The organism is Streptomyces sp. NPDC030798 (assembly GCF_055572275.1).
Genome location: NZ_JBVIDR010000013.1, coordinates 1 through 112,943, shown reverse-complemented (window position 1 = coordinate 112,943; position 112,943 = coordinate 1). Strand labels below are relative to the sequence as shown.

99 protein-coding genes, 5 tRNA genes and 2 pseudogenes are annotated in these 112,943 nt (G+C 71.7%); 36 read left to right on the top strand and 70 right to left on the bottom strand.

What is annotated here, in order from left to right:
- Positions 1 to 46: 46 nt before the first annotated feature.
- From lepB (ACZ404_RS27680) to ACZ404_RS27640, 9 genes are all read right to left on the bottom strand, one after another.
- Positions 47 to 925 (bottom strand): signal peptidase I, encoded by an 879-nt coding sequence (gene lepB / locus ACZ404_RS27680; RefSeq protein ID WP_468444429.1) that lies wholly within the window; start codon positions 923 to 925, stop codon positions 47 to 49.
- Positions 849 to 2,006, bottom strand: a complete 1,158-nt coding sequence (gene lepB / locus ACZ404_RS27675) for a signal peptidase I (RefSeq protein WP_468444427.1) — start codon at positions 2,004 to 2,006, stop codon at positions 849 to 851. The genes lepB (ACZ404_RS27680) and lepB (ACZ404_RS27675) overlap by 77 nt, the downstream gene beginning before the upstream one ends.
- Positions 1,999 to 2,700, bottom strand: a complete 702-nt coding sequence (gene lepB, locus ACZ404_RS27670; RefSeq protein WP_468444425.1) for a signal peptidase I — start codon at positions 2,698 to 2,700, stop codon at positions 1,999 to 2,001. Before lepB (ACZ404_RS27670) ends, lepB (ACZ404_RS27675) begins: the two co-directional genes overlap by 8 nt.
- Before the next feature lie 45 nt (positions 2,701 to 2,745).
- Positions 2,746 to 3,096: a 50S ribosomal protein L19 gene (gene rplS, locus ACZ404_RS27665; RefSeq protein ID WP_073941167.1), complete on the bottom strand. Its 351-nt coding sequence runs from the start codon at positions 3,094 to 3,096 to the stop codon at positions 2,746 to 2,748.
- A gap of 134 nt (positions 3,097 to 3,230) precedes the next feature.
- Entirely contained in the window at positions 3,231 to 4,064 is an 834-nt protein-coding gene (gene trmD, locus ACZ404_RS27660; RefSeq protein WP_468444423.1) for a tRNA (guanosine(37)-N1)-methyltransferase TrmD, read from the bottom strand.
- On the bottom strand, positions 4,064 to 4,615 hold the full coding sequence (gene rimM, locus ACZ404_RS27655) for a ribosome maturation factor RimM (protein WP_468444421.1): 552 nt from the start codon (positions 4,613 to 4,615) through the stop codon (positions 4,064 to 4,066). The genes trmD and rimM overlap by 1 nt, the downstream gene beginning before the upstream one ends.
- 99 nt (positions 4,616 to 4,714) lie before the next feature.
- On the bottom strand, positions 4,715 to 4,954 hold the full coding sequence (locus tag ACZ404_RS27650; RefSeq protein ID WP_003973401.1) for an RNA-binding protein: 240 nt from the start codon (positions 4,952 to 4,954) through the stop codon (positions 4,715 to 4,717).
- A gap of 5 nt (positions 4,955 to 4,959) precedes the next feature.
- Positions 4,960 to 5,382, bottom strand: coding sequence for a 30S ribosomal protein S16 (gene rpsP / locus ACZ404_RS27645; RefSeq protein ID WP_468444419.1), 423 nt, complete (start codon positions 5,380 to 5,382; stop codon positions 4,960 to 4,962).
- A gap of 317 nt (positions 5,383 to 5,699) precedes the next feature.
- Positions 5,700 to 6,296 (bottom strand): hypothetical protein, encoded by a 597-nt coding sequence (locus ACZ404_RS27640; RefSeq protein WP_468444417.1) that lies wholly within the window; start codon positions 6,294 to 6,296, stop codon positions 5,700 to 5,702.
- Between the two features lie 544 nt (positions 6,297 to 6,840).
- Between ACZ404_RS27640 and ACZ404_RS27635 the strand changes: the two genes are divergently transcribed.
- Entirely contained in the window at positions 6,841 to 7,713 is an 873-nt protein-coding gene (locus tag ACZ404_RS27635) for a class I SAM-dependent methyltransferase (protein ID WP_468444415.1), read from the top strand.
- Between the two features lie 6 nt (positions 7,714 to 7,719).
- On the opposite strand, the gene ftsH is transcribed toward ACZ404_RS27635, so the two are convergent.
- From ftsH to nsdA, 6 genes are all read right to left on the bottom strand, one after another.
- Complete coding sequence (gene ftsH, locus ACZ404_RS27630) at positions 7,720 to 9,657, bottom strand: ATP-dependent zinc metalloprotease FtsH (protein ID WP_468444413.1); 1,938 nt, start codon at positions 9,655 to 9,657, stop codon at positions 7,720 to 7,722.
- A gap of 59 nt (positions 9,658 to 9,716) precedes the next feature.
- Entirely contained in the window at positions 9,717 to 11,264 is a 1,548-nt protein-coding gene (ffh, locus tag ACZ404_RS27625) for a signal recognition particle protein (protein WP_468444412.1), read from the bottom strand.
- 133 nt (positions 11,265 to 11,397) lie between these two features.
- Positions 11,398 to 13,851, bottom strand: a complete 2,454-nt coding sequence (locus tag ACZ404_RS27620; protein ID WP_468444410.1) for a [protein-PII] uridylyltransferase — start codon at positions 13,849 to 13,851, stop codon at positions 11,398 to 11,400.
- A gap of 25 nt (positions 13,852 to 13,876) precedes the next feature.
- A complete protein-coding gene (locus ACZ404_RS27615) occupies positions 13,877 to 14,215 on the bottom strand; it encodes a P-II family nitrogen regulator (protein ID WP_030990174.1) in 339 nt (112 codons plus the stop codon).
- Entirely contained in the window at positions 14,212 to 15,555 is a 1,344-nt protein-coding gene (locus ACZ404_RS27610; RefSeq protein WP_468444408.1) for an ammonium transporter, read from the bottom strand. The genes ACZ404_RS27615 and ACZ404_RS27610 overlap by 4 nt, the downstream gene beginning before the upstream one ends.
- A 343-nt stretch (positions 15,556 to 15,898) precedes the next feature.
- Positions 15,899 to 17,377 carry a transcriptional repressor NsdA gene (gene nsdA / locus ACZ404_RS27605; RefSeq protein ID WP_468444406.1) on the bottom strand — a complete coding sequence of 493 codons (1,479 nt, stop codon included), beginning with the start codon at positions 17,375 to 17,377 and terminating at the stop codon, positions 15,899 to 15,901.
- A 528-nt stretch (positions 17,378 to 17,905) separates the two neighbouring features.
- On the opposite strand from nsdA, the gene ACZ404_RS27600 reads away from it, so the two are divergent.
- Positions 17,906 to 18,568, top strand: a complete 663-nt coding sequence (locus tag ACZ404_RS27600) for a bifunctional DNA primase/polymerase (RefSeq protein ID WP_468444404.1) — start codon at positions 17,906 to 17,908, stop codon at positions 18,566 to 18,568.
- Positions 18,569 to 18,661: 93 nt separating this feature from the next.
- Here the strand turns inward: ACZ404_RS27600 and ftsY are convergent, their stop codons facing one another.
- Complete coding sequence (ftsY, locus tag ACZ404_RS27595; protein ID WP_468444402.1) at positions 18,662 to 19,861, bottom strand: signal recognition particle-docking protein FtsY; 1,200 nt, start codon at positions 19,859 to 19,861, stop codon at positions 18,662 to 18,664.
- Between the two features lie 166 nt (positions 19,862 to 20,027).
- Here ftsY and ACZ404_RS27590 point away from each other — a divergent pair, with 166 nt between their 5' ends.
- A complete protein-coding gene (locus tag ACZ404_RS27590) occupies positions 20,028 to 21,524 on the top strand; it encodes a cytosine permease (RefSeq protein WP_468444400.1) in 1,497 nt (498 codons plus the stop codon).
- Positions 21,525 to 21,638: 114 nt separating this feature from the next.
- Complete coding sequence (locus tag ACZ404_RS27585) at positions 21,639 to 22,610, top strand: LLM class flavin-dependent oxidoreductase (RefSeq protein WP_468444398.1); 972 nt, start codon at positions 21,639 to 21,641, stop codon at positions 22,608 to 22,610.
- Positions 22,611 to 22,764: 154 nt separating this feature from the next.
- Here the strand turns inward: ACZ404_RS27585 and ACZ404_RS27580 are convergent, their stop codons facing one another.
- From ACZ404_RS27580 to ACZ404_RS27565, 4 genes are all read right to left on the bottom strand, one after another.
- Positions 22,765 to 24,183, bottom strand: a complete 1,419-nt coding sequence (locus ACZ404_RS27580) for a sugar porter family MFS transporter (protein WP_468444396.1) — start codon at positions 24,181 to 24,183, stop codon at positions 22,765 to 22,767.
- A gap of 210 nt (positions 24,184 to 24,393) precedes the next feature.
- Positions 24,394 to 28,038, bottom strand: coding sequence for an AAA family ATPase (locus tag ACZ404_RS27575; RefSeq protein ID WP_468444395.1), 3,645 nt, complete (start codon positions 28,036 to 28,038; stop codon positions 24,394 to 24,396).
- A 246-nt stretch (positions 28,039 to 28,284) separates the two neighbouring features.
- Positions 28,285 to 28,488: a hypothetical protein gene (locus ACZ404_RS27570; protein WP_014675251.1), complete on the bottom strand. Its 204-nt coding sequence runs from the start codon at positions 28,486 to 28,488 to the stop codon at positions 28,285 to 28,287.
- A 383-nt stretch (positions 28,489 to 28,871) separates the two neighbouring features.
- The gene (locus tag ACZ404_RS27565; RefSeq protein ID WP_468444393.1) at positions 28,872 to 29,153 is read right to left on the bottom strand and encodes an acylphosphatase; all 282 of its coding nucleotides are present in this window, start codon (positions 29,151 to 29,153) and stop codon (positions 28,872 to 28,874) included.
- A 204-nt stretch (positions 29,154 to 29,357) separates the two neighbouring features.
- Here ACZ404_RS27565 and ACZ404_RS27560 point away from each other — a divergent pair, with 204 nt between their 5' ends.
- Entirely contained in the window at positions 29,358 to 30,521 is a 1,164-nt protein-coding gene (locus tag ACZ404_RS27560; protein ID WP_468444391.1) for a CAP domain-containing protein, read from the top strand.
- A gap of 20 nt (positions 30,522 to 30,541) precedes the next feature.
- Here the strand turns inward: ACZ404_RS27560 and ACZ404_RS27555 are convergent.
- A pseudogene (locus ACZ404_RS27555) lies at positions 30,542 to 30,847 on the bottom strand (tyrosine-type recombinase/integrase); the annotation flags it as partial.
- A 687-nt stretch (positions 30,848 to 31,534) separates the two neighbouring features.
- Between ACZ404_RS27555 and ACZ404_RS27550 the strand changes: the two are divergent.
- Positions 31,535 to 32,632, top strand: a complete 1,098-nt coding sequence (locus ACZ404_RS27550) for a hypothetical protein (protein WP_468444389.1) — start codon at positions 31,535 to 31,537, stop codon at positions 32,630 to 32,632.
- Positions 32,633 to 32,741: 109 nt separating this feature from the next.
- Entirely contained in the window at positions 32,742 to 33,083 is a 342-nt protein-coding gene (locus tag ACZ404_RS27545) for a DUF3566 domain-containing protein (RefSeq protein WP_468444645.1), read from the top strand.
- A 44-nt stretch (positions 33,084 to 33,127) separates the two neighbouring features.
- Here the strand turns inward: ACZ404_RS27545 and ACZ404_RS27540 are convergent, their stop codons facing one another.
- Entirely contained in the window at positions 33,128 to 33,484 is a 357-nt protein-coding gene (locus tag ACZ404_RS27540; RefSeq protein WP_468444387.1) for a hypothetical protein, read from the bottom strand.
- A 327-nt stretch (positions 33,485 to 33,811) separates the two neighbouring features.
- On the opposite strand from ACZ404_RS27540, the gene ACZ404_RS27535 reads away from it, so the two are divergent.
- Entirely contained in the window at positions 33,812 to 34,039 is a 228-nt protein-coding gene (locus ACZ404_RS27535) for a hypothetical protein (protein ID WP_468444385.1), read from the top strand.
- A gap of 87 nt (positions 34,040 to 34,126) precedes the next feature.
- Here ACZ404_RS27535 and ACZ404_RS27530 read toward each other — a convergent pair whose 3' ends face one another.
- Complete coding sequence (locus tag ACZ404_RS27530) at positions 34,127 to 34,711, bottom strand: flavodoxin family protein (protein WP_468444383.1); 585 nt, start codon at positions 34,709 to 34,711, stop codon at positions 34,127 to 34,129.
- A 104-nt stretch (positions 34,712 to 34,815) separates the two neighbouring features.
- On the opposite strand from ACZ404_RS27530, the gene ACZ404_RS27525 reads away from it, so the two are divergent.
- Positions 34,816 to 35,214 (top strand): winged helix-turn-helix transcriptional regulator, encoded by a 399-nt coding sequence (locus tag ACZ404_RS27525; RefSeq protein ID WP_468444381.1) that lies wholly within the window; start codon positions 34,816 to 34,818, stop codon positions 35,212 to 35,214.
- Between the two features lie 13 nt (positions 35,215 to 35,227).
- Here the strand turns inward: ACZ404_RS27525 and mutM are convergent, their stop codons facing one another.
- The 8 genes from mutM to recG all read right to left on the bottom strand — a co-directional run bounded on the left by mutM (position 35,228) and on the right by recG (position 42,491).
- Positions 35,228 to 36,082: a bifunctional DNA-formamidopyrimidine glycosylase/DNA-(apurinic or apyrimidinic site) lyase gene (gene mutM / locus ACZ404_RS27520; protein ID WP_468444379.1), complete on the bottom strand. Its 855-nt coding sequence runs from the start codon at positions 36,080 to 36,082 to the stop codon at positions 35,228 to 35,230.
- Positions 36,083 to 36,166: 84 nt separating this feature from the next.
- Positions 36,167 to 36,988: a ribonuclease III gene (gene rnc, locus ACZ404_RS27515; RefSeq protein WP_468444377.1), complete on the bottom strand. Its 822-nt coding sequence runs from the start codon at positions 36,986 to 36,988 to the stop codon at positions 36,167 to 36,169.
- Between the two features lie 8 nt (positions 36,989 to 36,996).
- Positions 36,997 to 37,170, bottom strand: coding sequence for a 50S ribosomal protein L32 (gene rpmF / locus ACZ404_RS27510; protein WP_003951102.1), 174 nt, complete (start codon positions 37,168 to 37,170; stop codon positions 36,997 to 36,999).
- Positions 37,171 to 37,172: 2 nt separating this feature from the next.
- On the bottom strand, positions 37,173 to 37,826 hold the full coding sequence (locus ACZ404_RS27505) for a YceD family protein (protein ID WP_468444375.1): 654 nt from the start codon (positions 37,824 to 37,826) through the stop codon (positions 37,173 to 37,175).
- 152 nt (positions 37,827 to 37,978) lie between these two features.
- Positions 37,979 to 39,040: an ATP synthase F0 subunit B gene (locus tag ACZ404_RS27500; RefSeq protein WP_468444373.1), complete on the bottom strand. Its 1,062-nt coding sequence runs from the start codon at positions 39,038 to 39,040 to the stop codon at positions 37,979 to 37,981.
- Between the two features lie 56 nt (positions 39,041 to 39,096).
- A complete protein-coding gene (gene coaD / locus ACZ404_RS27495) occupies positions 39,097 to 39,576 on the bottom strand; it encodes a pantetheine-phosphate adenylyltransferase (protein ID WP_468444371.1) in 480 nt (159 codons plus the stop codon).
- 26 nt (positions 39,577 to 39,602) lie between these two features.
- Complete coding sequence (rsmD, locus tag ACZ404_RS27490; protein WP_468444369.1) at positions 39,603 to 40,190, bottom strand: 16S rRNA (guanine(966)-N(2))-methyltransferase RsmD; 588 nt, start codon at positions 40,188 to 40,190, stop codon at positions 39,603 to 39,605.
- Positions 40,191 to 40,286: 96 nt separating this feature from the next.
- Positions 40,287 to 42,491, bottom strand: coding sequence for an ATP-dependent DNA helicase RecG (gene recG / locus ACZ404_RS27485; protein ID WP_468444367.1), 2,205 nt, complete (start codon positions 42,489 to 42,491; stop codon positions 40,287 to 40,289).
- A 201-nt stretch (positions 42,492 to 42,692) separates the two neighbouring features.
- On the opposite strand from recG, the gene ACZ404_RS27480 reads away from it, so the two are divergent.
- Positions 42,693 to 44,519 (top strand): HSP90 family protein, encoded by a 1,827-nt coding sequence (locus ACZ404_RS27480; RefSeq protein WP_468444365.1) that lies wholly within the window; start codon positions 42,693 to 42,695, stop codon positions 44,517 to 44,519.
- Positions 44,519 to 47,467, top strand: a complete 2,949-nt coding sequence (locus ACZ404_RS27475) for a tetratricopeptide repeat protein (RefSeq protein ID WP_468444363.1) — start codon at positions 44,519 to 44,521, stop codon at positions 47,465 to 47,467. The genes ACZ404_RS27480 and ACZ404_RS27475 overlap by 1 nt, the downstream gene beginning before the upstream one ends.
- Before the next feature lie 34 nt (positions 47,468 to 47,501).
- On the opposite strand, the gene ACZ404_RS27470 is transcribed toward ACZ404_RS27475, so the two are convergent.
- Positions 47,502 to 49,229 carry a DAK2 domain-containing protein gene (locus ACZ404_RS27470; RefSeq protein WP_468444361.1) on the bottom strand — a complete coding sequence of 576 codons (1,728 nt, stop codon included), beginning with the start codon at positions 49,227 to 49,229 and terminating at the stop codon, positions 47,502 to 47,504.
- A gap of 258 nt (positions 49,230 to 49,487) precedes the next feature.
- Here ACZ404_RS27470 and rpmB point away from each other — a divergent pair, with 258 nt between their 5' ends.
- Positions 49,488 to 49,673, top strand: coding sequence for a 50S ribosomal protein L28 (gene rpmB / locus ACZ404_RS27465; RefSeq protein WP_003993230.1), 186 nt, complete (start codon positions 49,488 to 49,490; stop codon positions 49,671 to 49,673).
- Between the two features lie 87 nt (positions 49,674 to 49,760).
- Here the strand turns inward: rpmB and thiD are convergent, their stop codons facing one another.
- Positions 49,761 to 50,546, bottom strand: coding sequence for a bifunctional hydroxymethylpyrimidine kinase/phosphomethylpyrimidine kinase (gene thiD / locus ACZ404_RS27460; RefSeq protein ID WP_468444359.1), 786 nt, complete (start codon positions 50,544 to 50,546; stop codon positions 49,761 to 49,763).
- Positions 50,543 to 51,508: a thiamine-phosphate kinase gene (locus ACZ404_RS27455; RefSeq protein WP_468444357.1), complete on the bottom strand. Its 966-nt coding sequence runs from the start codon at positions 51,506 to 51,508 to the stop codon at positions 50,543 to 50,545. The genes thiD and ACZ404_RS27455 overlap by 4 nt, the downstream gene beginning before the upstream one ends.
- Before the next feature lie 267 nt (positions 51,509 to 51,775).
- On the opposite strand from ACZ404_RS27455, the gene ACZ404_RS27450 reads away from it, so the two are divergent.
- A complete protein-coding gene (locus ACZ404_RS27450; RefSeq protein WP_028802415.1) occupies positions 51,776 to 52,009 on the top strand; it encodes an Lrp/AsnC family transcriptional regulator in 234 nt (77 codons plus the stop codon).
- Between the two features lie 20 nt (positions 52,010 to 52,029).
- Positions 52,030 to 52,551, top strand: a complete 522-nt coding sequence (locus ACZ404_RS27445; RefSeq protein WP_468444355.1) for a DUF3515 domain-containing protein — start codon at positions 52,030 to 52,032, stop codon at positions 52,549 to 52,551.
- A 12-nt stretch (positions 52,552 to 52,563) separates the two neighbouring features.
- Here ACZ404_RS27445 and ACZ404_RS27440 read toward each other — a convergent pair whose 3' ends face one another.
- The 3 genes and pseudogenes from ACZ404_RS27440 to ACZ404_RS27430 form a co-directional block, all read right to left on the bottom strand.
- Positions 52,564 to 53,721, bottom strand: coding sequence for a D-alanine--D-alanine ligase family protein (locus ACZ404_RS27440; RefSeq protein ID WP_468444353.1), 1,158 nt, complete (start codon positions 53,719 to 53,721; stop codon positions 52,564 to 52,566).
- Between the two features lie 58 nt (positions 53,722 to 53,779).
- Complete coding sequence (locus ACZ404_RS27435; RefSeq protein WP_468444351.1) at positions 53,780 to 54,790, bottom strand: NAD(P)H-dependent glycerol-3-phosphate dehydrogenase; 1,011 nt, start codon at positions 54,788 to 54,790, stop codon at positions 53,780 to 53,782.
- A 491-nt stretch (positions 54,791 to 55,281) separates the two neighbouring features.
- Positions 55,282 to 56,031, bottom strand: a pseudogene (locus tag ACZ404_RS27430) (lysophospholipid acyltransferase family protein); the annotation flags it as partial.
- Positions 56,032 to 56,196: 165 nt separating this feature from the next.
- Here ACZ404_RS27430 and cofC point away from each other — a divergent pair.
- Both cofC and ACZ404_RS27420 read left to right on the top strand, forming a co-directional pair.
- Positions 56,197 to 56,835, top strand: a complete 639-nt coding sequence (gene cofC, locus ACZ404_RS27425; RefSeq protein WP_468444349.1) for a 2-phospho-L-lactate guanylyltransferase — start codon at positions 56,197 to 56,199, stop codon at positions 56,833 to 56,835.
- Positions 56,836 to 56,942: 107 nt separating this feature from the next.
- Positions 56,943 to 57,158, top strand: coding sequence for a hypothetical protein (locus ACZ404_RS27420; protein WP_468444347.1), 216 nt, complete (start codon positions 56,943 to 56,945; stop codon positions 57,156 to 57,158).
- A gap of 74 nt (positions 57,159 to 57,232) precedes the next feature.
- Here the strand turns inward: ACZ404_RS27420 and ACZ404_RS27415 are convergent, their stop codons facing one another.
- From ACZ404_RS27415 to leuC, 4 genes are all read right to left on the bottom strand, one after another.
- Positions 57,233 to 57,883 carry an HU family DNA-binding protein gene (locus tag ACZ404_RS27415; protein WP_468444346.1) on the bottom strand — a complete coding sequence of 217 codons (651 nt, stop codon included), beginning with the start codon at positions 57,881 to 57,883 and terminating at the stop codon, positions 57,233 to 57,235.
- A gap of 136 nt (positions 57,884 to 58,019) precedes the next feature.
- Positions 58,020 to 58,250, bottom strand: coding sequence for an SCO5555 family protein (locus tag ACZ404_RS27410; protein WP_468444344.1), 231 nt, complete (start codon positions 58,248 to 58,250; stop codon positions 58,020 to 58,022).
- Positions 58,251 to 58,521: 271 nt separating this feature from the next.
- Positions 58,522 to 59,115 (bottom strand): 3-isopropylmalate dehydratase small subunit, encoded by a 594-nt coding sequence (leuD, locus tag ACZ404_RS27405; RefSeq protein ID WP_468444342.1) that lies wholly within the window; start codon positions 59,113 to 59,115, stop codon positions 58,522 to 58,524.
- 5 nt (positions 59,116 to 59,120) lie between these two features.
- Positions 59,121 to 60,545 (bottom strand): 3-isopropylmalate dehydratase large subunit, encoded by a 1,425-nt coding sequence (gene leuC / locus ACZ404_RS27400; RefSeq protein ID WP_468444340.1) that lies wholly within the window; start codon positions 60,543 to 60,545, stop codon positions 59,121 to 59,123.
- Between the two features lie 206 nt (positions 60,546 to 60,751).
- Between leuC and ndgR the strand changes: the two genes are divergently transcribed.
- A complete protein-coding gene (ndgR, locus tag ACZ404_RS27395) occupies positions 60,752 to 61,468 on the top strand; it encodes an IclR family transcriptional regulator NdgR (RefSeq protein WP_009320373.1) in 717 nt (238 codons plus the stop codon).
- A gap of 388 nt (positions 61,469 to 61,856) precedes the next feature.
- Here the strand turns inward: ndgR and ACZ404_RS27390 are convergent, their stop codons facing one another.
- Positions 61,857 to 62,372, bottom strand: coding sequence for a DUF4188 domain-containing protein (locus ACZ404_RS27390; protein ID WP_468444338.1), 516 nt, complete (start codon positions 62,370 to 62,372; stop codon positions 61,857 to 61,859).
- Positions 62,373 to 62,451: 79 nt separating this feature from the next.
- On the opposite strand from ACZ404_RS27390, the gene ACZ404_RS27385 reads away from it, so the two are divergent.
- Entirely contained in the window at positions 62,452 to 63,096 is a 645-nt protein-coding gene (locus tag ACZ404_RS27385; RefSeq protein ID WP_468444336.1) for a MerR family transcriptional regulator, read from the top strand.
- A gap of 55 nt (positions 63,097 to 63,151) precedes the next feature.
- Here ACZ404_RS27385 and ACZ404_RS27380 read toward each other — a convergent pair.
- The 6 genes from ACZ404_RS27380 to ACZ404_RS27355 form a co-directional block, all read right to left on the bottom strand.
- Positions 63,152 to 63,224, bottom strand: a tRNA-Glu gene (locus ACZ404_RS27380).
- Between the two features lie 28 nt (positions 63,225 to 63,252).
- Positions 63,253 to 63,324 (bottom strand) — tRNA-Gln (locus tag ACZ404_RS27375).
- Between the two features lie 21 nt (positions 63,325 to 63,345).
- A tRNA-Glu gene (locus tag ACZ404_RS27370) sits at positions 63,346 to 63,418 on the bottom strand.
- Positions 63,419 to 63,447: 29 nt separating this feature from the next.
- Positions 63,448 to 63,520: transfer RNA gene (locus tag ACZ404_RS27365), tRNA-Glu, on the bottom strand.
- Positions 63,521 to 63,541: 21 nt separating this feature from the next.
- Positions 63,542 to 63,613: transfer RNA gene (locus ACZ404_RS27360), tRNA-Gln, on the bottom strand.
- Between the two features lie 87 nt (positions 63,614 to 63,700).
- On the bottom strand, positions 63,701 to 64,432 hold the full coding sequence (locus tag ACZ404_RS27355; protein ID WP_468444334.1) for an HAD family hydrolase: 732 nt from the start codon (positions 64,430 to 64,432) through the stop codon (positions 63,701 to 63,703).
- 41 nt (positions 64,433 to 64,473) lie between these two features.
- Between ACZ404_RS27355 and ACZ404_RS27350 the strand changes: the two genes are divergently transcribed.
- Positions 64,474 to 64,758 carry a type II toxin-antitoxin system RelE family toxin gene (locus ACZ404_RS27350; protein WP_468444332.1) on the top strand — a complete coding sequence of 95 codons (285 nt, stop codon included), beginning with the start codon at positions 64,474 to 64,476 and terminating at the stop codon, positions 64,756 to 64,758.
- 60 nt (positions 64,759 to 64,818) lie between these two features.
- On the opposite strand, the gene gltX is transcribed toward ACZ404_RS27350, so the two are convergent.
- Positions 64,819 to 66,303, bottom strand: a complete 1,485-nt coding sequence (gene gltX, locus ACZ404_RS27345) for a glutamate--tRNA ligase (RefSeq protein WP_468444330.1) — start codon at positions 66,301 to 66,303, stop codon at positions 64,819 to 64,821.
- The gene (locus tag ACZ404_RS27340; protein WP_468444328.1) at positions 66,296 to 67,081 is read right to left on the bottom strand and encodes a fumarylacetoacetate hydrolase family protein; all 786 of its coding nucleotides are present in this window, start codon (positions 67,079 to 67,081) and stop codon (positions 66,296 to 66,298) included. The genes gltX and ACZ404_RS27340 overlap by 8 nt, the downstream gene beginning before the upstream one ends.
- A gap of 316 nt (positions 67,082 to 67,397) precedes the next feature.
- On the opposite strand from ACZ404_RS27340, the gene ACZ404_RS27335 reads away from it, so the two are divergent.
- Together ACZ404_RS27335 and ACZ404_RS27330 are read left to right on the top strand one after the other, a co-directional pair.
- The gene (locus tag ACZ404_RS27335) at positions 67,398 to 67,838 is read left to right on the top strand and encodes a peptidase inhibitor family I36 protein (protein WP_468444326.1); all 441 of its coding nucleotides are present in this window, start codon (positions 67,398 to 67,400) and stop codon (positions 67,836 to 67,838) included.
- Complete coding sequence (locus ACZ404_RS27330) at positions 67,829 to 68,752, top strand: hypothetical protein (protein WP_468444324.1); 924 nt, start codon at positions 67,829 to 67,831, stop codon at positions 68,750 to 68,752. Before ACZ404_RS27335 ends, ACZ404_RS27330 begins: the two co-directional genes overlap by 10 nt.
- 40 nt (positions 68,753 to 68,792) lie before the next feature.
- Here ACZ404_RS27330 and ACZ404_RS27325 read toward each other — a convergent pair whose 3' ends face one another.
- Complete coding sequence (locus tag ACZ404_RS27325) at positions 68,793 to 68,987, bottom strand: hypothetical protein (RefSeq protein WP_468444322.1); 195 nt, start codon at positions 68,985 to 68,987, stop codon at positions 68,793 to 68,795.
- A 575-nt stretch (positions 68,988 to 69,562) separates the two neighbouring features.
- Between ACZ404_RS27325 and ACZ404_RS27320 the strand changes: the two genes are divergently transcribed.
- The 8 genes from ACZ404_RS27320 to ACZ404_RS27285 all read left to right on the top strand — a co-directional run bounded on the left by ACZ404_RS27320 (position 69,563) and on the right by ACZ404_RS27285 (position 80,139).
- The gene (locus ACZ404_RS27320) at positions 69,563 to 73,294 is read left to right on the top strand and encodes a sensor histidine kinase (protein WP_468444320.1); all 3,732 of its coding nucleotides are present in this window, start codon (positions 69,563 to 69,565) and stop codon (positions 73,292 to 73,294) included.
- Between the two features lie 9 nt (positions 73,295 to 73,303).
- On the top strand, positions 73,304 to 73,717 hold the full coding sequence (locus tag ACZ404_RS27315) for a roadblock/LC7 domain-containing protein (protein ID WP_003973453.1): 414 nt from the start codon (positions 73,304 to 73,306) through the stop codon (positions 73,715 to 73,717).
- A gap of 111 nt (positions 73,718 to 73,828) precedes the next feature.
- Positions 73,829 to 74,227 (top strand): DUF742 domain-containing protein, encoded by a 399-nt coding sequence (locus ACZ404_RS27310; protein WP_019058642.1) that lies wholly within the window; start codon positions 73,829 to 73,831, stop codon positions 74,225 to 74,227.
- Positions 74,208 to 74,783, top strand: a complete 576-nt coding sequence (locus ACZ404_RS27305) for a GTP-binding protein (protein WP_385839768.1) — start codon at positions 74,208 to 74,210, stop codon at positions 74,781 to 74,783. Before ACZ404_RS27310 ends, ACZ404_RS27305 begins: the two co-directional genes overlap by 20 nt.
- Before the next feature lie 379 nt (positions 74,784 to 75,162).
- Positions 75,163 to 78,492 carry a sensor histidine kinase gene (locus ACZ404_RS27300; protein WP_468444317.1) on the top strand — a complete coding sequence of 1,110 codons (3,330 nt, stop codon included), beginning with the start codon at positions 75,163 to 75,165 and terminating at the stop codon, positions 78,490 to 78,492.
- Between the two features lie 10 nt (positions 78,493 to 78,502).
- Complete coding sequence (locus ACZ404_RS27295) at positions 78,503 to 78,916, top strand: roadblock/LC7 domain-containing protein (RefSeq protein WP_004983065.1); 414 nt, start codon at positions 78,503 to 78,505, stop codon at positions 78,914 to 78,916.
- Positions 78,917 to 79,010: 94 nt separating this feature from the next.
- Complete coding sequence (locus ACZ404_RS27290; RefSeq protein WP_468444315.1) at positions 79,011 to 79,577, top strand: DUF742 domain-containing protein; 567 nt, start codon at positions 79,011 to 79,013, stop codon at positions 79,575 to 79,577.
- Positions 79,558 to 80,139, top strand: a complete 582-nt coding sequence (locus tag ACZ404_RS27285) for a GTP-binding protein (protein WP_093769009.1) — start codon at positions 79,558 to 79,560, stop codon at positions 80,137 to 80,139. The genes ACZ404_RS27290 and ACZ404_RS27285 overlap by 20 nt, the downstream gene beginning before the upstream one ends.
- 181 nt (positions 80,140 to 80,320) lie before the next feature.
- Here the strand turns inward: ACZ404_RS27285 and ACZ404_RS27280 are convergent, their stop codons facing one another.
- From ACZ404_RS27280 to ACZ404_RS27265, 4 genes are all read right to left on the bottom strand, one after another.
- Positions 80,321 to 80,509, bottom strand: coding sequence for an acyl-CoA carboxylase subunit epsilon (locus ACZ404_RS27280; RefSeq protein ID WP_468444313.1), 189 nt, complete (start codon positions 80,507 to 80,509; stop codon positions 80,321 to 80,323).
- 35 nt (positions 80,510 to 80,544) lie between these two features.
- Positions 80,545 to 82,140 carry an acyl-CoA carboxylase subunit beta gene (locus ACZ404_RS27275; RefSeq protein WP_468444311.1) on the bottom strand — a complete coding sequence of 532 codons (1,596 nt, stop codon included), beginning with the start codon at positions 82,138 to 82,140 and terminating at the stop codon, positions 80,545 to 80,547.
- A 154-nt stretch (positions 82,141 to 82,294) separates the two neighbouring features.
- Positions 82,295 to 84,589, bottom strand: a complete 2,295-nt coding sequence (locus ACZ404_RS27270; RefSeq protein WP_468444309.1) for a polysaccharide lyase 8 family protein — start codon at positions 84,587 to 84,589, stop codon at positions 82,295 to 82,297.
- 19 nt (positions 84,590 to 84,608) lie between these two features.
- Positions 84,609 to 85,121: a hypothetical protein gene (locus ACZ404_RS27265; RefSeq protein ID WP_468444307.1), complete on the bottom strand. Its 513-nt coding sequence runs from the start codon at positions 85,119 to 85,121 to the stop codon at positions 84,609 to 84,611.
- 227 nt (positions 85,122 to 85,348) lie between these two features.
- On the opposite strand from ACZ404_RS27265, the gene ACZ404_RS27260 reads away from it, so the two are divergent.
- Positions 85,349 to 85,963, top strand: a complete 615-nt coding sequence (locus tag ACZ404_RS27260; protein ID WP_468444305.1) for a YceI family protein — start codon at positions 85,349 to 85,351, stop codon at positions 85,961 to 85,963.
- A gap of 48 nt (positions 85,964 to 86,011) precedes the next feature.
- Here ACZ404_RS27260 and ACZ404_RS27255 read toward each other — a convergent pair whose 3' ends face one another.
- Together ACZ404_RS27255 and ACZ404_RS27250 are read right to left on the bottom strand one after the other, a co-directional pair.
- A complete protein-coding gene (locus ACZ404_RS27255; RefSeq protein ID WP_468444303.1) occupies positions 86,012 to 87,400 on the bottom strand; it encodes a hypothetical protein in 1,389 nt (462 codons plus the stop codon).
- A gap of 73 nt (positions 87,401 to 87,473) precedes the next feature.
- On the bottom strand, positions 87,474 to 90,485 hold the full coding sequence (locus ACZ404_RS27250; protein WP_468444301.1) for a glycoside hydrolase family 3 protein: 3,012 nt from the start codon (positions 90,483 to 90,485) through the stop codon (positions 87,474 to 87,476).
- A gap of 139 nt (positions 90,486 to 90,624) precedes the next feature.
- Between ACZ404_RS27250 and ACZ404_RS27245 the strand changes: the two genes are divergently transcribed.
- Together ACZ404_RS27245 and ACZ404_RS27240 are read left to right on the top strand one after the other, a co-directional pair.
- Positions 90,625 to 92,490, top strand: coding sequence for a lectin (locus tag ACZ404_RS27245; protein WP_468444300.1), 1,866 nt, complete (start codon positions 90,625 to 90,627; stop codon positions 92,488 to 92,490).
- A gap of 157 nt (positions 92,491 to 92,647) precedes the next feature.
- Complete coding sequence (locus ACZ404_RS27240) at positions 92,648 to 93,250, top strand: GOLPH3/VPS74 family protein (protein ID WP_468444298.1); 603 nt, start codon at positions 92,648 to 92,650, stop codon at positions 93,248 to 93,250.
- Here the strand turns inward: ACZ404_RS27240 and ACZ404_RS27235 are convergent, their stop codons facing one another.
- The 6 genes from ACZ404_RS27235 to ureA form a co-directional block, all read right to left on the bottom strand.
- Positions 93,251 to 93,685, bottom strand: coding sequence for a VOC family protein (locus tag ACZ404_RS27235; protein WP_468444296.1), 435 nt, complete (start codon positions 93,683 to 93,685; stop codon positions 93,251 to 93,253).
- Positions 93,686 to 93,698: 13 nt separating this feature from the next.
- Entirely contained in the window at positions 93,699 to 95,309 is a 1,611-nt protein-coding gene (gene cimA / locus ACZ404_RS27230) for a citramalate synthase (protein WP_468444294.1), read from the bottom strand.
- 331 nt (positions 95,310 to 95,640) lie between these two features.
- Positions 95,641 to 96,228 (bottom strand): TetR/AcrR family transcriptional regulator, encoded by a 588-nt coding sequence (locus ACZ404_RS27225; RefSeq protein WP_468444292.1) that lies wholly within the window; start codon positions 96,226 to 96,228, stop codon positions 95,641 to 95,643.
- A 9-nt stretch (positions 96,229 to 96,237) separates the two neighbouring features.
- Positions 96,238 to 97,278 carry an agmatine deiminase family protein gene (locus ACZ404_RS27220; RefSeq protein ID WP_468444291.1) on the bottom strand — a complete coding sequence of 347 codons (1,041 nt, stop codon included), beginning with the start codon at positions 97,276 to 97,278 and terminating at the stop codon, positions 96,238 to 96,240.
- An 18-nt stretch (positions 97,279 to 97,296) separates the two neighbouring features.
- On the bottom strand, positions 97,297 to 99,021 hold the full coding sequence (locus ACZ404_RS27215; RefSeq protein ID WP_468444289.1) for an urease subunit alpha: 1,725 nt from the start codon (positions 99,019 to 99,021) through the stop codon (positions 97,297 to 97,299).
- A complete protein-coding gene (gene ureA / locus ACZ404_RS27210; RefSeq protein WP_468444287.1) occupies positions 99,018 to 99,716 on the bottom strand; it encodes an urease subunit gamma in 699 nt (232 codons plus the stop codon). Before ureA ends, ACZ404_RS27215 begins: the two co-directional genes overlap by 4 nt.
- A gap of 145 nt (positions 99,717 to 99,861) precedes the next feature.
- On the opposite strand from ureA, the gene ACZ404_RS27205 reads away from it, so the two are divergent.
- On the top strand, positions 99,862 to 101,295 hold the full coding sequence (locus ACZ404_RS27205) for a cytosine permease (protein WP_468444285.1): 1,434 nt from the start codon (positions 99,862 to 99,864) through the stop codon (positions 101,293 to 101,295).
- A 156-nt stretch (positions 101,296 to 101,451) separates the two neighbouring features.
- Here ACZ404_RS27205 and ACZ404_RS27200 read toward each other — a convergent pair whose 3' ends face one another.
- The 6 genes from ACZ404_RS27200 to ACZ404_RS27175 form a co-directional block, all read right to left on the bottom strand.
- The gene (locus tag ACZ404_RS27200; RefSeq protein WP_468444283.1) at positions 101,452 to 102,540 is read right to left on the bottom strand and encodes a branched-chain amino acid aminotransferase; all 1,089 of its coding nucleotides are present in this window, start codon (positions 102,538 to 102,540) and stop codon (positions 101,452 to 101,454) included.
- A gap of 244 nt (positions 102,541 to 102,784) precedes the next feature.
- On the bottom strand, positions 102,785 to 103,828 hold the full coding sequence (locus ACZ404_RS27195; RefSeq protein ID WP_468444281.1) for a 3-isopropylmalate dehydrogenase: 1,044 nt from the start codon (positions 103,826 to 103,828) through the stop codon (positions 102,785 to 102,787).
- A gap of 76 nt (positions 103,829 to 103,904) precedes the next feature.
- Entirely contained in the window at positions 103,905 to 104,036 is a 132-nt protein-coding gene (locus ACZ404_RS27190; protein WP_468444279.1) for a hypothetical protein, read from the bottom strand.
- Positions 104,037 to 104,296: 260 nt separating this feature from the next.
- On the bottom strand, positions 104,297 to 104,851 hold the full coding sequence (locus ACZ404_RS27185; RefSeq protein WP_468444277.1) for a GNAT family N-acetyltransferase: 555 nt from the start codon (positions 104,849 to 104,851) through the stop codon (positions 104,297 to 104,299).
- A gap of 161 nt (positions 104,852 to 105,012) precedes the next feature.
- Positions 105,013 to 106,644, bottom strand: a complete 1,632-nt coding sequence (pruA, locus tag ACZ404_RS27180; RefSeq protein WP_468444275.1) for an L-glutamate gamma-semialdehyde dehydrogenase — start codon at positions 106,642 to 106,644, stop codon at positions 105,013 to 105,015.
- A gap of 40 nt (positions 106,645 to 106,684) precedes the next feature.
- Positions 106,685 to 107,611, bottom strand: a complete 927-nt coding sequence (locus ACZ404_RS27175; protein WP_468444273.1) for a proline dehydrogenase family protein — start codon at positions 107,609 to 107,611, stop codon at positions 106,685 to 106,687.
- 183 nt (positions 107,612 to 107,794) lie between these two features.
- On the opposite strand from ACZ404_RS27175, the gene ACZ404_RS27170 reads away from it, so the two are divergent.
- Positions 107,795 to 109,066: a PucR family transcriptional regulator gene (locus ACZ404_RS27170; RefSeq protein WP_468444271.1), complete on the top strand. Its 1,272-nt coding sequence runs from the start codon at positions 107,795 to 107,797 to the stop codon at positions 109,064 to 109,066.
- Here the strand turns inward: ACZ404_RS27170 and ACZ404_RS27165 are convergent.
- Positions 109,061 to 109,642 (bottom strand): TetR/AcrR family transcriptional regulator, encoded by a 582-nt coding sequence (locus ACZ404_RS27165; RefSeq protein WP_468444269.1) that lies wholly within the window; start codon positions 109,640 to 109,642, stop codon positions 109,061 to 109,063. The two genes, ACZ404_RS27170 and ACZ404_RS27165, sit on opposite strands and share 6 nt — an antisense overlap.
- A gap of 110 nt (positions 109,643 to 109,752) precedes the next feature.
- On the opposite strand from ACZ404_RS27165, the gene ACZ404_RS27160 reads away from it, so the two are divergent.
- Positions 109,753 to 111,276: an MFS transporter gene (locus tag ACZ404_RS27160; RefSeq protein ID WP_468444267.1), complete on the top strand. Its 1,524-nt coding sequence runs from the start codon at positions 109,753 to 109,755 to the stop codon at positions 111,274 to 111,276.
- 245 nt (positions 111,277 to 111,521) lie between these two features.
- Complete coding sequence (locus tag ACZ404_RS27155; RefSeq protein WP_468444265.1) at positions 111,522 to 112,808, top strand: amidohydrolase; 1,287 nt, start codon at positions 111,522 to 111,524, stop codon at positions 112,806 to 112,808.
- The last annotated feature ends 135 nt before the right edge of the window (positions 112,809 to 112,943 follow it).

The window sequence follows — 112,943 nt, the reverse complement described above, 5'->3', positions numbered from 1 at the left end:
GGTTGGTCAAGAAGTGACCGCACCCGCCCCGGAGGCTGTCGGCGACTCAGTCCCGCGCGGCCTTCGTCGTCCGCCGGCGCCGCCACACGGCCACCGGCAGGACCGCCGCCACCGCCACGGCACCCGGCGCCGCCGGCAGGGTCGAGGCCGCGGAGGACTTCTTCTTGTCCAGGCCCTGGTCGAAGGTGTCCGGGATGGGCAGCGTGCCCCAGCGGTTGACCGGCCAGGCCTTGACGACGGCGCGGCCGACGACCTTGTCGACGGGGACCATGCCGTGGTGCCGGTCGGACTGGTTGTAGCGCGAGTCGCGCGAGTTCTGGCGGTGGTCGCCCATCACCCAGATGTAGCCCTTGGGGACCGTGACCTTGAAGGTGCCGCCCTGGTCGTCCTGGCTGCAGGGGGTGTTGCCGGGGTAGACGTACGGCTCGTACAGCGCCTTGCCGTTGACCGTCAGCGGGCCGGTGCCCTTGCACTGGATGGTGTCGCCGCCGACGCCGATCACCCGCTTGATCAGGTCCTTCTCCTCGGCGGACGGCATCAGGCCGATCCAGCTGAGGACCTTCTGCACCGGGTTCGGGGTGGGCGTCGGCTCGCCCGCCAGCCAGTTGTCCGGGTCGTGGAAGACCACGACCTCGCCGCGCTCGGGCTGGGAGCCGAACCACGGGGTGAGCTTGTCGACCAGGACGCGGTCACCCCGCTGCAGGGTGTTCTGCATCGAGTCCGACGGGATCGAGAACGCCTGGACCAGGAACGTCTTGATCAGCAGCGCCAGGACCAGCGCGATGCCGATCAGGATCGGCAGTTCCTTCCAGAAGGAGCGCGGCTTCTTCGGCGCGCGCGCCGTCTCCTCACTCCCGGTCTCGGGCCGCCGGTCCTCCGGCGTGCCGTCGCCGGACTCCGGGAAATCCGGGTCTCCGGAGGTCATGGCGCCGTCCTGAGCATGAGCGTTCGCCTCCACGGGGTGCCCGCGGTGCTCCTCGCCGTCGTGTCCCGACCGTGCGCCAACCGCCACATCCCCCACGCCAACTCCTTACTCTGTGCCGCCGCCTGCCCCATACACGGTGCAGGCCCACCACTCCCATAACGAGCGGGAGTTCCGCAGGGGTCGGGAGCTGGGTCATTCCGTATCGATCGTCGGGAGCAACCCTATGCGACAGCAGAGGCGCGGCGGTCGACCCCGACACGGAGTCGGAGACGCTTGCGAAGGTTTTAGGTTCGTCGAGGCCGGTCCAGTGACCGATGGGCCAGCCGATGGCCATGGCCCGGCCGACCACCGAGTCCTCGGAGACCGTTCCGCCGTACGGGGTGTTCTGGTGGACGCGGGAGTCCGCGGAGTTGGCCCGGTGGTCGCCCATCACCCACAGGCGCCCCTGGGGCACCGTGATGTCGAAGGGGGTGAGGGAGGGCGCGTTCCCCGGGTACAGGTAGTCGCTCTCGGTCAGCGGCACGCCGTTGACGGTGACCCGGCCCTGCGCGTCGCAGCACTTGACGTGGTCGCCGCCGACCCCGATGACCCGCTTGATCAGGTCCTTCTCGTTGGCCGAGGGCAGCAGGCCGATGAAGGTGAGGCCCTCCTTGACCTGCTTGACGACGACGGGGTCGTTCGCCTTGGGGGTCTGTTCGTCGGCGAGCCAGCCGCCCGGGTCGTGGAACACCACGACGTCCCCGCGCTGCGGCTTGGAGCCGAACCACGGGGTGAACTTGTCGACCAGGACGCGGTCGCCGATCCGGATCGTCTGTTCCATGGAGCCCGACGGGATCACGAACGCCTGGACGAGGAACGTCTTCAGGACCAGCGCTATGAGGACGGCGACACCGACCAGCAGAGGGATCTCTCGAACGGCCGAACGCCTGCGCTTGCGCTTCACCTTGCGCTGCAGTTTGCGCCGCTCCGCGCGCGTGCGTCCGCCGCCCGGCGCCGAGGAGGAGGTGCGGCGCGTGCCGGTGGGCAGCAGGCTCTCGGCGGGGTTGTCGGGCACCCCGCGGGGTTTGCCCCGGTTACCCATGGGCGCCTCCCGTGGGGGCCGCGGGCACGCGCGCGTAGGCGGACGGCCGCGTCAGGTGCGTCCAGTGGGCGTACGGCCAGGCGATCCAGTCGGCGCGGCCGATGACGTCGCCGACGGGGATCATGCCGCCGCCGGGCGAGCCCAGGTGGTCGCGGGAGTCGCTGGAGTCGCTGCGGTGGTCGCCGAGGAGGAAGAGGCGGCCCGCGGGCACGACGACGTCGAACGGGACGCTGGACGGGGTGTCCCCGGGATGGAGGAACGCCGTCTCGTCGACCGGCCGGCCGTTCACCTCGAGCCTCCCCTCCTTGTCGCAGCAGACCACGTGGTCGCCCCCCACACCGACCACGCGCTTGATGTAGTCGGCGTCCCCGAAATACCCGGTCCCGTCGAAGACAACCACGTCACCGCGGCGTGGCTGGGCACCGAAACGGTACGCCAACTTATTTACGAGGACGCGGTCTCCGATCCTCAATCCCTGTTCCATGGATCCGCTCGGAATCTGGAACGGTTGCACCACGAAAGCGTTGAGAAGCAGCAAAAACACCAGGCAGACGAGGCCGGTGAGGGTGATCCGGCCACCGGGCAGCCACTCGGTGATCCGCGCCACCAACGCGAAACGCGACCGGCCCTCCGGCCCCGGAGAACCGGGGTGGGAGGAGCGGTCGCGTTCCGTCTGCTGTGCTTCGGTGTCCATCGGAGCCGCATGCTATCCGGCTCCGCTGTGACCCCGGAAAAGCGCTCAGTTCTCGCGCTTCTCCTTGATCTTCGCGGCCTTGCCGCGCAGCTCACGGAGGTAGTACAGCTTGGCGCGGCGCACGTCACCACGGGTGACCAGCTCGATCTTCTCGACGATCGGGGTGTGCACCGGGAAGGTGCGCTCGACGCCGACGGAGAACGAGACCTTGCGGACCGTGAAGGTCTCGCGGACACCGGAGCCCTGGCGGCGGATCACAACGCCCTTGAACTGCTGCACACGGGAGCGGTTGCCCTCGATGACGCGGACGTGGACGTTGACGGTGTCGCCCGGACGGAAGGCCGGGACGTCGCTGCGCAGCGACGCGGCGTCGACGGAGTCGAGCAGGTGAGACATTTCGTCTGCTTTCTTCGCTGATGCCACAGGTCATCAACGGGAGATAGGTGTACAGGAGGCTGCCGTGCGGGTCGGGGCGGGCGTCGTGTCCCCCTGTGGCAGGGGCGCACGCCGGACGGGCGCACAACAGCGGCCTATTCTTCCACGCCCTCGGCCCGCCGCCAAAATCGGCCGTACGGCTCCCCCTCCGGGTCGGGCTCCCAGCCCAGGATGGAGAGCATCTCGCGGTCCTTCTTGTCGAAGGCCTTGGGGTCGCAGCGCTCGATCAGGTCGGGCCGGTGGGCCGTCGTACGCCGCAGCGCCTCGTCGCGCCGCCAGCGGGCGATCTTCCCGTGGTGGCCGCTGAGCAGCACGTCCGGGATGGCCCGGCCGCGCCACACGGGCGGCTTGGTGTGGACGGGACCCTCGAGCAGGTTGGCCATGGCGCCGGGCGCGAAGGAGTCGTCGCGGTGGGACTCGGCGTTGCCGAGGACGCCGGGCAGCAGCCGGGCGACCGCCTCGGTGATGACGAGTACGGCCGCTTCCCCGCCGGCGAGGACGTAGTCGCCGATGGACACCTCGTGGACCGGCATCCGCGTGGCGTACTCGTCCATCACGCGCCGGTCGATGCCCTCGTAGCGGGCCGGGGTGAAGATCAGCCAGGGGCGCTCGGAGAGCGCGACCGCCAGTTCCTGGGTGAAGGGACGGCCGCTGGGGGTGGGGACGATGAGCGCGGGGGCCCCGGCGCCGCTCTCGTAGCCGTCGGCGAGGACCGTGTCCAGGGCGTCGCCCCAGGGCTCGGTCTTCATGACCATGCCGGGACCGCCGCCGTAGGGCGTGTCGTCGACGGTGTTGTGCCGGTCGTACGTCCACGCGCGCAGGTCGTGCACGTGGACGTCGAGCTGCCCGCGCGCGCGTGCCTTGCCGACGAGGGAGACGTTCAGGGGTTCCAGGTACTCGGGGAAGATCGTGACGACGTCGAGGCGCATTACGACTCGTCCCCCGCGTCCTTCGACGAGGCGATCTCGGCGCGGTCGTCGATCAGGCCGGGCGGGGGCGCGATGACGGCCTTCTGCTCCTCGAGGTCGATCTCGGTGACGATCTCCTCGACGAACGGGATCATCACCTCGCCGCCGTCCGGGCGCTCCACGATGAACAGGTCCTGCGAGGGCAGGTGCGAGATCTCGGTGATCCGGCCGACCTCCGTGCCGTCCTCGGTGACCACGTCGAGGTCGATGAGCTGGTGGTCGTAGTACTCGTCCTCGCCCTCGGGCAGTTCCTCCGGGTCGATCTCGGCGATCAGGAGGGTGTTGCGCAGGGCCTCGGCGGCGTTGCGGTCGGTGACGCCCTCGAACCGCAGGAGGAGGCGGCCGCTGTGGACGCGCCCCGTCTCGATGGTCAGCGGTCCCGTGGTGGCGGGGTCCGTGGCGAGTACGGCGCCGGGCGCGAGCCTCAGTTCCGGCTCGTCGGTGCGTACCTCGACGGTGACCTCGCCCTTGATGCCATGGGCACGGCCGATCCGTGCGACTACCAGCTGCACGTGTCCAATTCTCCTGTCATCTCCTGCGTCCTGCTCATACGACTGCGGGCCGGGGACGGCCAGTGGCCCTCCCCGGCCCGAGCCGGTTGCGATGAAGCGTCAGCGGACGTGGTCCACGTCGACCAGGTCGACGCGGACACCGCGGCCGCCGATGGCGCCCACGACGGTACGCAGAGCACGCGCGGTACGGCCGTTGCGGCCGATCACCTTGCCGAGGTCGTCGGGGTGGACCCGGACCTCCAGCACGCGCCCGCGGCGCAGGTTGCGCGAGGCCACCTGCACATCGTCAGGGTTGTCGACGATGCCCTTCACGAGGTGCTCAAGCGCCTCTTCGAGCATGTTGCTCAGGCCTCGGTCGACTCGGAGGACTCGGCAGCGGCCTCGTCCTTCTTCTCAGCCTTCTTCTTCTGGGTGATCGCCTCACCCTTGCCCTCGTCGTCACCGCCGAGAGCCTCGAACGACGGACGCGCGGCCTTGGGCTCCGCGACGAGCAGCGGCGCGGGAGCCGGCTCGCCCTTGAACTTCTGCCAGTCGCCGGTCTTCTTCAGGATGGCGAGGACGGGCTCGGTCGGCTGCGCGCCGACACCCAGCCAGTACGCCACGCGCTCGGCGTCCACCTCGATGACCGACGGGTTGTAGGTCGGGTGGTACTTGCCGATCTCCTCGATGGCCCGGCCGTCACGGCGGGTACGGGAGTCGGCGACGACGATGCGGTAGTGAGGCGAACGGATCTTGCCCAGACGCTTCAGCTTGATCTTGACTGCCACGGGAGTGGGTTCTCCTGGATTTGACGTGGTTGGGCACGGCGAGCTGCCGCGTGGGGTTGCGGTACCCGAGTGCCCGATGGACGCGTCAGCCGGAGGAGAGAGGGGTCCTGTGCGGCTGTCGAGTACAGCTAGCCATTGTGCCACACCCCGCGGGTCGCTCCTGGCCTCGGGTACGGGACCCGGTGCCGGGCATGGCACAGCGGCACCCGGCGTGGAGGTGATCGCACGTCGGGTGCGCTGCTCGGCGCTGCGGGGGTGGTGCGCGCGGACCGCCTGACCGGCACCCACGAGATGCCGGGGTTCGTGGCCGTCCGCCGCTACGCCGCCCCCGCCACCTCCGGGATGCGGAACGGCTTGCCGCAGCCGCCGCACACGATCGGTGCCTGGGCCAGGACCGAGGGGACCACCCGGACGTTGCGGCCGCAGTCGCAGACCGCCTTCACACGGACGCCGCCGCCGGAGGAGCCGTGCCGGGCGGCCGGGCCGCGGAAGGTGCGCGAGGTGTCGGAGGAGGTGGCCGCCGTGTGCGCCTTCAGCGCGCGCTGGAGCCGCTCGATCGTCGGGCGGTAGCGCCGCTTGGCCTCGGGGCTGAGCGTGACCAGGGAGAAGCCGCTGCTCGGATGCGGCTCCTCGGGGTGGTCCAGGCCCAGCTCCTCGGCGATGGCGAGGAAACGGCGGTTGTGGTAGCGGCCGGCGCGGGAGGTGTCGCGGACGCCGCGGGCGGCGGCGACGCCATGGACTGCCTCGTGAAGCAGCCGCTCGAAGGAGAGTTCGTGACCGCACGCGGACGACGACTCCCCGATCAGGGACTCTGGCGCGGCAAGGTCCGGCAGCTCGGGGTGGTACCGCTGAATGTCGGCCCACGCCTGCGCCAGCTCTGCGGCGAGAACAGGTGGTGTCTGTGTCGTGCTCACGTAATGACAACGAGCGTGGGTGCCCCTGTGTTCCTATTCCGGGGCATCCCAAATAATTTGCACGTACCCGTCAGTTGCCACTGATGCGTCCTGACGAGGGCGGGTGCGCTGATCTGCGGAGAAGCCTCACAGCTCCTACCAAGCCGGTGCGTAGTCCGACGTACGCCCCGGCGCGTAGACCCCGCGGCTGCCGGGGCCGGCGGATGCGCAAGAGGCGTTTCGGCCGCTCTCGGGCGGAGACCTCATCCCGTTCAGCGTCCGTGACGGCCGTGGCGTTACCGCGCGCGGATCCGCCGTCGGCAGCGGGCCGGTCCGCCCGGTGCGCGGCCCAGCCGTCCGGGAGCGGCCACCGTACGGTCCTGCGGATTGCCGGGATGTGAAATCTCGCCACACTCGCCACCCCGCCCCAAGCGGGGCCCCTCGACCCCTGGACGGCATCGCGAGCCGGGAGTTACCTGGCATACGTGGAGAGTGCGAACGCACGACACGGGGACCACGCGATCGGGCACTGCGGTGAACTGTCGGCGGATTGGGGCGCTTACCTATGACACCTACGCTCGTGCGGGAACACCTGTCTCACGCGGGTTCCGCACCACCCCGCGTGAACCTGTGCGCACGCGCGCGTGACTGGTCCGAGATCCAGGAGCGGATGCTGGTGCCGCTCTACGAGACCGTCCACGAGCGACTTGAAGTGGGCCCCGGCACCCGGGTGCTGGGCCTGGAATGCGGTACCGGGCTCGCCCTGCTGATTGCGGCCACCAGAGGGGCCGCGGTCACCGGTGTCGACTCCTGCTCCGAACGGCTCTCCCTCGCGCGCGAGCGCCTGCTGCCGGACGCGCCGCCCGGAATGCGGGGCACGCGCGCGCGTGGGGGCGCGACACTCCTGGAGGCCTTGCCCGGGGACGCGGCCGGCTCCCGGCCGCCCGCGTACACCCTGGTGACCGTGTTCGAGCCGATCGGCTGTCTGGCGGGCGACTCCGAGGGGCTCGGCGAGCTGCTGGCGCGGGCGCTGCCGCTGGCCGGGCCGGGGGCGGCCGTGGTGCTGGCCGGCTGGGGGCCGCCGGAGCGCTGTGCCACCTCCTCGGTGCTGCGGGTGGCGACGAAACTGGCCGATCCCCTGCGCAGCGCGGGCAGCTGGCGGCCGGCCGCGCGCGACGACCTGGAGGAGGTCGCCCAGCGGGCCGGGCTGAAGCCGGACGGCTCGGGGCGGGTGGCCTGCCCGTTCGGGTACGCCGACGTCGACAGTGCCGTACGGGGCCTGCTGTCGACGGGACTGTTCGACGCGGCGATCGCCGCCACCGACGGCAAGCAGGTCGACAAGGAGCTGGCGGAGGCCCTGCACCCCTACCGGCGTCCGGACGGCACCGTGTGGATGCCCAACGTCTTCCGCTACCTGATCGCCCGCGTGCCCCGGTAGCTCGCTTCAGTCCAGGTCCTTCGTCAGGCGGGTGACGCCGGCGATCCGGTACGCGTCCGCCTCCTCCAGCGTCTCGTTCTCCAGCAGCGCCTCGGCGAGGGCGTCCAACTGGCCGCGGTGGTCCTGGAGCTTGCGGCACGCCTCCTCGTAGCACTCGTCGACGATCCGGCGCATCTCGGTGTCGATCACGTCGAGGGTCTGCGGGGCGGCGGCGAGACCGTAGGCCTGCTGCGCGTCATTGGGCAGCGCGGAGAGGCGGCCGACCCGCTCGCTCATGCCCCAGCGGGACACCATTCCGCGCGCGATGCCGGTGACCTGCTCCAGGTCGCTCTCGGAGCCGGTGGTGACGACGCCGTAGACGACCTGTTCGGCCGCCATCCCGCCGAGCGCGCCGATGATCCGGCCGCGCAGGTACTCCTCGGTGTACGCGTACCGGTCCGCCTCCGGCGTGGACAGCGTGACCCCGAGCGCCCGGCCGCGCGGCACGATGGTGATCTTGCGGACCGGGTCGGCGCCCGGCTGGAGCATGCCGAGCAGGGCGTGGCCGCTCTCGTGGTAGGCGGTGCGCCGGCGCTCCTCCTCGGGCATCACCAGCGGGCGCTCGGCACCGAGCTGGATCTTCTCCAGGGCTTCGGAGACGTCGGTCCGTGTCACCCGTTCCTGCTTGCGCTTGACGGCGAGCAGGGCGGCCTCGTTGGCGAGGTTGGCCAGGTCGGCGCCGGTCATGCCCGGGGTGCTGGCCGCGACCTGGGCGAGGTCGACGTCCGGGGCGAGCGGGATGCCGCGGGTGTGGATCTCCAGGATGGCCTCACGGCCGCCGCGGTCCGGCGGCGAGACCTGCACCACCCGGTCGAAGCGGCCGGGGCGGGTCAGGGCCGGGTCGAGGATGTCGGCGCGGTTGGTGGCCGCGACGACGATGACGCCCTCGGAGCCGGAGAAGCCGTCCATCTCGGTGAGGATCTGGTTCAGCGTCTGCTCGCGCTCGTCGTGCCCGCCGACCCCGGAGCCGCCCGCGCGGGCCCGGCCGATGGTGTCGATCTCGTCGATGAAGATGATCGAGGGGGCGACCTTGCGGGCCTCGGCGAACAGCTCACGCACCCGGGAGGCGCCGACGCCGACGATCATCTCGATGAACTCGGAGGCGGACGCCGAGAAGAACGGCACCCCGGCCTCCCCCGCCACCGCGCGCGCGAGCAGCGTCTTGCCCGTGCCGGGCGGGCCCGCGAGCAGCACCCCGCGGGGCATCTTGGCGCCCATGCGCCGGTAGGCGTCGGGGTTCTTCAGGAAGTCGACGACGTCGTTCAGCTCGCCCTCGACCTCGTCGATGCCGGCCACATCCTCGAAGGTCGTGCGCTTCTGCCCCGGCACCAGCTCCACCGGCTTGGGCGGTTCCTTGCGGCCGAGCATGCCGCCCGCGCCGCCGAGCCCCGCGCGCATCCGCCGGGCGATGAACACCCACACGGCGATCAGCAGCAGCATCGGCGCCAGCGAGATCAGCAGATTGGCCAGAAAGCTGCGGTGCTGGACGACGGGTTGCGCCGTGACGGTGACGTCGTGCTTGGTCAGGTTCGCCCAGAGGTCGTCGTCCGCGAACGAGGGCCGCTCGGTGTTGAACTTGGTGTACGTCCCGTGGCCGCCCGGCCTCTCCCGCGCCTTTCTGAGCTGGCCCTGGATGGAGTCGCCCTTGGCGTAGATCTTCTCGACGTTGCCGGCGTTCACCTGTTTGCTGAACTCGGTGTACGAGATCGTCGGCTCGTTGGCCTGATCGGCGTACGACAGCACCAGGTTGGCGATCAGGTACACGACCAGGGCGGCGAGGATCAGCCGCCACCAGCCGCCGCGCATCCGGCGCCCGCCCGGCGGCTGCCGCTGCGGCTCCTCGGGTGCGCCCTCGGTTCGCCAGGGCTGGTCGGGTGACTGGCGTGGCGGCGCGGGGTTGGTCATATGCGGACGGTACGACACCGACCAACCCCCGGCACGCCCACAGGTGGAGCGGCGAAGGATCAGCCCATGAACTTCTTGAACTCGTCCGGCAGCTCGAACTCCTGACCGCCCTGCTGCGGCAGGCCGAACGCGCCGCCCTGCCCGGCCGCCTCGCGACGCTGAGCCGCCTCCAGCTCCTGCTGCTTGCGCTTCATCGGGTTGCCGGAGCGCTGCTTGCCCTTGGCCTTCTTCGGCTGCTTCTTGGCGCGGCCGGGGCCGCCGCCCATGCCCGGGATGCCCGGCATGCCGGGCATGCCGCCGCCCTGGGCCATGCGGGACATCATCTTGCGCGCCTCGAAGAACCGCTCGACCAGGTTCTTCACCGCGCTGACCTCGACACCGGAACCGCGCGCGATACGGGCGCGGCGGGAGCCGTTGATGATCGTCGGATCCTGGCGCTCGCCCGGGGTCATGGACTTGATGATCGCGGCGGTACGGTCGACGTCCCGCTCGTCGATGTTCTGGATCTGGTCCTTGATCTGGCCCATGCCCGGGAGCATGCCGAGCAGCTTGGAGATGGAGCCCATCTTGCGGACCTGCTCCATCTGGGCCAGGAAGTCGTCCAGGGTGAAGTCCTGGCCCTTCTTGGACGCCAGCTTCGAGGCCATCTTGGCGGCCTCTTCCTGGCTGAAGGTCTTCTCCGCCTGCTCGATCAGGGTGAGCAGGTCACCCATGTCGAGGATGCGGGAGGCCATCCGGTCCGGGTGGAAGGCGTCGAAGTCGTCCAGCTTCTCGCCGTTCGACGCGAACATGATCGGCTTGCCGGTGATCTGCCGGATCGACAGCGCGGCACCACCGCGGGCGTCGCCGTCGAGCTTGGAGAGCACCACGCCGTCGAAGCCGACGCCGTCGCGGAAGGCCTCGGCGGTGTTGACGGCGTCCTGACCGATCATCGCGTCGACGACGAACAGGATCTCGTCCGGGGAGACCGCGTCCCGGATGTCGGCGGCCTGCTGCATCATCTCGGCGTCGATGCCGAGGCGGCCGGCGGTGTCCACGATCACGATGTCGTGGACCTTGGTCCTGGCGTGCTCGATGGAGTCCTTGGCGACCTTCACCGGGTCACCGACGCCGTTGCCCGGCTCCGGGGCGTAGACGGCGACACCGGCGCGCTCGGCGACGACGCTCAGCTGGTTGACGGCGTTCGGGCGCTGGAGGTCGCAGGCGACGAGCAGCGGCGAGTGGCCCTGCTCCTTCAGCCAGCGGCCGAGCTTGCCCGCGAGGGTGGTCTTACCGGCGCCCTGGAGACCCGCGAGCATGATCACCGTGGGCGGCTGCTTGGCGAAGCGCAGGCGCCGCGTCTCGCCGCCGAGGATGGTCACCAGCTCGTCGTTGACGATCTTGAGGACCTGCTGGGCCGGGTTCAGCGCCTTGGAGACCTCGGCGCCGAGGGCGCGCTCCTTGACGTTCTTGATGAACGTGCGGACGACCGGCAGGGCCACGTCGGCTTCGAGGAGCGCGATGCGGATCTCGCGTGCCGTGGCGTCGATGTCCGCCTCGGACAACCTGCCCTTGCCGCGGAGATTTTTGAACGTCGCGCTGAGGCGGTCGGAGAGGGTATCGAACACGGTGGCGTCGGTCCTCGGAGTCGGAGTCGTTTCGGGCTGCCCTCCAGGGTATCCGGCCCCGCGGGCAAATCGTCCCCGCCCGCCGGATGCGGCGGGCGGGGACGCACCCCCGCGTCAGCGGGGAGCGGGCGCGTCACGCCCGCAACGTGTCCTCGAGGACCTTGGCCGTCGACGCCGCGTCCTGGGGCGGCAGCGGCGCCCCCGTGCCCGTCGTGACGTAGAAGGCGTCCACCGCGTTGGAGCCCAGCGTGCTGACGTGCATGCTGCGCACCCGTACGCCCGCCTTCTCCAGCGCCATGCCGATGCGGTACAGCAGCCCCGGGGCGTCCTGGGCCCGTACCTCGATGACCGTGGCGTGGCGGGAGGCCGCCGGGGCCACCTTCACGCGGGGCGGCGGGGCGACCCAGCCGCGGCGGCGGGGGTAGGCGGCGTCGCGTTCGGCGAGCCGGCCCGCGACGTCCAGGGAGCCGTCCAGGGCGCGGACGAGGTCGGCGCGCAGCCGGGTGGCCTGGGGCAGGGAGCCGTACTCGGCGGCGACCCGCCAGTTCAGCAGCAGCACCGAGCCGCCGTCGTCGACGTCGTCGGGCAGGCCGAGGGTCCGCAGCTCGGCGGTGCGGACGGTCAGCCGGTGCACGGCGAGGACGCCGGCGACCGCGGGCAGTACGCCCGGCTGGTCGGGTACGGCGATGAGCAGTTCGACGCCGAGGGGCTCGGGTTCCTCCGCCGGGTCCTGGTCCGCGGGCGGTTCTGCCTGGGGGCGCAGCGCCAGGACCGGGCTGCCGGTGCGGAAGGCCTCGATGGCGAGGCGTTCCTGCTCGGCGGTGGGTGCGCCCGGCTCGGGCTCCGCCGGGACGTCCCCGGCCAGGACGGCGGAGACGCGCCGTACCAGGTCGGCGACGAGGGAGCCGCGCCAGGAGGACCAGGCGGCCGGGCCGGTGGCCAGCGCGTCCGCCTCGGTGAGGGCGTGCAGCAGTTCCAGGGTGCTCTGGGTGCCGACCGCCTCGGCGACCGAGCGGACCGTGGCGGGGTCCTCCAGGTCGCGCCGGGTGGCCGTCTCGATGAGCAGCAGGTGGTGCCGTACGAGGGTGGAGAGCACGGCCACGTCGGTGCGGTCGAAGCCGATCCGGGCGGCCACGTCGCGGGCGATGATCTCGCCGGCCACCGAGTGGTCGCCGGGCCAGCCCTTGCCGATGTCGTGCAGCAGGGCGGCGACGAGGAGCAGGTCGGGGCGGCTGACGCGGCGGGTGAGCTCGGAGGCGCGGACGGCGGTCTCGATCAGGTGCCGGTCCACGGTCCAGAGGTGGACGGCGTTGCGCTGCGGGCGGCAGCGGACCCGCTCCCAGTCGGGCAGGAGGCCGCTGATCAGACCTTCCGCCTCCAGGGCCTCCCAGACGTCGACGGTCGGGCGGCCGGAGCCGAGCAGGGTCACGAGCTGTTCCCGCGCCTCGGCGGGCCAGGGCACCGGCAGGGGCCGCGCGGTGGCCGCCATGCGCCGTACGGCGTGCAGGGAGAGCGGGAGGCCTGCCTGGGCGGCGGCGGCCGCGGCGCGCAGCGGGAGCACGGGGTCGCGTTCGGGGCGCGCGGCGCGGGCGAGCACGACCTCGCCGTCCTGCTCCACGACGCCCTCGGCCAGCGGGGAGCGCTCGGTTGCGGGCTTGCCGCCGCCCAGCATGGCGCGCAGGCGCGGCCGTACGGCGCGTGAGCGCAGCACGCGCCCCACCTCGCGCCAGGTGACGTCACTGGCGTACGAGATGACGCGCGCCGCCTCGTACACCTGGCGCAACAGGGTGTCGGCGTCCAGCAGACCCAGCTCGGCGGCGACCTGGTCCTGTTCCTGCAGCGCGAGCCGGTCGGTGGCCCGGCCGGTGGCGAGGTGGAGGGCGTCGCGTACGTCGAGCAGGCGGCGTCGGGCGTCGGCGAGGCCCTCGCGCGGGGCGTCGGCGAGCCAGGACGCGGCCACGGCGCGCAGAGCGGTGGCGTCCCTCAGGCCGCCGCGGGCCTCCTTCAGGTCGGGTTCCAGCAGGTACTGCAGCTCGCCCTGGCGCTCGGCGCGCTCGGCGCACAGCTCCTGCAGCTCGGGGAGGCGTTTCGGCGCCTGGTTGCGCCAGTCGGCCAGGACGGCCGTGCGCAGGGAGGCGGTCAGGGACTGGTCACCGGCCAGGTGACGGGCGTCCAGCAGGCCGAGCTGGACCTTCACGTCCTCCCCTGCGGTCTTCCGGGCCTCCGCCGGGGTGCGCACGGAGTGGTCGAGCGCCAGGCCGAGGTCCCACACGGGGTACCAGAGGCGGTCGGCGAGGGCGGCGACCGCGCCGGGGTCGCTGCCGTCGTGCAGCAGCACCAGGTCCAGGTCGCTGCGCGGGGACAGCTCCCCGCGGCCGTAGCCGCCGACGGCGATGAGCGAGGCGCCCTTCACCGCTCCGGCCGCCGCCGTGAACAGCCCGGCGAGCCAGTCGTCGGTCAGCTCGGCGAGGGCGGCACGGCGCGGCGGCCCGGACCGCGCCTCCTCGGTGAGGAGGCGCAGCCGGGCCGCCGCGTAGCCGCTGGGTCCCGAGTCTTCCGCTTCGCTTCGCACATCCGTCCCCGTCACCCAGCGACTCCTGTCCTTCGGTTGGTCAGAGCGCGTCCGGGCCGCGCTCGCCGGTGCGGACCCGTACGGCCGTCTCGACGGGCAGGGACCAGACCTTGCCATCACCGATCTTGCCGGTGCGGGCCGCCTTGACGATGACCTCGATCAGCTGCTCGGCGTCGTCGTCCTCGGCCAGCACCTCGATACGGATCTTGGGGACCAGGTCGACGGTGTACTCGGCACCGCGGTAGACCTCGGTGTGGCCCCGCTGACGACCGTAACCGCTTGCCTCGGTGACCGTCAGCCCGTGGACGCCGAAGGCCTGCAGGGCCTCCTTGATCTCGTCCAGCCGGTGCGGCTTCACGACGGCGGTGATGAGCTTCATGCGTCCACCTTCTTGGTCTGCGGGGCGGCCAGGGCCGAGGAGCCGGCGAGGGAGCCGACGACACCGCCGCCGGCGCCGCTGAAGTCGTATGCGGTCTCGGCGTGCTCGGCCTGGTCGATGCCCGAGACCTCCTCGTCCTCGGTGACCCGCATGCCGATCGTCTTGTCCAGCAGGAAGGCGAGGACCGCGGAGACGATCAGGGAGTAGGCGAGGACCGCGCCGACACCTGCGCACTGCTTCCACAGCTGGGTGAAGGAGTGGTCGCCGTAGAAGACACCGGTCGCGGTGGACTGGCCCTTGCCGGTGGCGAAGAAGCCGATCAGCAGGGAGCCGATGATGCCGCCGACCATGTGGACGCCGACCACGTCGAGCGAGTCGTCGTAGCCGAACTTGAACTTCAGGCCGACGGCGGCGGCGCAGGCGACACCGGCGATGGCGCCGACGGCGATCGCGCCGAGCGGCGAGACCGCACCACCGGACGGGGTGATGGCGACCAGGCCGGCGACCGCGCCGGAGGCGGCGCCCAGCGTGGTGAACGCGCCGTGGCGGATCTTCTCGTAGGCGAGCCAGGCCAGCATGGCGGCACCGGTGGCGACCTGCGTGTTGACGAACATCAGCGCGCCGACGCCGTCGTCGTTGCCGAGCCACGAGCCGGCGTTGAAGCCGAACCAGCCGAACCAGAGCAGACCGGCACCGAGCATGACCAGCGGGAGGCTGTGCGGGCGCATCGGGTCCTTCTTGAAGCCGACGCGCTTGCCGATGACGAGGATGACACCGAGCGCCGCCGCACCCGCGTTGATGTGGACCGCCGTACCACCCGCGAAGTCGATCACGCCGAGCTTGAAGGCCCAGCCGTCGGAACCCCAGACCCAGTGGGCGACCGGGACGTAGACGATCGTCAGCCACAGGGCGATGAAGAGCGACCAGGCCGAGAACTTGACGCGGTCCGCGAGGGCGCCGCTTATCAGGGCCGGGGTGATGATCGCGAACATCATCTGGAAGACCATGAACACGAAGATCGGGATGGTGTAGCCGGGCCAGAGCTCCGTCAGACCGATCTTGCGCAGGCCGAACCAGTCGGAGTCCCAGCCGATGAAACTGTTGTTCGTGCCGAAGGCGAGGGAGAAGCCGTAGAGCACCCACAGAATCGTGACGATGCCCATGCTGATGAAGCTCATCATCAGCATGTTGAGGGTGCTCTTGACGCGGACCATGCCTCCGTAGAAGAAGGCGAGGCCCGGCGTCATGATCAGCACCAGGGCGGAAGCAATGAGCATGAAGCCTGTGTTCGCGGACGACAGCTTGGGTGCCTCCGCGGCAAGCGTGATGGCTGGTGCCATCGGCGTCTCCTCGTCGGTTGGTACGGCCCCGTGCGGGCGGTGCCTGAGCGGACCGGCGGGTGGTGGGGCAGGCCGGTTATGCGCCACGAGACTGGCGCAGCGCCGTTTCGGTGGAAGCCCCTCGTTGTTTCGCCGGGGTGACGAAGGCGCCGGGCGTGTTACGCGTCGATGAACTGCCGGATATCGGGCATGCCGATCGTTATCGTGGCGCAACCTTCTGCGGGCAGTCCCCACGCAGAGAGAACCGGCCGCGGCCGGCCTCTCCGACGACCTGGCGCGGGGGAGCCGAGTCGGGCTGTTCGGGAGGGCCGGCCGCGGCCGGGGCCTGCGGAGACGGTGTGGGTCAGACCGCCTCGGCGGTCTCGGGCAGGTCGACGGCGAGCTGCTCGGAGAGGTCGGCGACGGCGGTCAGCTCGCCGAAGTCGCGGACGGCCGCGGCGACCGTCTTTCGGATACGAGTGTTCACGCGCTCCGAGCGCACCTTTTTGGCGATGCCCATGGCCTGCGAGGCGTACTCGGTGCTGCGCTCGGGTTCACGCCGCAGCAGGTGCACGGTGGCCATGCCGATCAGGTTGAGGGCGTACGAGCGCTGGTGCTCGTGGTCCTTGGAGAACAGCTCGACCGCCCGCTCCATCAGCGGCTGGGCCAGCGAGGCGTAGGTGGGGCTGCGACCGGCGACGTAGGCCAGGTCGCGGTAGGAGTGGGAGTTCTCCGCGAACAGTTCGGCCTCGGAGAAGAAGCGGATCCAGTCCGGGTCCGGCTCGTCCCACTCGTCGGCCTCGGCGAAGGTGTCCTCGGCCATGCGCACGGCCCGCTTGCACTTGCCGGGCTGGCCCATGTTGGCGTAGGCGCGGGCCTCCATCGCATACAGCATGGACTGGATGCGCGGGCTCGCGCAGTCCCGGCTGCCGTACTGCGCGAGGTGGATCAGCTCCAGGGCGTCGTCGGGGCGGCCGAGGTGGATCATCTGGCGGCTCATGCTGGACAGGACGTAGGAGCCGAGCGGTTTGTCGCCGGCCTCCTTGGCCGCGTGCAGGGCGAGCACGAAGTACTTCTGCGCGGTGGGCTGCAGTCCCACGTCGTACGACATCCAGCCCGCGAGTTCGGCGAGTTCGGCGGCGACCTTGAAGAGCTTGCGGGTGGTGGCCTCGGGCTGGGGTTCCTGGAGGAGGTCGGTGACCTCGTGCAGCTGGCCGACGACCGCCTTGCGGCGCAGGCCGCCGCCGCACTGGGCGTCCCACTGGCGGAACATCCGCGTGGTGGACTCCAGGAGGTCCATCTCGGGCTTGGAGAGCCGGCCGTGCCGGCGCGGGTCGAGGACGGTGTCGGGCTCGGCCGGGGCCGGGGAGGACGGGGTCGGCACGAGCCAGCGCTGCATGGGCTCGATGAGGGACGGGCCCGCGGACAGGGCCAGCGAGGTCCCGAGGAAGCCGCGCCGCGCCAGCATCAGGTCGCTGCGCGAGAACTCGCTGAGCAGGGCCACCGTCTGCGGGCCCGTCCACGGCAGGTCGACACCCGACGCGGAGGGCGACTGGCGGGCGGCGCGCAGGCCGAGGTCCTCGATGGAGACGACACAGCCGAAGCGTTCGGAGAACAACTCCGAGAGGATCCGCGGGATCGGCTCGCGCGGGTTCTCCCCGTCCAGCCAGCGGCGCACCCGGGAGGTGTCGGTGGAGATGTGGTTCGCGCCCAACTGGCGTGCCCTGCGGTTCACCTGGCGGGCCAGCTCGCCCTTGGACCAGCCGCTGCGCACGAACCACGAGCCGAGCAGCTCGTTGGGGCGCTTGTCAGCGTTCGTCCCGCTACCGCCGTTGCCGCCCACTGGAACGCCCCCATCCCTGAGACCACTGTGTCGCCGAGTGCGGACCGGCGTGTGTCGCCGAGCGCGGTCCGCTTGTCACCGAGTGCGCCAAGCCCTATCAGAATGCCGGTACATACGGCTTCCCGTCCGGCGGTTCTCACCCTTCGAACGAGCTGACGACTTGCCTCCGGCATACCCACGGGTGCATGTGCCCCCAGACCTCGCACACTCACAGTAGTCCCACGATCACCCGTCCAGCCATGGCGATCCGGGAAACGCCACCATTCGCCACCCCTTCGGATGAACTCACGGTGGGCCGTCCGCGATTCACTTGACATAGGACGATCGGAAGTGGGCGGACTGAGGCACACAGGGGCGCGCAGAGCCCTGTGCACGACCCGTGGCGCTGCAAGGCGCCAGCCCGACCTCACGGGAGGGCTCGCCGGAGTTTCGGCGCCAGGGAGAGCGGCCAGAAGCCGTAGCGTTACTTTCCGCTTCCGTCTCGTTCCGCGGCGTAACCACCGGCGCGCAGGACCCGTTGGAGGGGGCATGGGCTTCACGATCGGCGGCATTCGCGAGATCCGCACCGGCACGCGGCGGCGCGGCCGCTCGTCGGAGTGCACCGCCGTCGCCGAGTTCACCGGCCTGTGGGGCTGGGACGTGGTGCCGGGCGCCCGGGCCGCGGCGGGCGCCTGCTCCTGCGGGCGCGCCGGCTGCCCGGCGCCGGGTGCCCACCCGCTCGGCTTCGCTCCCCGGGTGCCGGCCGGGGCCACGCTCGACGAGGTGACCAGGGCCTGGGCGGAGTTCCCGGGGGCGTCCGTGATGCTGCCGGTCGGCGGTGCGTTCGACGTCCTCGAGGTCGCCGAGCCCGCCGGGCGTCATGCCCTGGTCCGCCTCGAGCGCATGGGCCTGCCCCTCGGCCCGGTCGCCGCGACCCCCGACGGCCGCGCCCACTTCTTCGTCGCCCCCGGCGCCGCCGCCGACCTCCCCCGGCTGCTCTACCGCATGGGCTGGGACGACCCCTCCGCCCTGGACCTGCGCGGTCTCGGCCCGGGAACGTACATCACCGCCCCGCCCTCCGACCGGGGCGGCCTCGGGCCGGTGCGCTGGCTGCGCCCGCCGGCCCTGGACTCGGCGACCCGGCCTCCGGCGGCCCGGCTGCTGCTGGGCACGCTCGCGTACGTGGCGCACCGGTCGGGAGCGCGGGCCTGACCTCCCAGGAGCCCTGGCGAAAGGCGAAGCGCCCGTCCCCCACCGCGTGTCGGGGGGCGGGCGCTTCCGGCAGCCGCTGGTGTCGGTTACCGGTCACTCACCGATGAGGGCGTCCACGAACGCCTCCGGTTCGAACGGCGCCAGGTCGTCCGCGCCCTCGCCGAGCCCGACCAGCTTGACCGGCACGCCCAGTTCGCGCTGGACCGCGATCACGATGCCGCCCTTGGCCGTGCCGTCCAGCTTGGTCAGCACGATGCCGCTGATGTCCACGACCTCGGCGAAGACCCGCGCCTGCACCAGGCCGTTCTGGCCGGTGGTGGCGTCCAGGACCAGCAGCACCTCGTCGAGCGGCGCGTGCTTCTCCACGACCCGCTTGACCTTGCCCAGCTCGTCCATGAGCCCGGTCTTGGTGTGCAGCCGCCCGGCGGTGTCGATGAGGACCACGTCGACCCCCATCTCCTTGCCCTCCTTGACCGCGTCGAAGGCGACGGAGGCGGGGTCGCCGGCCTCGGGACCGCGCACGGTGTAGGCGCCTACCCGCTCGCCCCAGGTCTGGAGCTGGTCGGCGGCGGCGGCTCGGAAGGTGTCGGCGGCGCCGAGGACGACCGTGCGGCCGTCGGCCACCAGCACCCGGGCGAGCTTGCCGGTGGTGGTGGTCTTGCCGGTGCCGTTGACGCCGACGACCATCACGATGCCGGGCTTGCGATCCGCCGGCTCGGTCTTCACCGTGCGGTCGACGTCGGTGCCGATCAGCTTGAGCAGCTCCTCGCGCAGCAGGCCGCGCAGCTCCTCGGGGGTGCGGGTGCCGAGCACCTTCACGCGCTCGCGCAGCCGTTCGACCAGCTCCTGAGTGGGCTGCACGCCGACGTCGGCGGTGAGCAGCGTGTCCTCGATCTCCTCCCAGGTGTCGTCGTCCAGGTGCTCGCGCGAGAGCAGCGTGAGCAGGCCCTGGCCGAGGGCGTTCTGCGAGCGGGACAGGCGGGCGCGCAGCCGGACCAGCCTCCCTGCGGTGGGCTCCGGGATCTCGATCGCGGGAGCCTCGACCACGGGAGGCTCCTCGACGACGACCGGCGGGCCGCCCGGGAGATCCACCTCCTCGATCGTCCGGCGCGGTTCGTCGCGCGGCGTCTCGGCCTCGTCGCCGACGTGCGGCTCGGCCGGGGGCGCGGTGATGTCGGGCGTCCTGGGGGGCGGCGGGGGCAGCGGCTTCCGGCGCCGGGTGCCCACGATCAGCCCGCCGAGCGCGGCGAGCACGACCACGGCGATGACTACAGCAAGGATGACGGTTTCCATAACGCGTCCAGTATCGGCCATGGGTGCGCCAAGGCTCGGTTTGTACCTTCCTCCGAGAGACAAATGCCACTGAAGGGAAGAAGTCGGATCAAAGTACGATGGAGATGGCTCCGTCGACGCGCGTAGAGTCCGACGTCCCGTCCCCCACCCCGAGGCACTCTCCTTCATGAGCAGGACAGCCCTGAGCAAGGCGGCCCCGAGCACGCCGGCCACGAGCACGCCGGCCGAGGCCGAAGGCACTCTCGAAACCCGTGGCATCGAGCAGGTACCCGACCAGGAGCGCACGGCCAGAACCCGCGAGCTGTTCCCGACCTGGGTCGGCGCCAACATCAGCGTGCTGCTGCTCACCATGGGCGCCAGCCTGGTGGTGGCGTACCACCTGGACATCTGGCAGGCGCTCGTCGTCGCGGTCGCCGCGCCCCTCGTGTCGTACGGCCTCGTCGGGCTGATCGGCATCGCCGGCAAGCGGGGCGGCGCACCCGGCATGGCGCTGTCGCGCGCGGTGTTCGGGCAGCGCGGCAATCTGCTGCCGGGCGCGCTGATCTGGGTCGCGCGCTGGGGCTGGGAGACGATCAACGCCGTCACGGGCGCCTACGCGATGCTGACCATCCTGGACATCGTCCTCGGCATCAAGGGCAGCGGCGTGCTGGACATGGTCGTGCTGCTGGTCTTCGTCGTCTCGACGTTCGCGATCTCGGGGCTCGGCATCCACGCCGTACAGAAGTGCAACAAGTACGCGACCTACCTGTTCGGCGCCTTCTCCGTGCTCGTCCTGCTTTACCTCGCCGTGCACACCGACTGGGGCAGGGTGACGGCCCACGGCGCCGGCTCCACGGCCGCGGTGATCACCGGTGTCGGGATGATCGCGGCGGGCGGGGTCAGCTGGATCCCGTCGGCGCCGGACTTCACCCGTTATCTGCCGCGTACGGCGTCGTCGAGGGCCATCGTGGGCACGACGGTGGGCGGCGCCGGGATCGTCGTCCTGCCGATGGTCCTCATGGGGGCGGTGATGGCGGTGTCCACTCCGGACCTGGCCTCGGCCTCCGACCCGGTCTCCTTCCTCGGCGAGATCCTCCCCACCTGGATCGCGGTGCCGTATCTGCTGATCGCGCTGATCGGCATGCTGCTGATCAACTCGATGTCGATGTACTCGGCCGGCTTCACCGCGCAGACGCTCGGCTTCCAGGTGCCGCGCCACTGGGCGGTCTCGGTCAACGCGGTGATCTCGCTCGTCCTCGGCGGTGTGCTGATGCTGGTGGCGACGAGCTTCCTGGGCTCCTTCATCGCCTTCCTGTCCCTGCTCGCCGTGGCCTTCTCCGCCTGGGTCGGCGTGTTCGGCGCCGACATGCTGCGCCGCACGGAGTACGACGGGGCGGCCCTGGCCGACACCTCGCGGTCCAGCGCCTACTGGTACCGGGCCGGCTTCTCCCCGGCGGCGGTGGCCGCGTGGGCGGCCGGGCTGGTGTCGGGGCTGATGTTCACCACGTCGGACTGGTTCACGGGGCCGCTGGCGAAGAACAACGTCGTCGGCGAGTACGGGCTCGGCTGGGTGGCGACGATCGTGGTCTCCGGCGCGTTGTACGCGGTGCTGCCGAAGCCGGCGGTGGTGCGGCCGGAGCCGGCCGCCGAGCGCGCGGAGGAGCGCGCGACCGCAGCCGCCTGAGCCGCGCCCGCCGCGTCGGCCCCTGCCCTCCGACATACGCCGCACCCATGGCCATCTGACGTACCGTCAGCTACCGTCCCCCCTCCACCGAGTCGTACCGGAGGGGGACTTCCCATGCCCGTCACGGTCGTGCGGTTCAACCTCGTCGCGCCCGGCGCCGGTCCCGCCGAGCTCTCCGCCCGCTACCGGGCCGCCCTGGAGATGGCCGCGTACGCCGACGAGCACGGCATCACCACCGTGCAGACCGAGGAGCACCACGGCGCCGCCGACAACTGGCTGCCGTCGCCGTTCGCCTTCGCCGGCGCGGTGTTCGGGGCGACCCGGAGCATCGCGGTCACGGTGTCGGCGGCCATCGGCCCCCTGCACGATCCGCTGCGGCTGGCCGAGGACATCGCCGTACTGGACCTGCTCAGCGGCGGCCGGCTGGTGACGGTGGCCGGGATCGGGTACCGGCCCGAGGAGTACGCCCTGTTCGGCGTGGACTGGAAGCGCCGGGGCCGGCTGCAGGACGAGGTGCTGGAGACGCTGCTGAAGGCGTGGAGCGGCGAGGAGTTCAGCCACCGGGGCCGTACGGTACGGCTCACCCCGCGCCCGTACAGCGATCCGCATCCGCTGCTGCTGGTCGGCGGCTCCTCGAAGGCGGCGGCGCGGCGGGCCGCCCGGCTCGGCCTGCCGTTCTTCCCGAGCGCGCATCTGCCGGAGCTGGAGGCGTACTACAAGGAGCGGCTCGCCGAGTACGGCACCGAGGGGTGGACGATGATGCCGGCCGCCGAGACCCCGCTGCTGCATGTCGCCGAGGATCCGGACCGGGCGTGGGCGTGGTACGGCGAGCACTTCCTGCACGAGGCCCGGACGTACGCCTCGTGGCAGTCAGGGGACATCCGCTCGGCGGTGCGCTCGGCGGCCACCACGGTCGAGGACCTGCGCGCGGAGGGCGTCTACCGGATCCTCACACCGGAGCAGTGCGCGGACCAGGGCCTGGACAGTCTGGTGCTGCATCCGCTGGCGGGCGGAATGCCGGTGGAGGAGGGGTGGCGGAGTCTGCGGCTGTTCGCCGAGCGGGTGCTGCCGCGGCTGAGCGGATGAGCCGGGCGGCACGGGCAGGAGCCCCGCGCCTGGATGAGCCGGGGGATGCAGACCGCCGCCCCCGGCCCGGGCAGTGGCCGGGCGGGGGCGGCGGCGGGTACGAGGAGAGGGGCAGCGGGGACTTGGCCCGTCTCCTCGAGTGCGACGGGGCCGGTCAGCCCATCTCCTCCAGCGCCTTGCCCTTCGTCTCCTTGACGAACCGGAGGACGAACGGGATGGAGAGCGCGGCGAAGACCGTGTAGATGACGTAGGTGCCGGAGAGGTTCCAGTCGGCCAGCGACGGGAAGCTCGCGGTGATGGCCCAGTTGGCGATCCACTGCGCGGCCGCGGCCACGCCCAGGGCGGCGGCACGGATCCTGTTCGGGAACATCTCGCCGAGCATGACCCAGACGACCACACCCCAGGACAGGGCGAAGAAGAGCACGAACACGTGGGCGGCGATCAGGGCGATCCAGCCCTGCGTGGCGGGGAGCTTGCCGCCGACCAGGTCGTAGGAGAACGCCCAGGCCTCCAGCGCGAGGCCGACGGCCATGCCGACGGAGCCGATGAGGGCGAGCGGCTTGCGGCCGATGCGGTCCACGAAGATCATCGCGATGACGGTGCCGACGATGTTGATGATCGACGTCGTGAAGGAGTAGAAGAACGAGTCCGTCGGGTCGACGCCGACCGACTGCCACAGCGTCGAGGAGTAGTAGAACGCGACGTTGATGCCGACGAACTGCTGGAAGACCGACAGGCCGATGCCGATCCAGACGATCGGCTTGAAGAAGAAGCCGCCGCCGAGCAGGTCGCGGAAGCTGGACTTCTCCTCGCGCTTCATGGCGGTCTCGATCTCGCGCACGCGGGCGTCGAGGTCGGTGCGGTCGCCCTCGACCTCGGCGAGGATCTGGCGGGCGCGGTCGCGCTTGCCGACGGAGATCAGGAAGCGGGGGGACTCCGGGATGGCGAAGGAGAGCAGGCCGTAGAGGACGGCCGGGATCACCATGACGCCGAGCATGACCTGCCAGGCCTCCAGGCCCATGAGCGTGCCGCGCTGGTCGCCGCCGGCGGCGTTCAGCAGGCCCCAGTTGACCAGCTGGGAGATGGCGATGCCGACGACGATCGCGGCCTGCTGGAAGGAGCCGAGGCGGCCGCGGTAGGCGGGCGGGGCGACCTCGGCGATGTAGGCGGGGCCGATGACGGAGGCCATGCCGATGGCGAAGCCGCCGACGACGCGCCAGAAGGCGAGGTCCCACAGCGCGAAGGGCAGCGCGGAGCCGACGGCGCTGATCGTGAACAGGACGGCGGCGATCTGCATGCACCGGATGCGGCCGATGCGGTCGGCTATGCGGCCGGCGGTCGCGGCGCCGATGGCGCAGCCGATCAGGGCGACGGCGATGACCTGGGCGAGGGCGGCGGAACCGATGTCGTAGCGGTCGCGGATGGCCTCCACGGCGCCGTTGATCACGGAGCTGTCGTAGCCGAAGAGGAAGCCGCCCATGGCGGCGGCCGCCGCGATGAAGATGACATGCCCGAGATGTTCGGGGTGAGCCGTCCTTGCTCCTGACTGGTGTGCCTGCGCTGTGCTGGTCACGTGTATCTCCTCGGGCCGCGGCAACGCTGCCGCGTGGGGGGCGAGCCCTTGCAGGTGAGACCTGAAGGTAAAAGCAACGTTGCAGAGACTATGCCTTCAAGTATCGAAGTCAATACTTCAGCAGCTGTGAATTTTGCGGAAAGCCAAAGACCTCTGTGTTCAAGTTGTGAACACAGAGTCAGGTGGTCTCGAGGTGGGGTGGAGAATGTCTCAGCGCAGGCGCTGGGAGATGACCTTGGACACGCCGTCGCCCTGCATGGAGACGCCGTAGAGCGCGTCGGCGACCTCCATCGTGCGCTTCTGGTGCGTGATCACGATCAGCTGCGAACTCTCCTGCAGCTCCTGCATGATCCGGATCAGCCGCTGCAGGTTGGTGTCGTCGAGGGCGGCCTCGACCTCGTCCATCACGTAGAACGGGCTCGGGCGGGCCTTGAAGATCGACACCAGCAGGGCCACCGCGGTCAGCGACCGCTCGCCGCCGGAGAGCAGGGAGAGCCGCTTGACCTTCTTGCCCGGCGGCCGGGCCTCGACGTCCACGCCCGTGGTGAGCATGTTGTCGGGGTCGGTCAGGATCAGGCGTCCCTCGCCGCCCGGGAAGAGCCGGCCGAAGACGCCCTCGAACTCGCGGGCCGTGTCGCGATAGGCCTCCGTGAAGACCTGCTCGACCCGCTCGTCCACCTCCTTCACCACCTGCAGGAGGTCGGCGCGGGTCTTCTTCAGGTCCTCCAGTTGCTCGCTGAGGAACTTGTGCCGCTCCTCCAGCGCCGCGAACTCCTCCAGGGCCAGCGGGTTGACCTTGCCCAGCTGCTGGTACGCCCGCTCGGCGGCCTTCAGCCGCTTCTCCTGCTCGGCCCGGACGAAGGGGCGGGGCTGGTTGCGCGGGTGCTCCGGATCCTCGGGCAGCGTCTCGCCCTCGGCGGGGGGCGAGGGCGGCACGGGCTGGTGCGGCCCGTACTCCGACACCAGCCCCGCCGGTTCGACACCCAGTTCCTCCAGCGCCTTGGTCTCCAGCTGCTCGATCCGCAGCCGCTTCTCGGCGCCGAGTACCTCGCCCCGGTGAACTGAATCCGTCAACTTGTCCAGCTCGGACTTGAGTTCGCGTCCTGCGCTGCGGGCGGCGGTCAGGTCCTGTTCGCGGGCGGCCTTCGCGGCCTCGGCGGCGGCCCGCTCGCGCTCGGCCCGGCCGAGGGACACCTCGACGTGCGCGAGCAGCTGGCGGGCGCCGGAGGCGACCGCCCCGGCGACGGCGGCCTCGTGGCGCAGGCGGGCGCGGCGCTGCTCGGCACGCGCGCGTGCCTCGCGCTCGGCGCGGGCGGCCCGGTCGAGGGAGTCGGCGCGGCCGGCCAGGGCCTTGACGCGTTCCTCATGGGTACGGGCCTGCAGCCGGGCCTCCATCTCGGTCTGCCGGGCGTTGGCGCCGTCGGCGGCGAGCCGGTCGCGCACGGAGGTGTCCGGCTCCTCCTCCCCCGGCACCTCCTCGGCGACGGCCAGCCGCTCGGCCAGCTCCTCGGCCTCCTGTACGGCCTTCTCCAGTGCCTCCTGGGCACGTGCCGCCGCGGCGGCGGACCGCTCGGCCTCGCCGGCGGCACCGCGCGCCTGCCCGGCCAGCCGCCCGAGCTGCTGGGCCACGGCCGACTTCTCCCGGTCGGCGGCCCGGCGCCGCTCGCCCAGCTCCTCCACCAGGGCGGCCGCCCGCACCCGTCGCTCCCCCGCCGCCTGCTGCGCCTCGGCCAGCTCGGCACACCGCCCGCCCAGCTCCTCCAGCTCGGCGGCGGCCTCGTCCACGGAGGCCTGCACCTCCAGCAGGCTGGGCACCCCGGCCGACCCGCCGTGCGCGAAGTACGCCCCGAGCAGATCACCCTCGGCGGTCACGGCGGTGAGCTCCGGCTGCGCACCGACCAGATCCTCGGCGTCCTCGAGAGTCCCGACGACGACAATCCCCCGCAACAGCCGGCGCACCGCAGGCATGAGCTCGGCAGGCCCACTGACGAGGTCGGCGGCGAAGGGCGCGGGCGCCGAGGTGGGTACGTCACCGGGGCGAGCGCCGCGGGCAGCACCCGAGGGGTCCGCGGGGGCGGCCCCGCCCGCCGGCCCGGTTCCCCCGCCGGGGGAACCGGCCGGGCCGGTGGGCTCATCCGTTGCCGTCAGGAGGAGGGTTGCCCGGCCTGCGTCCTGTTTGCGGAGGAGTCTGATGGCGTCGGCCGCCGAGGCCGGGGTGGTGACCGCGACGGCGTCCGCTGCCGCGCCGAAGGCCGCGGCAAGAGCGGTCTCGTGGCCCGGGGTGACCGTCAGAAGTTCCGCGGCGGGGCCGAGGATGCCGGTGAGGCGGTCGCGGGCGTCCAAGAGCAGGCCGGTGCCGTCCTTGCGCCTCAGGCCCAGGGCCAGGGCCTCGTGGCGGGCCTGGGTGGCGGCGCGCCTGCGTTCGGCGGTGGTGGCCGCCTCGCGGGCCGCGCTCAGCGCGGACTCGGCCTCCGCGAGCTGCCGCTTCGCCGCCTCGTGCTGCTCGCCGAGGTCGACGTCGTCCGCGTCGAGACCGTCGACCTCGGCCTTCAGCGCCTCGTACTCCTCCTGTGCCCGGACGGCGCGTTCCTGCGCCTCGTCGCGGGCGGCGGCCAGCCGGTCGATCTCCGCCTGCGCGGAGGCCGCACGGGAGCGGGCCGCGTTGACCTGCCCGCTCAGGCGCGCGAGGCCCTCACGGCGGTCGGCGATGGCCCGGGCGACGTCCTTGAGCCGGCGTTCCTCGACCGCCAGCTCGCGCTCCAGTTCGGCGCGGTGCGCGACCGTGTCGTCGAGGGCCCGCTGGGCGGCCTCCAGGGCCGCCTCCAGCTCGGCCTCCTGCTCACGGATGCGGGCGGCCTCGCGCTCCATGTCCTCGGGGTCCCGGCCGCGCCGCTCCTCCGGCGGCGCCGAGGTCGCGCTCTTCACGCGCGCGTCGGCCAGCGAGATGGTGCCGCGCACCCGCTCGGCGAGCTGGGACAGCTCGTACCAGGTCTGCTGGGCGCGCTGCAGGCGCGGCGCGAGCTGCCGTACCTCGTCCTCCAGCAGGGCCTCCCGCTGGAGCGCCTTCCTCAGCTCCTGCTCGGCGGCCTCCTTGCGCTCCTTCAGGGCCGCCTCGTCGGCGATCTCGGCCTTCAGCGCCTCGCGCAGGCGTACGAGGTCGTCGGCGAGCAGCCGCAGCCTGGCGTCGCGCAGATCCGCCTGGATGACCGCGGCCCGGCGCGCCACCGCCGCCTGCCGGCCGAGCGGCTTCAGCTGGCGCCGCAGCTCGTCCGTCAGGTCCTGCACGCGCGCGAGGTTGGCCTGCATCGCGTCCAGCTTCCTGAGCGCCTTCTCCTTGCGCTTGCGGTGCTTGAGAACGCCCGCGGCCTCTTCGATGAAGGCGCGCCGGCCCATCGGATCGGCGTGCAGCACGGAGTCGAGCTGGCCCTGGCCGACGATGACGTGCATCTCGCGGCCGATGCCGGAGTCGGAGAGGAGTTCCTGGATGTCCAGCAGGCGGCAGGTGTCGCCGTTGATCTGGTACTCGCTGCCGCCGTTGCGGAACATGATCCGCGTGATGGTGACCTCGGCGTACTCGATGGGCAGCGCCCCGTCGGAGTTGTCGATGGTCAGGGACACCTCGGCGCGGCCCAGCGGCGGGCGGCCGGTGGTGCCGGCGAAGATGACGTCCTCCATCTTGCCGCCGCGCAGCGACTTGGCGCCCTGTTCGCCCATGACCCAGCTGAGCGCGTCCACGACGTTGGACTTGCCCGACCCGTTCGGTCCGACGACGCACGTGATCCCGGGTTCGAACCGGAGCGTGGTCGCCGAGGCGAACGACTTGAACCCGCGGAGGGTCAGGGCCTTGAGGTGCACGCCGCTGAACTCTACCTTCCGCCGTTATCTCACTCCACGGACACTCGCAACCCCACGGTTTCGCCGTTGAACATCCAGGGCACATCAAACGTTGAAGAGGCTGAAAGGATGCGCGGGGGAAAGAAAGAAGGGACGCCGGAGCGTCCCTTGCAACTCTGACGGCCGGGTTGCGGTCGTCTGACCAACATGAGCGGTTGATACGGGCAGCCCAACCACTGCGACTGCTGTCGTGGAGCGATGCAGCGATCAGGTGAGCGCAGGCTCCGCCTGGTGTGCGTCGATGCTCTCCATGATCCTGTCCTGAGAGGCGGCAGCCGTCAGCGCTTCGTTCTCCGCCTGGATCCGTACGAGCTCGGACTCCAGGTCCTGTACGCGCTGCTGCAGCCGTCGCATCTCGGCGAGGAGTCGAGGGTCGGAGCCGCCGACGTAACCGAGAAGCGCCTTTGCCATGATGGATGGTCCTCCACACTGAGTGACCGACCGATGCGGTGTGGGTCGTGAGGGATTCGCACCCGCGGTGCTTGACACACTCGAGTGTTGCTCTGCCGTTCTCTTCATGCCAAACAGCTAAGGTGCGCGGGGCTTTCAGCGTCTCACCAAAAAGTTTGACGGTCAACACGATCACGCCCTGTATTGGGGGGCAAACCCGGGGCGCGCGGCCGTCGGGCGGCGGCGCTGCGTCTCCTGCGGGGCCCTCAGGGCGTGGCGATCAGCTGTACCAGCGGAGCCTGCCATGCCGGGCTCTTCTTGGCAACCACCTGCCGGTTTTCGCTCCGGGCGGGGGTTTGGGGCGGGGTGCCGCCCGGGGCCCGGCGGACCTCCGGAGAAACGACTCAGCGGATGGCGAAGCCGTCGTAACCGCCGCGAGGTGTGTCCCAGATCTCGGTGACTCCGGCCACCTGGCCGGGCGTGTCGCCGCCCTGCAGCCAGGTGAGCAGTCCCTCGCAGCCCTCGCGCGCCCCTTCCGCGACCACCTGGACACGGCCGTCGCCCAGATTGAGAGCAAAACCACTCAGGCCGCCGATCTCCAGCGCCTTGGCCCGCGTGAACCAGCGGAAACCCACACCCTGGACGCGTCCACGCACCCAGGCGACCAGTCGCACATCCTCGCTCATGGGTGCAACCTAACCGGCCGATGTCGCCCGGAACACAGCCCCCCTCGGCGCCATGGGGTACCGTCCGGACCCAATACATCTCATATGAAACTCACTCGATCGAGTGGTCCGGGTCGGCCAGAGGGAGTCGCTCACCACCGAAGCGCCTGGTCACGCACCGGTCGCGCACGGGTCGATCGCGAGGACGAGGAAGAAGGCAAGGACATGGGACGCCACCGACGCTCGGACGCCGGCCGCGCCGCCACGGGCCGCGCCACGGGGGGCACGCACACACACCGCTCGGGCACGGGCGGCGAGACCCCGCTGGACTCGTTCACGAGAGCTCCCTACACGCGTGACCGCGCGCCCATGGGCATCGCGCCGTACCTGAACCCCGAGGCGTACGCCGAGGCCAACGCCAGGAGCACGGCTTATCTGTACGCGGTCGACGACGTGCGCGCCACGGCCGCCGGCGGCGGTTTCACCCCGGACGGCGGCCCGTCCCCGTCCGACGGCCACCGGCGCCGCAGGAGGGTCGCGAAGCCGGTGCGCACCGGCCTGCTCGGTGTCTCGGCGGCGGTCGCCCTCGGTACGGCGGCTGTGGCCACGGGTGTGGTGCCCGGCCTGGAGAACTACCAGCTCGGCGGCAGCACGCACACCACCGGCGGCGACCGGCCACAGGCGGCGGCCTCCCCCAGCAACACCGCCGCCGAGCAGGGCGGCACCTCGGGCAGCGCGGACAGCCGGAGCGGCGGCGGCGCAACGGGCCAGGCACCCCGGCGCCCGGCCGCACCGGCCGCCCCGGCCCCGTCCGCCTCCGCGTCCCGGTCGGCCACGCCGTCCACCTCGGCCTCCCCGACCCCGACGAAGGCCCCGGCGAAGAGCCCGGCGAAGAAGCCGGCGACGAGTCCGCCGACGAAGCCCGCCCCCGCCGCCGAGCCCTCGACCGCCCCGTCGCGTACGGCGTCCAGGGCACCGGCGGCGTCCTCCGCACCCGTGACGGTGTCCGTGCGGGCCGCCGCCGAGGCGGAGGTGCTGAGGCTCGTCAACGAGGAGCGGGCGAAGGTCGGGTGCAGCGCGCTGGCGGCGAACTCCTCGCTGACCGGGCTGGCCGAGACCTTCAGCGACGACATGGCGGCGCGGGGCTTCTTCGACCACACCGACCCGGACGGCGCGACCCCCTGGGACCGGGCCGCGAAGGCGGGCATCACCGGCCTCGGCGGCGAGAACATAGCCCGCGGCCAGGCGGACGCGGCGGCCGTGATGCAGGCCTGGATGAACAGCCCCGGCCACCGCGCCAACATCCTGAACTGCGACTTCAAGACGGTCGGCGTCGGCGTCCACTTCGGCCCGGGCGGCCCCTGGTGGACGCAGGACTTCGGCTACTGAGAAAGCCGCAGGTCAGACCGCTAAGCACCCTCCTGGGCCGTGCCCGGGCCGTCATCCGTGGGTTCCTCGTCCATGAAGACGCGATCCACGGCGGCCCGGGTCCGGGTCCCGCTCGACGGCATTAGGTGTGTGTACGTCCGCAGCGTGAAGCCGGGGTCATGGTGGCCCAGGTACTCACTGAGAGCCTTGATGCTCTCCCCCGCGTCCAGCAGCACCGAGGCGTAGAAGTGCCGCAGCGCGTGCATACCGTTGTCCCGCCCAGTTTCGACGCCTGCCGCCCGAAGTGCCGGCCGCCATACGCGGTCGTTGAAGCGGTTCCGATCAAGCCCCGGCTGCGCTCCGCTCCGCCGGGCGCGCTCCCGGCTCCGCTGCGGGCGCCGCTCCTGCCTCCGGCCCGCTCCGCCCGCGCTACGCCGACGCGCGCCCACATGCGGGTAGGGCCGGTGGCCATGAGTCGATCACCGCTACGAGACGGTCAGAACAGCGCCTCCGGCGGGGGGGGATCGGCCGGCACCGGGATGGAGGGGGCGCCGTCGCCGACTACAGGTGCGTCGTGGCGGATGCTGAGGTCAGCGCACTCCCGCTCACCCACCGTCATCGTCGGGTGTGCGCTGTCACACGCCTGGCGCCGTCGGTGCCGTCCAGGTGTGGGATGCGATTCTCGGCGTCGGCTTACGAGCCGTGCCTGGAGTCCTGCTGCGCTTAGCCCTGGTCGATCACGGTGATGACCTTCCTCTTCTGGGGAGCCCAGGGGTGTGCGTCCTCGGCGCCGTGCTCGCCACGTCGGCGATCCTGGCCATCGTGGCCCCGGGTACGTGGCCGACGCCGACTGGCTTTGTCCACGAGAAGGGGCAGCAGATGTCCACCGCTTCGGGAGGCATCAGAGCCCGCCGAGGATTCGAACGGTGATGCTCGGCGTCATGGCTGTGCTTCGGCCCCACAGCGAATGGAAAACACGTGGCCGGTCCGCCACGGAGCTGCGACGATGCCCCTGTTTCCCGAGCGGAGGACGTTTGTTCGTTTTCGTGTGTGTGCGGTGTGACGCCGAGTTGACCCCGCCGTTGTCCCAGGTCGCCCTGCCGGTCCACGCACGTCAGAAGTACGGCAACGGGCTTCAGCTCCCGGTGCTCATGGAATCGGGGACGTTCGCCGTGGAGCTGGAGCCCTGGGGGCCGCCGTGGCGAAGGTGGGAGGAGATCGATCCGGACGAAGCGGCTGCCCGCGGCATCTACGCGCCGGTCCACGCCCTGTCCGACGGCGCGCCCGGCGCGGTCGTCATCGCACCAGGAGACACCCACGGCACTGTGCTGATCCCGGAGAAGCGCGGCGGCGCTTGCTGCGGCTTCGACGGGGGTGACGGCCCCAACATGGCCTGCGCGGCGTGCGGTCTTCCCGTGGCGAGCAGGATCGACGACTGCTCGCTCTGGCAGGCCGTGTGGCTCGTCCCGAACGCCGTGCGCCGCCTTCCCGTCGAAGGCGCCGACGCCGGGCTGTTGTCATGGGCGGACCTGCTCGCGGAGGGGGATGGCGTGCCCCCGTCCGAGCCGATCGCCTCGTGGGGAGAGCCGTTCCGGGCGAGCGACCGGTGGCACTGGAGCCCCCAGTGGGTGGCGGCAGCCGGGCAGGCGCTCGCCCACCTCCTGGTGGCCTCCGACGGCCAGGCGGTAACCGTTCCGGACGGCCTGACCGCACAGATGTTCCAACGCGCCCTCGACACCCTGCTGCCGGCGGGCGGGCCGAGGCGACGCGCCGTCCTGGCCGGACCGGGACAGCCGGCCCGCAACGCTGACGCGGACATCCTCCTCGTGCCGTCCCACCCGCAGACCGGGAAGGCATGGACCCCGGCCACTCCGGCGTACTTGGTCCCGTTGCCGTTCGGGGTGTGGCTCGGGCTGGTCTTCCCCGAGCCGCAGCTGCCCGTCCCCGCATCGGGGCCAATACCCGACGGCCTCCTTCGCGACGACCCGCCCACGCCGAGTGTCCATGACGTGTTCCGGATCGACTGGGAGGTCTTCCAACGAACTCTGGCCCGGCTGCCGGCCGTCCGCACCCCGTGGCTACGCGAGATCACCGACAACCTCACGCAGCACATACGTACCGGCCTCCTCTAGCGGACTGACAGGGTGCCAGTACCAATCGAACAGCGCCGGACAGCGGTGCCTCCCGAAGTGGTGAACATCTGCTGTCTGTTCTCATGAACAAAGCCAGCCGTCGGCTTCGCTGCTCATCGCCACCGTGGTCATCGCACTGGAGGTCCTCCTGGGCACCGCCGTGGCATGCCTGTGCAGCTTCATGTACAGCTACACCGCGCGGCTCAGCGGCGGCGTCGAAGTGGCCCTGACCGACGACCTCAGCGATCCGGCTCAGACCTCGTGCCTCGTGCCTCGATCCACAGGAGCTAGACGTGCCCCCTGCGTGCCCGATGAAGGGGCACCACACCAGGAACAGCGGGGAGTCACGGCAAGCGGTCCGGAAACGCTCAGGTCAGCGCCTCGCCAGGGCACAGCACATCCGCATACGCGATCTTCCAAGGTGCTCCAGGACCCGGGCAGCGGCGCTTGACCGGGTCGTTGAGACTCCGCGACCGCACGCCTCCACCGCCCGTCTCAGGGCCTGAGCTTGTCGTATTGGGGGTCGAAGCAGACCAGCCCCATGGACTGCGCCAGGGACGCTGCGAAGGTGGAGGCTTCCTCGGCCATGCTGTAGCGCATCGGAAAGTAGATCAGTGGGCCGCTGGCCTCACCGATCAAGGGTCCGGTCGACCAGGGGGAGGTGTCATCCTCGTCCTCGGTCAAGTCGCACCAGCGCTCAAGGAGCCCGGCGACGTAGGCCGCGATGCGTTCGGTCGGCGGGTGGTCGGTATCCGAGTCGATGTAGCGCGAGTAGAGGTCTTCGAAGACCCGGCCAGCGGTCTTGTCGTCCGCCGGTCTCTCGCCTTCCCAGACAGCCAAGTCGTAGCTCATGGCCGCGAGACTCTCACGCGGCACCGACACTCTGCCGAGACGGCCCGCTCGATGCCCGGGCTCCGGGCCGTCTCTGGACCGTGCGGGGCGCTCAACGACGACCAACGCTGACAACCACCGACAGCCAAGCCGCAGGTCGCAGCGTTGATCGATTACTTGGTCACAGGTCAGATACCCTGCCTTTCACTTCTTCGGCTACTGACCGAGCCCGGCGCCGTCGGCAGTCCGAGAACCAGCGAACGAGGTGGGGAGTTGAGCGGCCCTGACGCCACGCCGGGAGGGTGGTTCGGGCGGAACGCTGGCGCGATCCGCCGATGGTCGGAGCGTTTGACCTTCCTCGGCGCCTGCGCCATCGGCATCGACCGCGTGCACCAGCACGCCTTCGTCCACGCCTCACTGTGGCTCATCGCCGGCGTCGGCGGCACAGGGATCCACATCACCGACGCGCGACGCGCGCGGCGCAGGGCCGAGCAGGCACGACAGCAGCAGCTGCATACGCTCGCCGTGCTGTTCCGCGCGGTCACCGAGCGGAAGACCGGCATCCCGGCGAAGTGATCCGGCCGCCCGGTCGCGGCCGCGGCGTGGCCGATCGCCGGGTCGCGGGTCACAGACCCGGCGCTGCGCCACCGGCCGCGCTTCCGGCTACGCCGCCGCGCGTCCCCGGGTGAAGACCTTCGCGGTCTCGGTCACCCGGCGGCCCAGGTGCTCGGCGGTGGCGATGTCGGCCTTGTGGACGGCGTCCGGGCCCTCGTCGACGTTGGTCTGGGCGGCGGCGCCGGCGAAGACGCCGAGGCGGTTGAGGTCGTGCTCGGAGCCCTCGCTGTTGTTCCAGCCCGGGTGCAGGCCGAGGTTGACCCAGTGCATGCCGTGCTGGCCGGCGAGGATCTGGAAGAACTGCAGGGTGTGCAGCTTGTCGCCGCTCTTGGAGCCGGAATTGGTGAAGCCGGCCGCCAGCTTGTCCTTCCAGTCCTGGCCGAACCAGCGCTTGGAGGACGCCTCGGCGAAGACGTGGAAGGCGCCGGACGCGGTGCCCATGTAGGTGGGCGAGCCGAAGACGATCGCGTCGGAGCGGTCCAGCGTCTCCCACTGCTCGTCGGTGATCTCGTCGACCTTGATCAGGTGCACCTCGGCACCCGCCTCCACGGCACCGGCGCGGACGGCCTCGGCGAGCACGGCGGTGTGGCCGTAACCCGAGTGGTAGGCGATGGAGACGACAGGGCTGGTCATGAAAACTCCTCGAAGGGCAGCTCACTAACAATGTCGAAAGGAAAGCACTAACTTCCGGTTAGTGCAACCTGGTGGTTAGCGCTGCCTCGGCGTAGGCTTGTGCCATGGACAGCACCCCGCAGCTCATCGCCGAGGACGATCTGGCGTACAACGTGTTCGCCAAGGCCTGCCCGTCGCGCGTCACGCTGGAGCACGTCACGGGCCGCTGGGGCGGGCTGACGCTCGGCGCGCTGTACGAGGGCTCGCTGCGCTTCAACGAGCTGCGCCGCCGTGTGGACGGGGTGAGCGAGAAGATGCTGTCCCAGACGCTGCACGCGCTGGAGCGCGACGGACTGGTGCACCGCGAGGCGCAGCCGACCAACCCGCCCCGGGTGGACTACCGGCTGACCGAGCTGGGCCGCCAGGTGGCCGAGCGGCTGCTGGCCCTCATCCACTGCGTCGAGGGAGCGATGGACGACATCCTCGCGGCCCGCGAGGCGTACGACTCCCGGCAACCCTCGTAGGGCATTCCGCGGCTCAGGCCCGCGGTGGGCGCTGGCACTTGGGGCAGAAGTAGCTGGACCTGTTCATCCAGGGGCGGCGGCGCATGGGGGTGGCGCACCGCTTGCAGGGCAGGCCCTCGCGGCCGTACGCGTCGAGGGAGCGGTCGAAGTAGCCCGACTCGCCGTTGACGTTGACGTACAGGCTGTCGAAGCTGGTGCCGCCGACGGCGAGGGCCGCGTTCATCACGTCCCGGACGTGGCCGAGGAGTTCGGCGGTGCGCGGGCGGGTGAAGCCGGACGTGGGCCGCTCGTAGTGGACGCGGGCGCGCCACAGGGCCTCGTCCGCGTAGATGTTGCCGACCCCGCTGATCAGTGACTGGTCCAGCAGCGCCCGTTTGATGGTGGTCCGCTTGCGGCGCAGGGCGAGGTGGAACGCCTCGTCGTCGAACAGCGGGTCGAGGGGATCGCGGGCGATGTGCGCGATGACGTCGGGCAGCCCCTCGGGGGTGTTGTCGTGCAGCGAGAGACCGCCGAAGGTGCGCTGGTCCACAAAGCGCAGCTCGGTGCCGAGGGAGTCGGCGAACCGGACGCGGATGCGCAGGTGCTTCTCGTCCGGCGTCTCCTGCGGCTGCACCAGCAGCTGGCCGCTCATCCCGAGGTGGGCGAGGACGGACTGGTTGGTCTCCTCCAGCGGCAGCCACAGGTACTTGCCGCGCCGGCGGGCCGTACCGATGTGGTGGCCCTTGAGGCGGTGCGTGAAGTCGTCGGCGCCCGCGATGTGCCGGCGCACGGCGCGCGGGTGCAGCACCTCGACGTCGGCGGCGGTGCGGTGGGCGACCCACCGTTCCAGGCCGCGCCGGACGACCTCGACCTCGGGCAACTCGGGCATCGGGACCCCCGTACGGACCGTGGGATGAAGGCGAGCGCCCACCCCGGCGGGAAACGGCGGGGCGGGCGCTCGGTGCTGCTCTCGTCAGGCGGGGGCGGACGACGGGTCGCCGTCCTGGGCGGCGATCTCCTTGGCCGCCTTGGCGCGCTCGTCCGCCGCGGCCCGGATGGACCGCCAGGCGGACTCGGCGGCCTGCTGCTCCGCCTCCTTCTTGCTGCGGCCGGTGCCGGTGCCGTACGAGACGCCTCCGACGCGGGCGGCAGCAGTGAAGGTCTTCTCGTGGTCGGGGCCGGTCTCCGTGACGAGGTACTCGGGCACGCCGAGCCCCTCGAGCGCGGTGAGCTCCTGGAGGCTGGTCTTCCAGTCCAGGCCGGCTCCGAGGTTCGAGGACTTCTCGATCAGCGGGTCGAAGAGCCGGTGCACCAGCTCGGACGCCGCGTCGAGGCCCCGGTCGAGATAGACCGCACCGATCACCGCTTCCAGGGTGTCGGCGAGGATGGACGCCTTGTCCCGGCCGCCCGTGCCCTCTTCACCGCGGCCGAGCCGGATGAAGGCGCCCAGGTCGAGGCCACGCCCGACTTCCGCCAGCGCACGCGAGTTGACCACCGCGGCCCGCAGCTTGGCCAGCTGGCCCTCGGGCAGGTCGGGGTGGGTGCGGTACAGCGTGTCCGTGACGACGAGGCCGAGGACGGAGTCCCCGAGGAACTCCAGCCGCTCGTTCGTCGGCAGACCGCCGTTCTCGTACGCGTAGGAACGGTGGGTCAGCGCACGCACCAGAAGGGCGGACTCGACCTGGTAGCCGAGCCGCCCTTCCAGAAGCGTGTGGGACGAGGCCTGGTTGTCCGCCGGGCCACCCTCGCTTGCGCGGGGAGAGTTCTTCTTCGCCGTGGACACAGTGCCTCTCACCAGCCCGCTCAGACTTCGAGGACCTGGCGCTTGTTGTAGGTGCCGCAAGACGGGCACGCGATGTGCTGCTGCTTGGGCTCGTGGCAGCGCTCGCACGCAACCAGGGTGGGGACCGCAGCCTTCCACTGCGACCGGCGGTGGCGCGTGTTGCTGCGCGACATCTTCCGCTTCGGAACAGCCACGGCTACTTCTCCTGCTTCTCGGCGGCGCGCGCTGATCCTGGCCCGTCGCCGCTCATCTCGTCCTTCTCGCCGTCCTGCATGGTGCCGGCGAGTCCCTGCAAAGCCGCCCAACGGATGTCGACGGCGTCGTGGTGGTGGTCCGGGTCGTCCGCGAGCCTCGCTCCGCACTCGGAGCACAGGCCCGGGCAGTCTTCCCGGCACACCGGCTGCATCGGCAGTGCGAGCACCACCGCATCGCGCAGCAGAGGTTCGAGGTCGAACAGTCCGTCCTCGAGGAAGAACCTGTCCTCGTCGTCCTCGGCGTCGTCGCCCGGTTCCGCGATCACGCGGCCCCGGTCGTCGGCGTCAGGGTACGAGAACAGTTCCTGGAAGTCCGCTTCGAGCTCCAGCCCGACCGGCTCCAGACACCTTACGCACTCCCCCTCGGCCTGTGCACGGGCGGTGCCTGTGACGAGCACACCTTCCATGACCGACTCGAGTCGGAGTTCGAGCTCCACCGGGGCGCCTTCCGGCACTCCGACGACCCCCTGGATTCCGAGGTCTGCCGGAGCGTCGACCGTGCGGGTCAGGCGCTGCAGCGCACCGGGCCGCCGACCCAGCTCGTGCGTGTCGAACACGAGGGGGTTGCGGTGGTCGAGGCGGGCGTTGGAGGCCATTCCTGCTTTCGGTCTTCGAACTCGTGGGGACGCCACCCGTCGGTGTCGGGGCAGCGGCGATCGCGGGCGTCCACGCAGTCAGCGACCAGCGCACACGCGACCGAAGAGCCAGGATACTGGACCTTTCGCTCTCGGCCCAATCCGGTGCCCCGCTACAGTCCGCGGCCCTGTTCGTAGGCCCGGAGCTGCTCGGCACTGATCATGCTCGTGTCGAAGAGGCTGGTCTCGTCGAGCGCCGCGTAGCCCTGCTGCTGCGGAGGCTGCTGGAGCTGCTGCTGGGGGTCGTAGGCGGCCTGCTGCGGGTCGTAGGCCGGCTGGTAGGCATAGGGGGCCGCCTGCTGGTAGCCGTACGGGTCCTGGCCGTAGTCGGTCTGCTGCGGGAAGCCCGCGTAGGGGTCCTGCTGCTGATAGCCGTAGGCCGGCTGCGGCTCGTACGTCGGCTGCGGCGGCTCGGGCTGCCGGGGCTGGGAGGCCGCGGGGCGCTCGGCCGGGGTGTCGGCGAGGGCCGCGAGGTCGGCGAGGTAGTCGGCGTCGCTGGAGTGCTGGAAGGTCGTCGTGTCGTCGGCGAGGGCGCCGAGGTCGTCGGTGGCGATCCTGCCGTGCAGCTTCTGCCGGCCCCGGCCGACGGCCTCCAGGGTCTTGGCGAGGACGGCCTCGAAGGCGCCGAGCTTGGCGTCGACGTAGGCGTCGGCGTTGTGGCGCAGGGTCTCGGGGTCCTGGCTGCGCTCGGGGGCGTCCTCGTCCTCGTAGCCGTTCTCGTCCAGGCCGGGCCCGGTGCCGAGCAGCTTCTCGCGGCCGCGGCCGACCGAGCCGAGGGTCTTGGTGAGGACGACCTCGAAGTTGGCGAGCTTGGAGTCGACGTAGTCGTCGGCCTCGGCGCGGATCTCCTCGGCCTCCTGGCGGGCCTCGGCGAGGATCCGGTCGGCCTCGGCCTGGGAGCGGCGGGCGATCTCGGTGCCGGAGATCAGCGAGCCGCGCTCGGCGTGCGCGTTCTCGATGATCCGCTCGGCCTCCTGGCGGGCCTGCTCGACCATCTGCTCACGGTCGCCGATCAGCTCCTGCGCCTGGGCGAGGGAGCCGGGCAGGGCCTGGCGCACCTCTTCGAGCAGCGCGAGCAGCTCCGCGCGGTTGACCACGCACGAGGCCGACATGGGCATGGACCGGGCACCGGAGACCGCGGCGACGATCTCGTCGAGCTTTTTCTGGACGTCCACCTGGCTCGCCACTCTCTACAGCTGTGTTGGAGACGGACGGGACGACTGTAGCCCCATCAGTCTTTGCGGAGGCGCTCGTTCAGCGCGGACAGGACCTCCGGCGGCACCAGGTGGGAGACGTCCCCGCCCCAGGCCGCGACCTCCTTCACCAGGGAGGAGGAGAGGAAGCTGTAAGTGGGGTTGGTCGGGACGAACAGGGTCTCGACGCCGGTGAGGCCGTTGTTCATCTGGGCCATCTGCAGTTCGTAGTCGAAGTCGCTGACCGCGCGCAGGCCCTTGACGATGGCGGGGATGTCGCGCTGCTTGCAGAAGTCGACGAGGAGGCCGTGGAAGGCCTCGACCCGGACGTTGGCGTACTCGGCGGTGACCCGGCGGATCAGCTCGATCCGCTCGTCGATCTCGAACAGGCCCTTCTTGGACTGGTTGATCATGACCGCGACGTAGACCTCGTCGTACAGACGGGAGGCGCGGGCAATGATGTCGAGGTGTCCGTTGGTGATCGGGTCGAACGACCCGGGGCATACGGCGCGGCGCACTTGTGATCCCTCGCTCTCCGGTCCGGTCATCGTGCGTCTTCGCACGAAGCGGCGGCGCGACCGTACCAAAACGTTCCCTCGCCGTAGCGACGGGACCTCAGGGCCTCGATCCCGGCCGGCCAGCGGAATTCGCCGCCTCTGGTGCTGCGCTCCACGGTGACGAGCGCTTGCTCAGCGAGCCAGCCCCCTGAGGAGAGTGTGAGGAGAATCTCGCGGAGATCGTCGTCCGTGACCGCGTACGGAGGGTCGAGGAAGACCAGGTCGTAGGGCTCCTCCGGGGCCGACTGCCTGATGACCTGCTCCGCCTTGCCCGCTCTGACCTCTGCGCCGGCCAGGCCCAGACTCTTCACGTTCTCGCGGACGATCCTCGCCGCGCGGGCGTCCGCCTCGACCAGGAGGGTGTGGCTCGCGCCTCTCGACAGGGCTTCCAGGCCCACGGCGCCCGAGCCGGCGTAGAGGTCGAGGACCCGTTCGCCGTCCAGGGGGCCGCCGAGGAGGGACTGCCAGGTGGAGAAGAGACCTTCGCGGGCACGGTCGGAGGTGGGCCGGGTTCCGGTGCCTGGCGGGACGGCGAGGCGACGCCCGCCGGCTGCGCCGGCGATCACGCGGGTCATCTTCGGTCCTTGGTCGGGGGTCGGTACGGAATCAGTCTGGCAGCAGCTTCGGCGTGGTCGCTCGCGCAGGTTCTCCCGCCCCTGGGCGGGATCCCCTCATCCCTTCTCCAGGTACTGCTCCCTCTCCTCGTCCACCAGGGCGTCCAGGGCTGTGCGCAGTCCGGGGAGGTGCCGCAGCTCGGGATCGGCCGCCACCAGCGTCGCCGCCTCCTGTCTCGCCTCCGCGATGACCTCCTCGTCCTCGATGACCGCCAGGACGCGGAGGCTGGAGCGGGCACCGGACTGGGCCTGGCCGAGCACGTCGCCCTCACGGCGCTGTTCGAGGTCGATGCGGGAGAGTTCGAAGCCGTCGAGGGTGGAGGCGACCGCGTTCAGCCGCTGGCGGGCCGCACTGGCCTCGGGCATCTCGGTGACCAGGAGGCAGAGGCCGGGGGCCGAGCCCCGGCCCACGCGGCCGCGGAGCTGGTGGAGCTGGGAGACGCCGAACCGGTCGGCGTCCATGATCACCATCGCGGTGGCGTTGGGGACGTTGACGCCGACCTCGATGACCGTGGTGGCGACCAGGACGTCGGTCTCGCCGGCGGCGAAGCGGCGCATGACCGCGTCCTTGTCGTCGGGGTGCATCCGGCCGTGCAGGACCTCCACCTTCAGGCCCTGCAGGGGGCCGCGGGTCAGCTGGTCGGCCACCTCGAGGACGGCGAGCGGGGGGCGCTTCTCCGCCTCGTCCTCGGGGGACTTCTGCTTGGCCTTGCCGGGGTCGTCCTCCTCGTCGCCGATGCGGGGGCAGACCACGTACGCCTGGTGGCCGTTGCCGACCTCCTCGCGCACGCGCTCCCAGGCGCGGGCCAGGAAGTGCGGCTTGTCGGCAGCGGGGACGACGTGGGTGGCGATCGGGGAGCGGCCGGCCGGGAGCTGGTCGAGGACGGAGGTCTCCAGGTCGCCGAAGACGGTCATGGCGACCGTGCGCGGGATGGGCGTGGCGGTCATGACGAGGAGGTGCGGGGGCTGTTTGCCCTTGCCGCGCAGGGCATCGCGCTGTTCGACGCCGAAGCGGTGCTGTTCGTCCACGACGACCAGGCCGAGGTCGTGGAACTGGACCTTGTCCTCGATCAGGGCGTGGGTGCCGATGACGATGCCGGCCTCGCCGGTGGCCAGGTCGAGGAGGGCATGGCGGCGGGCGGCGGCGCCCATGGAGCCGGTGAGCAGCACCACCTTGGTGGCGTGCTCGGCGCCGCCCAGCATGCCCGCCTGGGCCAGCTCGCCCATCATCTCGGTGATGGAGCGGTGGTGCTGCTGGGCGAGGACCTCGGTGGGCGCGAGCAGGGCCGCCTGACCGCCGGCGTCGACGACGGCGAGCATGGCGCGCAGGGCCACCATCGTCTTTCCGGAGCCCACCTCGCCCTGCAGCAGGCGGTGCATCGGGTGTGCGGTGGCGAGGTCGTCGAAGATCTCCTGGGAGACCTTGCGCTGGCCCTCGGTGAGGGTGAAGGGCAGGCGGTCGTCGAAGGCCGTGAGGAGGCCGTCGGGCGCGGGGACGCGGGGGACGGCCGGGAGTTGGGCGTCGGCGTACCGGCGGCGGGCCAGGGCGACCTGGAGGACGAAGGCCTCGTCCCACTTCAGGCGGGCGCGGGCGTCGGCGATGTCGGCCTTGGTGTGCGGGCGGTGGATCTTGAGGAGGGCCTCGGGGAGGGTGACCAGGCCCCGGCCCTCGCGCAGGGAGGGCGGCAGCGGGTCCAGGGCCTCCTGGGCGCTGGGCAGCACCGTCTGGACCGCCTTGCCGATCTTCCAGGACTCCAGCTTGGCCGTGGCGGGGTAGAGGGGGATGAGGGCGCCGGCCCAGGTCTCGACCGTCTCCTCGCTGTCGCCCCGCAGCAACTCGTACGCCGGATGGGCCAGTTGGAGGCGGCGGTTGAAGACGGAGACCTTGCCCGCGAACATCGCGCGGGTGCCGGGCAGCAGTTCCTTGTGCGGCTTGTGCACGCCGTTGCCGAAGAAGACCAGTTGGAGCCGGCCGCTGCCGTCGGTGATGGTGACCTCCAGGCGCTGGCCCTTGCCGCGCGGCGCCTTGGCGGAGGCGAAGCTGTGCAGGCGGGCGTCGGCGACCATGGCGACCACCGTGACGTGCTCGTCCATGGGCAGGTCGGCGAGGTGGGTGAGCTGGCCGCGCTCCTCGTATCTGCGCGGGTAGTGGTGCAGGAGGTCGCCGACGGTGTGCAGGCCGAGGTGCTCGGCCATCACCTTCGCGGTGGCGGGGCCGAGCACCTTCTTCAGTGGTTCTTCCAGTGCGGGCACGAGATCCATTGCACACCACGGCACCGACAATGCCGTAACACGCTGCCCTGCGGATTCCTCCCGGATGCCGTAGAGATCTGGGAAACTGCTGGTCAGGCGGGACGTTCCGGCTCTAGGATGGCGCGCTCCGGCCGACCCCCGCGGTCACCGCCCCTCCGGGACCGCCCGACCCCGCGCCGAACGCTCTCTCCCCCCGCCGGCGCTGCGACGATGGACTCCCAGACCTCACAGTCATCCCAGGCATCCCAGTCACCCCATACGTTCCAGGTCGACCTGCGCGGTCTGGTGGACCTGCTCTCCCATCACCTCTACTCCAGCCCGAAGGTGTATCTGCGCGAGCTGCTGCAGAACGCCGTGGACGCCATCACCGCCCGGCGGGCCGAGGACCCCGGTGCCCCGGCGCGGGTGCGGTTGTACGCGGCCGACGGCGCGCTGCGGGTGGAGGACAGCGGCGTCGGGCTCACCGAGTCGGACGTGCACAGCCTGCTGGCGACCATCGGCCGCAGTTCCAAGCGCGCGGACGGCCTGCAGGAGGCGCGTTCGGACTTCCTCGGCCAGTTCGGCATCGGTCTGCTGGCGTGTTTCGTGGTCGCCGAGCGGATCCGTGTGGTCAGCCGCAGCGCCCGGACGCCCGGGGCGCCGCCGGTGGAGTGGACGGCGCGCGACGACGGCTCGTACACCGTGCGCACGCTGCCGGACGCGGAGCGGCCCGAGCCGGGCACCACCGTGCATCTGGTGGCGCGGGCGGGGGCGGCCGAGTGGCTGGCGCCCGAGCGGGTGCGCACGCTGGCCCGGGACTTCGGCTCGCTCTTGCCGTACGACGTCCGGGTGGGCGGGGAGGCGGTCACGGACCTGCCGGCGCCCTGGGACCGGTCCTACCCGAGTCCGGCCACCCGCCGGGTCGCGCTGGCCCGGCACTGTCACGAGCTGTTCGGGTTCACCCCGCTGGACTCGATCGACCTGGACGTGCCGGTGGCCGGGATCCGCGGGGTGGCGTACGTGCTGCCGTCGGCGGTCAGCCCTGCCCAGCGGGCGACCCACCGGGTGCATCTGAAGGGCATGCTGCTGACCGAGCGGGCCGAACAGCTGCTGCCGGACTGGGCGTTCTTCGTGCGCTGTGTGCTCGACACCGACAGCCTGCGGCCCACGGCCTCGCGCGAGTCGCTGTACGAGGACGAGACGCTGGCCGCCGTACGGGAGGCGCTCGGGGAGCGGATCCGGTCCTGGCTGACCGGGCTCGCGGCGGGCGATCCGGAGCGGCTGGCGGCGTTCCTCGCGGTGCACCACCTGGGCGTGAAGTCGCTGGCCCGGCACGATCCGGACATGCTGCGCACGATGCTGCCGTGGCTGCCGTTCGAGACGACCGACGGGCAGCTCTCGCTGGAGGAGTTCGCGCTGCGCCACCCGGTGGTGCACTTCACGCGGACGGTGGAGGAGTACCGGCAGGTCGCGCCGATCGCCTCCGCGCAGGGCGTCGGGGTGGTCAACGGCGGTTACACGTACGACAGCGAGCTGGTCGAGGCGCTGCCGTCGGTGCGGCCGGGGACGGTGGTCGCCGAGCTGGACGCGGACACCGTGACCGCGCACCTGGACGCGGTGGACCCGGCCGAGGAACTGGCGCTGGCCGGTTTCCTCGCCGCCGCCCGTGCGAAGCTCGATCCGCTGGGCTGCGACGTCGTGCTGCGGGCCTTCCATCCGCTGTCCGTGCCCGCGCTGCACCTGGACGACCGGGCCGCCCGGCACGAGCAGGCGCGCGCGCAGGCCGAGGAGCAGGCCGACGACCTGTGGGCGGGCATCCTGGGCTCGCTGCGCGGCAGCGCCCCGCGCGCGCGTCTGGTGCTCAACCATCTCAACCCGCTGATCCGGCGGATCAGTTCGCTGCGGGAGGCGGAGCTGATCGGCACCGCCGTGGAGTCGCTGTACGGGCAGGCCCTGCTGATGGCGCAGCGCCCGCTCAGGCCGGCCGACTCCGCGCTGCTGAACCGGGCGTTCATCGGTCTGCTGGAGTGGGCCACTCACGGGGAGAACGGGCACTGATGACGGGGATCACGGACTTCGACGCGCTGCGCCGGGCCATGGCGGAGAACTCCGAGCAGCCGGAGGGCCCGGCCCGCAACGCCCGCGCGGAGGAGCTGCTCGCCGCGGCGGAGAGGCTGAACATCCCGCTCGCGGTGATCGAGGCCCTCGGGCACCAGCTGAAGGTCTACAACTACAGCTCCGAGAAGGACCGCATGTTCGTCCCGTTCGCGCGCCTGCTGCGCATGTGGGACGAGCGGCCGGAGGACTTCGACGAGTACGAGGCGCACTCGCTGCACTGGGTGTTCAAGTGGGTCTCGGCCGGCATGCTGGACCAGCCGCACATCCCGCTGGCGTCGGTCGAGAAGTGGCTGGGCGAGATGGAGCACCGCTACCGGCTCGCCGGGCACTCCGAACGAGCCGTGCGCAGCGCCGAGTTCAGCGTGGCCGCGCACATCGGGGACCTGGCGCGGGCGGAGCGGGCGTATGCCGCGTGGCTGGCCGCGGACCGGGACCGGATGGCCGACTGCCACGCCTGCGAGCTGCACGGGCAGGGCACCTGGCAGGCCGAGCGCGGCCGGGACGCGGAGGCGCTCGAGCTGTGGCGGCCGGTGCTGGAGGGTGAGTACAGCTGTGCGCACGAGCCGCACACCGTCCTCGCCTCCTCGCTGCTGCCGCTGCTGCGCCTCGGCCGGCTGGACGAGGCCCGCGCGCACCATCTGCGGGGCTTCCGGCTGGTGCGGGCCATGGAGAGCATGCGAGGCGCCTACGCCGACCATGTGGAGTTCTGTGCGCTGACCGGCAACGAGGCGCGCGGTCTGGAACTGCTCGCCGAGCGGCCGGCGTACTTCACGGACACCGGGCATCCGCGCAGCCGGCTGGAGTACCTGGCGGTGGTGGCGCTGCTGATGGAGCGGCTGACCGGGCTGGGCCTGGGCGGGCAGCGGGTACCGGGGCCTGCCGGGCGGGCCTGGACGGCGACGGAACTCGCCGCCCACGCGCGCGGGGAGGCCCTCGAGCTGGCCGGGCGGTTCGACCGGCGCAACGGGACGTCGTACGTCGGCGACCGCGTCCGCGCGCGGATGGCGCAGCGCCCGCTGGTGGAGCGCCTGCCGCTGGGCGTGCGTGCGGCGCGTTCGGCGCCACCGGCGCCGGTGGTGACGGTCCCGGAGCCCCGGGAGCCCGGCGAGTCCGGGGAGCCCGGCCCGGCCGCGCTGCTGGCGCGGGCACGCCGGCTGTCGGAGACCCTGCAGCCGTACGCCCTGGAGGCGTGGGCGGCGGCCGCGCGGGCCGCCGAGGGGGTCGAACTGGACGTGCGCGACCGGGCGGAGCTCGCCGACCACGAGGCGATGGCCCGCGGCCCCGAGGGCGCGGGCCTGTTCGAGCGGGCCGCCGAGCTGTACGCGGAGGCCGGCGACCCCGGGGAGGCGCTGGCGGCACGCGCGCGCGGGGCGTACGTCCGGGCGCTGGCCGGTGAGGTGGACGCCGCGGCCGAGGCGGTCGCCGGGCTGTACGACGAGGTGCTCGCGCTGTACGCCGAGGAGGGCACCGGTGCGCGGCAGGCCGCGGCGGTGCTGATGAGCCGGGCCCGGATCCTGATGCGGCGCGTGTACGACGGCGCCGAGGACGCCGCTCCGGGCACGGTGCCGCGCGCGGTGCTCGCGGAGGCCGAGCAGGCCGTGCGGGAGGTGCTGGCCCTGGTGCGGGGGCATGCGGGCGGCGATGTGCGGCTGACCGCGCGGGGCGCGGAGGCGCGGGGGATGCTGGCCGGTCTCGCCGAGCGCGCCGGGGATCCGGCGCGGGCGGCGGAGCTGTACCAGCGGGCGGCCACCGACTACGTGGCGGCCGGGCTGCCCTGGTTCGCGGTCGAGTACGAGGTGCAGCTGGCCGCGCTGTCGCACCAGCTCGGCGACCCGGCCGGGACCGAACGGGCGCTGCGGGCGGCCCTGGAGCACGGCGGTCCGCACGTGGAGCCGACCGGCCGGGCGCAGTTGCATCTGCAGCTCGCCGAGGTGCTGGGCGGCCGGGGCGAGGCCGGTGAAGCCGCCGAGCATGCGCTGGAGGCCGCGCACTGGGCCGACGAGGCGGGTGAGAGCGGCACTCTGGGCGCCTGGGCGCGGCACCAGCTCGGCGGCTTCCTGCTGCGCGAGGGGCGGTGCGCGGAGGCCGCCGAGGTGCTGGAGTCCGCGCTGCCCGACCTGACGGCCGAGACGCACGGCGACGGCGCGGTCGTCCAGGCGCAGTGGTGGCTCGGGGACTGTCTGAGCGAGCTGGGCGAGCACCGGGCGGCGGCCGAACGGCGGCTCCGGGCGGCGGAGATCGCCCGGCACTGGCCCGAACAGCAGGACCACGCCACGCTGGCGCATCTGGCCGCCGAGTCGCTGAGCAGCGCGGGGCTGCTGGAGGAGGCGGACCGGGCGTACACGCGCGCGGGGGACCTGTGGCGGGCGCTCGGCAATCCGCAGTTCCTCGTGCGCTCCCTGCGCGCCCGCGCCTGGCTGGCGCTGCGCGGGGAGGGCGGCGCCGAGGGCGGGCGGGAGCTGATGGCGCGGGCGGTGCGCGCGTGCGAGGACGCGCTGGAGGGCGCCGACCCGGTGGCCCGGGAGCAGCTCACCGCCGAACTCGGGCACACCCACCGCCAGTTCGGCGACCTGCTGGCCCGTTCGGTGGCCGAGGAGGCGGAGGACGCGGTGATCCAGGGCGCGTTCGAGGCCGCGCTGACGCAGATGGACCGCGCCGCCGACCTGTTCGGCACGCTGGGCGCGGACGGCCTGCACAGCCGCACCGGGGCCCAACTGGCCGCGGCCTGGCTGGAGACCGACCTCGCCCGCCCGGCCGCCGCGGCGACCCGCGCGCGGGCGGTGCTGGCGGCCTACGCCGGTTCCCCCGGGGCGGACGACACCACCGAGTCCCGCCGGGCGGAGGCCCGCCAGATCCTGGCCCTGCCGGAGGTGGCCGAGCAGGGGTGAGGCATCGCCGGCCCCGGTCCCTCGGGGGAGCCGGTCACTCGACGCCGATGAGGAGCAGGGCCGCCTGGTGGCCGCCGCGGTAGACGACCGTGTCGACGGCCAGATAGGCGTCGCGGACCCGGGTCTGAAGGCGGTGGGCGGCGGATTCCGGGGCCTCGTCGCCGATGACCAGGGTGACCAGTTCGCCGCCCGCCTGGAGCATGCGGTCCAGGACCGTCTCGGCGATGGTGGTGACGTCGGCGCCGATCACCGCGACGTCGCCGTCGATCAGGCCGAGGACGTCCCCGGCCTGGCAGATGCCGGCCGTCGTCCAGAACTGGTGCTCGGCGACGACGACCTCGCCGTACCGGGTCGCGCCGGCCGCCGAGGTCATCTGGACGACGTCCTCGTCGAACCGCCGCTGCGGCTCGTGCACCGCGAGCGCGGCGATGCCCTGCACTGCCGAGCGGGTCGGGATCAGGGCCACGCGGATGCCCTCGGCGCGGGCCTGCTCCGCCGCGGCGGCGGCGGTGTGGCGCAGCTCCGCGTCGTTGGGCAGCAGGACCACCTCGCGCGCGTGGGCCCGCCGTACCGCCTGCACCAGCTCCCCGCTCGCCGGCGGCTCCCCGGGGCGCGCGAGCACGGTGGTCGCGCCGGCCTCGGCGTAGAGCCCGGCCAGGCCCTCGCCGGGCACGACCGCGACGACGGCCCGCTGGGCCCGCTCGCGCGGCGGCCGCTCACCGCCGGTGTGCACGTCGTCGAGCCCGAAGTGGGTGATCCGGATCCGGTACGGCCGCCCCGCCTCGACGCCCGCCTCCACGGCGGCACCCGCGTCGTCGACGTGCACATGGACGTTCCACAGTCCCTCGCCGCCGACCACGACCAGGGAGTCCCCCAGGGCGTCGAGCCGCTCCCGCAGCCGGGCCACGGCCTCGTCATCGGCCTCGAGCAGATAGATCACCTCGTACGCCGGGCCGCCGTCGGCTCCGGCGCCGTCCGCGCACGACGGGGCTGCGAGCGCGGGCTCCACGCGCGCGTGCGCCTCGGGAACGCCCACGGGGACGACGGGGACTCCCCCCGGCGTCTCCCCGGTGAACGCCTCCACCAGTGCCCCCAGCACCGCCACCAGCCCCCGGCCGCCCGCGTCGACCACGCCGGCCCGTTCCAGCACCGCGAGCTGGCCCGGAGTCGCCGCCAGGGCGGTCCTGGCGCCCTCGTAGGCGGCCCGGGCGACCGTCACGCAGTCGCCCTCGGTGCCCTCGGCGGCGTCGGCCGCGGCGGAGGCGACCGTCAGGACCGTGCCCTCGACCGGGTGGGCCACCGCCTCGCGCGCGGAGTCGGCGGCCCGGCGCAGGGCCAGCCGCAGCTCCGTGGCGTCACTGCCGTGCGGGGTCCGACCGCCGGGGCTCCCGGCCAGCACCTGGGCCATCCCGCGCAGCAGCTGGGCGAGGATCGTCCCGGAGTTGCCGCGGGCACCGATGAGCGCCCCGTGGGCCATCGCACGCACGGCGTCGGCCGGCGTCGGCTCCCCCGGCCCCGCCTCGTGTCCCGACGCCCCTGCCCCGGACCTCGGCGGCCCCGCCTCGTGCCCGGCGAACACCGCCTCCACGGCGGTCGCCGCCGACTCCAGGGTCAGGTACAGGTTCGTCCCGGTATCCCCGTCGGCCACGGGGTAGACGTTGATCGCGTCGATCTCCTCGCGCGCCCGCCCCAGCGCCCGCAGCGCCAGACCGCACCAGGTGCGCACCGCGAGAGCATCGAGTGTCTGCGGCCCCTGCGCCACCTGCGCCTCCCTGACTGGCTGGACGTGGGACGCAGCGTAGACCCCGCGGGGGTGTCCTCCGGAAGAGGGCTGGGAGCGGGTGCCTGAGCTGCCATGGTAGTTTCGTTCTACGGGCGCAGCCGTTGTATGCTGCTCCGGTTGCCCGATCCTGATCGGGCCATTCCCCTGGCAACGCCAATCAAGATCTCAGATCTCAGGATCTCGATCCCGGCATGCCGGGATCAACCGTAAGTGCATCTGAAGTCTTTGGAGTGACCCGTGGCTGCCAACTGCGACGTCTGCGGCAAGGGGCCGGGCTTCGGCAACAACATCTCGCACTCGCACCGCCGTACGTCCCGCCGCTGGAACCCGAACATCCAGCGTGTGCGTACCGTGGTCGGCGGGACGCCGAAGCGCGTGAACGCTTGCACCTCGTGCATCAAGGCCGGCAAGGTCTCGCGCTGACGCACAGCTAAGCGCGCGGCCACTGTCTGGTTCGCTGCACTGAGCCGGTCCACCTCCGGGTGGGCCGGCTTCTTGCCGTACCGGCACTCACTTCCGAAAGCGCCACCCGTGGTCCACCGGACCGATTCCGCCGCCGAGCGCGAAGCCGGCCGCGATCGCCCCGGTGACGTACTCCTTGGCCGCCGTGACGGCCTCCGGCACGGTCAGCCCCTTCGCCAGCCCGGACGCGATCGCCGAGGCGAGCGTGCAGCCGGTGCCGTGCGTGTGCCGGTTGTCGTGGCGCGGGGCCCGCAGCCAGTGCTCGGCCGAGCCGTCCGTGAGCAGGTCCACGGCGTCCCCGGCCAGATGCCCGCCCTTGATCAGCACCCAGCGCGGCCCGTACGCCAGTACGGCCGCCGCCGCCCGGCGCAGATCGGCCTCCGACTCGACCCGCACCCCGGTCAGTTGGGTCACCTCGTCGAGGTTCGGGGTGGCCACGGCCGCCGCCGGCAGCAGCTTCGTACGGACGGATTCCAGCGCGGAGGCCGCCAGCAGCGGGTCGCCGTGCTTGGAGACGCCGACCGGGTCCACCACCGCCGGCGCGTCCGTGCCGGAGATCAACTCGGCGACCGCCTCGACCAGTTCGGCCGAGGCCAGCATCCCGGTCTTCACGGCCTGGACGCCGATGTCGTCCACCACGCTGCGGTACTGCGCGCGTACGGCCTCCACGGGCAGCTCCCAGGCGCCCTGGACGCCCAGGGAGTTCTGCGCGGTCACGGCGGTGATCACGCTCATGCCGTGCACGCCGAGCGCCAGCATTGTCTTCAGGTCGGCCTGAACGCCCGCTCCGCCGCCGGAGTCGGACCCGGCCACCGTGAGGACCCGGGGGATCACGACTCGATGTCCGCGAAGTGGTCCCAGCCGCCCTTGCTCGTCCAGGGCGCCCCGTCGACGGTCACCTGGGGCAGCGCCGAGGGGTTGAGGACCTCGCCGATCACCTTCCAGCGGGCCGGCAGCTTGGCGTCCGGCGGGAAGGTCGCCACGATCGCGTGGTCCTCTCCCCCGGTCAGCACCCACTGCAGCGGGTCCACGCCCACGGCCTGCCCGATGTCGTTCATCTGCGTCGGGATGTCGATCGCGCCGGACCGCACGTCGATGCGGACCTTGCTGGCCTCGGCGATGTGCCCGAGGTCGGCGATCAGCCCGTCGCTCACGTCGCACATCGCGGTGGCGCCGAGCGCGGCGGCGGCCGGGCCAGCGTGGTACGGCGGCTCGGGGCGCCGGTGGGCCTCCACGAAGGCGCGCGGGGAGCGAAAGCCGCGGGAGAGCACCGCGTAGCCCGCCGCGGACCAGCCCAGCCAGCCCGTGACGGCCACGAGGTCGCCGGGCTGGGCTCCCGCGCGCGTGACGGGCTCCTGGTTGCGCAGATCGCCGAGCGCGGTGATCGACACCATGATCGTGTCACCGCGTACGACGTCCCCGCCGACCACGGCGGCCCCGGCGACCTGGCACTCGTCCCGCAGCCCGTCCATCAGCTCGCTGGGCCAGGTGACCGGAAGCTCGGCCGGGACGACCAGGCCGAGCAGCAGCGCGGTCGGTACGGCGCCCATGGCGGCGATGTCCGCCAGGTTTTGCGCGGCCGCCTTGCGCCCGACGTCGTACGCCGTGGACCAGTCGCGGCGGAAGTGCCGCCCCTCCAGCAGGATGTCGGTGCTGGCCACCACCCGGCGGTCGGGGGCGGCGACCACCGCGGCGTCGTCCCCGGGGCCGACCCGGACCGCCGGGGTGGTGGTGAGACGGGAGGTCAGCTCCCGGATGAGCCCGAACTCCCCCAGCTCACCCACTGTGCCCTTCATTGCCGTCAAGCCCCTTCTGTGCCTGTGCGCGCGCTCGCCGGTGCCTGTGCGTGCCCACTCGCGCGTCCTCAGTGTCCCCGATACGGTCTAGATGACCGTCGTACGGTCCATGTGGCCGTCGTACGGTCAAGGTGACCGTCAACTTCTGTCGTGCCTGCACCCTGGCGCGCAAGCCCGGTTCCCGCAGGTCTCCCCGCGGGGAGCGGCGACGCGATACCGTGGCGTTCCTTTTCCCCACATGATCCTCGTGGCCGCCCTGGAGGTTCCGTGGTACAGGCGTACATCCTGATCCAGACGGAGGTCGGCAAGGCGTCGACCGTCGCCGAGACGATCAGCAAGATCCCTGGAGTTATCCAGGCCGAGGACGTGACGGGACCGTACGACGTCATCGTGCGCGCCCAGGCCGACACCGTCGACGAGCTGGGTCGCATGGTGGTCGCGAAGGTCCAGCAAGTGGACGGCATCACGCGCACCCTGACCTGCCCGGTCGTGCATCTGTAGCCCCCGTCTACCCTTGGCCGGTGAACTTCTTCCGTCACCGGCCTCTCGGCCTGCTCGCGCCCGCGCTGCTGATCGCGGTCGCGGGCTGCTCCACAGCAGACGACAGCGCCACCGTGGCGGTTCCCAGCCCCGACGCGAAGGCGGCGCAGGCGTGCCGGGATCTGCACCGGGTGCTGCCCGGGAAGCTCGACGGACGGGGCCGCAGGGACCCCGAGCCCCGGTCCGCCTACACGGCGGGCTGGGGAAGCCCGGCGATCATACTGCGCTGCGGTGTCGTACGGCCCCCGAAGATGGTCGACCCCAAGGTGGCCGAGGGCGGTGACCCGGACGCGATCGCGGGCGGTGTGAACGGGGTGGACTGGCTGATGGAGAAGCAGAGCGACGGGACCTGGCGGTTCACCACCGCGGGCCGTGTGGCGTATGTGCAGGTGAGCCTGGTCCAGGGGATGTCCGCGCAGCAGGAGGGCACCGCCGTGCTCACGGAACTCGCGCCCGCCGTGAAGAAGGCGATCCCCCGGGGGATCGCCTCCCTGCGCGGCTGACTCGCCGGGTGCTCAGCGCAGCCCGGTGGAGCGGCGCAGTGCGGCCTGGACCAGGCGGTCCACCAGTTCCGGGTAGCTGATGCCGGTGGCCTGCCACATCTGCGGGTACATCGAGATCGGCGTGAAGCCGGGCATGGTGTTGATCTCGTTGATGACGAACTCGCCGTCCTCCGTGAGGAAGAAGTCCGCGCGGACCAGGCCCTCGCAGGACGCCGCCTCGAACGCCTCGACCGCGAGCCGCCGCACCTCGGCGGTCTCCTCGTCGGTGAGCGGGGCCGGGACGATGCCGGGCGTGGAGTCGATGTACTTGGCCTCGAAGTCGTAGTACGCGTGCGCGTCCGGCGGCGGGATCTCGGCCGGGACGGAGGCGCGCGGCCCGTCCTCGAACTCCAGTACCCCGCACTCGATCTCGCGCCCGCGCACGGCGGCCTCGACGAGGATCTTCGGGTCGTGCGCCTGCGCCTCGGCGATCGCCTCGTCCAGGCCGGACAGGTCGTCGACCTTGGTGATGCCGATGGAGGAGCCCGCGCGCGCGGGCTTCACGAACAGCGGCCAGCCGTGCTCGCCGGCGAAGTCGACGATCTTCTTGCGGGCGGCGGACTCGTCGCGCTCCCACTCGCGCGGCCGGATCACCACGTACGGGCCCACCTTGAGCCCGAAGGAGGTGAACACCCGCTTCATGTACTCCTTGTCCTGGCCGACGGCCGAGGCGAGCACACCCGAGCCGACGTAGGGCACTCCGGACAGCTCCAGCAGGCCCTGCAGGGTGCCGTCCTCGCCGTACGGGCCGTGCAGCACCGGGAAGACGACGTCGACCTCGCCGAGGGCCTTGGGCACCGAGCCGGGCTCGCTGTAGACGACCTCGCGGCTGGCCGGGTCGACGGGGAGCACCACGCCGCCCTCGCCGGACTCCGCCAGGTCCGCCACGCTCGGGGTGCGGCGGTCGGAGATGGCCATGCGCTCCGGCTCGTCGGCCGTCAGGGCCCACCGGCCGTCCGTGGTGATGCCGATCGGCAGGACGTCGTACTTCGACCGGTCGATGGCCTTGAGGACGGCGCCGGCGGTGACCACGGAGATCCCGTGTTCGGAGCTGCGCCCGCCGAACACGACGGCCACGCGTGGCTTGCGGGACGGCTGCTCAGGGCTCTGGGGGAGGTTCTCGGTGCTCATATCGCGATGAGCGTACCCGGTGGTAGAGCCCCAAGACAGCGTCGACGCAGGGGGTCGCTCAGCGTCGCTCCGGCTTCGCACTGCGCGACATCAGCTCCTTGAGGGCGACCACCGGAGGCTTGCCCTCGTGCACGATGTCGACGACCGTCTCGGTGATGGGCATCTCGACGCCGTGCCGGCGCGCCAGATCCGCCACGGACTCGCAGGACTTGACGCCCTCGGCGGTCTGCCGGGTGACCGCGATGGTCTCCTCCAGGGTCATGCCCTTGCCGAGGTTGGTGCCGAAGGTGTGGTTGCGGGACAGCGGCGAGGAGCAGGTGGCCACCAGGTCGCCCAGACCGGCGAGTCCGGAGAAGGTCAGCGGGTCGGCGCCGAGGGCCATGCCGAGCCGGGTGGTCTCGGCGAGGCCGCGGGTGATGAGCGAGCCCTTGGCGTTGTCACCGAGGCCCATGCCGTCGGCGATGCCCACCGCGAGGCCGATGACGTTCTTGACCGCGCCGCCGAGTTCGCAGCCGACCACGTCGGTGTTGGTGTACGGCCGGAAGTACGGGGTGTGGCAGGCGGCCTGGAGCCGCTGGGCGACCACTTCGTCGGTGCAGGCCACGACGGCGGCGGCGGGCATGCGGGCGGCGATCTCGCGGGCCAGGTTGGGCCCGGTGACGACGGCGATGCGGTCGGGGCCGACCTTGGCGACGTCGTCGACGACCTCGCTCATCCGCATGGTGGAGCCCAGTTCGACGCCCTTCATCAGGGAGACGAGCACCGTGCCGGGCGCGAGCAGCGGGGTCCACTCGGCGAGGTTGGCGCGCAGGGTCTGGGAGGGGATGGCGAGGACGGTGAAGTCCGCGTCGCGCAGGGCCTCGGCGGGGTCGGCGGTGGCGCGCAGGTTCTCCGGGAGTTCCACGCCGGGCAGATAGTCGGGGTTGGTGCGCGTGGAGTTGACCGCCTCGGCCAGCTCGGGGCGGCGGGCCCACAGGGTCACCTGGCAGCCGGCGTCGGCGAGGACCATGCCGAAGGCGGTGCCCCAGGAACCGGTGCCCATGACGGCGGCCCGGACAGGCTTGCTCACTTGCCGCTCTCCTCCTCGGTGCCGCTCCGCGAGACTTCCCGGGCCGCCTGTGCGGCTGTCTTGACGTGCGCCGCTTCGACAGCCGCTTCCGCGAGGGACACCTTCGCGGCGGCTTCCGGATCGGCGGGCGTCGCGGCGACTGCCCGAGCGGCGTCCTGCACGGCTGCCTCCGGTCCGGCGGGCTGTGCGGCGGCTTCGGCACCGACCGCCGCGGCGACCTGCGCACCCGGCGTCTTCGCGGCTGTTGCCGGGGCGGCGGAAGGTGCGGCTGCCGGGACGGCGGGCTGTGCGGCAGTTGCCGGGGCAGCGTCCTGCACGGCTGCCTCCGGTCCGGCGCCCTTTGCGGCTGCTGCCGCAGCGGCGGGCTGTGCGGCGGCTTCGGCACCGACCGCCGCGGCGACTTGCGCACCCGGCGTCTGCGCGGCTGTTGCCGGGGCCGCGGGGGGCGACGACTCGGCGGGGGACCCCGAGGGGGCTTCGGCGGCGGGCACCGCGTTCCGCTCGGTCTGCGCGCGGGTCTTGCGGCGCTGCTCGATCCGCTCGCGGCGCGGGTCGTAGGGCGTCTCGGGGGCCTTCTCGCCGCGGATCTCCTCGAGCTGGCGGGTGATGGCCGCCATGATGACCTCGGTGGCCTCCTTGAGGAGGTCGGCGGTCATCTCCTTGTCGTAGAAGCGGGAGAGGTCCACGGGCGGGCCCGCGAGGACGTGGTGCGTCTTGCGCGGGAAGAGGTGGGGCTTCTTGGCGTAGGGCGGCAGCAGTTCGTTGCAGCCCCACTGGGCGACGGGGATCACCGGGCACTTGGTCTGCAGGGCCACGCGCGCGGCGCCGGTCTTGGCGGTCATCGGCCAGCCGTCCGGGTCGCGGGTGAGGGTGCCCTCGGGGTAGAAGGCGACGCACTCGCCGCGCTCCACGGCGTCGATGGCGGCGCGGAAGGCGCTGAGCGCGTCCGTGCTCTCGCGGTAGACGGGGATCTGCCCGGTACCGCGCATGGCGGCTCCGACGAATCCCTTTTTGAAAAGCCCGCTCTTCGCGAGGAAACGCGGCACCCGTCCGGTGTTGTACTGATAGTGCGCGTACGCGAAGGGGTCCACATGGGAATTGTGGTTCACCGCGGTGATAAATCCGCCCTCGGCCGGAATGTGCTCCATTCCACGCCAGTCCCGCTTGATCAAAGCCACCAGCGGCGGTTTGCAGATCACCGCGGCGAAGCGGTACCAGAAGCCGATTCTGCGGCGGGGCACGCGGACACCTTCCTTCTAGGGCCTGTCAGGACTGCCACCTGGGCCGGGGGCCGCACAAGTGTCGCCCCGGGGCGCCGGTCTGTCGAGAACACCGTACGCCCCGGCTCCCGGCGCGCCCGATCCCCCGGGTGACAATGAGCGCGACAAGAGAGGGGCGGTACGCCGGTGCAGTGGACCTTGGTCATCCCGCTGAAGCCTCTGGCACGGGCCAAGAGCAGGCTGTCGGACACCGCGGCCGACGGGGTGCGCCCGGGGCTGGCCCTCGCGTTCGCACAGGACACGGTGGCCGCGGCGCTGGCGTGTCCCGCGGTGGCGGATGTGGCGGTCGTCACGGACGACACCGTGGCCCGGCGGGAGCTGGCGGCGCTGGGTGCCCGGATCGTCCCCGACACTCCGGGAAGCGGCCTGAACGCGGCTCTCGCGCACGGCGCGGGCGTCGTACGGCTGCGGCGGCCGGCTGCGCCGGTCGCGGCCCTGAACGCCGATCTGCCGGCGTTGCGGGCGGCGGAACTCGCGGTGGTGCTGGACGCGGCGGCGGAATTCCCGCGGGCGTTTCTCGCGGATGCGGCGGGAGTGGGGACGACATTGCTGGCCTCGGGACCGGGACGTGAATTGCGGCCGGAGTTCGGTGTCGATTCCCGCGCCCGGCACCGGGCCTCCGGCGCCGCGGAACTGGAGCCGGCGGAGGTGAATTCCGTCCGGCAGGACGTGGACACCGGGGCGGATCTGCGCGCGGCCCTGGCACTGGGGGTGGGGCCTCATACGGCGGCTGTCTCGGCGGGGTTGCTGATCCCGGGGACGTGAACCGCCCGTCCCGCGGGTGCGTGCCGCCCTGAAGGAGTGCGGTGCCAGGCGGGATCGCACCCGACGCCCCACGGCGCGATCCCCCGGCCGGCATTAGGCTGGCCGGCATGCAGGCGACCGCGTACACCTACGACCCCCACACCCGCAGCGGCCAGGTGCTGCTCGACGACGGCACCCCCGTGCCGTTCGACGCGGCGGCCTTCGATGCCGGAGGCCTGCGGCTGTTGCGGCCCGGGCAGCGGGTTCGGATCGAGACGGAGGGCGGGACGGAAGGCGAGAAGCAGGCGCTGCGCATCACGCTCGTGACCCTGCAGACGCTCTAGCCGCTCAGGCCACACACGCCGCGGGCCGGGCTCCCCAGGGGAGTCCGGCCCGGCGCGTTGAGTGCTGTGCGGCCTTACGACGTCGCCTTGCGGGCGGTGGTCTTCTTGGCGGTGGTCTTGCGGGCCGTCGACTTCTTCGCCGGGGCCTTCTTGGCGGTGACCTTCTTGGCCGGAGCCTTCTTCGCCGTGGTCTTCTTGGCGGTGGCCTTGGTCGCGGAGGTCTTCTTGGCGGCGGCCGAGGTGCCCGCCGTCTTCTTCGCGGTGGTCTTCTTCGCCGCCGCGGTCGTCTTCTTGGCCGTCGTCTTCTTCGCGGTGGTCTTCTTCGCCGCCGCGGTCGTCTTCTTGGCGGCGGCCTTCTTGCCCGCGGCCTTCGCGATCGTGGCCGGCGGGCCGGACAGGCTGCCCTTGGGCGCCTTCTTGACCGACACCTCACCGCCGCGCGGCAGCTTCTTCGAGCCGCTCACCAGGTCCTTGAAGCCCTGACCGGCACGGAAGCGCGGCACGGAGGTCTTCTTGACCCGAACCCGCTCGCCCGTCTGAGGGTTGCGGGCGTAACGCGCGGGGCGGTCCACCTTCTCGAAGGACCCGAAGCCGGTGACCGAGACCCGCTCGCCCGCGACGACCGCGCGGACGATGGCGTCCAGGACATGATCGACAGCGTCGGCGGCCTGCTGGCGGCCACCCACCTTGTCGGCAATCGCTTCTACGAGCTGCGCCTTGTTCACGTCTTCCCCTTCGGAGACATCGCCAGAACGAAAGTGTTCAAGCTTTTTCGCACGTTAGGCAGATATATACCGCAAATCAAACACGAAACGGGCTAATCACCCTTGTGCCGCAACGGACTCGGTTGTCTCGGGCTGTTCAGCAGTCCTCTTCGGGGATCCGACCCTCGTCGAGGTCCGTCATGAACCGCTCGAGTCGCCTTGCCGCAGCGGCGGGATCGTGCTTGGCCGCGGCCGTAATGACCAGCAGCTTCCGGGTCAGCGCCATCCGTACGCCCTCCGGGACTTGCAGTGCGCGCACCCGGGAGTGCGCTTCCTTGAGTTGGTCCGCGACCGCCGCGTAGAGCTCGAGTTGGCCGTCGTGTTCCATGCACAGATTGTGCCATCTGGGGCGAGTTGTCGCCTGCTCAGGGGGCAACTGCCGCCCCTGACAGCCCTGTCGACCCTCGCCGCAGCCTCGGTCCCACAGGGCGCGTACCCCACCAATCCCCGCCGTAACGTGGCGAGTTGAGAGTCGCTCCGGCGCCGGGAGGGGGCCGTTCGGGTGCAGACATGGCTGTACCCCCGATCGTGGCGATCGGGGGTACAGGGGGGACGCCGGGTGGCCGAAACCCGACCCGCTCAGGGGCCGCTCACTTGGTTCAGACCTGGAGCGTGCGCGGCTTGAAGGAGGGCCGCTTGCCCTCGTAGGCGGCGATGTCGGCCTCGTTCTGCAGGGTGATGGAGATGTCGTCCAGCCCGTTCAGCAGCCGCCAGCGGGAGTTCTCGTCCAGTTCGAAGGCGGCGGTGATGCCCTCGGCGCGCACCTCGCGGGCCTCGAGGTCCACGGTGATCTCCGCCTGCGGGTCGGCCTCCGTCAGCTCCCACAGCGCGTCCACGACCTTCTGGTCGAGCACCACGGTGAGCAGGCCGTTCTTCAGCGAGTTGCCCCGGAAGATGTCCGCGAAGCGGGAAGAGATCACGGCCTTGAAGCCGTAGTTCTGCAGCGCCCAGACGGCGTGCTCGCGCGAGGAGCCGGTGCCGAAGTCGGGGCCGGCCACCAGGACGGTCGCACCCTGCCGCTCAGGGCGGTTGAGCACGAACTCGGGGTCCTTGCGCCAGGCCTCGAACAGCCCGTCCTCGAACCCGTCCCGGGTCACCTTCTTGAGCCAGTGAGCAGGGATGATCTGGTCGGTGTCGACGTTGCTGCGGCGCAGCGGAACGGCCCGGCCGGTGTGGGTGGTGAAGGCTTCCATGATTCTCAGACTCCAGCGGGCACGGGGGCGTCGGACAGGTCGGCGGGCGAGGCCAGGTGGCCCAGGACGGCGGTCGCGGCCGCGACCTGCGGCGACACCAGGTGCGTCCGGCCGCCCTTGCCCTGCCGGCCCTCGAAGTTGCGGTTGGAGGTGGAGGCGGAACGCTCACCCGGGGCCAGCTGGTCGGGGTTCATGCCGAGGCACATCGAGCAGCCCGCGTGCCGCCATTCGGCGCCGGCCTCCTTGAAGACCACGTCCAGGCCCTCGGAGACGGCCTGCAGACCCACGCGCGCGGAGCCGGGGACGACCAGCATCCGTACGCCGTCGGCGACTTTGCGGCCCCGCAGCAGGTCGGCGGCGGCGCGCAGGTCCTCGATGCGGCCGTTGGTGCAGGAGCCTACGAAGACGGTGTCCACCTTGATGGAGCGCAGCGGCTGTCCGGCCTCCAACCCCATGTACTCCAGGGCCTTTTCGGCGGCGAGGCGCTCCGAAGCGTCTTCGTACGAAGCCGGGTCGGGGACGGACGCCGAAAGCGGCGCGCCCTGGCCGGGGTTGGTGCCCCAGGTGACGAACGGCGACAGCTCGCCGGCGTTGATGACGACCTCGGCGTCGAAGACGGCGTCCTCGTCCGTGCGCAGCGTCTTCCAGTACTCCACCGCGGCGTCCCAGTCGGCGCCCTCGGGGGCGTGCGGGCGGCCCTTCAGGTACGCGAAGGTGGTCTCGTCGGGGGCGATCATGCCCGCGCGGGCACCGGCCTCGATCGACATGTTGCAGATGGTCATCCGGGCCTCCATCGAGAGCTTCTCGATGGCGGAGCCGCGGTACTCCAGGATGTAGCCCTGGCCGCCGCCGGTACCGATCCTGGCGATGATCGCCAGGATCAGGTCCTTGGCGGTGACGCCCTCGGGCAGCTCGCCGTCGACCGTGATCGCCATGGTCTTCGGGCGGGCCAGCGGCAGCGTCTGGGTGGCCAGCACGTGCTCGACCTGCGAGGTGCCGATGCCGAACGCCAGCGCGCCGAAGGCGCCGTGCGTGGAGGTGTGGGAGTCGCCGCAGACCACGGTGGTGCCGGGCTGGGTCAGACCGAGCTGGGGGCCGACGACGTGCACGACGCCCTGCTCGACGTCGCCCAGCGGGTGCAGCCGGACGCCGAACTCTGCGCAGTTCTTGCGCAGCGTCTCGAGCTGTGCGCGGGAGACCGGGTCGGCGATGGGCTTGTCGATGTCGAGGGTCGGGGTGTTGTGGTCCTCGGTCGCGATGGTGAGGTCGAGGCGGCGCACCTGGCGACCGCCCTTGCGCAGCCCGTCGAAGGCCTGCGGGCTGGTCACCTCGTGCAGCAGGTGCAGATCGATGTAGAGGAGGTCGGGCTCGCCCTCGGCGCGCCGGACGACATGGTCGTCCCAGACCTTCTCCGCGAGTGTCCTACCCATCGCTTTCCCTCCGGCCGGCAAACGTCCACCGGCCCAACTAGAGATCTTGAGGATGCGGCGACTGCCCTGTGTGGGCCCCTGAAGTCGTGATTCCGGGCGTCCGCCGCCGGGCCCGTTGGTCTTCGGGCCGCTGTGTGATTCCAGGGTGGCGCGTTCCACGGAAAATTGAACTTGCGTTTCACAGAGTGAGACGTGAGTATCGTTGCATGGACAACAGTAGCGGCGTCGGCGTTCTGGACAAGGCGGCCCTCGTCCTGAGCGCTCTGGAGTCCGGTCCGGCCACCCTCGCGGGTCTGGTCGGCGCGACCGGACTGGCACGACCCACGGCCCACCGCCTGGCCGTGGCCCTGGAACACCACCGCATGGTGGCACGCGACATGCAGGGCCGGTTCATTCTCGGTCCCCGGCTGGCAGAACTGGCAGCGGCGGCCGGCGAGGACCGCCTGCTCGCCACGGCGGGCCCGGTGCTGACCCACCTCCGTGACGTGACGGGCGAGAGCGCGCAGCTCTACCGGCGCCAGGGCGACATGCGCATCTGCGTCGCCGCGGCGGAGCGCCTGTCCGGCCTGCGGGACACGGTCCCGGTGGGCTCCACGCTGACCATGAAGGCCGGCTCCTCGGCGCAGATCCTGATGGCCTGGGAGGAGCCCGAGCGGCTGCACCGCGGCCTGCAGGGCGCCCGCTTCACGGCGACGGCCCTGTCGGGCGTACGGCGGCGGGGCTGGGCCCAGTCCATCGGCGAGCGCGAGCCGGGCGTGGCGTCCGTCTCGGCGCCCGTGCGCGGCCCCTCCAACCGCGTGGTGGCCGCCGTCTCGGTCTCCGGCCCCATCGAGCGCCTGACCCGCCACCCGGGCCGCATGCACGCCCAGGCGGTCATCGACGCGGCCGCCCGCCTCTCGGAGGCCCTGCGCCGCTCGGGCTGAGCCCGCACAGGGCCCCGAACGGGGAAGAGCCCGCCCCAACGCCGCGGCAGGCTCCTCCCTCGCAGCGGGGCCCTCGATCCCGGGAGCGGCGCGAGGGAACTGCGCGCCCGGCCGGCCGGCCGGGCGGACCACGACGTGGCGGGCTTCCTGCCCGGCGTCCACCCGGAGGTTCTCCCCGGTGCAGGTCATGTCTGGTGCGACGGCCGTCCGCGTGGAGAGATGCCGACCCGCTCGACCGCATGACCGGGGAGGAGTCCTGCTGAGGCGCCCCGAGGAGCCGGCCCACCGCTGGGACCCCTGCGAGCCCGACGGCCTCGGCCGCGACGAGGGCCGGCCCGGCCAGGGTCTTTCGTCGGGATCGAGCCCGGCATGCTCCGAACGAGAGGACCTAGGCCCCCGCGCCCTTTCCCGACCGGTGGGCGAAGCGGTCCTTCGCGTAGCGTCCCCGCCGCTCCAGCGGGACCTGACCGTGCGCGGCGGCCAGGCCGAACGCCGGCATGTCGCCGTAGATCGTCTCGTACGACCCCTCGGGCACGACGTACGTCTCGTGCCAGATGCCCACGTGCCCGCGTACCTTCCCGGCGCGCTCCCTGCGGTTGATCAGCGCCCACACGCGGTGGTGGAAGGCGTCGGTCGCGCCGGCGTAGGCGTACAGCTTCTCCTTGGACTCCCAGTACTGCACGACGTAGTAGGTCCGCGGCGACGCCGTCAGCAGCACCCGCCCGAGCAGGCCCCGCCCTGGGTCCCGCTCGAGTTCGCGCAGCATGCGGAACATCGCGAGCATCACCGGCACCCACTGGTGCACCGCCCAGAAGCGGTTGACCCGCATGCCGATCAGCAGCACCACGACATCACCCTCGGCGTCGGCGGTGGTGCGACCCGAGACGATCCGGTTCCCGAGCATGACTCCCCCTCATCGGTGAGCGGCACTATCCAAGTACCCGTGTTTGGATAGTGGCGTTATCCAAGGAGGAGCGCAAGGGATGCGGCTTGCCGAGCTGAGCAGACGCAGCGGTGTGTCGACCGCGACGATCAAGTACTACCTGCGGGAAGGCCTGTTGGCCCCGGGCCGCCAGGTGAACACGACGACCGCGGAGTACGACGAGGAGCATCTGCGCCGGCTGCGTCTGGTGCGCGCGATGATCCAGGTGGGCCGGCTCCCGGTGGCCACCGTCCGCGAGGTGCTGGGCCATGTCGACGACGACTCCCTGGGCCGCACGATCCGCCTCGGCGCGGCCCTGTGGACGCTGCCGCAGGTGCCGGAACCGGACGAGGACGACGAGTTCGTGCAAGCCGCACGCAGCGAGGTTGACCGGCTGCTGCAGACGCTGGGCTGGACGAACGCGCAGGCCCTCGCGACGATCTCCCCGGCCTACCGCTCGCTCGTGGTCGGGGTGGCCGCGTTCCGCCGCCTCGGGTACGGCTGGGGACACGAACAGCTCGCGCCGTACGCCGAGTTGATGCACCGGACAGCCGTCCTCGACCTGGACAATCTGGAGGCGTACCCGTCGGAGGCGGAGCGGATCGAGTTCGCGGTCCTGGGGGCGATCCTCAACGAGCCGCTGCTGCAGGCGCTGCACCGGCTGGCGCAGGAGGAGGAGTCGGCGCGGCGGTACGGCTTCGAGTGAGCCGCCGCGGACACGCCGAAGGCCCTCCACCGAGGTGGAGGGCCTTCGAACCGCGTACCCCCGACCGGATTCGAACCGGCGCTACCGCCTTGAGAGGGCGGCGTGCTAGGCCGCTACACAACGGGGGCGTGGACGCTGCGTTTCCGCAGGTCCGAGCTGGTCTACCTGGACTCGAACCAAGACTAACTGAACCAGAATCAGTCGTGCTGCCAATTACACCATAGACCAATGATGGTTTAGACCAGTCAGTACCCCCGACCGGATTCGAACCGGCGCTACCGCCTTGAGAGGGCGGCGTGCTAGGCCGCTACACAACGGGGGCCCTAGCGATCCCGACAGGGTCAGGATCAGTACCCCCGACCGGATTCGAACCGGCGCTACTGCCTTGAGAGGGCAGCGTGCTAGGCCGCTACACAACGGGGGCTTTGCAGATAAGCTCTGCGAGCTGGCCTACCTGGACTCGAACCAAGACTAACTGAACCAGAATCAGTCGTGCTGCCAATTACACCATAGGCCACTGGAACTCAAGCCCCTGCGGGGTTCTCGTTCTAGCTTGCTCCTCGGGACCGGCCTTCGGCCCGCTCCCCTCGGCGCAGGAAGAACATTACCCGAAGGTGGACGGGGCTCCAAAACGGGTATCGGCGCGGACGAGCGCCGGGAGTTCGGCGAGGGTCGAGATCCGGTGCGCGACGACCTCCCCGGCGACCCGTGCGCAGGCCGTCCCGCGGTCGATCCACACCGACAGCAGCCCGGCCTCCGCCGCGCCCCGCCCGTCGATCTCCGGGTGGTCACCGACGTACGCCACCTGGTGCGGGGGCAGCCCAAGGGCCTCGCACGCCGCCAGGAAGGCACCCGGCTCCGGCTTCGAGACGCCCAGCTCGGCGGCGCACAGCACGGCCTCGAAGCGGTCCAGGAGGCCGAGGGTGCGCAGCTTGTGCTCCTGGACGGTGAGGCTCGAGTTGGACAGCACCGCGTGCCGGTGGCTGGCGGAGAGGGCATCCAGGGCGGGCAGGACGTCCGGGAAGAGGCTCCAGGCGGCCTCGTAGTGCCCGACGTACCGCTGGAACCAGGCGTCGGCCTCGGCGTCGGTCAGTTCCGTGCCCAGGAACACGCGCACGCGGTCGCGCCGCTGGTCCTGGAACGAGCACTCCCCCGCCGCGTACCGCGCCCACTGCAGGTCGGTGATCTCCCGCCACCGCAGGAGAGCCTGCTCGGCGCTGTCGTACCCGGCGAGCAGCCCTTCCACCGCCAGATGGGCCCGCATGCCCTCACGGTCGGCGGTCGTGTAGTCGAACAGGGTGTCGTCGACGTCCCAGACCACGGCTCTGATCGTCATGCCACCGACGGTACCGCCGAACGGCCGGCACATTGGTCCGCATGAGCGAGTACCGCGTCGAGTTCACCGTCGAGGCCCGTGCCACGTTCGACGCACTGCCCGCAGAGCGCCGAGCCCAGGTGGACAGGGCCGTGCGGATACTGGGGCGCGATCCGTTCCGGAAGACCTCGACCGCGCCGCTGGGACCGGACGACAATCTGCGCAAGGCCTATGTGGCTCCTGGCGTGATGCTGGAGTACGTGGTGGCCGGCGCGATCATGGTCGTCGTCGTGGTCTGGATCTTTGACGAAAGCCACTACCTGATCGACGAAGCCGACGCGCAGTGAACAACGCGTCAGGGGCGGCATCCGGAGGCCTCCGGATGCCGCCCCTGACCCATGTGTCGGCTACGCGCTCAGCCTCGCCAGCGCCGCGTCGATGCGGGCCAGCGTCTTCTCCTTGCCCAGGACCTCCAGGGACTCGAAGAGGGGCAGGCCGACCGTGCGGCCGGTGACGGCGACGCGGACCGGGGCCTGGGCCTTGCCGAGCTTGAGGCCGTGGGCCTCGCCGGCGGCCAGGACGGCCTCCTTCAGGGACTCCGCGGAGGTCCAGTCCGCGGACTCCAGCTTCTCGCGGGCCGTACGCAGGAGGGCGTCGCTGCCCTCCTTCATCGCCTTCGCCCAGGACGGCTCGTCGAAGACGGGCTCGGCCAGGAACAGGAAGTCGACGTTGGCGGTGATCTCCGACAGGACCTTCAGCCGGGTCTGCGCGTGCGGCGCGATCGCCTGCCACTTCGCCTCGTCGAAGTCCTCCGGCGCCCAGGGGGCGAACGGGGCCTTCAGCCAGGGGCGGCAGCGCTCGGTGAACTCCTTCGCCTCCAGCAGCCGGATGTGGTCGGCGTTGATCGCCTCGCACTTCTTCAGGTCGAAGCGCGCCGGGTTGGGGTTCACGTCGGCGATGTCGAAGGCGGCCACCATCTCCTCGATGGTGAAGATGTCCTGGTCCGCCGAGAGCGACCAGCCGAGCAGCGAGAGGTAGTTGAGCAGGCCCTCGGGCAGGAAGCCCTGCTCCCGGTAGAGGTTCAGGCTCGACTGCGGGTCGCGCTTGGACAGCTTCTTGTTGCCCTCGCCCATCACGTAGGGCAGGTGGCCGAACCGGGGGGTCTGCTGCGCGATGCCCAGTTCGGTCAGCGCCTTGTACAGGGCGATCTGGCGCGGGGTGGAGGAGAGCAGGTCCTCGCCGCGCAGGACGTGGGTGATCTCCATCAGGGCGTCGTCGACCGGGTTGACCAGCGTGTACAGCGGGGCGCCGTTCGCGCGGACGATGCCGTAGTCGGGCACGTTCTCCGGCGTGAAGGTCAGCTCGCCGCGGACCAGGTCGGTGAAGGTGATCGTCTCGTCCGGCATGCGGAAGCGGACGATCGGGGTGCGGCCCTGGGCCTGGTACTCCTCGACCTGCGCGGCGCTCAGGTCGCGGCAGTGACCGTCGTAGCCGGACGGCCTGCCGGCGGCGCGGGCGGCCTCGCGGCGGGAGTCCAGCTCCTCCTGGGAGCAGTAGCAGTGGTAGGCGTGGCCGGCGTCCAGCAGCTTGGCGGCGACGTCCTGGTAGATGTCCATGCGCTGCGACTGGCGGTACGGCGCGTGCGGGCCGCCGACCTCGGGACCCTCGTCCCAGTCGAAGCCGAGCCAGCGCATCGCGTCGAGCAGCTGCTGGTACGACTCCTCCGAGTCGCGGGCCGCGTCGGTGTCCTCGATGCGGAAGACCAGGGTGCCCTGGTGGTGCCGGGCGAACGCCCAGTTGAACAGGGCGGTGCGGACCAGGCCCACGTGGGGGTTACCGGTGGGCGAGGGGCAGAAACGGACGCGTACGGGGGAGCCGGGTGCGCTAGCCACGCTTGACAACCTTGTTGGTGAGAGTGCCGATGCCTTCGATGGTGACGGCGACCTCGTCGCCGACGTTGAGGGGGCCGACCCCCGCGGGGGTGCCGGTGAGGATGACGTCGCCGGGGAGCAGGGTCATCGCCTCGGAGATGTTGACGACCAGGTCCTCGATGGGGTGGATCATCTCGCTCGTGCGGCCGAGCTGGCGCTGTTCGCCGTTGACCGTGAGCTGGACGGTCAGGTCGTTCGCCCGGTCCAGGTCCAGGTCGGTCTCCACCCAGGGGCCGAGCGGGCAGGAGGTGTCGAAGCCCTTGGCCCGGGCCCACTGCTTCTCGCGCCGCTGCACGTCGCGGGCGGTGACGTCGTTGGCGCAGGTGTAGCCGAAGATCACGTCCTTGACGCGCTCGCGCGGGACCTCGCGGCACATCCGGCCGATGACGACGGCCAGCTCGGCCTCGTGGTGCAGTTCCTGGGAGAAGGGCGGGTACTGGATCTCGTCGCCGCTGCCGATCACCGAGGTGGAGGGCTTGAAGAAGGCGAACGGGGCGTCGGGCACCTCGTTGCCCAGCTCGCGCGCGTGCTCGGCGTAGTTGCGGCCGAACGCCACGACCTTGTTGGGGAGCACCGGCGGGAGCAGCCTGACCTTGCTCAGCGGCACCTTCGTACCGGACAGCTCGTGGTCCGCGAACGGGATGCCCTTGATGATGTCGAGGACGAGTTCGTCCTGCTTGTCGCCCTCGACCGCGCCGAAGGCTACGTTCCCGTCGATGGAGAACCTGGCGATGCGCACGGGATCCTGCGCCCCTCAACTAGAACCGGCGTACTGACGCCCCAGGTTAGCCGGTCGGGCCGCCCGGTGTTCGGGCAGCACGGCGTGGCGGGTGGCCCATTCCGGAAGCGGAAACCGTCGTAGCGGAATTCAGAATTCCGCCCTTTGGGGCGCCGGGGGCATTGGGCGCGATCGCTCCGCATACGGAGGCATTTCCCTCGTGGCGCCGGGCTTCGGGCCGCATGATCTCTGTCCGGAACCGGTATTGATCCGGCCACGCCCGAACCCTAGGATCCCGATGGGAAATACACCGACTTTCCACTGGGGAGAGGACCTCATGAAGGCATCCCGGAAGCTCTGTTCCCTCGCTGCCGCAATTCCGGCGGCCGTCGCCGCGGTACTGGGCACGGCTCCCCTCGCCCACGCCGACGCGGGCCCCTACTGCCTGGACTACGAGAAGAACTGCGGTGTCTTCTTCTACAACAGCGGACTGACCGGTTCCTTCACCGCTTTCCGTGGCAGCAGCGTGTCCAATCTCGCCGGATACACCTTCCTGACCTCCGGGTCGGGCAAGGGCCAGCCGGTGAAGAACAACGCGGCCTCGTTCAACAACCTGAGCGTCGACAACATCGCCACGGTCTTCTACAACAGCGGCTACTCCGGTGCCTGCGACACCTTCGCCCCGCTCAGCGGCACCGACCGGCTGCACAACACCTACAACGAGAACGCCTCCATGGCCTTCGCCCGCGGCGGGATCAACTGCTACAAGTGGAACTGACCCACCGGCGACGCGGCGCGGCGGCGCGTCTGGCGCTGCCGGCGCTCTGCCTCGCGCTCCTGGCGGGCTGCGCCTCCCAGGAGTCGGCGGCGCCGGGTCCGACCCCCCTTCGGGGGGCGGCCGCGCCGAGCCCGAGCGCCCCGGCCCGCAGCGACTACACCTACCGGCTCCCTCTCGCGGCCTACAGCTACAGCGAGGCCGAATACGACGTCATCGAGGACGCGCAGCAGATACTGGCCCGCGATTGCATGAAGCGTTTCGGACTTTCCTACACGCCCGTGCGGAAATCCACGTCCGGCGCCACCTCGGATCGCCGGTACGGGATATCGGACAGCGCGGAGGCGGAACGCTACGGATATCACCTGCCGCCCCAGCCGGCCGAGCACCGGCCGAAACTCGACGCGGACCGGCGCACGGTGCTCTACGGAAACCGGGAAAAGGCGGCCGCTGGGCGCGGAAAGGTGACGTTCCGGGGGAAGGCGGTTCCGGAGGCGGGCTGTCTGGGTTCGGCCGTACGGAAGCTCGCGAAACCGTACGAGTATCCGGCGGGCGTCGCCGCGGCGAGCACCATCTCCTCGGACAGCTTCCGGAACTCGATGCGGGACCCCGGCGTCAAGGCGCTGTTCGCCCGCTGGTCCGCCTGCATGAAGGAGAAGGGGTACGACTACGCCTCGCCCCTGGACCCGTTCCGGAATCCCGCGTTCACGGACGGTCCGGTGACCGCCGGGGAGAAGCGGACCGCGACGGCGGACATGACGTGCAAGGAGCGGACGAATCTCCTGGAATCGTGGCTGAAGGCCGAGTCCAGGATTCAGCGGGGGATGATCGCCCGGCACCGCACGGAGCTGCGGCGGCTGAAGAGCCTGCACGCACACAAGGTGAGCGCGGCCAGGAAGATCGTCGCGGGTGCGTGATCCCCGGGCCGCGCTCCTCGGCTGCGGTGCCCGCGTCGGGCTACTCGCCGGCCGGCGCCCCGGCGGCGACCGGGATCTCGTTCAGCACGGTGCGGCGGGGGTTGGCCGTCTGGGCGGGAAGCTCGACGGAGTGCTCCGGCAGCTCGGGCACCTGCAGTTCCTCGGCGTCCTCGAGGTGCGCCAGAGTCGTGCGCCGCGGGTTGGCTATCGTGCGGAACATCATCGTCGTCTTCACCGTTGTCAGTCCTGTGCGTCGGGGGCCGGTTCGGGGTTGGCAGAGTCGCCCATCCTGTAAAGCGTCAGGCTAAACATCCGATTCCCCGCCGCAGGCGCGAAGTCCCCAGGATCTCCATGTGAGTTTGCTCACGAACTCAGGGGCAAACCGGTCAATTCCGGCCGACAACCGCCCCCAGCGAAACGGACATTGACTCCCTGAAGCTGTCATTCCGCTCCTGATCATGTCGACTGGGACAGGAGGCACCGAGGGGCGACTCGCAGGCTTATGCCCGGTTTACTCGGAATCCCCTTGCACCGGTGGTGACCCAGGCTTCACAATGCGTCACGTAGGTCACAGCTCGGGGTACGGCCCTTGTTGGAGTTCCTGCACTGTGCTGGAATTCCACGGACCGCCGCGGGATCGAGCCGGCGCGCAGGGGGCGCAACGCAGCGCCGAGTGGCGGCGAGAGGGGGGAACCAGCGCCGGTCACTCAAGACCACCCGGGGGGCGTAATTCAGGGCGCTCTCCAAGACGCCGACACCGTGTCCCTCCGTTCGCGCGGAGGGGCGCCTGGTCCAGAGGTTGCGACGCTAGTGCAGGGACGTTTCAAGAGGGATGGCAGCGCTTCGGCGGAGCCGGAGGCGCACGGCGGGACCGACCGCGGTTCCTCGCCCCAGCACGCCCAGAACCCGGGCCCGGCCCCGTCCGGAGACGGCGGTGAGCGCCCCGGGCGCCTCGGCCCGTCCTCCTCGCCGGGCGCCGCGGGCAACCCGGACCCGGCGCCGAAGCCCGCCAAGGCGCCGAGCGGCCCCGGCTCGCGCATGGCCCTGCGCAACTGGCGCATCTCCACGCGTCTGGTGTCGCTGCTCGCGCTGCCCGTCGTGGCGGCGACCTCGCTGGGTGCGCTGCGCATCGACCAGAACATCAACGACATCCAGCAGCTCGACAACATGAAGCTGCTGACGGACATGACCAAGCAGGCCACCGAACTGGCCCAGGCGCTCCAGGACGAGCGCGACCAGTCCGCCGGCCCGCTGTCCCACGGTGTGAAGTCGACCGACTACACGGTCAAGGGTCTGCAGGACAAGACCGACCGGGCCCGCGAGAACTTCCTCAACGCCGCCGAGGAGATCGACTCGGCGAGCAAGAGCGGCCAGCTCCAGGGTGTCCGCGACACCATCGTGAGCCTCGCCGGCCAGCTCGACGACCTGGCCCGCATCCGCGACAGCGCGTACGAGTCGAAGAACAACTCGACGCAGACGGTCGAGTCGTACCACCGCCTGATCACCCAGCTGATCGACCTCTCGCAGTCCATGGCGGAGGCGTCCAGCAACCCGGAGATGATCTCGCGCACCCGTGCCCTGGCGGCCTTCTCCACCGCCAAGGAGTACGCGTCGGTGCAGCGCGCCGTCATCGCCGCCGCGCTGACCTCCAGCAACACCACCAAGGGGCATCTGTCCGCCAACGACCGCCTCTACGGCGACTCGGCGTACCAGAGCGAGAACTCCGAGATCGCGATCTTCCGGAAGATCTACAGCAGCGAGAACCCCGACGAGCTGCTGCAGCCGATCGAGGACGGCAACCCGATCATCCAGTCCGCCGACCTGTACGCGAAGCGGGTGCTGGAGTCCCCGACGGGTCTCGACAGCCTTCCGGCCCGCTCGTACCGGGACTGGCTGGACGACAGCTCCACCAAGATCACGCAGATGCAGAAGATCGAGCACACGCTGCTCGAGGACATGGAGCAGAAGGCCCGCGAGCTGAAGTCGTCCTCCGAGCAGGACGCGATCATCTCCGGTGCGCTGATCCTGCTGGTGCTCGGCATCTCGCTGGTCGGCGCGTTCATCGTGGCCCGCTCCATGATCCGCTCGCTGCGCCGGCTGCAGGAGACCGCGACCAAGGTCGCCCAGGACCGTCTGCCCGAGCTGGTCAAGCAGCTCTCCGAGTCCGACCCGCAGGACGTGGACACCTCCGTGGAGTCGGTCGGTGTGCACTCCCGGGACGAGATCGGCCAGGTGGCCGCGGCCTTCGACGACGTGCACCGCGAGGCGGTCCGCCTCGCCGCCGAGCAGGCCCTGCTGCGGGGCAACGTCAACGCGATGTTCACCAACCTCTCGCGCCGCTCCCAGGGTCTGATCCAGCGTCAGCTCTCGCTGATCTCCGAACTGGAGTCCCGAGAGGCCGACCCGGACCAGCTGTCCTCGCTGTTCAAGCTGGACCACCTCGCCACCCGTATGCGCCGTAACGGCGAGAACCTCCTCGTCCTCGCCGGTGAGGAGCCCGGCCGCCGGTGGACCCGTCCCGTCCCGCTGGTCGACGTGCTCCGTGCCGCCGCCTCCGAGGTGGAGCAGTACGAGCGCATCGAGCTGGCCGCCGTGCCGACCACCGAGGTCGCCGGCCGCGTGGTCAACGACCTCGTGCACCTGCTCGCCGAGCTGCTCGAGAACGCCACCTCCTTCTCCTCGCCGCAGACCAAGGTCAAGGTCACCGGTCACGCGCTGCCCGACGGCCGTGTGCTGATCGAGATCCACGACACCGGTATCGGCCTCTCCCCCGAGGACCTCGCGGCGATCAACGAGCGGCTCGCCTCGCCGCCCACCGTGGACGTCTCCGTCTCCCGCCGCATGGGCCTCTTCGTGGTCGGCCGGCTGTCCCAGCGGCACGGCATCCGCATCCAGCTGCGCCCGTCCGACTCCGGTGGTACGACCGCGCTGGTCATGCTGCCCGTCGACGTCGCCCAGGGCGGCAAGAAGCCCGCTCCGGGCAAGCCCGGCGCCCCCGCGCCGACCGGCGGTCCCGCCGCCGCGCAGGCCGCGGCCGGTGCCGCCGCCGCGCGCCGCGCGGGCGGCAACGGCGGCCAGGGCGGCGCCCTCGGTGGCGCCCCGGCCGGCGGCGGCCGGCTCGCTGCCGGCCCCGGCCCGCGCGGCCAGGTCGGCTCCGCCCAGGGTCCCCGGGCCGCGCTGCCCGGCGCGGGCCCCAACGGCCGTCCCGGTGCGCCGGGTGGTGCGCGCGGACCGCAGGGTCCGGGTGCCGCGGGTACTCCGGGTGCTCCGCAGCAGGGTGGCCGGCCGGCTCCGGCGGGTGCCGGTGCGGGCGGCTTCGGCGGCCCCGGCCAGGCGCCCGGTGCCCCGCAGGGTCTGCAGGCCGCGGGCCAGGGCGGGCCGCAGCAGGACGCCTTCGGCGGCCGCGGTCCGGCCGCGCCGCGCGGCGGTGCCGCCGGCTCCGACCAGGGCCGTCAGCCGCAGCTTCCGCCGCGTGGCGGTCCGCGGGCCGAGCTGCCCGGCGGCAACCCGTCCGCACGCACCCCGGACTGGAGCGACAGCGCCCAGCTCTCGCGTGCCTCGCTGGACGCCCCGCGCGGCCACGACGAGCAGGACCCGGCGCACACCGCGCGCATGCCGCGCGTCGACGACCGGCAGGGCCCGGGCTCGACCGCGGAGATACCCCGCGTCGACGACCGGCAGAACCCGTCCTCCACGGGCGAGTTCCCGCGCCCCGACTTCGGTCTCGGCGGCAACGGCTCCACGGGTCAGTTCCCGCGCCCGAGCGCCCCGCAGCAGGACCCCGGCCAGTTCGGCCAGCAGGGCGGGACCGGTCAGTTCGTCCGCTCCGACGTGTTCGGCACTCCGGCGCCCGCGCCGCAGGACCCGCAGAGCACGGGCCAGTTCGCGGCCCCGCAGGCGTACGACGGCGGCTTCGACGGCAGCTCCACCGGGCGGCACGCGCTGCCCGGGCGTCCGGGCCAGGGCCCGGCGGACACCGGCCGGTTCGAGCGTCCGCAGCCGGGCGGCCGCGCCGACTTCGGCGCCCCGCGCCCGCCGGCGCCGCAGCAGCAGCGTCCGGTCCGCCAGGAGCCGGAGGCGCTGCCGCCGGCCACCGGCCCGGGCGACGGCCGCACCCCGCTGTACGACACGCTGGAGACCAACTGGTTCCACGGCGGCCAGCAGGAGCGGCACCAGGAGACCTCCCCGGTCCCGGCCCCGGCGCCGCAGCCGCAGGCGCCGACGGGTCCGCAGCGGTCCTCCACCACCGGATCGTGGCGCACCTCGCCGAACGACGAACTCGTCCGGCAGGCGGAGCGCGTACGGCAGCCCGCGGCGGGCGGTGTCACCACCTCCGGCCTGCCGCGTCGGGTGCCCCGGGCGAACCTCGTCCCGGGCACGGCGCAGCAGCAACAGCACCAGAGCGGTCCGCAGGTCTCCCGTGCGCCCGATGACGTACGCGGCCGGCTGACCAATCTCCGTCGGGGTATCGCTCAGGGCCGTCAGGCCGGCGGCGGCCAGACCGGCAGCTTCCCGAGCCCCACTCACCAGCAGGAGCGTTAGTTGAGTCCGATGAGCCAGGCGGCACAGAACCTGAACTGGTTGATCACCAACTTCGTGGACAACACCCCCGGGGTGTCGCACACGGTGGTGGTCTCCGCCGACGGCCTTCTGCTGGCGATGTCCGAAGGCTTCCCGCGTGACCGCGCCGACCAGCTCGCCGCCGTCGCGTCCGGGCTGACCTCGCTGACGGCCGGGGCGTCCCGGATCTTCGAGGGCGGCAACGTGGCGCAGACGGTCGTCGAGATGGAGCGCGGCTTCCTCTTCCTGATGTCGGTCTCGGACGGGTCGTCCCTCGCGGTCCTGGCCCACCCGGAGTGCGACATCGGCCTCGTCGGTTACGAGATGGCACTGCTCGTCGACCGCGCAGGGGCGGTTCTCACCCCGGACCTGCGCGCCGAACTCCAGGGCAGTCTGCTCCACTGACCGGCCCCGGCACCACCCAGCTCACGAAAACACCGTCCGGCCGCCACAATCCCCCCACCGGCCCCGTCAGACGGCACGACTGACCGACTTGCTGTCCCGCCCGGAGGATTCATGACCCCGCCCACCGCCTCTCATGATCCGTACGCGGAGCCGTACGGGGACGAGGGCGACCAGCCGCTGGTACGTCCGTACGCGATGACCGGTGGCCGGACCCGGCCGCGCTACCAGCTCGCCATCGAGGCACTGATCAGCACCACGGCCGACCCGGCAGCGCTGATGGGACTGCTCCCGGAACACCAGCGCATCTGCCACCTGTGCCGGGAGGTCAAGTCGGTCGCGGAGGTCTCCGCGCTGCTGGCCATGCCGCTCGGTGTGGCCCGGATCCTGGTCGCCGACCTCGCCGAGGCCGGCCTGGTCGCCATCCACCAGCCGGGCGGCGACGAGAACAACGGCGGCGCTCCGGATGTGACGCTGCTCGAAAGGGTGCTCAGTGGACTTCGCAAGCTCTGACGGGGGCCGGGCCACCACCTCCGCGAAGATCGTGGTGGCGGGCGGCTTCGGCGTGGGCAAGACCACGTTCGTCGGCGCCGTCTCGGAGATCAACCCGCTGCGCACGGAGGCCGTGATGACGTCCGCCTCGGCGGGCATCGACGACCTCACCCACACCGGGGACAAGACCACCACCACGGTGGCGATGGACTTCGGCCGTATCACCCTGGACCAGGACCTGATCCTGTATCTGTTCGGCACGCCGGGCCAGGACCGCTTCTGGTTCATGTGGGACGACCTGGTGCGGGGCGCGATCGGCGCGGTGGTGCTCGTGGACACCCGGCGCCTCGCGGACTGCTTCCCGGCCGTGGACTACTTCGAGAACAGCGGTCTGCCGTTCGTCATCGCCCTCAACGGCTTCGACGGCCAGCAGCCGTACACCCCCGACGAGGTGCGCGAGGCGCTGCAGATCGGCCCCGACACCCCGATCATCACCACCGACGCCCGGCACCGCGCGGACGCTAAGAGTGCGCTGATCACGCTGGTGGAGCATGCCCTGATGGCACGGCTGCGTTAGCACCCAAATACGACGGGCGCTACGGCAGTTGTCGTAAACGGAACGGAGCCGGCTGTGGCCTTTGACACGGTCGGCTCCGCTGTTCATAACAGTTCGGCAGAGGAATCGCCCGACTCCACCACGCGACGCGGTCGAGCGGTACCGCTGTGCTCACAATTGCCCCGCCTTTTGGCGGGGCTCGCTCTTTATGACCGTTTTATCTGGGGCATACAGGTGCGGGATCTGCCCACGTCACTGTTTGGACGTGCGCAGGGGGCCATGCTGGAATGCCTGAACTGCCCAATAGTCAAAGACGTACTCCTTAGTGGTCTGTGGCGAACCGGGCTCTGAGAGACTGCGGCACGACGAAGGTGCCGACCGCCGAGAGGTTGTTGGTCGAGTGAGGCGAAGCAAGAACGGTCCCGAGCCGTCGGCGCGGGGCAACTTCACCCCGCCGCCGCGCGCTGCGGCGCCCAGTCCTGTGCCCGGTGGGGAGCCGGCGGCCACGCCCGCGAAGAGCGGCGGCCGCTTCTCCCCGCGCAACTGGCGGGTGCCGACCCGGCTGAACGCGATTCTGCTCATACCCGTGGCGGTCGGTCTCGTCATGGGCGGCTTCCAGGTGAAGAACTCGATCGACACCTGGCAGCAGGCCCGGGACGCCGAGAACACCGCCCGCCTGGTGCGCGCCGCCCTGACCTACGCCGACGCCCTCGAGAACGAGCGCGACGTCTCCGCGGCCCCGCTTCTGCTGAACAAGAACAAGCAGGTCGTCACCGAGGCCCGGCATCAGACGGACCTCGCCGCCGACGCCTTCAACCAGGCCGCGCAGAACATGCCGGACAAGGCCGGTCTGAAGCGCCGACTGAGCCTGTTCCGCAAGGCCGAGCCCCAACTGCAGACGCTGCGCAAGATCGCGTACACCAGCAAGACCACCGGCGTGCAGACCGAAGAGGGCTACATCGGGGTCAGCCACCCGCTGATGGAGTTCGCCAACGAGCTCGGTCTGGGCACCGGCAACATCACCTCCTACGGCCGTACCGTCTACGCCATCTCACTCACCAAGGCGGCGCTGTCGCTGGAGCGCTCGATCGGCATGCACATGCTGGTCAAGCCCGGCCCGGACGCCCCGAACCTCGCGACCCAGCGGGTGTCCCTCTCCTCGTACGCCTACCTCGAGCGCATCGCCGTGGAGGAGTACATCGGCGGTGGCACCGAGGAGGACGCGCAGAACCTCACGAACGTCCAGAACCAGATCAAGTCGGAGGGTGCCTCGCTGGCCACCCAGGCCAAGCAGAAGGACCCGAACTACGTCCCCCCGCCGGCCAAGCCGGAGACGATGGTCACTCTGCTGGCCACGCTGAAGGACACCGACCCGCTCACCCGTCAGGCGCTCGCCACCAAGGGCATCACCGCCGAGAACTGGTGGGCGGTCAACAGCCTGAAGTACAAGGGCTACCGCGAGCTGGAGACGAACCTCGCCGACAAGGCGGTGAACGAGGCCTCCGGCATCGCCGACGACGCCAAGACCTCCGCGATCATCACCGGTGCCATCGTCGTGGTCGCCCTGCTGCTCGCGTTCATCCTGGCCGGTGCCGTGGCCCGCCAGATGAGCCGCTCGATGCGCCAGCTGCGCAACGCCGCCTTCGGCATCGCCGAGCAGCGCCTGCCGATGCTGGTCGACCAGCTCTCCCGCACCGACCCGGGCCGGGTCGACACCCGGGTGGCGCCGATCCCGATCAACTCGACCGACGAGATCGGCGAAGTCGCCCGCGCCTTCGACCAGGTCCACCGCGAGGCCGTCCGGCTCGCCGCCGAGCAGGCACTGCTGCGGGGCAACATCAACGCGATCTTCACCAACCTCTCGCGCCGCAACCAGTCGCTGATCGAGGGCCAGCTGACCCTGATCACCGACCTGGAGAACAACGAGGCCGACCCCGACCAGCTGGAGAACCTCTTCAAGCTGGACCACCTCGCGACCCGTATGCGCCGCAACGGCGAGAACCTGCTGGTCCTCGCCGGCGAGGAGCCCGGCCGCCGCTGGGACCAGCCGGTCCCGCTGATCGACGTGCTGCGCGCGGCCTCCTCCGAGGTGGAGCAGTACGAGCGCATCGAGCTGTCGGGCGTCCCGGAGTGCGACATCCACGGCCGCGCGGTCACCGACCTCGTGCACCTGCTCGCCGAGCTGCTGGAGAACGCCACCACGTTCTCCTCCCCGCAGACCAAGGTCCGCGTCACCGCGACCCGTCTCCCGGACGGCCGCGTGATGATCGAGATTCACGACAAGGGCATCGGCCTGACGGCCGAGGACTTCGCGGACATCAACCACAAGCTGGCCAACCCGCCGACCGTGGACGCCGCGATCTCCCAGCGCATGGGCCTGTTCGTGGTCGGCCGGCTGTCCGACCGGCACGGCATCCGGGTCCAGCTGCGCCCCTCGGGCGAGCAGGCCGGTACGACCTCCCTGGTCATGCTGCCGGACGCGATCACGCACGGCGGTGGCGGCGAGGCGCCGCTGGACCGCGAGGAGTTCACGGTCTCGCAGATCATCCCGGAGCAGCAGTTCCAGGGTGAGAGCTTCAGCCAGGTGCAGCCGATGCGCACCGCGGCCGAGCTGGGCTTCGACGACAGCCGCTACTCCGACGTGCCGGACGACATCCGCGAGCTCGACCCGGTCGGCCGCTCGCTGATGCGCGAGGAGCGCCGCGCCGCCCTGGAGGCCCAGGCCCACGGCCAGCCCGAGCAGCCGCAGCAGGAGGGCCGGAGCGCCGAGCAGGCGTACGCCGACGAGTTCGACGCCCGCCAGGCCGCCTACGAGGGCAGCGCGACGGGCTACACCGAGCAGCAGGCGTACCAGGAGCAGCCGCAGCAGGCGTACCAGGAGCAGGCCCCGCAGGCGTACGAGGAGCGGCAGCACACCGCGTACGAGGAGCAGCAGCACGCCGGGTACGAGAAGTCGTACGAGGAGTCGTACGACGAGCAGTACTACGCGCCGAACCAGGGTCAGCCGCAGGGCGAGGGCTTCTCGGTGGGCGGCGGCTACCCGGACCCGGCGTATGCGGAGCCGTCGCAGGAGGAGCACGCCTCCGCGCCCGCCGCTGCGGCCGACGCCTTCGGCTCCTACGACACCGGGTCCTACCAGGACGACTGGCCCCGGCAGAACGGCTACCAGAACGGCTATCCGGCCCAGTACGCTCCGGAAACGGAATCCTCGCAGGCCGCTGACGCGAGCGAGGGGAACCGCGTAGGCTTCGACCGTCCGGGACCGGACTCTCCCGCCGGGCACGGGCTGACCGACGCCGGGCTGCCCCGCCGCGGTTCCGTCGCGAGCGGATCCAACGGCACGGGTGGCGCGAACGGCACGGCGCACGTGCGGCAGGAAGCACCGGCTCCCAGCGTGGGAAGCGCGGGGGCGAACGGCGACAGCGGCTGGCGTTCGGCGAACGACGAGCGCTGGCAGCAGGCGTCACAGCTCCGGAAGCCCAAGGCAGGCGGGGTGACCGCCTCCGGCCTGCCGCGGCGGGTTCCCAAGGCCAATCTGGTCGAGGGCGCCGCCGCGAACACCCCTCAGGGGGGCCCACAGGTCTCCCGCGCCCCGGAGGACGTCCGGGGCAGGCTGAGCAACCTGCGCCGGGGCGTCCAGCGCGGGCGCAACGCAGGCAGTGAAACGAACGGCCAGGCCACTAGGAATCACCACAGTGGGCCTGACAGCACCTACAACCAGGAGCGTTAGTGTGAGCCCGATGAGCCAGGCGGCACAGAACCTGAACTGGTTGATCACCAACTTCGTGGACAACACCCCGGGGGTGTCCCACACGGTGGTGGTCTCCGCCGACGGACTCCTTCTGGCGATGTCCGAAGGCTTCCCCCGTGACCGCGCCGACCAGCTCGCGGCCGTCGCCTCCGGTCTGACGTCTCTGACGGCAGGCGCCTCCCGCATCTTCGAGGGCGGCAGCGTGAATCAGACGGTTGTGGAGATGGAGCGGGGATTCCTCTTCATCATGTCCATCTCCGACGGTTCGTCACTGGCTGTGCTGGCCCATCCGGAGGCGGACATCGGCCTCATTGGGTACGAGATGGCGCTTCTGGTGGACCGCGCGGGCACGGTCCTCACCCCGGATCTCCGTGCGGAGCTTCAGGGAAGCCTTCTCAACTAGCAGGCGAACGGTGCGTATACGCGTCCCGGGGCCGTAAGGTTTCGGGACGCGGCTCCACACGGATGGGTGCCCGGCACAGTCGGAGGAGGAGAAAGTGGCAACACCCCCAGGCGGTTCGTCTTCGGGCAACTGGTCGTACGGCCCTGCCCAGGGCCAGGGCGACGGTTCGGCGAACCCGTACTTCCCCTCCGCCCCCAGCCACCGGCAGCCGTACGCCCCGCAGGGTCCCGGTCCCTCGCCCTACGACCAGCCGCCGGCCCCGCGGATCCAGCCGGTCCAGCCGCAGCGCCGCCCCGAGCCGGCGCCGGCCTCGGCCTCCAACAACCCCCTGGTGCGTCCGTACGCCATGACCGGCGGCCGGACCCGCCCGCGCTACCAGCTCGCCATCGAGGCGCTGGTGCACACCACCGCCGCTCCGCACCAGATGCAGGGCCAGCTGCCCGAGCATCAGCGGATCTGCAACCTCTGCCGGGAGATCAAGTCGGTCGCCGAGATCTCGGCGCTGCTGACCATCCCCCTCGGCGTGGCCAGGATCCTCGTCGCCGACTTGGCGGAGGCGGGCCTGGTCGCCATCCATCAGCCCGGCGGCGACGAGAACGCCGGTGGCCAGCCAGACGTGACACTGCTCGAAAGGGTGCTCAGTGGACTTCGCAAGCTCTAGCGGCGGTCCTTCCCGCTCCACCACCTCCGCGAAGATCGTGGTGGCGGGCGGCTTCGGCGTGGGCAAGACCACGTTCGTCGGCGCCGTCTCGGAGATCAACCCGCTGCGCACAGAGGCCGTGATGACGTCCGCTTCGGCCGGCATCGACGACCTCACCCACACCGGTGACAAGACGACCACGACGGTCGCCATGGACTTCGGCCGTATCACCCTGGACCAGGACCTGATCCTGTACCTGTTCGGCACGCCGGGCCAGGACCGCTTCTGGTTCATGTGGGACGACCTGGTGCGCGGTGCCATCGGTGCGATCGTCCTGGTGGACACCCGCCGGCTCGCGGACTGCTTCCCCGCGGTCGACTACTTCGAGAACTCCGGTCTGCCGTTCGTCATCGCCCTCAACGGCTTCGACGGCCAGCAGCCGTACTCGCCGGACGAGGTGCGCGAGGCACTGCAGATCGGCCCGGACACGCCGATCATCACGACCGACGCGCGGCACCGCGCGGACGCCAAGAGCGCGCTGATCACGCTGGTGGAGCACGCGTTGATGGCTCGGTTGCGCTGAATTGCGGCTTCGGGGCCGCCCCGGCGGTTGTACGCCGTCCGCGGGTGGCCCCGTGGCCGTTCATGCCCGAGCGGCGCGGCCACGCATCGATGCAGCCCCGCGCCTCTGACACATGCACAGAGGAAACGCAACGCCGAGGGCCCCTCTCCGTGGAGAGGGGCCCTCGGCGTTGCGTTGCGGGTCAGTGCCAGCTGTGCGGGGCTCGGAAGCCGCCCTCGCGTTCCAGGCGGCGCCAGCCGGCCTTGCGGTGGGCGCGGTGTGCCGGGGCCGACGGGGCGGCCGCCGCGCGGGCCAGGAGGACGGCCGTGATGGCGGCGACCTCCTCGGGCTCGGCGTGGCCCTTCTCGACGCGGATCTCAGCGTTGTCCATGGGTGTCAGTCTCCGGGGAAGAGGTGTCCGCAGGGTTACTGCGGCGGGTTGCCGTGCTTGCGGGACGGCAGGTCGGCGTGCTTGGTGTGCAGCATCGCCAGCGACTTGACCAGTACTTCGCGGGTCTCCGCGGGGTCGATGACGTCGTCCACGAGACCGCGCTCGGCCGCGTAGTACGGGTGCATCAGCTCGGCCTTGTACTCCTTGACCATCTTCTGGCGCATGGCCTCCGGGTCCTCCGCCGCGGCGATCTGGCGGCGGAAGATGACGTTGGCAGCGCCTTCCGCGCCCATCACGGCGATCTCGTTCGTCGGCCAGGCGTAGGTGAGGTCGGCGCCGATCGACTGGGAGTCCATGACGATGTAGGCACCTCCGTACGCCTTGCGCAGGATCAGCGAAATCCTCGGCACGGTCGCGTTGCAGTAGGCGTAGAGCAGCTTCGCGCCGTGGCGGATGATTCCACCGTGCTCCTGGTCGACGCCGGGCAGGAAGCCGGGGACGTCCAAAAGGGTGACGATCGGGATGTTGAAGGCGTCGCACATCTGCACGAAGCGGGCCGCCTTCTCGGACGCCTCGATGTCCAGGACGCCCGCGAGGACCTGGGGCTGGTTGGCGATGATGCCGACCACCTGGCCGTCGAGTCGGGCGAGGGCGCAGAGGATGTTGCGGGCCCAGCGCTCGTGGACCTCGAGGTACTCGCCGTCGTCGACGATCTCCTCGATGACCTTGGCCATGTCGTAGGGCCGGTTGCCGTCGGCCGGGACCAGGTCGAGCAGGGCGTCGGAGCGGCGGTCCACCGGGTCGGAGCAGTCGACGCGCGGGGGGTTCTCGCGGTTGTTCTGCGGCAGGAGCGACAGGAGGTAGCGCACCTCGGCGATGCAGGTCTCTTCGTCGTCGTAGGCGAAGTGGCAGACGCCGGAGGTCTCGGCGTGCACGTCGGCGCCGCCGAGGCCGTTCTGGGTGATCTCCTCGCCGGTGACCGCCTTGACGACGTCCGGGCCGGTGATGAACATCTGCGAGGTCTCGCGGACCATGAAGACGAAGTCCGTCAGGGCCGGCGAGTAGGCCGCGCCGCCCGCGCACGGGCCCAGCATCACGGAGATCTGCGGGATGACCCCGCTGGCCTTCGTGTTCCGCTGGAAGATGCCGCCGTAGCCGGCCAGCGCGCTGACACCCTCCTGGATGCGCGCGCCGGCGCCGTCGTTGAGGGAGACCAGCGGGGCACCGGCCGCGATGGCCATGTCCATGATCTTGTGGATCTTGGTGGCGTGGGCCTCGCCGAGGGCGCCGCCGAAGATCCGGAAGTCATGGGCGTAGACGAAGACCGTGCGGCCCTCCACCGTGCCCCAGCCGGTGATGACACCGTCCGTGTACGGCTTCTTGGCCTCCAGGCCGAAACCGGTCGCCCGGTGCCGGCGCAGCTGCTCGACCTCCTGGAAGGACCCCGGGTCCAGGAGCAGCTCGATGCGCTCCCGGGCCGTCAGCTTGCCCTTGGCGTGCTGCGCCTCGGTCGCCTTCTCGCTGGGGCCCGCCACGGCCTGCGCACGGATCGTGTGCAGCTCGGCGACCCGCCCGCGGGCGTCCGTCGGCTCGCCGGTCGGCTCACCCGTCGTCTCTTCCAAAACGGTCATGTAGCGACCTTACGAAGGACACCAAGGAAAGCGAGCCGTCGACTCCGTACAGTCTCCGGCCCGTTTTCCTGGTACCACTGAACAGAACCACAGGGGCATGCAGCCGTTCCGACTGCTCAGAGGGCGCGTGAGTTGTAGGGGCGCCACAAAGACGTCACCCGAGAAGCACCTCACATTCGTGGGTGGCACATGCCATCCCTGGAGTGACAAAGAGCCTCAGACGGCCCTGTCCGTCGAGCACCTCCACGGTGTCGTCGGCGCTCAGGACCGTGCGCACCGGGTGGTCCCAGACGATCTCCAGCGGGGTGCCCGTGCGGGGCGGCTCGCTCACGCAGAGCGTAGCGGTACGGCCGCGCCGCCGGACGACCACGCTCGCGCCCGCCGAGACGGTCAGGCCGCCCACCGTGCCGGCCTGCCACAGGTTGGCGGCAGTCAGCCCGAGGGCGGGGACGGCGACCGCCTGGCGCCGGGCGTCGTTGGCGAGGAGGCGCAGCCAGTGCCGGTCGGCGGCCCGGGCGGCGACCTCGCCGCGGGAGGCGCCGGGCAGCAGGACGTAGGCGTACGCGGCGTCCGCCGGGTCGGTGCCGTGGTCGAGCCAGAGGGTCTGCCAGCGCCGGGTGCGCCGCTCGCCGGTGCCGGCGCTGTTGATGTCGGACCAGGCGCCGGTGCGGTCCTCGCGCAGGGTGCGCAGGGCGCCGCGGCAGAGCAGCAGCCAGCCGCCGTGCCCCTCCAGGTGGGCCCAGCCGGGGCCGCGGACGAACCGCGGGGTGCCGGCCTCGCCGAGGTTGCGGTTGTCCACGACCGTCTCGACGGCGGTCCCGTCGGCGCAGGTGATCCCGGCGCCGAGGCAGACGACGGCGTCGGCGAGGAAGAACCAGGACTTGCGGGCCTCGAGGGTCGACCCGAGCCCCTTCAGATGCTGACCGACGGCCGCGTACTCCCCGTCCGTGGTCCCGCCGACCCAGCGCACGTCCGGCTTGGGGGCGCCCCACTCACCGCCGGCCCGGTCGGGCAGGCGCCGGGCGGACACGGTGGTGCCGGGGAGGCGGTACCAGTCCACGGTGGGCCAGTACCAGTCGGTGTACTGGTTGCTCGGGCCGGCCGGCCACCAGGAGAGCATCCCGGAGCCGGTGTGCCAGCCGCGCGGGTTCTCGCCGTTGCCGCACTCGTAGTGGGCGATGCGGTCGCTGGCCATGGAGAGCGCGGCGGTGAACCGGGGCCGGCGGTGGACGGCCCGGTCCATGGCCGGGAAGAGCCGGTGGCCGAGGGGCTCGGGGACGGCCGAGGCGACGACCGTGTGCAGCCGGGCGAGATCGGCGACCGGGAACTGAGGATCCGTCAGGACCGGTGAGACGGTGTCCCGTTGGATCCAGCCCTTGAGCGTGCCGTACCACCGCCGGCGCTCCGCCTCGCTCGCGCCGTCCGCGAGCAGGGTGACGGCGGCGATCAGGCCGTGCCCGTGGTAGTGGTCGCCGCGCAGCAGGTGCAGGTCGTCGGCGCGCAGGTAACCCCGGCTGATGGCGCGGCCGTTGACGCAGTCCATCACCAACCCGTCGTGGACGAGCGGCGCGTAGGCGTGCTCGACGCTGTCCAGGACATGTCGCCGGGCGGGATCGGTGACCTCCCACGGGGACCCGGCGAGGAGGGCGAACAGCCGTGCCAGGCCGTCGAGGAGGACCTGGCCGTACGTCCCGGAGTAGGCGACCGAGGTGTGCTGGACGAAGGAGCCGTCGGCGTAGAGGCCGTCGCCCCGGGTGACGTACGGGAAGACGGGTGACAGGGCGTCCCGGGCGAGCGCGATCCGGCCGGGGTCCCGGCCGAGGATGCCGCGCAGCGCGACCGAGCGGCACAGGTCCACGCGGTTGGCGCCGGTGGAGGTGCCGGAGTAGTCGGTGAGCATCGCGTCCGGGACGAAGTGGCCGACGGCCGCACAGGCCGCCGCGACCCGGGCCGCGCCGAGCCGGTCGTGGAGGGCGGCCGTGATGTCCATGAGCAGCCGGGGGCTGCCGATCTGCCACTCCCACCAGTTGCCGTAGCGGGTGGTGGCGGGGTGGTAGACGGTGGTGGACAGGTGGTCGAGGCCGCGCAGGACGTCGGTGAGGAGGGCGCCGTCGCCGGTGGCACCGGTGGCGGGCTGGACCCAGGCCTGGGCCATCGTCCACAGCCGGCCGTAGCTGAAGGTGATGCCCTCGGGCGGGTCGAAGGGGTGCCCGGGCCACAGGGAGCCGGGGGCGGGGGCCATGGTGGCCTGGAACTCCCGCGCCCGGCGCCCGAGTTCGGCGAGCCGTGTGGCGTAGGGCTCGGCCCCGGGGTCGTACCCCCTCCCCAGCGCGATCCCGGTCCAGCGGCGGCGCAGGCCCTCGTACGGGTCGCCGTCCGCCCGGGCCCCCGGCGCCGCGGTGACGGCGAGGGCGGCGGCCAGCAGCAGCGCCCGCCGGGACACGCCCACGGCCCGCTCCCTCCCCGGCTCAGCAGCCGCCGCAGTTGTAGTACAGGACGTCCCAGTGGTTGCCCTCGTCGGCGTAGATGTTGCCGGAGCCGGACCGGTACTGGGGGGCGCCGTCGCCGCGCAGGCCGATGTAGGTGAAGTTGTTCTTGATGTACGTCGTGACGCAGGTGTTCTTGCCGTAGTCGAGCTTGTAGCCGTTCCAGTGCGAGTAGGTGCCCGAGGCGTGCCCGGTCTCGGTGCCCCCGGTGATGTTGAGCGCGCAGCCGGCGGCCCGTTTCAGGGTCTGGGCGCCCTCGGCGGTGGCGAGGTTGAGCTGCTCGAAGGACGTGCAGGTGGGGTTGTTGCGGTCGGAGCAGTTGCCGGAGGACGACCAGGTGATGCCCGCGTTCCGGAACATCCCGGTGGCGGTCGCGTGGCTGATCTTGGTGACGGCGAAGGCGTCGGTGGCGGTGCCGACGACGGCGACGCCGGGGGCGACGACGAGGGCGAGCGCGGTGAGGGTGGCGCGCAGTGCCGGGCGGTGTGCCTTCATGGCGGACCTTCCTGCGGTGGGCCGGTGCGTGCTGTGGGGCGGCTGTGCAGGTGGTGCACGGCAGATGGTGCCCGAGGTCTACGCGCGTTCGCCAGAGGGCGTGCGCGGTGACTCACCGTTTCGGCGGCGACACGCTCTGGAGATGTTGAAAGTCGTACGGAATAGGTCTACGGTCGGAGGCGTTGGGTTCGTTGAATGTTAAACAGAAACCTTCCAGGAGGAACACCATGGGCATCTTCGGCCGCAAGGACAGCACCACCGAGACCGCCGCGACCCCGGCCGCCGGCTCCGGCGCCCCCGACCTCGCGGCGCTGACCGGCGACTACACGATCGACCCGGCGCACTCCACCATCGGCTTCGTGGCCCGCCACGCGATGGTCACCAACGTCAAGGGCAGCTTCCAGGACTTCACCGGGAGCCTGCACCTGGACGGCACCGACCCGAGCCGCTCCACCGCCACCCTCGACGTCGCGATGGACAGCATCAGCACCGGCAACGCCGACCGCGACGGCCACCTGAAGTCCTCGGACTTCTTCAAGACCGACGAGTTCCCGACGATGGCCTTCCGCTCCACCAAGGCGGAGTCCCTGGGCGGCGACGACTACCGCATCACCGGCGACCTCTCCATCCTCGGCGTCACCAAGCCGCTCACCATCGACCTGGAGTTCAACGGCGCCGCCAAGGACCCCTTCGGCAACGAGCGCGTCGGCTTCGAGGGCAAGGCCGAGATCCTGCGCTCCGAGTGGGGCCTGACCTGGAACGCGGCCCTGGAGACCGGGGGCGTCCTGGTCTCCGACAAGATCAAGCTCAACTTCGACATCTCGGCGATCAGGAACGCCTGAGCCGCGCAGACCGGCGGAGCACGGACCGGCGGAGCACTTCCGGGGGCGTCAGAAGCCCCCGCCGAAGTCGCCTCCGCCCCCGCCGTCCCCGAAGCCTCCCCCGTCGCCGAAGCCGCCGCCGTCCCCGAAGCCGCCGCCGAAGTCGCCGGGGTCGAAGTCGGTGCCGGACATGTCACCGCCCTCGTAGCCGCCGCCGAAGCCGTCGCCGTAGCCGCCGAAGTCCCCGTATCCGGCGCCGTAGTCGGCCGCGTACGCCGGCGTGGCCATCATGCTGCCGAGCAGCGTGCCGACGAGCAGCCCGGGCAGGATGCCGCCGCCGAAGTAGCCGCCCGCCCAGGGGCCGTAGGCGGGCCCGGCGTCCCAGTAGGGGCGGCGGCCGTAGTCGGTGTCGACCTCGCGGATCACCGGGTCGCGGCCGTCGGCCAGCCTCGTCGCGTCGGCCGCGCAGACCGGCACCTGGCGGGGCGCGCCGGCCGGCGGGGTCCAGGTGGCGTCGGTGACGGACGGGCCGTGGCGGGGGTCGAAGAAGCAGGGCGGGCGGCGCTCGGGCAGCGGGCGGCCCTCACGGCGGGCGGCCAGCTGGGCGAGCGAGAAACGCCCGTCCTCCAGCGCCTCGGTGACCGCGCGCACGTCCTCGGGCCTGCCCGCCTCGGCCATGCGCTGCTTGGCGTTCTCGTAGGCGTCCAGGGCCCGCTCGTAGTCCGCGCGCATCGCGTCGTCGGCGCCCGCCTCGGCCGGGTGGAAGTCCAGGCGGTCCAGTTCCTCGCCGAAGGCGGTGATGTCCTCGTCCACGACCACCCGCAGCCGCTCCAGCGCGTCCCGCTGCTCCCGCTCGTGCCGGCGCCGGCCCCGCCGGACCAGGGCATAGGCGCCCGCGCCGCCGAGCACCAGCACCGCGCCGGCCGCGATCAGCGCCGTGCTCGACCCGCCGCTGCCGCCGCCCGAGGAGCCCCAGCCGGCGGGCGCGTGGCCGCCCATGGTGGTCAGGGCGCGGTCGGTGAAGTCGGTGAGCTGAGCGGTGGCGGACTCGCCCTGGACACTGGAGACCAGGTTCCGCCGGGCCGTCGCCGACATCACGGAGGAGTCCGCGCGGGCGTCGAAGCGGTCGCCGAGCCGGATGCCGTACAGACCGGTGATGCCGGTCGCCGCGCGCAGGTCCGAGAAGAGGTTCCGGGTCGGGTAGTCGGCCGGCAGCACGGCGATGAACAGCGGCTTGTCCGCGTCCTTGATCCGCCCGGCGAGCGCCCGGGCCTCGGCCGGGGGCACTTCGCGGGAGACCGCCGGATCGACGTACACCGGGCTCTTTCGCAGGGCGTCGGCGATGGTGGAGACGCTGGTCTCCGCCCGGGCGGCGGGTGCTAGCGCGGTCGCCGTCACCAGGGCGAGGACGGCCAGCAGCAGCGCCGGGAGGCTTCGGGTCCGCGGAACGGCCTTCATCCTTCGAAACTACCCGAAGCCTCCCCAAAGTGGGCATTCGTACAGGCGTGCAGGGGATGGACCCCGCCGCGGGTCAGACAGCCCCGTACGCCTGCTCCAGCTTGCGCACCGCCTCCCCGTACCGGCCCGTCAGCAGCAGATGGTCGGCGTCCGCGAAGGGCTTCGCCACGCCCTGCGTCATCCGCTCCCCCGCCCGGTGCTGCACGATCAGCCGCGCCGCGCGGACGAGTTCCCGGCCGGTCCGGTCGGCCCCCGCCCTCTGCGCGGCCGCCGCCGCCACCCGCAGGGCCCGCAGCGTGGCCGCGCCGCCCTTGGGGACGTGGGTGAGCGTGGTCAGGCCCCAGCCGTACGGGAAGAGCGGGTCGTACGACGCGTCGCCGACGTTGAGCGGCAGCTGGGCGGCGGACCGGGGCCAGCTGACCGGGAGCTGTCCGGTGAAGGGCCGCCTGCCGTAGAGGACGTCGGCGACACCCTCGCCCTCGGTGCCGGGCAGCCAGGAGGCGACGAGCGCGTCGATCGCCCCGAGCCGGTCGCCGATGAGCTGGGGGCGCCCGGAGACGATCAGCACCGCACACCTCATGGCCGCGCACACCTTGTCCACGGCGGAACGGTCGGCGGCCGAGAGCGTGAGGTCGTGCCCGTTGCCGACGTCTCCGACGCCCTCGGCGTACGGGGTCTCGCCGACGACGACCACCCCGACGTCGTAGCCGGCCGTCGGCGCCGAGGCGTCCTTGGAGTAGGTGACGTTCCCGCCGGCCTGGCGCATGGCCTGCAGGACGGTGGTACCGGGGACGGTGTTCCCGGAGGCGCCCTGCCAGGTCAGGGTCCAGCCGCCGGTCTGGTTGCCGATGTCGTCGGCGTCGGACCCGGCGACGTACACCTTCTCGCTCTTCCTCAGCGGCAGCAGCCCGCCGGTGTTCTTCAGCAGCACCTGCGACTCGGCCGCCGCGCGGCGGGCCACCGCGCGGTGGGCCGGGGAGCCGATGGCGGCGGCCCCGCCGGTGTCGGCGTAGGGGTGCTCGAACAGGCCGAGCCTGAACTTCTGGGTGAGGATGCGGGAGACGGCGTCGTCGATCCGGGACTCGCTGATCCGGCCCGCCTTCACCTCGTCGACGAGCGTGCTGCCGAAGTCCTTGTAGCCGTAGGGCACCATCATCATGTCGACGCCCGCGTTCACCGCCGTGCGGACGTGGGCCGCGTAGTCGCCGGGGAGCTGGTCGATGGCGTTCCAGTCGCTGACGACGAAGCCGCCGAAGCCCATCCGGCCCTTGAGCACGCCGTTGATCATGTCGCCGCGGGCGTGCATCTTCACCGCGCCCTTGCCGTCGCCGACGATGTCGAGCGAGGAGTACGACGGCATGACCGTGCCGATGCCCCGCTCGACGGCGCCCTTGTACGGCGCCAGGTGGATGTCCTCCAGTTGCCGCCGGGTGACGGTGGTGACGCCCTGGTCGATCGTGTAGGTGCCGGTGGTCGAGGAGCCGTAGGCGGTGCCGCCGTCGCCGACGAAGTGCTTGGCCGTGGCCAGGACCTTGTCGTCGCGGCTCAGGTCGCGGCCGTCCGCCCGTCCCTGCAGGCCCTGGATGACGGTCTCCATGGACTGCACGAGGGCCGGGTCCTCGCCGAAGGACTCGTAGGAGCGGCCCCAGCGCTCGTCGCGGCTGACGCACAGGCAGGGCGCGAAGTCCCACGGGACGCCGGTGGCGCGCACCTCGGAGGCCGTCACGGAGCCCGTCTCGTAGGCGAGTTCGGGATCCCGGGCCGCGCCCAGGCCGATGTTGTGCGGCATGATCGTGGCGCCGTAGAGGTTGTTGTGGCCGTGCACCGCGTCGACGCCGTAGATCAGCGGGATCTGGAAACGGGTCGCCCGGGTCCGCAGCTGGAAGGCGTCGATCATCTTCGCCCAGGCCTGCGGGGTGTTGGGCGTGGGCGTCGAGCCGCCGCCGGAGAGGAGCGAGCCGAGGTCGTGGGCCGCGACGTCGGCCCCGCCTCCGACGGCCCCGCGCTCGGCCTGCGTCATCTGGCCGGCCTTCTCCTCCAGGGACATGCGGGACAGCAGATCCGCGACCCGCTTCCCGACCGGCAACGTCCGGTCCAGGTACGGCAGTCCGTGCGCGTCGACGACGACCTGCGGGGTCTCGGCGGGCGCCTTGGCACCGGTGACCGTGAGGTCGAGCGGGACGGTCTCGGCGGGCTCGGCCGCCTTGTCCCTGCGGGTGGGTACCTCGATGGTCCGGACGGCGCCCGAGGCGGTGCCGGCCGGGAAGGTGAGGGTGCCGGAGACCGGGGTGTAGTCCTGGCCGGCGGTCGCGGTGCCGCCCTGGGTCCGGTAGGCGACCGTCACGGGGTCGTCGACGGGCCGGTCGCCGGTCGTGGCCAGCGTGACCCTCACCGTGGCGGTGCCGCCCTCCCGGACCGGGTACACGGGCGCGTCGGTGCTGACGGAGGCGGACATCGACTGGTCGGCCTTGCCGTACAACTCCACGTCGTCCATGGCGAAGTCGCCCTTCACGCCCACGGGGAGCGTGACGGCGTAGCCCCACATCCCGGTGAGGCCGAGGACGTGGTCGATACCGCCGACGGGCTGGTAGTCGGTGCGGTAGGCGAAGTCGGTGAAGGGCAGCTCGATCTGCTTCCAGCCGGTGAAGTCGTCGGTGAAGGAGGTCGTCCACAGCTCCGAGGCCTCGCCGCTCGCGCCGCCGTCCTTGATCTCGAAAGCGACCTTCCCGCCGCTGTCCCGGCCCTCCCACCAGAAGCGGATGCCCCGGTGGGCGGACCAGTCGTGGGCGGGCTCGGTGGCGGCGAAGTCGTGGGTGAAGCCGCCGTAGCCGCTGATGTCGTAGGCGCCGGTGAGTACCTTGGCGCCCTCCGGGGCGTCGGCGCGGGCGGTGAGCCGCAGGGCGGGCGGATCGTCGGCGTCGCTCCCCCAGGTGAAGATGCCCTCGGCGGGCTGGGAGGCGAAGGGCACCTCGCCCTCGAAGCGGTCGACGGACACGGTCGGCGGATCGCCGGCGGCGTGGGCGGCGGACAGGGGCAGCAGGGCGGCGAGCAGAGCCCCGGAGACGAGCAGGGCGGTTCTTGGCATGGACCTTCCCTCGGCTCTCTGGTTCACTCATGGCTTAGATCACGTCGTGAGTTAACTAACGGCACCCAGGCGCGTCAAGACGGCACGTCAGCTTTGCCCGATCCCCGCTCTGTCGACCCGAGAGGAAGGGCGACGCACCATGAGGAGAACCCCCCGCACCGTCCGGCTGCTGCTGGCCGGACTGCTCAGCGCCGCCGGATTCACCGCGGCCGTACCCCCCGCGCACGCGGCCGGTGAACAGGTCACGGTCTGGCTCACCACCACCGACGACTCCGCCGGCCGGCATGTCGTGCGCGGCCTGCAGCAGCAGGCGCCGTTCGCCTTCCGGTCCGGTACGGGCGGCAGCGGCACGAACATCACCGTGGACGAGAACACCCGGTACCAGACCTTCACCGGCGGCGGCGCGTCCTTCACCGACACCGCGGCCTGGCTGATGAACAGCAGCGGGGCCCTGTCCCGGGCCGCCCGGGACGCCACCCTGCGCAAGCTGTTCTCGCCGGCGGACGGCATCGGGCTGTCGTTCCTGCGCAACCCGATGGGCGCCTCGGACCTCGCCCGGTACGGCTACACGTACGACGACGTGCCCTCCGGGCAGACGGACCCCTCGCTGTCGCGGTTCTCGATCGCGCACGACCTCGCGGACGTCGTGCCGCTCACCCGGCAGGCGCTGGCGCTCAACCCGTCCCTGACGGTGATGGCCTCGCCGTGGACGGCACCGGCCTGGATGAAGGACAGCGGGTCGCTGAACGGCGGCTGGCTGAAGGCGGAGGACTACGGGGCGTACGCCGACTACTTCGTGAAGTACCTCCAGGCGTACCGGGAGCAGGGGATCGACGTCGCGTACGTGACCCCGCAGAACGAGCCGACCTGCTGTTCCGGCTACCCGTCGATGAGCTGGAACGCGAGCGGGATCGCCTACTTCCTCAAGAACGACCTGCTGCCGCGGCTGCAGCAGGCCGGCCTGAGCACCAAGGTGCTCGCCCACGACTGGAACTGGGACACCTACGACTCCTACGCCGCCCCGTCCGTGGACGACCCGGCGATCCGCGATCACCCCAACTTCGGCGGGATCGCCTGGCACGGCTACGGCGGTGACGTGGGCAAGCAGACCGCCGTGCACGACCGGTACCCCTCGCTGGACGCCTTCGGCACCGAGCACTCCGGGGGCACCTGGATCGCCGACCAGCAGCGCGAGGACATGGCCGACATCATCGGCTACACCCGCAACTGGGCGAAGTCGGTGACCAAGTGGTCGCTGGCCGTCGATCAGAACGGAGGTCCGCACAACGGCGGTTGCGGCACGTGCACCGGCCTGATCACCGTGCACGACGGGGACGGCGCGAGCGGGACCGTGGACTACACCGTCGAGTACTACGACATGGGCCACCTGACGAAGTTCGTCCGGCCGGGCGCCCAGCGGATCGCCTCGACGGCGTCCACCACGGTGCCCAACGTGGCGTGGCGCAACCCGGACGGCAGCAAGGCGCTCATCGCGTACAACGGCTCCTCCTCCGCGCAGACGGTCACCGTCGACTGGGGTTCCCAGCACGCCACCTACTCGCTGCCCGGGCGCACCTCGGCCACCTTCACCTGGTCCGGCACCCCGTCCGGCGGCGGCAGCCGGACCGGCACCTTCACCGGCCTGGCCGGCAAGTGCCTGGACGTGGCGGGCGGGGCCACGGCCAACGGCACGGCCGTGCAGCTCTACGACTGCAACGGCACCGCCGCCCAGCAGTGGACCGTGACGGCCGACGGAGCCGTCCGGGCGCTCGGCAAGTGCCTGGACGTGACGTCCGGCTCGACGGCGGACGGAGCGAAGGTGCAGCTCTACGACTGCAACGGCACCGGCGCCCAGCAGTGGTCGTACGACGCCTCGACCGGTGACGTGGTGAACACGGCCGCCGGCAAGTGCCTCGACGTGACGGACAACTCCTCGGCGAACGGCGCAGGGGCCCAGATCTGGTCGTGCACGGGCGCCGCGAACCAGAAGTGGACGCTGCGGTAGGACGGCGTACGACGCCCGGACCGGACGGGACGCCGCACGCGGTGTCCCGTCCGAGCGGCGACGGTCCGGCGGCTGGGGGACGATGAGGGGGGCCGGGGCCGGGCGCCCGTGCGCCCCCGACACCCGAGCGTGCGCCGTGGAGACCTGGGAGACGTGCATGACCACACCGCAGGACCTGTTCCTCGTCAGCCTGGACATCCCCCGCGAGCGGCCCGTGGAGCAGGGTGACCTGTCGCTGGCGCTGGCCGGGGCCGAGCTGATCGACCTCCTCGGCGCCCGGGCGCTCACCCTGAGGGACGGGCGGATCGTGCCGGGGCCGACGCTGACCACGGGTGACCGGCTGCTGGACGAGGCGGGGGCCGCGCTGTCGCGCAAGGAGCCGTACGAGACGGTCGAGGACTGGCTGTGGCGGCGCGGGCAGGGGCTGGCCACGGCCTACCGTGACGTGCTGGAGGCCGAGGGGCAGCTCACCGGCAAGCGCCGGCACTGGCTCGCGCTGCGCGACCGGGACGATCCCCAGGCCGACACCCCCGCCCGCCGGCGCGCGGCCGACCGCTGGTGGTCCCACGAGCCGGTCCTGGCGGGCCTCGCCTCCACCCTGGGCATCCCGGACGACCGGCCCGCCGCGCCGGAGCCCGACGACGAGGCGGTGGTCAACGTGCTGGTCGCCGTCGGTGACGCGGTGACCGAGCTGGAGGCCGTGCGCGAGCGGCGGCGCATCGAGAACGTGGCCTTCGACAACATCTGGCGCGCGCCCTGACTACCTGACGGGCTCGCCGATGCCCATCAGGTTGCCCTCGCTGTCCCGGAACCAGACGGCCCGCTCCCCGCGCGCGCCCTTGCTCGGGTAGTTGCCCTCGATCTCGGCGATGCCGTCCCGGGTGCGGAAGCCGGGTGCGTCCGCGTCCCCGAAGTCCTCGAACACCACCCCGCGCCGCCGCAGCTCCGCCACGACCGCCTCCAGGTCGTCGACCTCGAACCCCATCTGGGTGAAGGTGCCGGGCGAGACCCCGGTGGAGCGGAACACCACGAAGTCGATGCCGCCGCACCGGTAGAGCAGCCCGCCGGGGCGTTCGTCGACGGGTTGCAGGCCGAGCCTCTCGGCGTAGAAGCGACGGGCCCGCTCCAGGTCCCCGGCGGGCAGCCGGGTGGCCACGCGGGCCCGGGACAGCACGTCCGCGTTGTCTGTGGTCATGCCTCCACTGTGACTACTGCGCCGGCTCCACGCCCGCCCGCAGCAGCCCGTAGGTGTAGGCGTCCTCCAGGGCCTGCCAGGAGGCGGCGATGACGTTTTCGGCGACGCCGACCGTGGACCACTCACCGGCGCCGTCGGAGGTGGAGATCAGCACCCGGGTGGTGGAGGAGGTGCCGTGGACGCCCTCCAGGATGCGGACCTTGTAGTCGACCAGGTCGAGCTTGGCGAGCTGGGGGTAGATCTTCTCCAGGGCGACGCGCAGGGCCCGGTCGAGGGCGTTGACCGGGCCGTTGCCCTCCGCCGTGGCGACGATGCGCTCGCTCTTGGCCCACAGCTTGACCGTGGCCTCGTTGGCGTGGGTGCCGTCGGGGCGGTCCTCGACGATGGCCCGCCAGGACTCGACCTCGAAGTACCGGAGCGGCCGGCCCTGCACCTCGGCGCGCAGCAGCAGTTCGAAGGAGGCGTCGGCAGCCTCGTAGGTGTAGCCCTTGAGCTCGCGCTCCTTGACCCGCTCGACCACCCGGCCGACCAGCTCGCGGTCGCCGCCGAGGTCGATGCCCAGCTCCTTGCCCTTGAGCTCGACCGAGGCGCGGCCCGCCATGTCGGAGACCAGCATGCGCATGGTGTTGCCGACCAGCTCGGGGTCGATGTGCTGGTAGAGGTCCGGGTCGACCTTGATCGCGGAGGCGTGCAGTCCGGCCTTGTGCGCGAAGGCGGAGACACCGACGTACGGCTGGTGGGTGGAGGGGGTGAGGTTGACGACCTCGGCGATGGCGTGGGAGATGCGGGTCATCTCGCGCAGCCGGCCCTCGGGCAGCACCTTCTTGCCGTACTTCAGCTCCAGCGCGGCCACGACCGGGAACAGGTTGGCGTTGCCGACCCGCTCGCCGTAGCCGTTGGCCGTGCACTGCACGTGGGTCGCGCCCGCGTCGACGGCGGCCAGGGTGTTGGCGACCGCGCAGCCGGTGTCGTCCTGGGCGTGGACGCCGAGCCGGGCGCCGGTGTCGGCGAGGACGGTGGAGACGACGGCGTGGACCTGCGCGGGGAGCATGCCGCCGTTGGTGTCGCAGAGGATGACGACGTCCGCACCGGCCTCCGCGGCCGCCCGTACGACGGCCTTGGCGTACTCGGGGTTGGCGCGGTAGCCGTCGAAGAAGTGCTCGCAGTCCACGAACACCCGCCGGCCCTGCTCGCGCAGGTGGGAGACGGTGTCCCGGACCATCTCCAGGTTCTCGTCCAGCGTGGTGCGCAGCGCCAGTTGCACATGCCGGTCGTGCGACTTGGCGACCAGGGTGATCACCGGGGCACCGGACTCCAGCAGCGCCTTGACCTGCGGGTCCTCGGCGGCCCTGGCACCGGCGCGGCGGGTGGCGCCGAAGGCGACGAGCTGGGCGTGCTTGAAGTCGATCTCGGCCTGCGCGCGGGCGAAGAACTCGGTGTCCCGCGGGTTCGCGCCGGGCCAGCCGCCCTCGATGAAGCCGACGCCGAAGTCGTCCAGGTGCCGTGCGATGGCGAGCTTGTCCGCGACGGTGAGGTTGATGCCCTCGCGCTGCGCGCCGTCGCGCAGCGTGGTGTCGAAGACGTGGAACGAGTCGTCGAGCTCGCTGGTTGCCGTCTCGGTCATGGTCTCAAGGCTCCTGTTGTGGATCTTCGGTCTTACCGGAATGACCGGCTCCACCGTCCCCCGAGTGGTCCCTCGCGCTTCGTCGCCGGCTGCTGGTGGGCCGGAAAACGAAAAAACCCCTCGCGGGTGCGAGAGGTCTGCGCGCGGGTCGAGGACGACGGTGGCCACCCGCATCTGGTCGTACGAGGTGGTCACTGCGGACCGGCGCGCCTGCTGCCCATAATCATGGCGAACGAGAGCACGGGGGCAGTCTCGCACAGCGCGGCCCTTCACTCACCGCCTGTCTCAGAATCCGGTCACCGGGATGGACGGGGGAACCGGCCCCGCCGCTTCACAGCGACTCGGCGATGAACTCACGGACGTGCGCCAGCACGTGCCGGCGGTCCGTGCCGCGCAACCCGATGGCGACATGGATGGAGAACCCGTCCAGCAGGGCCCGCAGCCTGGTGGCGAAGCGGTCCGCGTCGACCGGGCGGAACTCGCCGCGCGAGACGCCCTCGGCGATCAGCGCGACCAGGTCGCGGTGCCAGGCGCCCTCGATCGCGGCCTGCCGCTCGCGGGCCGCGTCGTCGGCGTTCTGCGAGCGGTTCCACACCTCCAGCCACAGCGTCCAGTGCGGGTCGCGGTGGCCGTCCGGGACGTACAGGTCGACGTACGCCTCCAGGCGTTCCCGGGCGGTTCCCGGGCGGGTGAGGAGCCGGCCGCGCTCGGCGCCCAGCCTGCCCTCGCTCCACTCCAGGGTCTGCAGCAGCAGCTCGTCCTTGGAGTGGAAGTAGTAGAGCAGATGGCCGCTGCTCATCCCGACCTCGCGGCCGAGCCCCGCCATGGTGAGCTTCTCCAGGCCGCGCGCGGCGATCATGTCCATGGCGGCGGCGAGGACGTCCTCCCGTGGCGGGGCCTGTCTGCGCCCACCGGCCATGTGCTGCTCCTAGATCTTCGGCTGCTGCTGGGTGATGCAGTGGATGCCACCGCCCCCGGAGAAGATCGTACGGGCGTCCACCAGGGTCACGGTGCGCTCGGGGAAGAGGCGGCGGAAGATGCCGGCCGCGAGCTCGTCGCGGGGGTCGTCGAAGGCGCACAGGACGACGCCGCCGTTGCACAGGTAGTGGTTGATGTAGGAGTAGTCGGCCCAGTGGCCGTCGGCCTCCAGGACGGTCGGGGCGGCTACCTCGACGACCTCCAGGCGCCGGCCGCGCGCGTCGGTGGCCGACCTCAGGATGCCGATGACCTCCTTCGTCACCTCGTGGTCGGGGTGCGCCGGGTCCGGCTGGTGGTGGGCGACGACCACGCCGGGGCGGGCGAAGGCGGCGACGATGTCGACGTGGCCGAGGGTGCCGAAGCCGTGCGGCGGGTAGTCGCCGGTGAGGCCGCGCGGCAGCCAGATGGCCTTGCGGGTGCCGAGGTGGGCATGGATCTCCGCCTCGACCTGCTCCTTCGTCCAGTGCGGGTTGCGCTCGGGGCCCAGCTGGACCGTCTCCGTCAGCAGGACCGTGCCCTCGCCGTCGACGTGGATCGCGCCGCCCTCGTTCACCAGCTTCGAGGCGTACGTCCGCGCGCCCGCGAGATCGCTGACGTACGCGCCGATCTTCGCGTCGTGCTCCCAGCGGGCCCAGTCCTGGGCGCCCCAGCCGTTGAACGTCCAGTCCACGGCGGCCAGTGCGCCCTTTCCGTCGGTGAGGAAGGTGGGGCCGATGTCCCGCATCCAGGCGTCGTCCAGCTCCCGCTCGACGGTGTCGATGCCGGGGCCGAGCAGGGCCTGGGCGTCCGCCGACTGCCCGGGGCCGCAGACGACCGTCACGGGCTCGAAGCGGAGGACGGCGCGGGCCACCGAGGCCCAGGCGATACGGGACAGACGCAGGTCGTCCGGGTGGGCGAAGGTGGGGTTGGGGCCGGGCCACGCCATCCAGGTGCGCTCGTGCGGGGTCCACTCTGCGGGCATGCGGAAGCCGTCGGCGGCGGGGGTGGTCATGTCACGAGTCCTTGGAGGTCAGAGGAAGTACAGGCGGTTGAGGGAGACCGAGTCGGCGGGCTCGGAGCGCAGCGGGTCGCCGTCGAGGGTGACCAGGCCGGTGCGCCGGTCGACGTCGACGGCTCCGGTACGGGAGTTCAGGCGCAGGTCGGCCGGCCCGATGCCCCGGGTGCCGCGCACGGCGACCCGGCGCCGGCGGGTGGGCATCCGGTCGCCTCCCTGGTCGACGGCTGCCCGGGCGACGAAGGCGACGGAGAGGTCGGCGGCCGTGGCGCCGTACGACCCGAACTGCGGTCCCAGCACCAGGGGTTCGCAGGTGTCGGTGGCCGCGTTCGGGTCGCCGGTCACGCCGTACGCCGGAAAGCCCGACTTGAGGACGAGCTGCGGTTTGGCACCGAAGTACTCCGGGCGCCACAGCACGATGTCGGCGAGCTTGCCGACCTCGATCGAGCCGACCTCGTGCGCGAGGCCGTGGGCGATGGCCGGGTTGATCGTCAGCTTGGCCAGGTAGCGCAGGACGCGCGCGTTGTCGTCGCCCTCGCCGTCGCCCTCCAGCGGACCCAGCTCGGCCTTCATCTTGCCGGCCATGGCGAAGGTGCGGCGGACCGTCTCGCCGGCCCGGCCCATGCCCTGGGCGTCGGAGGAGGTGATGCCGATGGCGCCCAGGTCGTGCAGCACGTCCTCGGCGCCCATCGTGCCGGCGCGGATGCGGTCACGGGCCATGGCCGCGTCGCCGGGCAGGTCGGGCTTGAGGTCGTGGACCGAGACGATCATGCCGTAGTGCTCGGCGACCGCGTCCCGGCCGAAGGGCAGGGTCGGGTTGGTGGAGGAGCCGATGACGTTGGGGACGCCGGCCATCTTCAGCACGTTGGGTACGTGTCCGCCGCCGCAGCCCTCGATGTGGAAGGCGTGGATCGTGCGGCCCTCCAGGACGCGCAAGGTGTCCTCGACGGACAGGCACTCGTTCAGCCCGTCGCTGTGCAGGGCGACCTGGACGTCGTGCTCCTCGGCGACCCGGAGAGCCGTGTCCAGGGCGCGGGTGTGGGCGCCCATGTCCTCGTGCACCTTGAAGCCGCTCGCCCCGCCCTCGGCCAGCGCCTCGACGAGCGGCGCCCCGTGCGACGACGAACCCCGGCCCAGGAAGCCGATGTTGACCGGCCAGGCGTCGAAGGCGCCGAAGGCGTGCCTCAGGGCCCAGGGCGAGTTGACGCCGACGCCCCAGACCGGGCCGAACTCCTGCCCGATGATCGTGGTGACACCGGAGGCGAGGGACGCCTCCATGATGCGCGGCGACAACAGGTGGACGTGGGTGTCGACGGCACCGGCGGTGGCGATCAGCCCCTCCCCGGAGACGATCGACGTGCCCGTGCCGACGACGACGTCGACGCCGTCGAGGGTGTCCGGGTTGCCGGCGCGCCCGATGGCGTGGACACGGCCTTCCCGGATGCCGATGGAGACCTTCCGGATCCCCTGGACCGCGTCGATCACGACGACGTTGCTGATCACGACGTCACACGTGTCGCGCACGGCGGCGGCCTTCAGGTGCAGTCCGTCGCGGGCGGTCTTGCCGAAGCCGGCCAGGAACTCGTCGCCGTGGCGCTGGGAGTCGGACTCGACGCGGATGGTCAGGCCGGAGTCGCCGAGGCGGACGCGGTCGCCGGCCCGGGGGCCGTGCGTGGCCGCGTACGCGTAGGGGTCGATGTGGATCGACCGGCTCACCTCTCGTCCCTTCGAGCGGCTCATCGCTCCTCGCCTCCTTCCGGTGTCGCCCCCAGGTATCCGCAGGCGGCCGCCCTGCGCAGGGCTTCCTGCCGGGCGCCGGGCGCGTCCAGCGGCCCGTCGACCAGGCCGGCGAAGCCGATCGCGATCCGGTCGCCGCCGATCGGGACCAGCCCGACCTCCTCGCTCTCCCCCGGCCCGAACCGCACCGAGGACCCGGCGGGCACCGCGAGCCGCATGCCGTAGGCCCGGTGACGCTCGAAGTCCAGGCGCGGGTTGGCCTCGAAGAAGTGGAAGTGGGAGGTGACGGAGACCGGCACGGTCGCGGTGTTGGTGACCGTGAGCCGCAGGGCCGGCTCGGGGTCGGCGTGCTCGGGACCGGGCAGCAGCGCGCCCGGGGCGTGCTCGCCGAGGCCGCCGCCGATGGGGTCGGAGACGACCGCGAGCCGGGAGCCGTCGTCGAAGACGGCCTCGACCATCACCTCGGTGACGACGTCGGCGACGCCCGGCAGCACGTCCTCGGGGCCGAGCACCGCACGGGCCGCCTCGACGGCCTCCGCGAGCCGCCTGCCGTCCCGTGCGGCCTCGCAGACGGTGTCCGCGATCAGCGCGGTGGCCTCCGGCACATTGAGCCTGAGGCCCCGCGCCCGGCGGGCCCGGGCCAGCTCGGCGGCCCCGAAGAGCAGCAGCCGGTCACGTTCCGTGGGGGTCAGTCTCACGGGCCGGCACCTCCTTGCCTGGTCGGCGTTTGAGCATCACTCTAAACGCAGATTGCGCGAAACAGAAGCATTGACCGCGGGCGGAACGCCAGGCAGATTGAACGTCGCTCAAACCGATAGAGGCGGCCGTCGAAGGAGACCAGCCATGCCGATAGAACAGCGCGGAGTCGACACCATCCCGGAGGAGGAGCGGACCAGCGGCCCCCGGGACCTCGTCTCGATCCTGCTCGGCTCCAACCTCTGCCTCGGGGTGATCATCTTCGGTTGGCTGCCGCCGTCCTTCGGGCTCGGCTGGTGGGCGTCGGTGAGCTCGATCGTCGCGGGCACGGTCGTCGGTACGGCCGTCACCGCGCCGCTCGCCCTCATCTCGCTGCGCACCGCCACCAACCTGTCGACCTCCTCCGGCGCCCAGTTCGGGGTGCGCGGGCGGCTGGTCGGCTCGGTGGTCGGCCTGCTGCTGGCCCTCGGCTACACCGCACTGACGGTGTGGATCGGCGGCGACGTGATGCTGAGCGTCCTCGGCCGGCTCTTCGGGCTGCCGGCGGACGGGGTGTCGTACGCGGTCGTCTACGCGCTGCTCGCCGCGGCGACGGTCGCGGGCGCGGTGTACGGCTACCGGGTGCTGCTCGCGATGTCGCGGGTGCTGGCCATCGGCATGACCGCCCTGCTGGCCCTCGGCGTACTCGCCTACGCCCCGCACTTCACGGTCTCGCCCCTGCCCGAGGCGGGCGGCCTTCTGCTGGGCTCCTTCTGGCCGACCTGGTTCCTGGCGGCCGTGGCGGCGGGCCTGTCCGGCCCCATCGCCTTCATCACGCTCCTCGGCGACTACACCCGCTACATCTCGCCCGTCAGGAACAGCAGCCGCCGGGTGCTGCACGCGACCTGGCTGGGGCTGATCCTCGGCCTGCTGGTGCCGCAGCTGTTCGGCACCTTCACCGCCTACGCGGCCCGCGCGGCGACCGACTACGCGGGGCCGCTGGTGGCCGCCTCCCCCACCTGGTACCTGGTCCCGCTGCTGCTGTCCGCCTCGGCCGGCTCGGTGGGCAACGCCGGGCTGATGCTCTACTCGATGGGCCTGGACCTGGACGCCATCCTGCCCCGCGCCTCCCGTGCCCGCGCCACCTACACGGTCGCCGTCGTCGCCACGGCCTGCGTCTTCGTGGGCCACTACGCCTGGAACGCGCAGTCCGCGATGACGTCCTTCGTCCTCCTGCTCACCGCCGTCGGCACGCCGTGGGCGGTCATCACCCTCATCGGCTTCGCCCGCTGCCGCGGGGTGTACGACGCCGACGCCCTGCAGGTCTTCAACCGCCGCTCGCGGGGCGGGATCTACTGGTACCGGGCGGGCTGGAACGTCCGCGCCACCGTGTCCTGGGCGCTGGGCGCCGGCGTCGGCCTGCTGGGCGTGTCCCTGCCGTCGTACCAGGGCCCCCTGCTGACGCTGACCGGCGGGGTCGACTGCAGCTTCCTGCTGTCGGGCGCGGTGGGCGGCCTGGTCCACCTGGCCCTCACGCCCCGCACGGCGTCGGCCCCCGCCGAGGCCGGGCAGGAACCGGTCGCCGCCGAAAGCCGGCTGTAGGGCCTGTGAAGGAGGTCGCGCCCTCGTCGTAGGCGGCGCGGAGGCGGCCTGGCCGCGGGCCGGCGGCACCGCGAGCGGCCGCCTCCTCGTGTGCCCGCCGCGACGGGGCTCGTCCGTTGCGTCCGAGCGCCGTCACGGCGGGAGGAGCGGCATGGCTCAGCCGATGCGGTGCATCCAGCCGTGCTTGTCCTCCGTCATGCCCCGCTGGAGGCCGAGGAGGGCCTCGCGCAGCCGGAGGGTGACCGGGCCGGGAGTGCCGTCGCCGTGGGTCCAGCCGTCCGACTTGGTCTTGACGTGGCCGATGGGCGTGACCACGGCGGCGGTGCCGCAGGCGAAGACCTCGGTGAGGGCGCCGGACGCGGCGTCCTCCCGCCACTGCTGCAGGGTGATCACACCCTCCTCGGCGGTGCAACCGAGGTCGCGGGCGACCTGGAGCAGGGAGTCACGGGTGATGCCCTCGAGGATCGAGCCGGTGAGCGCGGGGGTGACGATCCGGTCGCCGTAGACGAAGGCGACGTTCATGCTGCCGCTCTCCTCGACCTTGGTGCGGGTCACCGCGTCGAGGTAGACGACCTGGTCGCAGCCGTGCGCGGCGGCCTCCGCCTGGGGCAGCAGGGAAGCGGCGTAGTTGCCGCCGGTCTTGGCGTCGCCGGTGCCGCCCGGGACGGCGCGGACGTGGTCCTCGGAGACCCAGATGGTGACCGGCTTGACGCCACCGGCGAAGTACGCGCCGGACGGGGACGCGATCAGCATGAACAGGTACTCGTTGGCCGGGTGCACGCCGAGCGCGGCCTCGGTGGCGAACATGAACGGACGCAGGTACAGCGACTCCTCGCCGCCGTGCGGCGGCACCCAGTCGGCGTCCTGGGCGAGCAGCGCGTCCAGGGCGGCGATGAACAGCTCCTCGGGCAGCTCGGCCATGGCCATGCGGCGGGCGGAGTTGCGGAAGCGGCGGGCGTTGGCCTCGGGGCGGAACACCGCGATCGAGCCGTCGGGCTGCCGGTACGCCTTGAGCCCCTCGAAGATCTCCTGGCCGTAGTGCAGGACGTGGGTGGAGGGGTCGAGGGAGATCGGGCCGTACGGGACGAGCTGCGCGTCGTGCCAGCCGCGCCCCTCGGTCCACTTGATCGTCACCATGTGGTCGGTGAAGTGGCGGCCGAACCCGGGGTTGGCCAGGATCGCCTCGCGCTCTGCGGCGGCGAGCGGGCTGGCGGAGGGCTTGAGCTCGATCGTGGGCGTCGTCATGTGGTTGTCCTTCACCGGGTTGTAGTGACGGGCCGCGCTCAGTCCGGAACCGGTCTTGCGACCGGTCCTAGGACGTCCGAGCTTTCCCTCATGCCGCGGCTCCGCGTTCGATTATCGCGCGCGGGCGACGGTGGACGGAATCGGGGTGAAAGCGGCCCAGTGGTCGATGGTGGCACCCGGCGGGGCACAGGAGAAGCCGCCGGGTGCGTTTGCGACCCGACGGCTTCTGCGAGAGCGCGGCGGGTCAGCCGGCTACGCGTACGGCGAGCGCGTCGCCGATCTCGGAGGTGCTGCGGGCGGGCTTGCCGACCCGCTCCGTGAGGTCGGCGGCGACCGCGGCGTCGATGCGGTCGGCCTCGGCGTCGTGGCCGAGGTGGCGCAGCAGCAGGGCGACGGACAGGACCGTGGCGCTGGGGTCGGCCTTGCCCTGACCGGCGATGTCCGGGGCCGAGCCGTGGACCGGCTCGAACATGGACGGGAACTCGCGGCTGGGGTTGATGTTGCCGGAGGCGGCCACGCCGATGCCGCCGGAGACGGCCGCGGCGAGGTCGGTGATGATGTCGCCGAAGAGGTTGTCGGTGACGATGACGTCGAAGCGGCCGGGGTCGGTGACCAGGTAGATCGTCGCCGCGTCGACATGGATGTAGTCGGTGGTGACCTCGGGGAACTCCTGGGCCACCTGGTTGAAGATGTTGGTCCACAGGTGACCGGCGAAGGTCAGCACGTTGTTCTTGTGGACCAGCGTGAGCTTCTTGCGCGGGCGGGCCTGGGCCCGGGCGAAGGCGTCACGGACCACGCGCTCGACACCGTAGGCGGTGTTGACGGAGACCTCGGTGGCGACCTCGTGCTCGGTGCCCTTGCGGATGGTGCCGCCGTTGCCGGTGTAGGGGCCCTCGGTGCCTTCACGGACGACGACGAAGTCGATCTCCGGCTGGCCGGCGAGAGGGGTGGCCACGCCCGGGAGCAGCTTGCTCGGGCGGAGGTTCACGTGGTGGTCGAAGGCGAAGCGGAGCTTGAGCAGGAAGCCGCGCTCGAGGACGCCGGAGGGCACGCTCGGGTCGCCGATCGCGCCGAGCAGGATGGCGTCGTGCTGCTTGAGCTGCTCGAGGTCGGCGTCGGTGAGGGTCTCACCGGTGGCGTGGTAGCGCTTGGCGCCGAAGTCGTACTCCTTGGTCTCCAGCTTCACATCCTGCGGCAGGACTGCGGAGAGGACCTTCAGACCCTCGGCCACGACCTCCTGGCCGATGCCGTCACCGGGGATCACTGCGAGATTGATGCTGCGAGACATGTCGGCACCCTACTCCTCGTCCCAGGTGATGACACGGCCTGTCCGCGATGCGGACACCCGGTCGGGGGACGCCGGCTCAGTGGCCGGTCTGGCCGCCGTTGTCGCGGCGGTCGAGGGCTCGCTGGAGGGCGGCGGCGGCGTTCTTGCGGTCGGACTCGCTGGCGCGGGACACGTGGCGGACCCGGCGGCGGACGGTCGTCTCGGCCATGGGAATCGACTCCTTCGAGGAACGTGGAGTACGGCAAGGAGGGGTACGAGACGCCGGAGGGGCGGGGAGCGGTGGGCCGCAGGGGTTGCCTGCGCGGGGCCCGGCTCACGACCGCCATTCGCTGGATCGAGCGAGACGTTCGGCTCCTACAAAAGTAAGGGAGCCGGACGCGCCTGTCTGCACAATTACTCGGACTTCCTACTATCTGAGACGGCGAACTGGATCACACGGTCGTGACCTGCGCTTTCACCCGACAGAAGTCAGCCGATGTCACCGTCCCGCCAGTCCAGGACCAGCTCCGGCTCCGCCTTGGGCCCGGGGCCGAGCGGCTGGGCGGCCGGAGGGTTCCGCAGGTGGATGCCGCCCTCCTCGTCCGGCAGGCGGACGATGCCGTCCGGGGAGAGGGCGTACACGTGCCCGCCCCACTGCCGCCAGCCGCGGGCCGCGTAGAGCGCGGCCCCGTCCTCGCTGGCCGCGAGCGCGCCGAGGTCGTAGGCCCGGTCGATGATCCCCTCCAGGGACGCCATCACCCGCCCGCCCAGACCGGTGCGCCGCACATCGGCCCGTACGGCGACGGCCTCGACGTATCCGGTGCGCAGCCAGCGGCCGCCGAGCCGTACGCGGCGCATCACGACGGACCCGTGGGCGGCGAGCCCGGCACCGTCGTGCACCAGGGCGTGCATGCCGCCCAGGCCGTGGTCCCAGTCGTCGTCGCCGAAGTCCCCCTCGAAGGCCGCGTCCAGGAGGGCACGGACGGCACGCAGGTCGGCGGGGGTGAGGTCGGCGGTGTGGGCGGTACGGAGGCTGGGCGTCATGGAGCGAGTATCGCCAACGCGAAGCCGCTGTGCGGGGCCCTGGTGATCGGGTCCAAGGGCGGTGGGGCGACCGGGAGTTCGCGAAGCGGGGCCGGCCATGGCAACGGGCCGGGAGGCCTGCTCGAGAGGCAGGCCTCCCGGCCCGTGTTCGCGGGGGCGTGTCAGCCCATGTGCGGGTAGGTGTAGTCGGTCGGCGGGACCAGGGTCTCCTTGATGGCCCGGGTCAGCGTCCAGCGCATCAGGTTCTGCGGGGCGCCGGCCTTGTCGTTGGTGCCGGAGGAGCGGCCGCCGCCGAAGGGCTGCTGGCCGACGACGGCGCCGGTCGACTTGTCGTTGATGTAGAAGTTGCCCGCGGCGTAGCGGAGCTTCTCCATCGTGTACGCCGCCGCCGCGCGGTCGTTCGCGATGACCGAGCCGGTCAGGGCGTAGTCCGACACCGACTCCATCTGGGTCAGCATCTCGTCGTACCGCTCGTCCTCGTAGACGTACACCGCGAGGATCGGGCCGAAGTACTCGGTGGTGAACACCTCGTTCTCCGGGTCGGTGCACTCGATGACGGTCGGGCGGACGAAGTAGCCGACCGAGTCGTCGTAGGTGCCGCCCGCGACGATCGTGCAGGCCGGGTCCTTCTTGGCCCGGTCGATCGCGGCCTTGTTCTTGGCGAAGGAACGCTCGTCGATGACGGCGCCCATGAAGTTGGACAGGTCGGTGACGTCGCCCATGGTCAGGTAGTCGACCTCGGCGGCGAACTCCTCCTTGAAGCCCGAGTTCCAGATGGAGGCCGGGATGTAGGCGCGGGAGGTGGCGCTGCACTTCTGGCCCTGGTACTCGAAGGCACCCCGGGTCAGAGCGGTCTTCAGCACGGCGCGGTCGGCGCTCGGGTGGGCGACGACGAAGTCCTTGCCGCCGGTCTCGCCGACCAGCCGCGGGTAGGAGCGGTACTTCTCGATGTTGTTGCCGACCGTCTTCCACAGGTACTGGAAGGTCTTGGTCGAGCCGGTGAAGTGGATGCCGGCGAGGTCGCGGTGGTTCAGGGCGATCTCGGAGACCTCCAGGCCGTCACCGGTGAGGAGGTTGATGACACCCTTGGGCAGACCGGCCTCCTCCAGCAGCTCCATCAGCAGCACGGCCGCGTGGGTCTGCGTCGGAGACGGCTTCCACACCACCACGTTGCCCATCAGCGCGGGCGCGGTGGGCAGGTTGGCCGCGATGGCGCTGAAGTTGAACGGCGTGATCGCGTAGACGAAGCCCTCCAGCGGGCGGTGGTCCATGCGGTTCCAGACGCCGGGCGAGTTCGCCGGAGGCTGCTCGGCCAGGATCTGGCGGGCGTAGTGGACATTGAAGCGCCAGAAGTCGACCAGCTCGCACGGGGTGTCGATCTCGGCCTGCTGGACCGTCTTGGACTGGCCGAGCATGGTGGATGCGGCGATGGTCTCGCGCCAGGGGCCGGCCAGCAGCTCGGCGGCGCGCAGGATGATCGCGGCACGGTCGTCGAAGGACATCGCGCGCCAGGCCGGGGCGGCGGCGAGGGCGGCGTCGACGGCGTCCTGCGCGTCCTGGCGCGAGGCAGTGCGGTAGGTGCCGAGGACGGCCTTGTGGTTGTGCGGCTGGACCACCTCGAAGGCCTCGCCACCGCCCATGCGCTTCTCGCCGCCGATGGTGCAGGGCAGGTCGATCGGGTTCTCGGCCAGCTCCTTGAGCCTGGCCTCCAGCCGGGCACGCTCGGGCGAGCCGGGGGCGTAGCCGTGCACCGGCTCGTTGACGGGGGCGGGGACCTGGGTCACAGCGTCCATGAGATCCTTGACTCCTTGATCGTGAGCGGGTGTTGCGGGCTCAGCCCTTGCTGACCATCGACCTGAGGAAGAAGCGCAGGTTGGCCGGCTTCTCCGCGAGACGGCGCATGAAGTAGCCGTACCAGTCGGTGCCGTAGGCGGTGTAGACACGCATGCGGTGGCCCTCGGCGGCCAACCGCAGGTGCTCCTCGCTCCGGATGCCGTAGAGCATCTGGAACTCGTACTCGGCCGGCTTGCGGCCGGCCCGGTGCGCCAGCTCCTGGGCGATGGCGATCAGACGCGGGTCGTGGGACCCGACCATCGGGTACCCCTCGCCCTCCATCAGCACCTTCAGGATGCGCACGTAGGCCTTGTCGATCTCCTGCTTCCGCTGGTGGGCGACCTCGGCGGGCTCCTTGTAGGCGCCCTTCACCAGACGCACCCGGCTGCCGGCGGCGGCCAGGCGGCGGGCGTCGGCCTCGGTGCGGAAGAGGTAGGCCTGGATGACGCAGCCGGTCTCGGGGTGGGTCTTCCGCAGCTCCTCGTGGATGGCGAACATCGAGTCGAGCGTGGTGTGGTCCTCGGCGTCGAGCGTGACCGTCGTACCGATGGCGGCGGCCGCCTCGACGACGGGCCGGACGTTGCCGAGCGCCAGCTCGTGCCCGCCGGGCAGGGCCTGGCCGAACATGGACAGCTTGACGGACATCTCGACCTTCTCGCCCAGCCCCAGCTCCTTGAGCCGGCCGATCAGCTCGAGGTAGGCGTCCCGGGCGGCGCGGGCCTGCTCGGGCGTGGTGATGTCCTCGCCCACCACGTCCATGGTCAGCTCCAGGCCCTTGCCGGTGAGCTCCTCGATGACGGGGACGATGTCGGCCACGGTCTCACCGGGGATGAAGCGGTCCACGACCTGCTTGGTCACCGGGGCCGCCGAGATCAGGCGTCGCATCCGGTCGCTGCGCGACGCGGCGAGAATCACGGGACCCAGCACGGGGCACCTCCACAGGAAAAGCACCAGAACGGCCGACAACCGATGTTTCGGGTACGGCACGGAGAACCACCGTGAAACCTAAGGATTGCTCCGATCGTCGGCCATCGACAGCTGTCACGCATCCGTGCGCTGGATCTCAGACAGATGTATGAAGGGCGCCGGTATATGGGGGAGAATGCCCGGGTGACGGCGGAGTACAGGGCTGACTACCAGGAGCTGGTGGACGAGATCTCGGAGCTGCTGGGCGCACCGGCGACCCTGGAGAACCGCGACTTCGAGCTGATCGCGTTCGGGGCGTACGACAGCGAGGGGGACCTGGACCCCTCCGCGCTGGACCCGGTCCGCACCCGCTCGATCCTGACCCGGCGCTCCACGGCGGCCGTCCGGTCCTGGTTCGAGGGCTTCGGCATCACCCGGGCGACCGGGCCGGTCCGCATCCCGCCGACCCCGGAGGCGGGCGTCTACCGGGGCCGCATCTGCCTGCCGGTACGCCATCGGGGTGTCGTCCTCGGCTACGTCTGGCTGCTGGACGGCGATCCGGGCCCGACGGACGCGCAACTGGCCGCCGCCATGCAGGTGACGGGCCGGATCGGCGCACTGCTCGCGGACGAGGCTCAGGCCGGTGCCGGCCTGAGCCGCGAACTGCGGGCGGTGCTCACCGCGGAGCGCGGCTGGCAGCAGGACATGGCGGTGGCGGAACTCCGCACGGCCCTCGGCGCTCGCGCGGACGGCCCGCACACCCTGGTGTGCGTGGCCCCCTGGCCCTCGGCCGACCCGGACGACGCCCCCGCGGCCCGCACGATCCCCCACGCGACCGCCCTGTGCACGCTGCCCTGGGGCGTCTCGGGGCAGAGTCTCGCGCTCCTGGTACGACTGCGCACCACGGAGACGAGCACCCCGGCGCTGGCGGCGGCCGCCCGTCTCCTGAAGGAGGCCGAGGCCGCACACGGCGGACCCGTGAGCACGGCCCGGGGAACCGGCGCCCGGGTGGCCGCGGCGGCGGCAGCGGGACTCACCGCGGCCGCCCGCGCCGCCCAGGGCACCGCCTGCGTCGCCGGCGTCGGCGACGCCCGTGTCGGCCTCACGGAGCTGGGGACGGTCTGGCAGGAGGCCGAGGCAGCCACGCGGGCGGCCCTCGCCGAGCCCAGGCTCGGCCCGGTCGCCGAGTGGGCGCGCATCGGGCCGTACCGCCTGCTGACCACGCTCCCCCCGGACTCCGCCGAGGACCGCGCGGTCGCCCCCCTGCTCTCCCCCGCCCACCGCGAACTGGCCCGCACCGCCGAGGTCTACCTCGACTGCGCCGGCCAGGCGGGCCGCACGGCCGCCGAGCTGGGCGTCCATCGCCAGACCCTGTACTACCGCCTCTCCCGCGTCGAGCAACTCACCGGCCTGGACCTGGACGACGGCGAGGACCGGTTGCTCCTGCACATGGCACTGAAGAGGGCACGCCTATGAGGCCCGGCCGATCGCCTCGACGATCTGCCGCAGGCCCTCGGTGAGGGCGTCGCCGTCCGGGGCGGTCTTCGGGTCGAAGGTCCACTGGGCGATGAGGCCGGTCATGAGGGTCAGGTAGAACCGGCCCAGGGTGTCCGCGGTCTCGTCGGAGACCTCCTCCTCCGGGACGCCCGTCATGAGCGCCACCAGGCCACGCCCGCCCTCCTGCTGGGCGCGGGCCAAGTGCTCGCGCACCTCGGGCAGTTGCAGGGTGATGACCTCCATGCTGAGCCGCCACACCGAGCCGGGCCGCCGCATGCTCTCGACGATGTTCGACCACACCCACCGGAACCGCTCCAGCGAACCCGGGGCGCCCTCGGAGCCGGCGTCGCCGCCCGCGGCGAAGGAGTCGGACACGTTCTCGACGAGCGCGACGTACGCCTGCGCCAGCAGGGCGTCCTTCGAGCCGTAGTGGTAGCCGATCGAGGCCAGGTTGGTCCCCGACTCCTTCACGATGTCGCGCGCCGTCGTCCGCGCGAACCCCTTCTCCAGCAGACAGCGCTTCGCGCCTTCGAGCAGATCCTCACGGTGTCCCATGCGCACCAGGCTACCCGCGATTCAGACAACCGTCCTAGACGAGCGGCCTAACCAACTGTCTTACACAAACGTTCTAGACAAGCGTTTAAGACGTGCGTACAGTCACGGCCATGACGAACTCGACGAGCACCACCACACCCGTCGTGCCGGGTGACCGCGCCGGACGCCGTGAGTGGACCGCCCTCGGTGTGCTGATGCTGCCGCTGCTGCTGGTCTCGATGGACGTCTCCGTCCTGTACTTCGCGGCCCCTGCGATCAGCGCCGATCTCCGCCCCAGCGGCACCCAGCAGCTCTGGATCTTCGACATCTACGGCTTCGTCCTGGCCGGCCTGCTGATGACGATGGGTTCCCTCGGTGACCGCATGGGCCGCCGCAGGCTGCTCCTCATGGGCGCCGCCGCCTTCGGCGGGGCCTCGGTCCTCGCGGCCTATGCGAACAGCGCCGAGACCCTCATCGCGGCCCGCGCGCTCCTCGGCGTCGGCGGTGCGACCCTGATGCCGTCGACGATGGCCCTGCTGCGCACGATGTTCACCGACCCGGCCCAGCGGGCGAAGGCGATCGGCCTGTGGTCGGGGGTGATGACCGGCGGTATCGCGCTCGGCTCGGTGATGAGCGGCATCCTCGTCGAGCACTTCTGGTGGGGCTCGGTCTTCCTGGTCAACCTGCCGGCCATGCTCCTGCTGCTGCTCCTCGGTCCGGTGCTGCTGCCGGAGTCGAAGAACCCTGACCCGGGCCGTTTCGACGGGGTGAGCGTGCCGCTGTCGCTGGCCGCCGTGCTGCCCGTGATCTACGGCCTGAAGGAGATCCCGTCCGAGGGCTGGCACCCGCTGTACGTCGTGTCGGTCACCGTCGGCCTGCTGTTCGCCGCCCTCTTCGTCCACCGGCAGCGCACCGCCGCCGCCCCGCTGATCCCGCCGGCCCTGCTCAAGGGCCACGGCTTCACCCCGGCGCTGGTCCTGACCCTGGTGTCCGCGTTCGGCATGATGGGCTCGGCGATCTTCACCACGCAGTATCTGCAGTCGGTCCTCGGCAAGAGCCCGCTGCAGGCGGCGCTGTGGAGCCTGCTGCCCTCCGTGCTGATCGGCGTCGCCGGCCCGGTCACCGGGCAGCTCGTCGCCCGGGGCGCCAACCGGGGGTACGTCGTCGCGGCGGGCTTCGCCGTCAGCGCGGCCGGGTACGCCCTGCTGGCCCTCGCCGGCACCGACTCCCTCTGGCTGGTGCTGGCCGCCGCGGGTGTTCTCGCCTCCGGGGTCGTCATGGTGATGTCCCAGCTGACCGACCTGGCCATGAGCACCGCGCCGGTGGAGCGGGCGGGCACGGCCTCCTCACTCCTGGAGACCGGCACCGAGTTCGGCGGCGCCCTCGGCATGGCGGTCCTCGGCTCCATCGGTACGGCGATCTACCGCCACGACATGCCGGCCTCGGCCCCGGCCGAGTCCCGCGAGACCCTGGGCGGCGCCCTGGCCACCGCCGCCCGCCTGCCCGGCCGTACCGGCGAGACTCTGCTCGCCACCGCACGGGAGGCGTTCACCAGCGGGATGCACGGCGTGGCGATCGCGGGAGCGGTGACGCTGGCACTGGCGGCGGCGGGAGCGGCGGTGACGCTGCGCCGGATCCACGTCAGGGAGGCGTAGCGGAAGGAGCACACAGGATGCGGACGGGCCGGCTGCAGCCGGCCCGTCCGCATATCGCCGTGCAGCGGCCGGCGGGCAGTCGCCCGCTGCGGCTGGTTCTGGGCGTTTCACCGCGGCTCGCCGCGCTCACTTGGGGCTGGAGGCTGCCGGGCAGCCGCGACCGGCGGCCACGGTCGTCACGCGGTGGCCCGGACTCCTGAGGGGGACGCGGAACAGGGCGGGACAGGAGGAGAGGAGCGACCGCCATGCCTCTCAAGGACTCCACCGACGCCGTGCTGACCGGCCTGGGAACCATCCGTGCCGACCTGGAGGACCTCTACCGGGACCTGCACGCCCACCCCGAGCTGGGGCACCAGGAGCACCGGACCGCGGGCCGGGTCGCGGAGCACCTGAAGAACCACGGCTACGAGGTCCACGAGGGCATCGGCGGCACCGGTGTGGCCGGGGTGCTGGACCACGGCGACGGGCCCGGCGCGGGGCCGACGGTGCTGCTGCGGGCCGACATGGACGCCCTGCCGGTGCGCGAGGAGACCGGTCTGCCCTACGCCTCCGCGGTCACCGCCACGGATGCCTCCGGCCGGCCGGTCCCGGTGGCCCACGCCTGCGGGCACGACCTGCACGTCGCCTGCCTGCTGGGCGCCGCCCGACTGATGGCGCCCGCCCGGGACCGGTGGCGGGGCACCCTGGTGGCCCTGTTCCAGCCCGCCGAGGAGCCCGGGGACGGGGCCGACCGCATGGTCGAGGACGGGCTGCGCGACCGCGTTCCCCGTCCGGACGTCGCGTTCGCCCAGCATGTGCTGCCGTATCCCGCCGGGCGGGTCGGCACACGCGCCGGTTCGTTCCTCTCGGCGGCGGACAACGTGCGGATCACCGTCCACGGCAGGGGCGCCCACGGATCCGCGCCCCAGGCGGCCATCGATCCCGTGGTGATGGCCGCGATGATCGTCGTACGGCTGCAGACGATCGTCTCGCGCGAGCTGGCCGCCACCCGGCCCGCCGTGCTCACGGTGGGCTCCGTGCGGGCGGGTACGAGCGGCAACGTGATCCCGGAGTCGGCCGAACTGCTGGTCAACGTGCGCACCTACGACCAGGAGACCCGCCGGGGGGTCCTCGCCTCCCTGCGGCGCATCGTCCGGGCCGAGTGCGCGGCCTCGGGTGCCGAACGCGACCCGGAGTTCGAGGAGGGGACCCGCTTCCCGCCGACCGTCAACGACGACCGGGTGACCGGCGAGGTCGCCGCCGCCTTCGCCGAGGTCTTCGGGGACCGGGCCGGCGAGGCGGAGCTGCAGAGCGCCAGCGAGGACTTCAGCCGCATCCCGGACGCCTTCGGCGTGCCGTACACCTACTGGGCGCTCGGCGGGACGGACCCGGAGGCCTACCGGGCCGCCCGCGAACGCGGCACCGTGGCCCAGGACATACCGGTCAACCACAGTACCCGGTTCGTCCCGGTCCTCCAGCCCACTCTGGACACCGGCGTCCGGGCCCTGGTCGCGGCCGCGCTCACCCGGCTGGCCGAGCCGGAGAGCGCCTGACGACGAAGCGGCGGGGGGGGGGGGGGGCCCCCGCCCCCCCCCAGCGATCCATTAAGACCCTCCAAACCAGTTCCCCCAACCCCCCCACATCGACCCCACCTCCCAAAACAACTCCCCCAACCACCCCCGCACCCC

Excerpts from the sequence above, each read along its gene's own strand:
- lepB (WP_468444429.1), bottom strand. The coding sequence starts at position 925 with ATGACCTCCGGAGACCCGGATTTCCCGGAGTCCGGCGACGGCACGCCG.
- lepB (WP_468444427.1), bottom strand. The coding sequence starts at position 2,006 with ATGGGTAACCGGGGCAAACCCCGCGGGGTGCCCGACAACCCCGCCGAG.
- lepB (WP_468444425.1), bottom strand. The coding sequence starts at position 2,700 with ATGGACACCGAAGCACAGCAGACGGAACGCGACCGCTCCTCCCACCCC.
- rplS (WP_073941167.1), bottom strand. The coding sequence starts at position 3,096 with ATGTCTCACCTGCTCGACTCCGTCGACGCCGCGTCGCTGCGCAGCGAC.
- trmD (WP_468444423.1), bottom strand. The coding sequence starts at position 4,064 with ATGCGCCTCGACGTCGTCACGATCTTCCCCGAGTACCTGGAACCCCTG.
- ACZ404_RS27650 (WP_003973401.1), bottom strand. The coding sequence starts at position 4,954 with ATGCTCGAAGAGGCGCTTGAGCACCTCGTGAAGGGCATCGTCGACAAC.
- ACZ404_RS27635 (WP_468444415.1), top strand. The coding sequence starts at position 6,841 with ATGACACCTACGCTCGTGCGGGAACACCTGTCTCACGCGGGTTCCGCA.
- ftsH (WP_468444413.1), bottom strand. The coding sequence starts at position 9,657 with ATGACCAACCCCGCGCCGCCACGCCAGTCACCCGACCAGCCCTGGCGA.
- ACZ404_RS27615 (WP_030990174.1), bottom strand. The coding sequence starts at position 14,215 with ATGAAGCTCATCACCGCCGTCGTGAAGCCGCACCGGCTGGACGAGATC.
- ACZ404_RS27610 (WP_468444408.1), bottom strand. The coding sequence starts at position 15,555 with ATGGCACCAGCCATCACGCTTGCCGCGGAGGCACCCAAGCTGTCGTCC.
- ACZ404_RS27600 (WP_468444404.1), top strand. The coding sequence starts at position 17,906 with ATGGGCTTCACGATCGGCGGCATTCGCGAGATCCGCACCGGCACGCGG.
- ftsY (WP_468444402.1), bottom strand. The coding sequence starts at position 19,861 with ATGGAAACCGTCATCCTTGCTGTAGTCATCGCCGTGGTCGTGCTCGCC.
- ACZ404_RS27590 (WP_468444400.1), top strand. The coding sequence starts at position 20,028 with ATGAGCAGGACAGCCCTGAGCAAGGCGGCCCCGAGCACGCCGGCCACG.
- ACZ404_RS27585 (WP_468444398.1), top strand. The coding sequence starts at position 21,639 with ATGCCCGTCACGGTCGTGCGGTTCAACCTCGTCGCGCCCGGCGCCGGT.
- ACZ404_RS27570 (WP_014675251.1), bottom strand. The coding sequence starts at position 28,488 with ATGGCAAAGGCGCTTCTCGGTTACGTCGGCGGCTCCGACCCTCGACTC.
- ACZ404_RS27565 (WP_468444393.1), bottom strand. The coding sequence starts at position 29,153 with ATGAGCGAGGATGTGCGACTGGTCGCCTGGGTGCGTGGACGCGTCCAG.
- ACZ404_RS27560 (WP_468444391.1), top strand. The coding sequence starts at position 29,358 with ATGGGACGCCACCGACGCTCGGACGCCGGCCGCGCCGCCACGGGCCGC.
- ACZ404_RS27540 (WP_468444387.1), bottom strand. The coding sequence starts at position 33,484 with ATGAGCTACGACTTGGCTGTCTGGGAAGGCGAGAGACCGGCGGACGAC.
- ACZ404_RS27530 (WP_468444383.1), bottom strand. The coding sequence starts at position 34,711 with ATGACCAGCCCTGTCGTCTCCATCGCCTACCACTCGGGTTACGGCCAC.
- ACZ404_RS27525 (WP_468444381.1), top strand. The coding sequence starts at position 34,816 with ATGGACAGCACCCCGCAGCTCATCGCCGAGGACGATCTGGCGTACAAC.
- mutM (WP_468444379.1), bottom strand. The coding sequence starts at position 36,082 with ATGCCCGAGTTGCCCGAGGTCGAGGTCGTCCGGCGCGGCCTGGAACGG.
- ACZ404_RS27505 (WP_468444375.1), bottom strand. The coding sequence starts at position 37,826 with ATGGCCTCCAACGCCCGCCTCGACCACCGCAACCCCCTCGTGTTCGAC.
- rsmD (WP_468444369.1), bottom strand. The coding sequence starts at position 40,190 with ATGACCCGCGTGATCGCCGGCGCAGCCGGCGGGCGTCGCCTCGCCGTC.
- recG (WP_468444367.1), bottom strand. The coding sequence starts at position 42,491 with ATGGATCTCGTGCCCGCACTGGAAGAACCACTGAAGAAGGTGCTCGGC.
- ACZ404_RS27480 (WP_468444365.1), top strand. The coding sequence starts at position 42,693 with ATGGACTCCCAGACCTCACAGTCATCCCAGGCATCCCAGTCACCCCAT.
- ACZ404_RS27475 (WP_468444363.1), top strand. The coding sequence starts at position 44,519 with ATGACGGGGATCACGGACTTCGACGCGCTGCGCCGGGCCATGGCGGAG.
- ACZ404_RS27455 (WP_468444357.1), bottom strand. The coding sequence starts at position 51,508 with ATGAAGGGCACAGTGGGTGAGCTGGGGGAGTTCGGGCTCATCCGGGAG.
- ACZ404_RS27440 (WP_468444353.1), bottom strand. The coding sequence starts at position 53,721 with ATGAGCACCGAGAACCTCCCCCAGAGCCCTGAGCAGCCGTCCCGCAAG.
- ACZ404_RS27420 (WP_468444347.1), top strand. The coding sequence starts at position 56,943 with ATGCAGGCGACCGCGTACACCTACGACCCCCACACCCGCAGCGGCCAG.
- ACZ404_RS27410 (WP_468444344.1), bottom strand. The coding sequence starts at position 58,250 with ATGGAACACGACGGCCAACTCGAGCTCTACGCGGCGGTCGCGGACCAA.
- leuD (WP_468444342.1), bottom strand. The coding sequence starts at position 59,115 with ATGGAAGCCTTCACCACCCACACCGGCCGGGCCGTTCCGCTGCGCCGC.
- leuC (WP_468444340.1), bottom strand. The coding sequence starts at position 60,545 with ATGGGTAGGACACTCGCGGAGAAGGTCTGGGACGACCATGTCGTCCGG.
- ndgR (WP_009320373.1), top strand. The coding sequence starts at position 60,752 with ATGGACAACAGTAGCGGCGTCGGCGTTCTGGACAAGGCGGCCCTCGTC.
- ACZ404_RS27390 (WP_468444338.1), bottom strand. The coding sequence starts at position 62,372 with ATGCTCGGGAACCGGATCGTCTCGGGTCGCACCACCGCCGACGCCGAG.
- ACZ404_RS27385 (WP_468444336.1), top strand. The coding sequence starts at position 62,452 with ATGCGGCTTGCCGAGCTGAGCAGACGCAGCGGTGTGTCGACCGCGACG.
- ACZ404_RS27355 (WP_468444334.1), bottom strand. The coding sequence starts at position 64,432 with ATGACGATCAGAGCCGTGGTCTGGGACGTCGACGACACCCTGTTCGAC.
- ACZ404_RS27350 (WP_468444332.1), top strand. The coding sequence starts at position 64,474 with ATGAGCGAGTACCGCGTCGAGTTCACCGTCGAGGCCCGTGCCACGTTC.
- ACZ404_RS27335 (WP_468444326.1), top strand. The coding sequence starts at position 67,398 with ATGAAGGCATCCCGGAAGCTCTGTTCCCTCGCTGCCGCAATTCCGGCG.
- ACZ404_RS27315 (WP_003973453.1), top strand. The coding sequence starts at position 73,304 with ATGAGCCAGGCGGCACAGAACCTGAACTGGTTGATCACCAACTTCGTG.
- ACZ404_RS27310 (WP_019058642.1), top strand. The coding sequence starts at position 73,829 with ATGACCCCGCCCACCGCCTCTCATGATCCGTACGCGGAGCCGTACGGG.
- ACZ404_RS27295 (WP_004983065.1), top strand. The coding sequence starts at position 78,503 with ATGAGCCAGGCGGCACAGAACCTGAACTGGTTGATCACCAACTTCGTG.
- ACZ404_RS27280 (WP_468444313.1), bottom strand. The coding sequence starts at position 80,509 with ATGGACAACGCTGAGATCCGCGTCGAGAAGGGCCACGCCGAGCCCGAG.
- ACZ404_RS27275 (WP_468444311.1), bottom strand. The coding sequence starts at position 82,140 with ATGACCGTTTTGGAAGAGACGACGGGTGAGCCGACCGGCGAGCCGACG.
- ACZ404_RS27265 (WP_468444307.1), bottom strand. The coding sequence starts at position 85,121 with ATGAAGGCACACCGCCCGGCACTGCGCGCCACCCTCACCGCGCTCGCC.
- ACZ404_RS27260 (WP_468444305.1), top strand. The coding sequence starts at position 85,349 with ATGGGCATCTTCGGCCGCAAGGACAGCACCACCGAGACCGCCGCGACC.
- ACZ404_RS27255 (WP_468444303.1), bottom strand. The coding sequence starts at position 87,400 with ATGAAGGCCGTTCCGCGGACCCGAAGCCTCCCGGCGCTGCTGCTGGCC.
- ACZ404_RS27250 (WP_468444301.1), bottom strand. The coding sequence starts at position 90,485 with ATGCCAAGAACCGCCCTGCTCGTCTCCGGGGCTCTGCTCGCCGCCCTG.
- ACZ404_RS27245 (WP_468444300.1), top strand. The coding sequence starts at position 90,625 with ATGAGGAGAACCCCCCGCACCGTCCGGCTGCTGCTGGCCGGACTGCTC.
- ACZ404_RS27240 (WP_468444298.1), top strand. The coding sequence starts at position 92,648 with ATGACCACACCGCAGGACCTGTTCCTCGTCAGCCTGGACATCCCCCGC.
- ACZ404_RS27235 (WP_468444296.1), bottom strand. The coding sequence starts at position 93,685 with ATGACCACAGACAACGCGGACGTGCTGTCCCGGGCCCGCGTGGCCACC.
- cimA (WP_468444294.1), bottom strand. The coding sequence starts at position 95,309 with ATGACCGAGACGGCAACCAGCGAGCTCGACGACTCGTTCCACGTCTTC.
- ACZ404_RS27225 (WP_468444292.1), bottom strand. The coding sequence starts at position 96,228 with ATGGCCGGTGGGCGCAGACAGGCCCCGCCACGGGAGGACGTCCTCGCC.
- ACZ404_RS27220 (WP_468444291.1), bottom strand. The coding sequence starts at position 97,278 with ATGACCACCCCCGCCGCCGACGGCTTCCGCATGCCCGCAGAGTGGACC.
- ACZ404_RS27215 (WP_468444289.1), bottom strand. The coding sequence starts at position 99,021 with ATGAGCCGCTCGAAGGGACGAGAGGTGAGCCGGTCGATCCACATCGAC.
- ACZ404_RS27205 (WP_468444285.1), top strand. The coding sequence starts at position 99,862 with ATGCCGATAGAACAGCGCGGAGTCGACACCATCCCGGAGGAGGAGCGG.
- ACZ404_RS27200 (WP_468444283.1), bottom strand. The coding sequence starts at position 102,540 with ATGACGACGCCCACGATCGAGCTCAAGCCCTCCGCCAGCCCGCTCGCC.
- ACZ404_RS27195 (WP_468444281.1), bottom strand. The coding sequence starts at position 103,828 with ATGTCTCGCAGCATCAATCTCGCAGTGATCCCCGGTGACGGCATCGGC.
- ACZ404_RS27190 (WP_468444279.1), bottom strand. The coding sequence starts at position 104,036 with ATGGCCGAGACGACCGTCCGCCGCCGGGTCCGCCACGTGTCCCGCGCC.
- ACZ404_RS27185 (WP_468444277.1), bottom strand. The coding sequence starts at position 104,851 with ATGACGCCCAGCCTCCGTACCGCCCACACCGCCGACCTCACCCCCGCC.
- pruA (WP_468444275.1), bottom strand. The coding sequence starts at position 106,644 with ATGGACGCTGTGACCCAGGTCCCCGCCCCCGTCAACGAGCCGGTGCAC.
- ACZ404_RS27165 (WP_468444269.1), bottom strand. The coding sequence starts at position 109,642 with ATGGGACACCGTGAGGATCTGCTCGAAGGCGCGAAGCGCTGTCTGCTG.
- ACZ404_RS27160 (WP_468444267.1), top strand. The coding sequence starts at position 109,753 with ATGACGAACTCGACGAGCACCACCACACCCGTCGTGCCGGGTGACCGC.
- ACZ404_RS27155 (WP_468444265.1), top strand. The coding sequence starts at position 111,522 with ATGCCTCTCAAGGACTCCACCGACGCCGTGCTGACCGGCCTGGGAACC.